Below are 115,343 nucleotides of genomic sequence, written 5' to 3'. Positions count from 1 at the left end.
GAGCCCAAGAAGGCAACGCGCAAGCGTACGTCCTCGGTGAAGCCCAAGGCCGCGGTTGCTAAGAAGGCTCCGGCCAAGACGAAGGCGACCAAGCCCGCCGCCAAGGCTTCGGCCAAGTCCGCCACGGCCAAAAAGGCAGCCACTAAAAAGGCTGCTCCCAAGGCCAAGGCAGCCGCTGTTAAGGCTTCTGCCAAGAAAGCGTAACAAAGGCGTTACCACTGTAATTACCCGCCCCGCGGGGGCGTAGGATACAAGTCATAACCGTTCCGGGAGAAACATCCCCGGGGGAAAGGAACGTATGAATAAGATCTTCGACAACAAGCAGGAGTTTACCGAGCTCTATCGCGATGCCGTCATGAGCATCAGTGGCAAGAGCGTCGAGACCGCGAGCGACCTCGATCGCTTTAACGCCCTGGCCAAGCTCGTGGCCGAGAAGGCGCGCACCGTTGCCACCAAGAGTGACGCCCGCGTCACCGCCGAGGGCAAGAAGCGCGTGTACTACTTCTCGATCGAGTTTTTGATCGGCCGTCTGCTCGACAACTACCTGCTCAACTTTGGCGTGCGCGACATGGTCGCCGAGGCGCTCGACGACATGGGCTTCGACCTTTCCGTTATCGAGAACCAGGAGCCCGATCCGGCTCTGGGCAACGGTGGCCTGGGCCGTCTGGCCGCATGCTTCCTGGATTCCATGGCTGCCGAGGGCATTGCCGGCTACGGCAACGGCATGCGCTATCGCTACGGCCTGTTTAAGCAGGAGATCGTCAATGGCAGTCAGGTCGAGACCACCGACGAGTGGCTCACCCACGGCTATCCCTGGGAAGTCCGTCGTCAGGACAAGGCCGTGACCATCAAGTTTGGTGGCCATGTCGAGGGCTTTGAGGAGGACGGCCGCACGTACTACCGCACGGTGGATACGCAGGACATCCTGGCTGTCCCCTACGATATCCCCGTGGTGGGCTATGCCGGCGAGACCGTCAACAAGCTGCGCGTCTGGGCTGCCGAGCCGGTCGAGGAGCACTTTGACCTGGAGGCCTTCAACCGCGGCGACTACGCCCTGGCCGACGCCGAGCGCGCCGAGGCCGAGGCCATCAGCGCCATCCTCTACCCCAACGACGCCGGCGAGCACGGCCGTCTGCTGCGCCTGAAGCAGGAGTACCTGTTTGTGTCGGCCGGCATCTACAGCCTGCTCGACACCTTTGAGAAGGAGCACGGCGAGAACTGGGAGCTGCTGCCGCAGTTTGTGGCCATCCACACCAACGATACGCACCCCGCCATGTGCGGCCCCGAGCTCATGCGCATCCTCATTGACGAGAAGAAGCTCGAGTGGGACGACGCCTGGAACATCGTGACGCAGGTCGTGAGCTACACCAACCACACCATCCTGCCCGAGGCTCTGGAGAAGTGGCCCATCGGCACGTTCTCCAAGCTCCTCCCCCGCGTGTACCAGATCATCGACGAGATCAGCCGTCGTTGGCACGAGTCGTTCGACACCACGCAGGAGGGCTGGCAGGAGCGTCTGCGCCAGACCGCCATTCTGTGGGACGGCGAGATTCGCATGGCCAACCTGTCTGTGATCTGCAGCCACAGCGTCAACGGCGTGGCAAAGATCCACTCCGACATCATCAAGAACATCGTGCTCAAGGACTTCTATGCCCTGACGCCCGAGAAGTTCAACAACAAGACCAACGGCATCTCGCACCGTCGCTTCTTTGCCGAGGCCAACCCCACCTACGCCAAGCTCGTGACCGAGGCCATTGGCGACGGCTGGCTCAAGGACGCCTTTGAGCTGGAGAAGCTCAAAGAGTTCCAGAACGACACCGAGTTCCTGAAGGCCGTGGGTGCCTCCAAGCGCGCTAACAAGGAGCGCCTGGCCGCCTACGTTAAGGCCGAGACCGGTCTGGTCATTGACCCCAACACCGTCTTCGATGTTCAGGTTAAGCGCTTCCATGCCTACAAGCGCCAGCTCATGAATATCATGAAGGTGATGGACATCTACAACCGTCGCATCGCCGATCCCAACTTCCACGTGACGCCGACGACCTTCATCTTTAGCGGCAAGGCCGCCTCGAGCTACACCTTTGCCAAGGAGACCATCCGCCTCATTAACTCCGTGGCCGACGTCATCAACAACGATGCCCGCGTCAATGAGGTCATGAAGGTCTGCTTTATCCCCAACTTCCGCGTGAGCAACGCCCAGCTCATCTACCCCGCCGCCGAGATCTCGGAGCAGATCTCCACGGCCGGCAAGGAGGCCTCGGGCACGTCCAACATGAAGCTCATGATGAACGGCGCCATTACGCTGGGTACCCTTGACGGCGCCAACATCGAGATCGCCGATCTGGCCGGCCGCGAGAACGAGGCCATCTTTGGCCTGACCGCCCCCGAGGTCGAGCAGCTTTGGGCATCCAACAGCTACTTTGCGTGGGATACCCTCAACGGCGACCGCGAGCGTCTGGGCCGCGTGATGAACGAGCTCAAGGACAACACGTTTGCGGGTCTTTCGGGCAACTTCGAGAGCATCTACAACGAGCTCATGAACAACAACGACCCCGACCTAGTCATGGCTGACTTCCGTAGCTACGTGGATGCATGGGAGAACCTCACGGGCAGCTACGGCGACCAGGAGACCTGGAACCGCAAGGCCCTGCTCAACACCGCCTCGAGTGGCTGGTTCTCGTCCGACCGCACCATTCGCGAGTATCGCGACGAGATCTGGCACGCATAAAGCGCGCGAGCTCCCTTTGCCGCACGGCATTACTCGACGGGCGTGACAGTGTGCCGCGCCCGTCGCTAATGGGTTAGGAACATGGATGACAGAAGGAGAAATCGATGAGTAAGAAAGAATGCATCGCGATGCTCCTCGCAGGAGGACAGGGCAGCCGATTGGGGGCACTCACCCAAAAGATCGCCAAGCCGGCGGTTAGCTTTGGTGGCAAGTTCCGCATTATCGACTTTTCGCTGTCCAACTGCTCCAACTCGGGCATCGACACGGTGGGCGTTCTGACGCAGTACCGTCCCTACCTGCTGCATGCCTACGTGGGCTCCGGCGAGGCGTGGGATCTGGACAGCCGCGACGGCGGCGTGTCGATCCTGCCGCCGTACGAGACGCAGACCGGCGGCGCCTGGTATGCGGGCACGGCCGACGCCATTACGCAGAACCTCGACTACATCAAGGCGAACGACCCCAAGTACGTTCTGATTCTTTCGGGCGATCACCTGTATCGCATGGACTACCGCAAGATGCTCAAGACGCACATTGAGAACAACGCCGACCTCACGGTGAGCGTTATGCCCGTGCCGTGGGAGGAGGCCAGCCGCTTTGGCATCCTGACCACCGACCCCGAGGACGGCCGCATCACCAAGTTCACCGAGAAGCCCGAGAAACCCGATTCGAACCTTGCGTCCATGGGCATCTACATCTTCTCGGCCGACGTGCTGATCGAGGCGCTCGAGGAGGACGCTCAGGACCAGCGCTCGAGCCACGACTTTGGCAAGGACATCATCCCCAAGCTGCTCGGCGAGAACAAGCGCCTGTACAGCTACGAGTTCCACGGCTTTTGGAAGGACGTCGGCACTATCGCCAGCTTCCACGAGACCTCGATGGACCTGCTGGGCAACAACCCCGAGTTCGATCTGTTTGACAAGAACTTCCCCATTATGTCCAACATCACCACGCGTCCGCCGCACTACATTGGCCCGGACGGCCGTCTGGACGACTGCCTAGTCTCCAACGGCTGCAAGATCTACGGCACCGCTCGCCACTCGATCCTTTCGACCGATGTCATCATCGAGGAGCGCGCCGTGGTCGAGGACTCCGTGCTGCTGCCGGGTGCGCACGTTAAGAGCGGCGCGCACATCTGCCGCGCTATTTTGGGCGAGAACTCCACGGTCGAAGAGGGCGTGAAGCTCGGCTCTGTCGATACCACCAAGGATACGGCCGTCGTTGGAAATGACGTCGTTATCGGGAAGGGGGAATGATCCGATGATCAATCGCAAGGCCATCGGTTATATCACCGCTAACTACTCTTCGACCTACGGCAGCGTCCTGCTCAAGGACCGCCCCATCGCGTCCGTTCCGTTTTTGGGCCGCTACCGCCTGATCGACTTCCCGCTGTCCAACATGATGAATGCCGGCATTAAGACCGTCGGCGTCGTCATGCCGGGTAACTACCGCTCGCTGATCGACCATGTGGGCTCGGGTAAGGACTGGGGCCTGGACCGCAAGAAGGGCGGCCTGTTCATGGTGCCCGGCAACGCGTATGGCACCACCAAGGGCGGCATGCGCTTCCTGCTGCGCGACATCATCTCCAACAAGACGCTGTTCCAGCGCTCGGAGAATCCCTATGTCGTGATGATGGGCACCAACATCATCTTTAACATGGACCTCAACACCATCATCGAAGCGCACGAGAACTCCGGTGCCCAGATGACCGTGGTGTACTGCAAGGCCACGCGCAATGTCGAGGACGAGACCAAACTCGAGATTAACGAGAACGGCCGCCTGACGGGCGTGAGCGCCGGCGTCGCGTACGGCGACAACGCCTCCATGGACTGCTGCATCGTCAACCGCGAGACGCTCCTCGAGATCATCGACCACTACCAGGCCGCCGACTATCTGGACCTGCTCGAGGCACTCCAGGGCGACTTTGGCAACATCGACGTGTGCAGCTACGAGTACAAGGGCGAGGTCGTGGGCGTGTTTAGCGAGAAGTCGCTGTATCGCCGTAGCATGGACCTGCTCGACCAGACCGTGGCCGACCAGCTCTTTGACCCCGAGCGCCCGATCCTGACCAAGGCTCACGACGTGCCGCCTTCGCGCTATGCGACCGGCAGCCACGCGTGCAACTCGATCATCTCGGCCGGCTGCATCATCAAGGGCACCGTGCGCAACTCGATCCTGTCGCGCGGCGTTGTGGTCGAGGAAGGCGCTTCGGTCACCAATTCGATCATCAACCAGAGCTGCATCATCAAGAGCGGCGCCCGCGTTGAGAACGCCATTCTGGACAAAAACAACGTGGTTCCCACCAACACCGAGCTTCGCGGCACGCCCGAGAACATCCTGGTGCTGGGCAAGGCTCCGTTAACTTGCGACACCACCATCGTACGTTAACGTTGGCACCGCAACATCGCTCGTAACATGTAGAATAGCCGCCCGGTTTGTGCCAGGCGGCTATTCTCGAATTGCAACATGGGAGACAATATGGCAGATTCCAGCAAAAAGATGCAGATCGTGTTTGCCTCGGCCGAGTGCGCACCGTTTGTGAAGACCGGTGGCCTGGGCGACGTGGCGGGCTCGCTGCCTGCGGCGCTTGTGCGCGCCGGCGCCGAGGTCATCGTCATGGTGCCCAAGTACGCCACCATCAAGGACGAGTACAAGGCGCAGATGGAGCACTTCTCCGACTTTTACGTGAGCTTGGGCTGGCGCAACGAGTACTGCGGGCTCGAGAAGCTCGAGCACGACGGCGTCACCTATATGTTCATCGACAACGAGCGCTACTTTGCGCGCGACTATCCGTACGGCTTCTTTGACGACGGCGAGCGCTTTGCGTTCTTCTCCAAGGCCATCACCGAGAGCCTGCAGCACTTGCCCGCCGGCTTTGAGTGCGACATCCTGCACTGCAACGACTGGCAGACGGCACTGGCGCCCGTGTTTTTGCGCGAGTTCTACCAGGGCCTGCCGCTGTACGACCGCGTAAAGACCGTGTTCTCGATCCACAACGTGGCGTTCCAGGGCCAGTTTAGCGACACCGTGATGGAGGACATCCTGGGCGTGGCGCATATTCCGGCGGCCGCCTCGCAGCTGCGTTGCGACGCCTGCAGCATCAACTACATGCTGGGCGCGCTGCGCTATGCCGATGCCATCACCACGGTGAGCCCCACCTATGCCAACGAGATCCAGACGCCCGAATTTGGCGAGGGCCTGGACGGTGTGCTGCGCGAGCGCTCCTATGCGCTACAGGGCATTTTGAACGGCATTGACGTGGCAGGCTTTGACCCGGCGACCGACAAGCGCATTGCCGCCAACTACACCGTCGAGGACCGTTCCGGCAAGGCCGTGTGCAAGGCCAAGCTGCAGGAAGAGCTGGGGCTCGAGGTTCGCGACGACCGTCCGCTCATGGTGATGGTCACGCGCCTGACGCGCCAAAAGGGCATGGACCTGGTCATGTACGCACTCGACCGCATCCTGGCCGGCGGCGTGCAGGTGGCCGTGCTGGGTACCGGCGACCGCGACTACGAGGACGGTCTGCGCTACTTCCAGGACAAGTACCCCGGCACCATGGCCGCGCGCATCGAGTTCGATCCGGCGCTGTCGCAGCGCATGTATGCCGCCGCCGACATGTTCCTGATGCCTTCGAAGTTTGAGCCCTGTGGCCTGTCGCAGATCATCGCCATGCGCTACGGTACGCTGCCCATCGTGCGCGAGACCGGTGGCCTGAAGGACACCGTGATCCCGTATAACGAGTTTACCGGCGAGGGCACGGGCTTCTCGTTTAGCAACTTTAACGGCGACGAGATGGGCGACGCCGTGTTCCGCGCGGCACGCCTGTTCTGGGACAACCGTGACGCCTGGAACCAACTGGTCACGCAGGCCATGAGCCAGGACTTTAGCTGGACGCGCTCGGCCGACAAGTATCTGGATCTGTACTTCTTTATGCACCCGGAGATCAAGAGGCCGGCGGCGGTTGTCGACGAGCCTGTGGTTGTGGCTGAGAAGGCTGAGGCCGAGCCCGAGCCCCAGGCCGAGGTTGTGGCCAAGCCCGAGCCTAAGGCTGAGGAGAAGCCGGTTGAGGCTAAATCTGAGGTGAAGGTTGAGACAGCTCCCGAGGCTGCTCCCGAGGCTGAGGCTAAGCCGGCTGCGAAGCCTGCTGCCAAGAAGACCACGACGCGCAAGACGACGGCCAAGAAGGCTACGACAACCAAGGCCGCTGCCACCAAGACCACCGCTGCCAAGGCAACTACCGCCAAGGCAACGACTACGCGCAAGCGCACGACCGCCGCTGCCAAGAAGGCCGCCGAGGCCGAGGCTGCTCCCGAGGTAAAGGCCGAGACCGCCGAGACCAAGCCGGCCAAGAAGACTCCGGCCAAGACTGCAGCCAAGAAGACGACCGCGACCAAGACCACGACCGCCAAGAAGGCCACGGTCACAAAGTCGACCAAAACCAAGGCTGCCGCAAAGCCGGCCGCCAAGGTCGAGGAGACGCCTGCCGAGTCCAAGGCCGAGGCAGCTGTCGAGGCCAAGCCGGCCGCCAAAACCACAACGCGCAAGCGCGCTACGACGACGGTCAAAAAGGCCACGGCCAAGACCGCTGCTCCCAAGGCAGAGGCTAAGGCCGAGGAAAAGCCCGCAGTAAAGGCCGAGCCGACTCCGAAGGCCGCTGAGGTCAAGACCGCTCCGAAGGCTACGGCAAAGACCGAGCCCGCCAAGGAGGTCTCGGTCTCCCCCGCCGCTCCCACTGAGGAAAAGGCTCCTACCAAGAAGACCTCCGTCCGCAAGGCAACGGCCGCCCGCAAGCGCCGCTAATCCGGACGATTAAAACTTAATCCTCAACGCAAAAGAGGGCGCTCAACCAGGCGTCCTCTTTTGCGTTGAACTTCTCTATTAAAAAGAGGGCTGGTTTACTACGACAAAATGGCTCCGGCCGACCACGGCTGGTAATCTACGAAATTGGCAACGCCTCTACCTGCGGTTTTAATATCACCAAAATGACCGTAGTTGAGATCATTCAATTTATCGTAGTAAACCGGGGTACTTTTGTTTGGCTACAAATAGTATCGGTATAGGCATTTTTGAATATCGCGATAATTTGAATGGTAAAACGATTTTCTAGGACAACCGTTCGCCGATGGTAAACGGATGTTGTTTATACAGCCTGTGTACAACAGATATACTTACATCCTGTGCGTAAAGCCCATGGCCCGCAGGCCGTGATTCTATTGAACTGGACCGTATTATGAGATTGATTCACAACAGCCGTCTGTCGCAGTTTCGTACTCCGTTTGGCGCTGTGACCACAGGAACTTCCGTTTCGCTCTCGGTGATTTTGGAGGATGCCGACCCCAACCAGGCAACGCTCACCCTGCGCACCTGGGTCGATGAAATCGGTGAGTCCCTGTATCCCATGACGCACGAGGGCGACGGCATATTTACCGTAGAGCTTGAGTGCACTGAGCCCTGTCTTATCTGGTACAGCTTTATCTGCAACATCGAGGGCCAGCCTGTGGTACGCCTGGGTGCACCGCAGGGTCGCACCGGTGGCGAGGGTGTGACCTACAACTACGCCGAGGTTCCGTCCTTCCAGATTACCGTCTACAAGCACCGAGAGAACCGTCCCACTTGGTACGAGCGCGGTATGGTCTACCAGATCTTCCCCGACCGCTATGCACGCGACGAAAACTGGCGCGAACGCACGCTTGCCGAAGTTGAAAAACCGCGCAACGGAATCCAGCGCCGCATGGTCGAGGACTGGAACGAACCGCCCGAGTACGAGCGTGCCGAAGACGGCTCCATCAAGACCTGGGATTTTTACGGCGGCTCGCTCAAGGGTATCCAAAATGACCTGCCCCGCATTGCCGAGCTAGGCTTTACGGCCATCTACCTCAACCCCATCTTTGAGGCCGCGAGTAACCACCGCTACGACACGGCCGACTACACCAAGATCGACCCGATCCTGGGCACCGAGCAGGACTTTACCGAGCTGTGCAAGGCAGCCGAGAAGCTGGGCATCTCCATCATCCTGGACGGCGTCTTCAACCACACGGGCGACGATTCGATCTACTTTAACCGCTACGGCAATTATCCCGGCGTCGGTGCTTGGCAAAGCGAGGACTCGCCGTGGCGCGATGCGTTTTACTTCCATGAAGACGGTTCGTATGACTGCTGGTGGGGCGTGGGCAACATGCCCGCCATCAACGAGAGCTCCGAACTGGTGCGCGAGCGGCTCCTGGGCAAGGACGGCGTGATCCGCAAATGGCTGCGCGCCGGTGCCCATGGTTGGCGCCTGGACGTGGCCGACGAGCTTTCGGACGACTTCCTGGCCCAGATCAAGAAGGCGGTACTTGCCGAAAAGCCCGACGCACTGTTGCTCGGCGAAGTCTGGGAAGACGCCTCCAACAAGATTAGCTACGGCCATCTGCGCCGCTACCTGCAGGGCTCCGAGCTGGACTCTGCCATGGATTACCCCTTCCGCGACATGGTCATCGGCTTTTTGATGGGCTACAAGAACGCCTACGAGGCCGCCGAGGATATCGAGACCCTGCGCGAGAACTACCCGAGCGAGGCATTGTCCTGCGCGCTCAATCTGCTTTCGAGCCACGACCGCCCGCGTATCATCTCGGTGCTCGGCGGTGGCCCCGACGAGTCGCAGCTGCCCGAGAGCGAGCGCAGCAAGTGGCGCCTGGACGAGAACGCGATGGGACTGGCCAAGAGCCGCTTTTGGCTCGCCACGCTTATGCAGATGACGTTCCCCGGCGTGCCTTCGATCTACTACGGCGACGAGTACGGCCTTGAGGGTCTGACCGATCCGGGCAATCGCCGCACGCTGCCGACCAAGGACCAACTGCACGACTTCGACACGCTGGCTATTGTCAAGAACGCCTCCGCCATGCGCCGCGCCCTGCCGTTTATGATCGATGGCGAGATCAAGGCCTTTGCGCTCAATGATGAGGTGCTTGCTTACAACCGTACGGACAAGGACGGCGAGTCTGCGACGGTTATCATCAACCGCAGCCTGCGCAACTCGCACCGCGTAACGATTCCGGCGCTCGGCGAATGTGCGAGTGACGTGATTAGTGGCCACGAATGCGAAATCCACAACGGTACCGTCACACTCGATCTGTATCCGCTGGGTTCGTCGATCATCTATCACCATGCCGAGCAGCGTCTGCAAGAGCCGCTCGATCACGGCGCGGGTGTCGTTTGTCATATCACCTCGGTACCGACTGACGATGGCAAGCCGGGTACGATCGGCGTGCCCACGCGTCGCTTTATCGACCATCTGGCCGCCATGGGCATGCGCTACTGGCAGGTTCTTCCCGTCAACCCGACGGACTTCTTCCGCTCCCCTTACGCTGGGCCTTCGGCCTTTGCAGGCAATATTGACCTGCTGCCCGAAAGCCAAGAGGAGCTGGCGGCCGACTTTGAGACTTGGAAGGCCCGTGGCGGCGAGGATGCAGACCCGCTCTACACGGCATTTAAGCATCGCAACGCCGATTGGCTCGAGAAGTACTGCGTCTACATGGCCGTCAAGAAGTACTTTGAAGGCGAATCGCGTCATGATTGGCCGGCAGATGTCGCACGCTACAACGAGCATCTAATCGACGACAAGCGCTTCCACGACGAGGCCGAGCATCAGGCGTACATGCAGTACCGCTTTGACCTGGCTTGGTGCGAGCTCATGAACTATGCGCACAAGAAGGGCATCGAGGTCATCGGCGATATCCCGATGTATGTCTCGGACGATTCGGCCGACGCGTGGAGCGAGCCCGAAAACTTCTGGCTGTCCGATACCGGCAAGGCAATCGAGATCTCCGGTGCGCCGCCCGACAATTTTGCGCCCGAGGGCCAGGTGTGGGGCAACCCCACCTTCCGTTGGGATCACATGAAGGAGAACGGCTACCGCTGGTGGATGGACCGTCTGCGTCGCGCGTTCTCGCTCTACGACCGTGTGCGCCTGGATCACTTCCTGGGCTTCCACAGCTACTTTAGCATTCCCGCGGGTAAGGCCTGCGCCGACGGGCGTTGGCTGGCAGGCCCGGGCAAGGACCTGTTCCAGACCGCCTATGACGAGCTGGGGCCGCTCAACTTTATCGCCGAGGACCTGGGCTACCTGACGCCCGGCGTTCGCGCCATGGCTTCGACTTGCGGCTTCCCCGGTATGGACGTACTGGAGTTTAGCGATTACGACGTTCGTTGCGGCGTGCACCCTACGCCCGGCAAGATCCTGTACACATCGACGCATGACACGTCGACGCTCGCGGGTTGGTGCACGCGCTCCTTTGCGGGCGGCGACGAGCCGAGCGGTGTTGAGGTGGCAGCCAAGCTGATGAGCGACGCGCTGACAAGCGACGCTCCACTGGTGATGATGCCGCTGCAGGATGTCCTGGGGCTGGGCGACGACGCGCGCATGAACGTACCGGGCGTGGCCACGGGCAACTGGACCTGGCAGGCTGACGAGGCCGACGTTGCGGCCGCCGAGAGCAAAACCGCACAGCTCCTGCGCAACACGCATAGATTCTGGGGCGAAGCGTGATAAAACGCCCGATATAGGGTACAGTTACAGACGTTTGAATTTTTGCGGGCAGAGTAATCTGCCCGCTTTGTGCTGAAAAGGAAGTATTATGGCGCGCTACGATTACAAGTGCTCGAGCTGCGGCAACGTGTTTGAGGTTGAGCATCCCATGTCCGAGACCCCCGAGGTCGTGTGCCCCAACTGCGGCGCTCCGGCCGCCAAGACGTTCTCGGCCAGCGGCATCAAGTTTGAGGGCAGCGGCTTCTACAACACCGACCAGCGAAGCGGCGGCTCCAGCACCAGCGCCACGAGTGGCTGCTGCGCCAACTGCCCGCACAGCCACTAGAAACCAATCAGCCCCGCGATCAACACCGATCGCGGGGCTATTTCTTTGCGCAATGGGTAGCTAATTATCAGGCCAGGTTTCCTTATGAATTGCGGTGAAATAAGGACAGTTTGGCAGGTAGAAGCCGCTATTCAATCCCTATTTCACCGCAAATTAGTAGTTAGTTGTGGATCAGGCGAGCGCAGAAGTGGCCGTCGTAGGAGTCGGCGTTTACGGGGACGCTTTGGAAGAGGCCACGGTCGTTTTGACGGACGGCTACCAGTTTCTTGGCCTGCTCGAAATCGGGGAGTTGCAGAATCTGCGCCTCGGAGAGCGGCTCCAGGCTAAAGTCCGCACCCTCGGGCGACGCCAAGAACGCATCCACAACCTGCGTGTTCTCCTCATCAAAGACCGAGCACGTCGCATAGATGAGCTCGCCGCCGGCAGCCACACGCGCAGCGGCTTCCTTGAGCATCGTCAGCTGCAGCTTGGGTAGCTCAACCGTCACATCCTTTTCGGTCAGGCGCCACGGGATCTCGGGATGACGGCGCATGGTGCCGGTGCCAGAGCACGGCGCATCGATAAAGACCGTGTCGAACTTAACCGGCTCGCCAAGCATGGCATCAAACGATGTGAGCACCTCATCAAGCTCGCAAGCATCACCCGAAACCGTGCGAACGCCCTGAATACCAGCCTTATGCAGGCGAGCGAGATTCAAATCGCACTTGCGATCATGCAGATCGAGCGCCGTATGCTGACGCTCATAGCCCGTACGCTTGGCCTGGCACATCATCACATAGGTCTTGGTGCCACGACCGGCACCAATCTCAAGGCAGCTACCAGGGCGCGTGGCAGCTGTGGCGATAAGTTGCGCGTTGAGATCAGATGCCACCGCGGCAGCACGTTCAAACGCACCCGAAGCAACGGTAACCTGGGCATCAACCGGGGCATGGCAACCCGGGAACACGGGTGCCACAAGCTGCGAGATATACGGATCGGGATTAGTCGCAAAGGCGTTCTCATGCAGGGCCAGCGGCGCGGGGGCCAGATTGCCGGCAAAGTTAAGCGCACCCTCTGGCGTGTCAAACGACGCCATAATGCGAGCGCACAGCCAGCGAGGAAGACCCATCAGACGCGACAGACGAACCAAGCGTCGCTCAGACTCATCCACATCGGACGCAGTAGCAAAGTCCTCAACATTGTCTGAAACCTTATGGAGTACAGCATTGGCCAAGCCAGCGGCGGACTTAGCACCGCAGCGAACCAGCTCAACTCCCTGACTTACGGCAACGCGGCCAGGCGTATGCAGGTAGAGCATCTCGAAGGCCGAGATACGAAGCGCCATGCGCACACGCGGAGCGACCTTTTTGGGCTTATCGAGAAACTGGTCGAGCAGCTCGTCCAAAATACCCTGCGTGGCGGCAACACCCAGCGCCAAGCGGGCGGCAAAAGCGGAATCGCGCTGGTCAATGGCCCTGGCGGAAGCACGGGACAAGAGCACGTCGCGCGCGTACATGCCGCGGCGATCGGCCTCCATCAGCACATCGAGCGCAAGCTTGCGCGCGGGAGACAGCTTGCTCATGACAAAACACCCCACGAAAGATCGGCACCCTGCAGGCCAGCAGCCCAAGCAGAAGCGGCCATAGCACGCTTGCCATCAGGCTTAACCTCGAGCAACTCAACCGAGCCATCGGAAAGGCCAAGGTAAACACGCTTAGCCTGAATGGCGACGAGCCCCTCACCAAGCGACACATCAGCCGGCGCAGCGTCGAGCACGCGCACGGTCTTGCCGGCAATCACGCAACGAGCAGGCGCGGTATCGGACGAGGCCAGCACATGACGCACGCAATCAAGCGCCGCCATGTGCGGATCCAGACGCATCTCTTGCTTGGAGATCTTGGCAGCATGGGTAACGAGCGCCTCATCCTGTTCAGTCCACACGGCGGTGCCATCGGCAAGAGAAGGAAACGTATCGGCAAGCAGTTTGCCGCCCAGCTCGCCAAGCTCCGTAGTCAGTGCCTCGGCATGCTTGCCTGCAACCGACGTAGACGCCTGGGCGCAATAAGCGCCGGTATCCACGCCATGCCCAATGCGCATAATGGAAACGCCAACAACCTCATCACCAGCAAGAATGGCACGCTGAATAGGAGCAGCCCCACGCCAACGAGGCAGCAAGGACGCATGAACATTCACAATGCCGAGCGGTGCCATATGCAGCACCTCATCGGGCAAAATGCAGCCATAGGCAGCCACACAGAAAATATCAGCCTGGGCAGCCTGGAGCACCTCAACAACCTCAGGCGTCATACGATTCGCCTCAATGACCGGCAACCCCAGCTCCAGCGCCTTAGCCTTAACAGGAGACGGCTCCAGCTTCTTACCACGCCCACGAACAGCATCAGGACGAGTAACAACAAGCGCAATCTCATTCCCAGCCTCAACAAGCGAAGTCAAAGAAGGCACAGCAAAATCAGGCGTACCCATAAACACAATACGCATAAAAGTTAGTCTCCTCTCAATAACGAGCCGAGACGGCTACAAAAAAGCGTTCCTGGTCGCAAGCGCGCCCAGCCGCAAGAATAGTTCAACAGAAACAAATATACCCAAAAACAAAGAAAGAGCCGCATAAAAGCAGCCCTCCCAAGAAAGCACCTATCAGCGAAGACGCCCCTCCCTGGCCCGACGGCACCCGGGCGAAACGAAGAGCGACAACGTAGTCCCTGGGATGGGGCCCACACATATCGTCCCGCGCGCAGTTTCGCAGCAAAGCGAGAATGTTTGAGCACGGGATGATATGTGTGGGCCCCATCCCAGGGACGGACAATTAACCTACTCCGTCTCGCCCGGTCGAGCGCCGCGGGCCAGGGCGTCCTGGTACTCCTTGACGGCCTTGAGCCTCTGCATGGGCTTCAGTCGCTCGAACATAGTGTTGCCATGCAGGTGATCGATCTCGTGCTGCAGGCACACGCAGAACAGATCGCCCGTAGCCTCGTAGCGAATCAGGTTTGCGTCCAAGTCGTACGCCTCTACGACGACATGGTCGGGACGCTCGATCTCGCAGCTAATGCCAGGGATGGACAGGCAGCCCTCGCTAAACGGCACCAGATGGTCACTCTGCTCAACAATGACAGGGTTGATGAGCACGTACGGGTCGTAGTCGTTCTTGTCGCTGTAGTCGCAGTCAATGGTGACGAGCTGAATAAGCTCGCCGATCTGCGGAGCAGCCAGGCCGCAACCGCCGTTGTCGAACATCATCTTCTTCATCTTCTCGGCAAGCGCCTCGATCGCTGGGGTGATCTCCTCGATCACGGCGCACTCCTGACGCAGGCGAGGGTCGGGCGACAGTACGATTCCGTTGGCTTCCATGGCCATCCTTTCGGGTTGTTACATCAAATCATAGGCATCGACGTCAACGCTCACGCTCACGCCGCGCACAGAGCCCACCTCTTTGAGGCAGGCGTCGATATCATCAGAGACATGGTACCCCACAGGCGACTTCACAAGCAGATGGAAGCGGTAACGGTCCTTGGCTCTCTCGATTACACACGAAGCCGGGCCCAGCACCTGGGGCACGGCGCTCCCCGCCCGCAAAAAGTCGGGCGCGGCGGCATGCCAGCGGCGCTTAAGAAGCTTTGCAATGCGCCCGATATAATCCTGCGCATCGTCGCGGCTTGCCGACCACACCAAAATGTTAACCAGGCGCACGAACGGCGGATACAGTGCGTCGCGGCGCTGGTCCAGGTCGTAGTCGGTAAAGATCGAGCGATCGTGCTCGGCGACGGCGCGAATGACCGGATCCTCGGGCAGATACGTCTGGATGATGACCTCGCCAGGGCGGTCGCCGCGACCGGCGCGACCGGCGACCTGCTCAAGCAAATCGTAGGCGCGCTCCCCTGCGCGGAAATCCGGCAGCTTGAGGGCGAAGTCAGCATTGACCACACCCACGAGCGTGACCTCGGGAAAGTCGAGGCCTTTGGCGATCATCTGGGTGCCCAGCAACACGGCGCAATCGGCAGCATCGAACTGCTCGAGCAGCTTTTTGTGCGCATCCTTGCCGCGCGTGGAATCGGCATCCATGCGGATGATGGCGACGTCCTCGGGCAGCATCTGGTGCAGTGCGTCCTCGATCTGCTGCGTGCCCAGCCCCATTTTTGCCAGGTAGCGACTGCCACATTTGGGGCAACGACTCGTGGGCGCGGGATACGGCTGCACGCGCCAGGAGGATCCGCATGTGTGACATTGCAGCGTGTGCGTGCGCTCGTGATACGTAAGCGCGGTGGAGCAGTGGTTGCAGGTGGGAACGCAGCCGCACTCGCGACACATCAGGAACGGCGCAAAGCCACGGCGGTTATGCAGCAGCACGGCCTTCTCGCGGTGCTCTACAACGCGCTCCAAACCTTCCATCAGCGGTTTAGAGAACATTGAACGGCTACCGTGCGAAAACTCGCGGCGCAGGTCGGCAATGCGGACCTCGGGCAGCACGGCGTGTCCCGGGCGCTCGGGCATCTCGACGCGCGTCCAAGTGGTGCCGTTATACGTTCCACGGCGGCAGTGGTCGAGGGCCTCGGCCGAGGGCGTGGCGGAGCCCAACACGAGCGGGCAGCGGTAGCGCCGCGCCATCTCGGCCGCCACCTCGCGCGCGTGGTAGCGCGGACTGGACCCTTGCTTGTAGCTGGTCTCGTGCTCCTCGTCAATGATGATGAGGCCCAGGTCGCCAAGCGGGCAAAAGAGCGCCGAACGTGCGCCGACGACCACGCGGGCCGCACCGCTGGCAACCATATCCCACTGGTCCAGGCGCTCGCCGGCCGAAAGCCGCGAATGGAACACGGCGACCGTCTCGCCAAAGCGCGAACGGAAGCGGCCGACGGTCTGGGCCGTCAGCGAAATCTCGGGCACCAGCACGCAGGCCGAGCGACCGGCTGCGAGCACGCGCTCGATGGCGGAGAGGTAAACCTCGGTTTTGCCGGAGCCGGTGACGCCGTCGACCAGCACCACGTCGCCATGAGCGTCCAGACGGGCGCGCTCAATCTGCGCGAGTGCCTGTTGCTGGCCACTGGTAAGGGAGACCGGCGCTTTGCCGCTTGCCGAGGACAGCGTGGTCTGCTCGCCGCAGCCACGCCAGGCGCGGCGCTCTTCCACCACCACAACGCCGCGTTTTTCGAGCGCCTTGATGGTCGCCGACATGCTGTTATAGAGAAGGTTGAGGTCGCGCGTCGTGACCGGTCCGCACTGGAGCGCCTCGATGAGTTGGCGCTGGCGGACCGCGGTCTTGGGTGGCGTGTAGTCAAAGCCTTCGGGCGTAAGCATCACCCAGCGGTTTTGGATGGGTTTGACGGCTGGACGTTCAACCGTCCACACGCCGTCGTCGCCCTTGACCACACGCGGGCTGCCGCCCGGTGGCAAAAACAGGCGCAGGCACTCGGAAAGCGTCGCGACATACTCGCGGCTCATCCAGCGCGCAATGCGTGCAGCCTCGGCGGTAAAGAGCGGTTTGCTGAGGATGGCTTCGACAGGCTTGATGCGCGAAAGGTCAAGGGCGTTGTTGCCCGGCAGATCGCCCAGATCAGGCGCAATGTCGACGACATAGCCCGCGGCGGCACGGTTACCAAAGTGGACCAGGACCGTGGATCCGATCTGGACCTCGTTGGCAAGGGACTCGGGGATGCCGTAAGCAAACGGTTCCGACAGCGCACGGGTGGGGATGTCGAGGACCACGCTCGCGTAGGCGGCAGGGGGCTCGGACGAAGGCTTAGACTGAGCCGAGGCAGCGGCAGGCTTGGGCTTCACCGGAGCTTCCTCCGGTTCCGGCAAACCAAACAGCGACAGTTGTTGAGCCATACACCACCTCTAACGAACGGACCTGAAAGGGGTGGGACAAAATAATCAGTAGAGTTTGTCCCATGGCCGATACGAGTGTCGAGCTCGTTGCGTCACTCGAACATGGGACAAACACTACTGATTATTTTGTCCCAGCAACCCACTCATCGGTACAGAAACAAGAGCCCCGCTCGGGTGAACGGGGCTCGGATACATGCATTTGCGCGTCTACTACAGCGCCATCGTGCGAGCGCGGTCGATACGCGCCAGGCAGTCGTCGCGGCCGACGAGCGCCATGGTCTCGCCCAGCGGAGGGCTAACCATGTTGCCGCAGACGGCGACGCGCACGGCCTGGAACACCACGCGCTTCTTGAGGTCCATCTGCTCGGGCAGCGGCTCAAGCGCGGCGTCGATGGCCCCGGCAGTCCACTTGTCCACGCCCTCGAGCGCAGCCTTGGCGACATCCAGAATGGCGCCCATGCCTTCCTTAGCCAGGCCCTTGTTAACGGATTTCTCGTCATACTCGAGCGTCTCGGCCGTAGCAAAGATGGGAGCGGCGACGGTCACGGCGTCGGTCGGCATCTTGGTGCGCGGCTTGACGATGGCGGCAAGCGCATCAATCCAGTCCTCGCCGTACTCGACGTTGCCCTCGATGAGACCCGCCTCGTGCAGCTTGGGGACCATGATCTCATCGGCAAACTGCGCGTCGGACATGCCGTTGATGTACTCGGCATTGACCCAATCGAGCTTCTTGGGATCGAAGGTCGCCGGGTTCTTGGAGATGCGGTCGAGCGAGAACTTGCTGGCTAGGACATCGCGCGGGATGATCGTGGTCTCGCCGTCGAGCGACCAGCCGAGCAGCGCCAGGTAGTTGACGAAGGCGTCGGAAAGGTAACCGGCGTCGCGGTACTCCTCCACCGAAGTTGCGCCGTGGCGCTTGGAGAGCTTCTTACCGTCGGCGCCCAGGATCATGGAGATGTGGGCGAACGTGGGCACGGGCGCGCCGAGGGCCTCGTAGACCATGACCTGGCGCGGGGTGTTGGACAGGTGGTCGTCGCCGCGGATGACATGGGTGATCTTCATCATGGCGTCGTCGACGACGGTCGCGAAGTTGTACGTGGGCGTGCCATCGGAGCGGAAGATGACAAAGTCGTCGAGCTCCTTGGCGTCGAAGGTCACCTCGCCGTGGACGGCATCGTGGATGACGACGTCGCCGCGGTCCACGGGCACCTTGATGCGCAGGACGTAGGACTCGCCGGCCTCGATGCGGCGGCGGGCCTCCTCGGGATCAAGATCGCGGCAACGACGCTGATAGCCCTGGAAGGGGTCCTTGCGCTCCTGCGCGGCCTTGCGGTCGGCGTCGAGCTGCTCCTTGGTGCAGAAGCAGGGATAGGCCTTGCCCTCGTCCCAAAGTTTCTGGGCGGCCTGCTTGTACAGGTCCAGGCGCTCGGTCTGGGCATAGGGGCCAAAGTCTCCGCCCACCTCGGGACCCTCGTCCCAGTCCAGGCCCAGCCAACGCATGGCGCGCAGGATGATCTGCGTGTTCTCGTCGGTAGAGCGGGTGGGATCGGTGTCGTCAATGCGCAGGATGAACGTGCCGCCGTTAGCACGGGCGAAAGCCCAGTTATAGATAGCGGTGCGGGCGCCGCCGATGTGCAGCTTGCCCGTCGGTGAGGGTGCAAAGCGGACGCGAACGTCTGATGCCATGGAAATCTCCTCGATTGCAGGATGGATGTCTAACCGCACCAGTATAAAGCAACAAAGCAACCTCCGCACAAAGGGCACCGACCCACTCATTGGGGACAGACTTAAATGAGTAGGTGCGGAAAGGGTGTGAATGTTTGATTTACGCGCTATGATGTGCCCTTGCATAGAGAGCCCGGCGGAATGGTAACGGTCGCCGGAACACGTTTTTGAAAGGACAATCATGTCAGAAGAACTTCGTTCCATTCCACCCCAACACGGGTCCTTTGTTTTTACGTCGGAGTCGGTGACCGAAGGTCATCCCGATAAGATCGCTGACCAGATCAGTGACGCCGTCCTCGACGCAATCCTCGCCAAAGAAATAGAGCTCCAGGAGCAGGGCTACATCGCCCCCAACGGCGTGCCTGCCAACGTGGAGAACGTCCGCTGCGCCTGCGAGACCCTCGTGACCACCGGCACCATCATCGTTGCCGGCGAAATTCGCACCCAGGCCTACGTCGACGTACAGGAAATCGCCCGCGGCGTTATCCGCCGCATTGGCTACAACCGTGCCAAGTTCGGTTTTGACTGCGACACCTGCGGCGTTATGAGCCTCATCCACGAGCAGTCGCCCGATATCGCCCAGGGCGTTGACGAGTCCTTCGAGACCCAGACCGGCGCTACCACCGACCCGATCGACCTGATCGGCGCCGGCGACCAGGGCATGATGTTCGGTTATGCCTCCAACGAGACCAAGACCCTCATGCCCATGCCGCACTACCTGGCAAGCCGCCTGGCCGAGCGCCTGGCTGCCGTGCGCCATGACGGAACCCTGCCCTACCTGCGCCCCGACGGCAAGACCCAGGTCACGGTGCGCTACGAGGAAGGCAAGCCCGTGGAGGTCACGACCATCGTCATCTCCACGCAGCACGCCGCCGAGATTGAGGACATGGGCAAGATCAAGGCCGACCTCATCGAACACGTCATCACCCCGGTCATGGCCGCCGAGAACATGCCGTGGGACAACGCGGAGATCTACGTGAACCCCACCGGTCGCTTTGTCGTGGGCGGCCCCATGGGCGACACGGGCCTCACCGGCCGCAAGATCATCGTCGACACCTACGGCGGCTACGGCCGTCACGGCGGTGGCGCCTTTAGCGGCAAGGACTGCACCAAGGTCGACCGTTCCGCCGCGTATGCCGCGCGCTGGGTCGCCAAGAACGTGGTCGCCGCCGGTCTGGCCGACCGCTGTGAAGTCGAGCTCGCCTACGCCATCGGCGTTTCCAAGCCCCTCTCAATCATGGTCGACACCTTCGGTACCGCGCATGTTGCCGAGGACAAGATCGTCGAGGCCGTCGAGAAGACCTTCGACCTGCGCCCGGGCGCAATCATCCGCGACCTGGACCTGCGTCGACCGATCTACGAGAAGACGGCAGCCTACGGCCACTTCGGCCGCGAAGACGCCGACTTCACCTGGGAGAATACCGACCGAGTCGAAGAACTCAAAGCAGCCTGCGGACTTTAAGCTAACGGCAAAAGCTACAGCCAAGAAACAACGCACCAAAAGAAGTACCGGCTCCAACCGGTACTTCTTTTTTATTTAAAGGTGGTGAAGATGAGCCGACCTGGGACATGGAATAGGTCATAGGCCTATAAATTTCGCAGCAGAGCGACTCCAACCATGTATCCTAAGTTCCGAGGGCTTTAGTATTTGGTCGATCGCGAGTTCCGCACGAGCCGGAGGCCACTTAATGTGGCCTCCGTGCGAGCAGGACTGTCCGAGCAGGCGACCAAATACTAAAGCCCTCGGAACGGCGGGACAGAGTATGCCCCGTCCCTCGGAACGACGGGATAGAACAGGAGCGCATATGGCAGGCAAGCCGCAAACACTAGCTACGACCTCGGCATTCGAGATCTTGGGGCCCGTCATGGTCGGCCCCAGCTCATCGCACACCGCCGGCGCCCTGCGCTGCGCACAAGTTGCCGCCAGCCTGCTGGAAGGCCGCATCACCAAAGTCACCTTTGGCCTGTGGAACTCCTTCGCCCACACCTACCGCGGCCACGGCACCGACCGCGCTCTCGTCGCGGGCATTCTGGGCCTCGACACCGATGACGAGAACATCAAGCAGGCCTTCGACCTCGCACGCGAGCAGGGCCTCGACTACCACTTTGAAATTAAGGGCGACGACGCCTCCATCCATCCCAACACCGTCGACATCGACATGGCCGACGATACGGGCGCCACGGCGCAGGTCCGCGGCGAGAGCCTCGGCGGCGGCAAGATGCGCATCAGCCGCATCAACGGCGTCGGCGTCGATATCTCGGGCATGTATTCCACGCTCTTCGTGGCCCACCAGGACGTCCCCGGTGTGCTCGCCGCGCTCACGAACCTGCTCGCCTACGCACATGTAAACATCGCTTTCTGCCGCACCTACCGCACCGAGGTGGGCGGCCAGGCATACTCCGTCTTTGAAACCGATGGCGCCCCCGACGACACCGTCATCCCCATGCTGCGCAAGCTCGACAATGTAAACTACGCCACCTTTATCGAGCTCCCGGGCTCGGCCTCGTCGCTCTCCCCCGGCGTTTCGGCCAAGGAAATCTTTGACGATGGTGCGCAGTTGCTCGACGCCTGCGCCGAACTCGGCCTCAACATCGGCGCCGTCATGGCCGTTCGCGAGGCGCGCCTGACCGGCGAGGCCCACGCCGTCGCCGCCATGCGCCGCGTGCTCGACGTCATGCGCGAGGAGACCACGGCCCCCATCGCCAATCCTCAGCGCTCGCTCGGCGGGCTTATCGGCGGCGAGGCCAAGCTCGTTGATGCCACCGGCCGCAACGACTTGAGCGTAAGCCTGATGGGCGCCGTCCAGACCGATGCCGTGGCCCGCGCCATGGCCGTCCTTGAGCGCTCCGCCACAATGGGAGTGATCGTCGCCGCCCCCACGGCCGGCTCCGCAGGCGTCGTGCCCGGCTGCGTGCTGGCGCTCGCCGACCATCTGCAACTGGACGATGAGCAAGTCATGGACGCCCTCTACTGCGCCGCCGCCATCGGCCTCAACCTCACCACGAGCGCCTGCGTCGCCGGCGCCGAGGGCGGATGCCAAGCCGAGGTGGGAAGCGCGGCCGCCATGGCCGCCGCCGCGCTGGTGCAGATGCTCGGAGGCACGCCTGAGCAGGCACTCGACGCCAGCTCCATCGCCCTGAGCAACCTGCTGGGCCTGGTCTGCGACCCGGTGGGCGGCCTCGTGGAGGTGCCGTGCCAAAACCGCAATGCCATCGGCGTGGCCGCGGCATTTAGCTCGGCGCAGCTTGCACTTGCCGGTATCAAGAGCCTGGTGCCGTTTGACCAGATGGCGCACGTCATGCTCTCCGTGGGCCACGCGTTGCCGGCCACGCTGCGCGAGACGGCAAAGGGTGGCATCGCGCAGGCTCCGGCCGCACTTTCGGCCTGTGCAAAATGCGGTGAGTGCGGATAGCGACAAAGAAAGACTCGAAGGTGGGACAAATGTCCCACCTCTTTTGAATGCCACCGTTTCCATACCACAAACAACTGGGTAATCGCTATAATGCAAGCCCAGTAAAAACACGATGAGCCGCAAGGCGAAATCCGAAGGATATGCATACGATGTCGCAAAACGATCGAACTCAACTGATTCCCGATCCGCAGCAGCCGAGCAGGCACACCGGCGGCGTTCAGTCGCCGCGTCCTATCGCGCCGAGCCGCGGTCAGCAGCGAGGTGCGGCAAACGTTTCCCAACGTCCGAACAAGCAGCATCAGCAGCGCCAGGCAAATGGCAATGCGCCCAAGCAGCCCCCCACGCACGCTCGAGGCGATCGCGGCCCCGCACGCAAACCCGCCGAGAACAATAAGTCGGGCAAAAAGACGACGCTCTTTGTCGTTCTGGGTCTTATCGTCATTGTCTATATCGTAGGCGTTGTAGCGTTTTCGCAGGTAGCCTACCCCAACACCACTATCGCCGGCGTCGATGTCTCGTTCTCCAACGCTTCGTCTGCCGCCACCAAGGTCAACTCGGCTTGGAAGCACTATAAGCTCACCGTGACAGGCGATGATTTTAGCTGGACCTATCAGCCCGAGTCCGAGGAGCCCATTGTCGACGGCGAAGCTGCCGCAAAAGAGATTATCAGCCGCAACGAAGCCATTGTATGGCCGGTTCGCCTTGTAGAATCCTTAAGCGGCAAGACCAAAACAACCGCTAGCTCCAACGAAGTCGATCTTGATCAAGACGTCGACCTGTCCATGCTCTCCGACACCTTTGACCAAAAGCAGTTTGAGAAGGATCTGGGCGCCGCCATCGACGAGTTTAACGAGGGGCGTTCGGGCGCGTTCGAGGCCAATAGCTCCTATGACGAGCAGGCCGGCAAGTTTACCGTCGAGAAGGCGCGCTCCAACGAAAAACTCAACCGCGAGCATGTCATTAAGTATGCCGAGCTCGAGCTTGCCTCGCTGGCCGAGACCGTAGATCTTTCCAAGCTCGGCAACGATGCCTATGAGCCGCTCAATGGAACGCTGACCGATGATCAGATTCAGGCCGCATGCGATGCCGCCAACAACTTCTTGGGCGTCAACGTGACCCTCAAGCTCAACGGCGAGGATGCCGGCAAGGTTGATGGCAGCTCCGTATTGCAGTGGATCAGCTTTGCCGATCCGGCCAACCCCACGCTCGATACGTCGCAGATCAGCAGTTGGGCAGCCGAGCTCGCCAACGGCTTTAATACCGTGGGCTCCACTCGCTGGTGGACGCGCGCCGATGGCAAGCAGTGTGCCGTCGAAGGCGGTGACTTTGGTTGGTCCATCGACAGCAGCTCGCTCGCCAAGCAGGTCGAGGACGCCATTAACAACAAGCAGACCGGCGAAATCGAGATCAAGTACTCCCAGAAGGCCGACACCTTTACCGCAAAGGGAGAGCCCGACTGGAAGGCGTATATCGACGTCGATCTGTCCGAGCAGCACGCGCGCTACTATGACGAGAACGGTAATATCGTTTGGGAGGCCAACTTTATTTCTGGCAAGCCGGGAGAGGACGCCACCCCCGAGGGCGTATGGCAGATCAACAGCAACAATGGCGCCAGCAAGCTTATCGGTGCCAAGGACCCCGAGACCGGCAAGCCCAAATACGAGAGCCCGGTAAGCTACTGGATGCCGTTCGAGGGCAATATGGTCGGATTCCACGACGCCACCTGGCAAAACGATTCGAGTTTCGATAACGCCGAATCGTACAAGTGGTGCGGTAGCCACGGTTGTATCAACCTGCGTCTGGCCGATGCCAAGTCGCTCCACGAGCGCATCAAAGTCGGCCTCTGCGTGGTCGTGCACTCGTAACGCAGCTAACGTCTACAACAAGTAAACAGCACGGCGACAAAACTTACAGTACCGTCATCCGCAACTTCTATACGCCCGCCCATCGCGACGGGCGTATATACTTATCGGAGCCATATCGATAAAGGAGACGCTATGTCCAAGGTCCCCACGATCAATCCGGGTCCTGACGATTCCGATCGCATGCCCCAAGATGCCACCGAGACCCTGCCGATTATCAGCGCTGCAGACACCAAGCAGCCCCAAACGAGTCTCGACGATTCGACCGATATCTCCGATGAAGAAGCCTATGCAAAGCTCAAGGCAAAGCGTGCTGAGCGTCGGCGCAAAAAGCTCATCCGACGCGGTATCGCCGTCGGTGTCGTTGTTGCCATCGCACTCATTGCCATCATCGCAACGCTGGTCATCAACGCGCAACCCGCAGGCACCAACGGACCGGTGACCGACATGGTCACCGAAGGCACGTTTACCACCACAGTCGAAGCCAAGGGGCAGCTTAAGCCCATCTCGGCATCGGTCGTCTCCCCTTCTGTCGACGGTACGGTTGAAAAGATCAACATGCAGGCCGGACAGAGCGTCAACGAGGGCGACGTACTCATGACCATTAAGAACGACGCGCTCGATAGCGCTGTTTCCGAGGCGCAGCGCGCGGTCGCGGCCGCCCAGGAAGACCTGAACAATGCAAAGGTGGCACTCGCGGCCGCACAGGCCGCACCGACAACGGACAGTGACGGATCGACCGGTCCATCGGACGCAAACGCCAACGCAAATGCCGTCTCGACCGCCCAGCGCAACCTCGCCTCGGCCCAGGCAGCGCTGGAACAGGCAACTGCAAAGGCGGCCGAGCGCACCGTAAAGGCCCCCAGCTCGGGCAGCATCGTGGAGCTCAACGCCAAGGTGGGCGCCACGGTAACAGGCGGCATGATCATGGGCGAAAGCGATACAAGCGGCGGCAAGCAGTGCATGCAGATTGCCGACCTGTCCAAGATGAAGGTGACCGTGCAGGTGGGCGAAAAGGATATCGCCAAGATCGCCGTGGGCCAGAGCGCCAACGTGACCTATCCAGCGTTTCCCGATATCGTGAGCCAGGGAACGGTCACGGCCATCGCCTCGGTGGCAAACTCCGACTCCAACTCCGGCGGCGGCAGCGTAACCTTTAACGTCGACATCCTCATCGAAGCACCCGACAGTCGCCTTAAGCCGGGTATGACTGCTGAGGTCTCGGTAGTGACCGAGAAGCTCGACGACGTGGTTATGGTGCCGACCATGGCGCTGATGACCGAAGATGGCGAGCACTATTACGTCAATCTGGCCACCGATTCGGAAGGCAAGAAGACGCGCCGCGTGAAGGTGACCGTCGTGACGCAAAACGACAACGAGGCTGTAGTCGGTAAGACGCAGGTCAAGCGCGACGACCAGGGCAACGAGATCAACCCAGACGTCCCGGTTACCAAGTTACGCGACGGCGACACCATTGTGACGGATACCGGCACAGGCATGACGGCAGACGGCGGCGACAATATGTCTGCCGACGAGGGCAAGTAATGCGTCCCGTCATCGACATCCGCAACGTGCACCGCATCTTTGAGAGCGAGGCCGGTTGCGCCCACATCCTGCACAACGTGAGCCTGGCGGTGAACCCCGGTGAGTTCGTCGCCATCACCGGCCCCTCGGGCTCGGGCAAGTCGACGCTCATGAACATCCTGGGCTGCCTGGACAAGCCGACGGCGGGTGATTATTTCCTGCAAGGGCTCAACGTCGCCGAGCTCGACGATGATGAGCTCACCGAGGTGCGCGCGCTGAGCATCGGCTTTGTCTTTCAGAGTTTTAACTTGCTGCCGCGTCTGACGGTGATCGAAAACGTCATGCTGCCGCTGTCCTACACCAATGTGCCGCGTAGCCAGCGCGAGATGCGCGCCGTGCACGCGCTGCAAGCCGTCACATTGCCGGTCGACCATTGGGACCACCGCATATCGGAACTCTCGGGCGGACAGATGCAGCGCGTCGCCATCGCGCGCGCCCTCGTCAACGACCCGCCCATCATTTTGGCCGACGAGCCAACGGGAAATCTAGACTCGACAACCGGGGCGCTCGTCATGGAAACCTTCCACAAGCTCCAGAAACGCGGCAAGACCATCGTACTCATCACGCATGACCCCGGCATCGCCGCCGAGGCCGATCGAGCCGTAACCATCCGTGACGGGCGAATCCATGACGGCGCATATGTCGCGCATACACCGAATACGTTACGCGGGGCCGTCAAAAACCTGCCCGCGATTTCTGCAACCACCAATCAGCCGAAAGGAGCGAAGGCATGAGCACCCGCGATCTTGTCCAAGAAGCCCTTCACTCGCTCGAGGCCAACAAGGGGCGCAGCCTGCTCACCATCCTGGGTATTGTCATCGGCATCGCCTCAGTTATCGCCATGACTTCGCTCATCGGCGGAATCCAAAACAGCCTGGTCAACAGTCTGGGCCTCAATGCGGCGCGCATGGTGCAAATCTATTCGTCGCAAGAACTCACCGAGTCGGACATCGAAAAGCTTCAAAAACTGGTGCCGCAGATAGAGCAGATCGGCATTGTCGACAGCGGGTATACCGAATACAAGACCGGCGATAAAAGCTATACCGTCATGGCACAGGGTGTCGATAGCGACATGCTCGACGCCGTGGGAGCCAGCAAGCTCGTTGCGGGGCGCACCTATTCCCAGGCCGAGTCCCAATCAGGCTCGCGCGTGGCGCTCATCAGCCGTGGCGGCGCCGATCAGCTTTACGGCAACGAACAGGACGCGGTGGGCAAGACTATTAAGGTCTCCAACGGCGAGGTGCAGATTGTAGGCGTGATTGATGGCGGCAGCGACTCCATGGGCTCGCTCACGCTGTATATGCCACGCGAAACCATCGCCGGGCTGTTTGGCGACGAGAATCCTTCATTCCCCAGCGTGACGGCACTTGCCGCCGAGGGCACAGACATGGACGAGCTCTGCAAGACCATCGAGTCTAAGGTGCGCGCGATGAAGGGCATCTCGGAGGATGATGAGTACGACAGCGTATCGGCGACCTCCATGAAAAGCGCCATCGATGCACTCAACTCGTTTATGGGCGCCTTCTCGCTCATCATGGGCGCTGTCGCCAGTATCTCACTGCTTGTCGGCGGAATCGGCATTATGAATATGATGCTTACCAACGTGACTGAGCGCATCCGCGAGATCGGTATTCGCCGTGCCTTGGGCGCCAGTCGCCGCGATATCACCGCGCAGTTTTTGGCCGAGTCCTCGGCGCTGTGCGTCACCGGTGGCCTGCTGGGTGTCCTGATTGGCTATCTGCTGGCCTGGAGCCTCGCGATGTTTGCCGCAGGATCAGGGGTTCTCAACGAGCTCGGTGCCAGTGGGGAGATCACACCGAGCTTTTCAATCGCCACGGTGCTGCTGGCCTTCGGCGTCTCCGTCGGCATCGGCGTAATCTTTGGCTTCTACCCCGCTCGCCGCGCGGCAAAGCTCAACCCGGTGGAGTGCCTACGCTACCAGTAAGCCACCACCAGCTACCAGTAAGCCACCACCAACAAGTTGCGGTGAATTAGGAACCGAATATGCTATCTAGCAGCAAAAACAGACACTATTTCACCGCAACTTATTGAAGGACTGTTTGCGCCAGTTCTGGGCGTCGTCCTCGAGCTATTGATGGATGACGGGCTTGTACGGGTCGAGCTTGCACGGGGCGCTCCTCCTCGCGGGCGGGAGGGCGCGCAGGCGCGGCAAGCGCCTAGCGCGCGAACTCCCGTAAGAGCGCGTCTTCCACTTCCCGAAGCGAAAGGGCCCCGCCTCCCTCGGCGGGACGGGTGACCACGATGCAGCGCGCTCCCACGTCGCGCGCGGAGGCGAGCTTCTCGGCCGTGCCGCCTACGGTTCCCGAGTCCTTGGTCACAAGCCACTGGGCGCCCACCTGCCGAAGCATCGCCTCGTTGAGCTCGCGGGTGAAGGGCCCCTGCATGCCGATGACGTGCGACGGCGAAAACCCCGCGTCGATGCACTTCGTTATAGCACCGGGCAGCGGGAGCACGCGCACGAAGAAGCGCTCCGCGAAATCGGCGACGCGCGTGTAGGGAGCAAGCTCCTTGCTCCCCGTCGTGAGAAGAGCGCGACCCGGGTTCTCGGAGAGAAAGCGCGCCGCGCAGGCGATCGACGCGACCGACACGACGCCTTTGGGCAGCGCCTCGACCGGGCGCGCAAGGCGCAGGCATCGTGCACCCACGGCGAGCGAAGCGGCCCGGATGTTGCCGCTTGCGAGCGTAGCGAAGGGGTGCGTGGCGTCGACGACGATGCGCGCGCCGGAAAGCTCGCGCTCCATGTCGGCCTCGTCGAGCCTGCCCGCATGCACCTCGATGCCCGGAAGCTCGCCCAAAAGTTCGCCTCCGTACTCTGTTGCCGCGTAGGCACGGGCGGGGATGCCCGCCCCGCTCGCCCATTCGCACAGAAGGCGGCCCTCGGTGGTGCCGGCGAAGATGCGCAGCGCCGGCGCGGATGCGGGAGCCGTCACTTCGGGCCGCCTGTGCGCGTGATCTGGTAGAGCAGCGCGTTCATAATGGCAGCCGCCACGGTCGAGCCGCCCTTGCGACCCCTCGCGACGATGGCCGGCACGCGTCGTGCGAGTAGCTCCTCTTTCGCCTCGACCACGTTCACAAACCCGACCGGCACCCCAACGACGAGCGCGGGCGCGATCTTCCCCGCGTCCATGAGCTCGGCGAGGCGCAGAAGTGCTGTGGGAGCGTTGCCGACGGCCACGATGAGCGGACCCTCGATGCCGCAAGCTTTGTCCATGCTCGCAACGGCGCGAGTCGTGCCCGCGGCGCGCGCAGCCGCGGCGACATCAGGGTCGGCCATGTAGCACACGGCCTTGCAGCCGAGCTTCGCGAGCGCGGGCTTGCTTATGCCTGCGAGCGCCATGTTCGTGTCGGTGAGCACCGTGGCCCCTGCACGCAGAGCGTCGAGCGCACAGTGCGCAGCGTCATGGGTGAACACGAGGGAATCGGCGTACGAGAAGTCGGCAGTGGTGTGGATGACGCGTTTAACGACGGGCCCTTCGAGCGGCGGGAACGTGCGGCTGCCGAGCTCTTCGGTGATGATCTCGAAGCTGCGCCGCTCGATGTCGCCGGGCGCCATCTCCTTGGAATCCATCTAGTACTCCACTCCTTCCCTTGCACATATCCCCTGAGAGTAGGGGTGTTTCTCGCACCGCATCTCGGTTATGTAGTCGGCCTTCTCCACGATTTTGCGGGAAGGCGCGCGCCCGGTGAGCGCTACTTCGACGCCACGCGCGGACATATCGAGCGCGCGGTCCACGAGCGCCTCGTCGACAAGCCCCTTCGAAAGCGCGTCGAGCGCCTCGTCGAGCACGAGCAGCCCCTCCTGAGCGCCCTCGAGCTCGGCGAGCGCGGAAGCGAGGTTCCCATCGTGCAGCTCGCACGTCGCGGCAAGTTCTTCCGACGTCATCGACCAGGTAAACTTGTCCGACACCTTCCCCGCGAACACGGGCACGCCGAAATGCTCGGCGAGCAGGCGCACCTCCCCGCTTTCGCCGTCTTTCAGGAACTGCACGACGACGACGCGGCGGCCTGCAGCGAGCATGCGAAGGGCGAGGCCCATCGCCGCCGTGGTCTTGCCTTTGCCGTCGCCATGATACACGTGGATCATACGCCCTCCTCGATAATGCGGTAGACATACTCCATGTCGAGCGCCCCGCGCACGACGTCGGCCAGGCGGTCGAACTCGCGCGCACGGTGATCGGCCGCGGACGCCGCGCCCGCAGCACCCACGACGTTCTCGGGCAGGCCGCGCATGCGCGCGAGCGAGCGCGCGAGGGCGAGCGCCACCCCCGGTTCGTCGAACAGGCCGTGGAGATAGGTTCCGAACACGTTTCCACAGGCCGCGCCTTCTGGTTTGCCGCCAATCGTGCCCGCAGGAGCGCAGGAGACGGTCGTTTCGCCGTCGTGAATCTCGTACCCGCGCGCCGTCATGCCGTTCCACGCCGAGAACGCGCCTTGGGCGCCCGTGATGCGCAGCTCCGACTGGGCGAGGCGCTTTTCCTCCTTGAACACCGTACTTGCAGGGATGAGCCCGAGCCCGCGCGCGGTGCCAGCGCCTTCCCTGCCGTGCGGGTCGGAAAGCTCGTCTCCCAAAAGCTGGTAGCCTCCGCATATGCCGAGCACCGGCGTGCCCGTGCCCGAAAGCGCGCGTACACAGGCCCCGATGCCGCTAGCCGCAAGCCAGCGCGCGTCGTCGAGCGTAGTCTTCGAGCCGGGAAGCACCACCAGGTCGGGTCGGCCCAGATCGGTCGTCGAAGAAACGTAGCGCACGCCCACGCCGGGCACGCGCGAAAGCGGGTCGAAGTCGGTGAAGTTCGACAGATGCGGAAGACGCACGACGGCGACGTCGATGACGCCGCGCGCCTCGCGGGCAGATAGGCGCGGCGCGAGCGAGTCCTCGTCGTCCAGGTCGAGCGTAAGATACGGCACGACCCCCACGACGGGAACCCCGCACATCTTCTCGAGCGGGGCCAAACCCGGGCGCAGGATTTCCACATCGCCGCGGAACTTGTTCACCACAAGCCCCCGCAAAAGCGCGCGGTCCTCGGGCGCAAGGAGCGCGACCGTGCCGTAGAGCTGGGCAAACACCCCGCCCGGGTCGATGTCGCCCGCGAGCAGCACGGGGGAGGACACGGCGCGCGCGAGCCCCATGTTGACGATGTCGTTTTCGGCAAGGTTGATTTCGGCGGGGCTGCCGGCGCCCTCGATGACGATGACGTCGTTTTCCTCCGCGAGCGAATCGAACGCCTCCAAAATCTGCGGCATGAGCGCCTTCTTTCGCGCGAAGTAGTCCCTCGCAGCGAAGGCTCCCTGCGCCTTGCCGGCCACGATGAGCTGGCTTCGGTGGCCGCTTTCAGGCTTGAGCAGGATGGGGTTCATGCGCACGTCAGGCGCGATGCCGCACGCCTCGGCCTGCATGATCTGGGCGCGCCCCATCTCGAGCCCGTCGGCCGTGACACCGCTGTTGAGTGCCATGTTCTGGCTCTTGAAGGGAGCCACGCGCAGGCCGTCCTGCGAAAGTACGCGGCACAGCCCAGCCGCAAGCAGGCTCTTCCCCGCGTTCGACATGGTGCCCTGGATCATGATGGGCTTCGCCCTACCCACGGGTATCGACCTCCTTCGCCGAGCCTCGGCCATCCGCGCCCGCCATAGCGCCGCTGCAAGAAGCGCCGCCCCGTTCGTCGGGTTCGCCTTCACCCGATGCGCCTTCCGCCCGAAGCGCACGGCTGAACGCCATCGCAAGCCGGGCATTCTCCTTGCGCGTGCGCACCGCGACGCGGCACCAGAAACGGGACAGTACCGAAAACGAGTCGCACGTGCGGACCAAAACCCCCTGTTTATACAGGCGCTCGGGGATGTCTTTCGCCGGCGTGCGGACTAAAAGGAAGTTCGCATCCGACGGCACGACGGAAAGCCCGAGCGAGGAGAGCTCGTGGGAAAGCCACGCTCGCTCGCCCGCCAATACATCGCGCGTGCGCGAGACGTATTCAACGTCCTCCAGGGCGGCGATGCCCGCGGCCTCGGCGACCGAGGAGACGGGCCACGCCTGCCCCGCCCGGCGAATCCCCTCGATGAGTTGGGCGTTTCCGCTGATCAGATATCCCAACCGCAACCCCGCCATTCCGTAGAGCTTGGTGAACGCGGAGAGCACGACCACATGGCGCGAACACGCGGCGCGTGCGGCCACGCTCCTTTCGCGGGCGTCGGGCGCAAATCCGAGAAAGCACTCGTCCACGACGAGCATCGCGCCCACCTGCTCGCAGCGGCAGGCCGCAGCATCGATCACACGGGGGTCGACGAGGCGCCCCGTCGGGTTGTTCGGATTGCAGAGGTACGCCACGTCTCTCGGCCCCTCGATCGCGCGGGCGAAGGAGGCGGGCACGTCGAAGTTGTCCGCTTCGGAGAGCGGGAACTCCTGCACGCATGCGCCGTAGTACGATGCCGCCTCCGCATATTCAGAGAACGTCGGCGCGCACACGACGATGCGTTTCGGGCGCACCGCCGCGGCGAGCCGCCAGATGATGTCGGACGCGCCCGCGCCGCAGACGATAGTATCTTCGGGAATGCCCTGGGCGCGCGCTAGGGCGCGAACGAGGGCGAGGCTTTCCCTATCGGGGTAGGCGTCGATTCGAGAAAGCGCCTTGCAAGCTGCGGCGACGGCGCGCGGCGAGGGGCCTGCCGGATTCACGTTCACCGAGAAGTCAATGAGGTCGGAGGCGCCCCCTTCGCAAGCGATGCCGAGCGATTGCGTGCTGCCCCCATGCGCACGGGCACGCAGGATTCCCCCGGCAGCCCGGGGCGCGACGTGGTCTTCCCTCATGCCATCGCCCCCACGGCGAGCACGACCGCCGCGCGCGCAGCACCGAAGACGACAAGCGCGCATACGGACGCGGCGAGCATGAGCCTTGTCGCCCGGGCGATGTCGCCCCACTCGATTTCGCGGGACGCGTCGCCTATCGTCGGTTTCTCAACGAGCTTGCCGAAATACACCGCGGGTCCTGCCAGGCGCAGCCCGAGCGCGCCCGCGCACGCTGACTCGGTCTGCGCCGCGTTCGGGCTCGCATGGCGACGCCTGTCGCGGCGCCAGATGCGCGCCGCCCCGCGCGCGTCGAGCCCAACGATCGGGCACACGGCGATCATGAGCAGAGCCGATAAGCGCGAGGGAATCCAGTTCAGCGCATCGTCGAGGCGCGCCGAAGCGCAGCCGAAGTCGATGTAGCGCTCGTTTTTGTAGCCCACCATGCTGTCGAGCGTGTTCACCGCCTTGTACGCCATGCCCAAGGGCGCACCCCCGATCATAAGGTAGAAAAGCGGCGCGATGACGCCGTCGCTCGCGTTCTCCGCCACCGTTTCCACGGCGGCACGCGCGACGCCGTGCTCGTCGAGAACAGACGTGTCGCGTCCCACGATGAGCCCGACGGCTTCGCGCGCCGCGACAAGGCCGCCCTTCGAGAACGCGCGGGCCACGGCCAGGCTCTGGCGGCGCAGCTCGCATGCCGCGAGAATCTGATAGCTCGCCCATGCCTCGGCAACGAAGCGCAAGCCGGAGTGAACCATGCCGCAAAGATGCAGGATGCCCCAGGTCAAAAGCCCACACGCAAGCGGAAGCGCCACGGCGAGCACAAGACCTGCGGCGCGCGTGCCCGCGGACGTTTGCGGGAATGCGCCCCGCAGGCGGCCTTCGGCCCACGTGATCGCACGCCCCATGGCAACGACGGGATGGGGAAGCCAGCGCGGGTCGCCGAAGGCAAGGTCGGCCGCGAACCCGGCGGCGACGGCAAGAATCGTCATCACCGGGCATCGCCCCCCGAAGCGGAGCGAACGTCGCGAAGGCAGCGCCCATCCCAGGTGGCGGCCCATGCGCCGCCCGGCTCGGTATGCACGTCAAAGTATCCCATTTTCGGGACAGCTAGCTCGGAGAGCAGCGCTTTCACGGTACCCGCGTGAACGACGAAGACGGCGCGCCCGCTCCCCTGGGCGCGCTCCGATTTGCACGCCTCCCGAAACGCCGCGACGACGCGGCGGGTGAAATCGCTCTTGTCCTCGCCATGCGGGCAGCGCGTCTCGCACCAGGAGTCTACCCAGGCGCGATAGCGCGCATCCTCTTTAAGCTCGGCGGCGCTTCGCCCCTCGAAGTCGCCGAAATCCATCTCGCGCAGACCGGGGCACGCCATAAGCTCCGCGTTCGGGAAGAGGATGCGCGCCGTCTGGTCGGTGCGGGCCATGCCGCTCGTGATAACACGGAACACGTCACGATCGCACGCGAGGTCGCGCAAAGCGCGCTCGCCCGCACTCGACAGGGGCTCGTCGGTGCCCGCCCCGCTGTAGCGATGGTCTTCCGTGCCCGCCGTGGCACCATGGCGCACGAAGACGACTTCCAAAGGCGCACCCGCGCCCTGCGTCCCTCGAGGTGCATCGGCAAGGTTTCCTTTGATGACCTGGGGAATCCCGCACGTCATGCGCACGACGACGTCGGCGCGCGCAGCGAGCGCGCATCCCAGGCGCCCCGCGCGCTCGCGCCATTGGGCGTCTTCCGCACTCATGGGGACGACCCCCGAGCCGACCAAGGGCAGAATCACTGCGTCGAAGCCGATCAGCCGCTCGAGCGCCCGGTCAGCGTCGAGCGCGCGTACGAGTTCCTCAGCACGGTATGCGACGCGGCCGGCAAAAGCCGCGGGCACGCCGCCCTCCGCAAGCTGCGCCGCATCGACGAAATCGTCCGCCGCGAACCCGAGTTTTTCGCGCACGAAGGTCCTCTTCCCCGAATGCGCGCCACCTACCACGAGCATCATAGGAGCATGCCCCCCACCACCAGCATGGCAAGCATCGCGAGCTCGGCCCATTGCAGAAACCATCCGGCCAAATCCCCCGTCACCCCGCCGAAGCGGGACAGGGCAACATGGCGGTACCACGCGAGCACCAAAAGCCCCGCCACCGCCATAAAGGCGCCGACGGCCTGAGCGCACGCGACCATCCCTGCAGCCGAAGCCGCAGCGAAAGCGCAAAGCGGCACGACGATCGCCGCGCGCTTCTTCGCAGGCGAGAGCCCCGCGGCCATGCCGTCCGCCCGCGCGGCAGGCCAGCATTCAACGGCGAGTCCCGAAAGCGCGCGGGAGAACACGAGCGAGCACAGAAGCGCGAGGAACGCCCCCGCCGTAAGCGGCAGCGCGGTGAACAGGGAAAACTGCAGAATAAGGTACACAACAACACCGATGACCCCGAAGGCGCCCGCCCGCGGATCGTGCATGATCTCGAGCTTTCGCTCGCGCGGGGCCCAACTTGCAAGCGCATCGGAGGTGTCGCAGAGCCCGTCTAGGTGGATGCCTCCCGTCACCGCCACAGGCAGCGCCACGAGCACGGCCGCGACGATGGTCGCGGGCACGCCGAGCAGGTTCGCCACGTGCCCCCACGCCGTCATGAGGAAGCCTTCCGCAAGGCCCACCAGGGGAAACGCGGCAAGTGCATGGGTTGACCCGAAATCGGTCCAGGCCGATTTCGGGACGGGGATGCGCGAGAACGTTCCGAACGCCGCGCCGATTGCCTCTGCTATCTTCACCTTGTAGGTCCTTCGCCTTTCATCCACACGGGAATCCCGCATACCACTTCGACTGCATGGTCGGCCAGCGCCGCCACGCCCGCGTTCACGCGCGCGAGCGCGCGCCTCCATGCCTCGGTCCCTTCATCGTAGCGCATCCCATCGGCGAACACGTCGACGGTGACCACCACCGTATACGCAGCGGCCTGAGCGAGCCGTTCGATGCCTCCGAGCACCTCGCGCGCCGCAGCGTCGGGGTCACGTGGGGACAAGCCGCCTTCCGCGAAAAGCTCATTCGCAACCAGGTTGCCCACGTCCTCCAAAAGAAGTGTGCAGCCGCGCGGAAGCCCGGGCGCTGCGGCGCCCACGTCACGCGAGCACTCGAGGGTGGAAAACCCTTTGCCTTCGCGCAGCGCCCGATGGCGCGCGATGCGGCGGGCGCCATCTTCCCCGAAGGGCTCCATCGTTGCCAGGTACACGCGAGGGCCGTCGTGCCCGAGGCACAGGGACTCGGCGTAGGCGCTCTTGCCGCTCGCGGCGGCGCCGATGACGAGCGTCACCGTCATTTCCCGGCCTCGAAATGCTCGTAAGCAGCCATGCCAGTCGCCGTGAACGTCTTCCCATCCCGGTACACGCGCAGCGCCGAATCCAGAAGGGGGAGATACGCCATGGCGCCCGCGCCCTCGCCCAAGTGCATGCCTGCGTCGAGGGGCGCCTTTATGCCGAGCTCGCGAAGGAGCTCCCGGCTTGCGGGTTCGCTTGATGCGTGGGTGCCCACGAGGTAGCCCAAGGCGTTGGGGCACAGGCGCGCCGCGCACAGGGCCGCCGTGCAGGATATGACCCCGTCGAGGAGCGCCGGCGCCTTCGAGACCGCGGTCCCCAGGTAGAAGCCGCACATCGCAGCGATGTCGAAGCCGCCCACCTTCGAGAGCACGTCGATCGGGTCGGCGGGATCGGGCGAGTTCGCGTCGATAGCGCGCTCGACCACGTCGCGCTTGCGCGCGAGCGAGGCGTCCGAGAGCCCCGCGCCGCGCCCGACAAGGCTCCGCGCGTCCGCCCGGATGAGCACTGCGGCCACCGCCGCCGAGGTGGTCGTGTTGCCGATGCCCATCTCGCCCGCGGCGAGAAGGCGCACGCCGGCGCGGGCAAGCCCGCACGCGACGGCGATTCCGACCTCAATCGCGCGCACGGCCCCATCGCGAGACATAGCGGAGCCGTGAGCGATGTTGCCGCTCCCCCGCCGCACGTTCGCGCGCACCATGCGCGCGTCTTCTATGCCCCGGGCCATACCCACGTCGACGGGCACGACCTCGGCACCCGCGAACGCCGCCATGCGGCAGGCGCTCGCGGCCCCCTCGCACATGTTGCGCGCGACGGCTCGCGTCACATCTTGCCCGCTTTGCGACACGCCTTCGGCAACGACCCCGTTGTCGGAGAAGAATACCGCGAGCGCACGGGGAAACTCGGCCACCTCGGCGTTCCCCTGAGCTGCGGCGATACACGCGACGGCGTCTTCAAAGTCGCCCAATCCCCCCAAGGGGTGCGCGATGGAGTCCCACGCGGCGTACGCGGCGGCACGGGCGCACTCGTCTGCGGGCGCGATCCGGGAAAGCGCGGCTTCGAGCACGGCGCCCGGCGCCGACGAGAACGCGCGCTCGACTTCCTCGCGGATGCAGGCAAGCGCGGTTTCGGTTGCTTCAGCCATGCCGTCTCCTCTCTGCGAACGACGCTGCGGCAGACGCGAACGCGCGCGCAACGTCGGGGTTCGCAGGATAGTACACATGCGGGAAGCCCGCCACCAGGGACGGGGTGGTCGTCATGCACGGCCAGCCCTTGTCGCGCCGGGGCTTCTGCGCCCAGAAGTCGCCGCCCGGGCAGGTGGACTGCCAGTAGTGGAACTCGTGCGCGCGGATGCGTGTGCCGCGTGGCCCGTAGAGCCCGTCGCGTTGGGAAGTGAGCTCCACGTACCCGAAATGGGACAGCCTTCCCCCGTTCTCGCTTGCGCCCTCAAGGGCGCCCGCAACAGGCCAGCGCCGCCCCTCGCTATCGGCGATTTCGCGCTGCAGGTACAGAAACCCACCGCATTCGGCGACCGTCGGCATGCCGGATTCCACCGCGCGCCGCACCGCCTCGCGCATCGACACGTTCTCGGAGAGCTGCCGCGCATGGAGCTCCGGGTAGCCGCCCCCCAGATAGAGGGCGCTTGTCCCCCGGGGCAACTCGCTATCACACAGGGGGCTGAAAAAGGCCAGCTCGCAACCCAGGTCCTCGAGCGCGCGCAGATTCTCCTCGTAATAGAACGAGAACGCCTCGTCACGCGCGACGGCGACGATGGGCCGCGCTCCCGCGATCGGCTCCAACCGGTAAGGTTCCTCGCGGATATCGGGTGCCGTCGCCGCTATTTCGAGCAAGCGGTCGACGTCGATGCTCTTTTCCACCAGCTCGGCCATCTTGCCGATGCGCGCGGAGAGCTGCTCGACCTCGTCGGCGGTCACAAGCCCCAGATGCCGGCTTTCGAGCGAGAACGCCTCGTCGGCGGGGATATTCCCCAAAACCGCGACGCCCGTGTTCTTCTCGATCGCAGGCGCCGCGTAGGCGCAGGCAGCGGCGCTCGTCTTGTTCAGCACGACGCCGCGCACGTTCGCACAAGGCAGGAACTCGGCGATGCCGCGGATTACGGCGGCGAGCGATAAAGACGCCCCGCGCCCGTTCACCACTAAAACGACCGGCGTTTCCGTGTCGCGCGCAACCTGATAGCTGCTCGCGTCGGCCACGCCGGGCGCCATGCCGTCGTAGAAGCCCATGACCCCCTCGAGCACCGCGACATCCGCGCCCGCGGCGCCGCGTGCGAGCAGGGCGCGCAGCGTCGGGGCGTCAGTGAAGAAGCCGTCTAAGTTGCCCGAGCACGCACCCACGACGCGGCGATGAAAGAGCGGGTCAATGTAGTCGGGGCCGCATTTGAAGGCTGCGCATGCAAGGCCGCGGCGCGCGAGCGCGCGCAGGAGCGCGCACGTGACGACCGTCTTGCCGCTCCCGCTCGAGGGCGCAGCGACCATGAAGCGCGGGATGGACGTGCTCACCGGGCACCGCCTTCCCCACCTGCGGCGTTGCAGTTAGCAAGCGAGACCACCTCAACGGATGGGTTCCCCTCGACAGAGGGGTCCTCCCCGAAAGGCGACTCAGCAAGCGCGCCGACTTCGGCAAGCTCCTCGGCATCCGCGCCCGCACCGCGCGCACTGACGAGGAACACGGGGTTTTGCGCCTTCATAAGATGGTGCGAGCCTACAGCCTCAGCGCGGGCGGCCGACACCTGGCACGCCTCGAACCCCTTAAAGCGCGAACCCGAGAGGAGCGCGCACGCCTCGGTGAGCGTCTCAACGGTGACGCATGGCACGCACAGGCGAACCTGCGAGTTCTTCTCGAGCGCCGCCTCCACGATGGAGGGAAGCTCGCCCGCGCTCCCGCCGACGAACACGGCGTCGGGGACAGGCAGTTTCGCGAGCGCTTCGGGGGCGACACCGGGGACCGCATGCACGTTGCCGCACCCGAATGCATCCGCGTTCTCTCGGATGAGCCGCACGCCGGCCGCGTTGCGCTCGACCGCCCATACCGACCCCGCTCGCGCGACGAGCGCCGCCTCGATCGACACGCTCCCAGTGCCGGCGCCGACATCCCACACGGTGTCGGTCGCGGTAAGGCGCAGCTTCGCGAGCGCGACGGCGCGCACCTCCTGCTTGGTCATGGGAACGTCGCCGCGGATGAAGAGCTCGTCGGGAATGCCCGAGGAAGCGTACGGCCAGCGGGAGCTCGCGGCGCGGGATGCGCCCGCAGAGTCCGCCGCGAAAGAAGCAGCCGCGGGCGCAGACGCGCCGGCCGGCGCCTCGGAGGCTGCGCTAGAGCCCGCAGGCGACCCGGCGCAGCCTGCGAACTCGATAAGCATCACGTTCAAGTCGTCGAACGTCTGACCTGCGATTTCACTTGCGGTCGCGCAGGTGATGCGCTCGTCGGGGTACGACAGGCGCTCGGCCACCGTCACGCGCGCGTCCCCGAAGCCCGCCTGCACAAGCTCGCCCGAAAGCCGCGAGGGGTCTTCCCCGCCCGACGTGGCGAGGAAGAGCTCACCTGCGCGCTCGGCCTCGGCCACGATGTCGCACGCCACGCCGTGAGCGCTCGCGAAGCGCCAATCCTGCCATGGACGCGCGAGGCGCGCGGCGAGATACGACGCTGAGCTTATGCCGGGAATGACGAGCACGTCCACCCGCGCGTCGCCGGAGAGCGCCTCCACCAGGCGGCGCGCGCCGCTGAACAGCCCCACATCGCCCGTCATCACGACCACGGCGCGCTGCCACGACGCCGCATCGGTGAGAGCGGCGACGATGTCCGCCGTCTTCACGAGCTCGCATCTCACCACGTCGGGCGGCACGTCGATGCTGACAAGCGCGCGATGAGCGCCGATGACCACGTCGGCGATGTCGATCGCGTCGAGCGCCGCGCGCGAGAGCAAGTCGGGGTTTCCGGGCCCCGCCCCGATGATCGTTACCTTTCGCATGGAATCTCCCGATACCCGCGCGGCGTGACCATACGGCCGCCTACGCGCTTCGTGTCCGCGTTGCCGACGAACACGGTGGTGAACATGTCGGCGTCGAACTCCCCCAGCTCGGAGAGCTTGCACATGCCCGACTGCTGCCCCTCGCGCCCGATGTTGCGTACCCAGCCGCAGAGCGTGTTGGGGGCCTTCCATTCGAGCATAATCTTCGCCGCGCGCGAGAGCCTGTCGGCGCGCTTTCTGCTGCGCGGGTTGTACAAACAGATGCAGAAGTCGGCGCTCGCCACGGCGGCGAGCCTGCGCTCGATGACCTCCCACGGCGTAAGCAGGTCGGAGAGCGACACGACCGCGAAGTCGTGGGCAAGCGGGGCGCCGAGCACCGCCGACCCGCTCTGAGCCGCGGTGGCCCCGGCGATAACTTCCACGTCTACATCGGGGTAGTCCTCCGCAAGCTCCAGCACGGGGCTCGCCATGCCGTACACGCCCGCGTCACCGCTGCACACGAGCGCCACGGCTTCTCCGCTCTGCGCGCGCGAAAGCGCCAGGCGGCACCGTTCGACCTCGTGCATCATCGGCGTCGCGAGATGCGCCGCGTCGGGCACGGCGGCGAGCGCGAGCTCCACGTATTTCGTGTACCCCACAACGATGTCGGCCGCCTCGAGCGCGCGCCGAGCCGCAATCGTCATGCCGTCGAGGCCGCCCGGACCGATCCCCACCACGAAGAGCTTTCCCATCACCGCTCCTTAAACGAAAGTTCGATAGTTACCTTGGAAAACGCGACGGTCACGCCGCCGTGAGCGAGCTTCGGGAAGATAAGTTTGCCCCCGTCCGCGAGCGCCGCGCGCTCGCACACGTTGTCGACCCCCACCGTCGCGCGCACGAAATCAGATGGCGAAACGCTGCCTTCGACCTGCGACAACTCCTCTGCGGAATACGTCACAAGCGGGATATTGCGCGCGCGACAGAAGGCGAGCAGACCCTCCTCGTGCGCCTTCACGTCGATCGTCGCCGCTTCGCGCACGGCCGAAGGCGAGATACCCGCCTGCCCGCACGCGAGAAGAAACGTCTCCCCGATCGCTTCGGCGCACGCACCGCGACGGCACCCTATGCCCGCAACGATGCAGGGCACGACAAGGCGAAGCGGCTCGGGCGCAGACGTCTGCGCCCGCACGCCCGCCGGCTTCCCCGTCTCACCGGCGGGCACGACCTCGCCCGTTGTCTCCGCCGCGCGAACGGACGCACCTGCATTCGCGCCAGCGAACGGCGACACGACAATATCGGCCCGAGCGCGGTCGGACGCAATGTCAACCCCCTCAGGCAGCTGTCCCGAAATCGGCATGTCGGAATAGAGCGCCACGCGCCCGCCCGAAAGCAGCCGCGCCGACACTCGCTTGATGGCCTCGGGATTCGAAACGGCGAGCCCCGCACAGCGAGCCCACGTATCCACCGCCCACACGCCGCGGACGTCGGTCGCCGTGGTGATGACGGGGATGGCCCCTGCCGCGCGTGCCACAGTTTGCGCAAGCTCGTTCGCACCGCCCAAATGCCCCGACAAAAGCGGGACGGCAAAGCGCCCCGCCTCGTCGATCGCCACAACCGCGGAATCGCTTGCCTTCGAGGCGACATGCGGCGCGATCGCCCGCACGGCGATGCCCGCCGCGCCCACGAACAGGAGCGCGTCCGACGCTTCCCACGCGAGCGCCGTCCATGCGCGCAGGTCGGCCTTCCACTCGCCGAACCCGCGCGAAACGGAAACGTCCCAGCCAGGGTCATCTTCACCTGTCTGCGCGCAATCGGAAAGCGCGTGTGCGATGCGCTCCGCCAACGCATACCCCCTCTCGGTGAACGCTATGCAGGAAACCCTCATCTAGCGCACCACCATCGTCGAGAAGTAGCTGCCCCGATCGGGCACATCGTCGAGCGAGCGGTACACGCGCTCGCCCGGAAGCCCACAGTCCTCTACGAGCTCGGCACCGTCGAAGGCGCCCTCCTCGCGAAGGATGCGCTTCGTGTCCGCAAGCGAGCGGCGCGCCTTCATGACCACCTTCGTCCCCGGCCAGCCGATTGCGCGGCGCACGTCGTCGTAGCCGCCGGGCACGATGTGCAGAGGCGACGACATCTCGGGCGTGAGGTCGCGCTCGAGCGCTGCGGCGACCGCGCAGAAGCTCGGCACGCCGGGAATGGCGCGCGCCTCGAACCCGCAGGCGCGCACGTCGGGCGCTATGCGCTGGAAGGTGGCGTAGATGCTCGGGTCCCCCAGGTTCAGCAGCGCGACGTCGCGGACCGCATCCAGGTGCGCGACAAGCTCGCGAACAAGCGAGGCATGCTCGGCCGTGCGGCGCTCGGCGTCGCGCGTCATCGAGAATCGCACGGGGATCACCGTCTTGCCTGTAAGGTCGACGGCGCCGCGCACGATGTCGAGCGCGACCATGGCCCCGTCCGCCGTCTGCGGTGCGGCGATGACCGGACACGATTCGATTGTGCGGACGGCCTTGATCGTGAGCAGCTCGGGGTCGCCAGGCCCCGTGCCCACCCCGTACAGCACGCCTTTACTCATACGTAGCCCCCAATTCCCCGATAACTGCATCGGCGCCCGACGTGCGGAAAAGCTCTCGGCGCTCGGCGTCGAACACGACCGCGGCGATGTCGCATGCGCCCGCCGCGCGGCGGCGCAACCTGTCATCGATTGCCGCAGCGAGCGAGGCGCGCGCAGCGTCCCCCACGCCGGCGGCCTCGATCACCTCGAGCGCCGCCGTGGTCGTGACCGACGACATGATCTCGCGCACGGTCTTCGTGCCCGCGCCGGCCAAGGCCGCGTGGGCGGCCAGAATCTCCGCGCGGCAGTCGGCGGTACGCGAATGGGTGTCCATGATGCCGCCCGCGACCTTCACCAGCTTGCCGATGTGTCCCACAAGAAGGACATTGGTAAATCCCTCGCGAACGCAGCAATCAATCGCATCGCCCACGAAGTTGGAGATGAAGACCACCGGCGCACCGTTTAGGTGGAAATGCCCCGAGATGAACTGTGCGCCGTAGTTGCCGGGCGTGAGCACGACTCCGCGCCGCCCCATAGCCGCATGCTGCCGGATCTCGAGCTCGATGCTGTCGCGCAAGGCAGCGAGGCTGCGCGGCTCGACGATGCCCGTCGTGCCCAGGATGGAGATGCCGTCCTCTATCCCCAGGTGCGGGTTGAAGGTCTTTTCGGCAAGGGCAACACCCTCGGGTACCGAAATCGTCACAGCGATATTTCCAGAAAAGCCGTGCGCGGCGCACACCTCGCGCACCGCCGAAGTGATCATCGCGCGCGGCGTCGCGTTGATGGCGGCCGCCCCCACCGGCTGCTCGAGCCCGGGCAACGTCACGCGCCCCACGCCCACGCCGCCATCGACGGAAACTTCCGATTCGCGCGCGGGCACGCCCTTGCTGCCCGCAGCACCCGTGCCCGACCCCGCATGTTCCACGCGCGCGTACACGAGCACGCCGTCGGTCACATCGGCATCGTCGCCTGCGTCCTTTCGCACGGCGCACTGGGCGCACCCCTCGCCGATACATGCGTCGACCACGTTCGCCTCGACGGGCAGCCCGCCGGGGGTGACGATCGACACGCGGCCGACGGGCTTTCGTGACAAGAGCATCTCGCAGGCCGCCTTCGCCGCGAGCGCGGCGCAGCTCCCCGTGGTGTAGCCGCAGCGCAGGCGGGTCGTCCCGGTATATATGTAGTGCTCGAAGGCCACGCTAGCTGCTCGCCTTCCGATACCCTGTGGCAAACGAAGGGTCGTAAAGCTTGCTGCGCTCGTACGACTCCGCTTGCGCGCCGTTGTGCGCAAGCCCGCCGCGAGCTCCGAGCACGCGGCCCACCACCACGAGCGCCGTGCGGTCGATGCCCTCTCGCGTGCCCGCATCGGCGAGCGTGCCCACTGTGCATCGCACCACGCGCTCCTCAGGCCAGGTCGCCTTGTACACGAGCGCCGCCGGCTCGTCGGAGCTGCGGCCCGCGGCCAAAAGCTCGGCGGAAAGCTCGGCGAGCATACCCGAGCTCAGGAAGATGACCATAGTCGAGCCGCTTTCCGCCATGGTGCGCATGCCCTCGCCCGCGGGCATGGGGGTGCGCCCGGAAAGCCGCGTGATCACGACCGACTGGCTGATTCCCGGCAGCGTGTATTCCTGGCGAAGCGCCGCCGCGGCACCGCAAAAGCTCGACACGCCGGGCACCACCTCGTAGTCCACGCCGCGCGCGTCGAGCGCGTCCATCTGCTCCTGGATGGCGCCGTACAGGCACGGGTCGCCCGTGTGCAGGCGCACCACTTCCTCGCCCCGCGCATCCGCCGCGCACATCACGTCGAGCACTTCCTCCAAGGTCATGTGCGCGCTGTCGTAGACGACGCAGGATTCCTTGCACTCGGCGAGCAGCTCGGGGTTCACAAGGCTCCCCGCCCAAACGACCACGTCGGCCGCGCGCAGAAGACGCGCCCCGCGCAGCGTGATAAGGTCGGCGGCGCCCGAACCTGCGCCAACGATATGAATCATCCGAGCCTTCCCTTCCCGTTTCTCATCGCAACCGTTTACGCCGCCCTTCGCGCAGCAGGCAAGACACGGCGCCCGCAGCGGCAATCGGCGCAAATACGTAGGCAGGAGGCGCAATGCCGCCCGCCCTGGCTTTGACACGCCCACAAACGCCCACTATCATAGTGGTAGTTTCGGCAACGAGCATATGACAATCGAATAAAAGGAAATGACCGGCGCGGCGCCCACACAGCCCGCGCTGGCTTGCGGAGGGAACCAGGTGGGAATCCTGGGCAAGGGACATTACTGTGTAGGACGCGCGGGCGAACCGCCTCGCGCCCCAAGCCAGACTGCTTCGCCTTTTCCTCACGGCATCGCCGTGGCGTTATCTCCTTGTGAACCCCGAGGAGTGCGCTTCCCTTTCGAATGCAAGAAACAGGCGCGCTATCCCTTTGCGGACGAGCGCGCTTTTCTTTCGCTTGTGCCGATAAGCAACTGTCGCCGGGGGACCGGCAAACCGAGGAAAGGGAAAACCATGTCCGACCAGATGTCACGCCGCGGCTTCATGGGCGCCGCAGCAACCGGAGCCGTCGCGCTCGCCGGATTCGCGCTCGCGGGCTGCTCCAGCACCTCCGCGAGTCCCGAGAAATCGAGTGAAAAGCAGAAGGCCGTGAAGCCGGTCATTCTCGTCACGAGCTTCGGCACGAGCTACAACGACTCGCGCCACATCACCATCGGCGCCATCGAAGACGCTATCCGCGAGAAGTACTGGCAGGACTACGACATCCGCCGCGCCTTCACCGCGCAGATCATCATCGACAAACTGAAGAAGCGCGACGGCATCACGATCGACAACATGACCGAGGCGCTCGACCGCTGCGTGGAAGACGGCGTGAAGGAAATCGTCGTGCAGCCGACGCATCTCATGGCTGGCCTGGAATACGCCGACGTGAAAGACGAGCTCGACAAGTACGCCGACAAGTTCGACAAGATCTCGCTCGGCGACCCGCTGCTCACCTCCGACGACGACTACAAGAAGGTGGCCGCAGCCATTAAGGAGAACATGGCGTCCTTCGACGACGGCAAGACGGCGCTGTGCCTCATGGGCCACGGCACCGAAGCCGATTCCAACGCCGACTATGCCAAGATGCAGGAAGTGTTCAAGAACGAGGGCTTGACGCAGTTCTTCGTCGGCACCGTCGAGGCTGAACCGACCTGCGAGGATGTTATCGCCGCCGCGAGCGCCGCAGGGTACAAGAAGGCCGTGCTCGCGCCGTTCATGGTGGTCGCGGGCGACCACGCGAACAACGACATGGCAGACGAGACCGACCCCGACAGCTGGGCTGCGAAGTTCGTGGCCGCCGGCTTCGAAGTGACGTGCCTGCTCCAGGGCCTGGGACAGAACGCCGCGGTTGACGACATCTACGTCTCGCACGTGGACGACGCCATCGCCAAGCTGTAAACTCGCCGCGCACGGGGGCGCCGGTTGCGTCCCCGTGAAACGGGCATGCGCCTTCCCGGACCGACGGCGCATGCCCGTTTCATTCGCATCCCGCCCGCCCACCGCACGGCGCGGGAGGTCAAACCGATTGAAAGGAACCCCTCCCCTTGTTGAAGAAAACCCTCGTCTTCGCCCTGTCGGCGGTACTTTGCGCGTTCTCGCTCGCCGGCTGCGCCGGAAATTCGAGCGACAGCGCAAAGGCAAGCGATGCCGATTCCCAGGAAAAGACCGAACAGGCGGCCGATGCGCCCGAGGGCGCAAGCGCTGCCCCCATTACCGCCGACAAGGTGGCCGACGGCACCTATCCGATCACCGTAGATTCCAGCTCGAACATGTTCAGGATTGTGGACGCCCAGCTCATCGTGGAAAACGGCTCCATGCACTGCGTGATGACGCTTTCCGGCACGGGCTACGGCAAGCTCTTCATGGGCACGGGCGACGAGGCTGCCGCCGCGAGCGAGGCCGACTTCATCCCCTATGTGGAAAACGCGGAAGGCAAGTACACCTACGACGTGCCCGTTGATGCGCTCGACGAGGACACCGCCTGCGCCGCGTGGAGCATTAAAAGGGAGCGGTGGTACGACCGCACGCTCGTATTCGAATCCGCCGGCGTCGATCTGCGCGCCGACGCGCTGAAGTAACGCCATGCGGTCGATTCTTCCCAAGGAGGAAAGCAGGAAGCGCCGCAGCATCGCAGCGCGCGCGATCGCCTGCGTTCTCGTCGGCCTGCTCGCGCTTCCCTTCGCGGGGTGCAGTGCGAGCCCGAACGCGACCGGTAGCACGGCTGGCTCTCAGGAATACACTGTGAGCGTCTCGCTTTCCGGCGGGTCAGGGCGCGCAAGCATCGCCTCACCCACCACAATTGTGAAGGATGGCGACACCTACACCGCGACCATCACCTGGTCGAGTTCGAACTACGACAAGATGACCGTCGACGGCGTGGACTACGCGCCCGAAAACGACGGCGGCAACTCCACGTTCGAGATACCCGTCACGCTCGACGAGGACATCGCCGTGTCGGCAGAGACCGTCGCCATGTCGACGCCGCACACCATCGACTACACACTCCACTTCGACTCATCCACCATGAAGGAGAAATCGGGCGACGATGCAAGCGGCGGCTCCCCTGCGGGAACGGCTTCAAGCGCCGCGGCCGACTTCCACAACGCCGATTTGGGCTGCGGCTGGGAACCGACGGGGACGCTTCAGCTTGAATACGCCGAGCACTTCACTGTCGACGAGTTCGAAGGCGGCCTGCGGCTTATCTGCGTTTCGAACGGGGAGCGCTTCCTCGTGGTGCCGCAAGATGCGAAGGTACCTGATGGGTTGAGCTCCGACATCGCGGTCATAAGGCGCCCCGCCGACAAGGTGTACCTCGTGTCGTCGGCGACGATGTGCCTGGTCGACGCGCTCGATGCGAACGACAATATCTTCATGTCGGGCACGAAGGCCGAAGATTGCTCGGTCGCGGGCTTCAAAAGCGCGCTCGAAAGTGGGGCGATCGCCTACGGCGGCAAGTACAGCGCGCCCGACTACGAGCGAATATCGGCCTCGGGCTGCACGCTCGCCATCGAGAACACCATGATCAACCACACGCCCGATGTGAAGGAAAAGCTGCAGAAGCTCGGGCTCGTCGTGCTCACCGAACAGTCGTCGAGCGAGCCCGAAGCACTCGGGCGCGTCGAGTGGATTAAGCTTTTCGGCGTCCTGTTCGACAAGGAAGACGAGGCCGCGCACCTGTTCAACGAGCAGAAGGCCCGCGTCGAGCAAACGTCGGGGCTCGCGTCGTCAGGTAAAACCGTGGCGTATTTCTACATTAACTCGAACGGGGCCGCCGTCACGCGGCGGGCGGGCGACTACGTGGCGCAGATGATCGAGCTTGCAGGCGGCAGCTACGTGCTCGATGACGCGCAGACGGCGTCGACGTCAGGTTCGTCAGTAACGCTCGAAATGGAGCGCTTCTACGCGACGGCGAAGGATGCCGACATCATCGTCTACAACGGCACCATCGACGAATCGGTTGCCACCTTGAACGACTTCGTAGGCAAAAACGCGCTATTGTCGCAGTTCAAAGCTGTGAAGAACGGCAACGTCTGGGTCACAAGCGCCGACATGTACCAGCAGATGACTTCCACCGCCGACATTATCGACGAGCTGCACGGGGCGTTCACCAGCGATGACGTGAGCGACTTCCATTATCTGAGGAAGCTCGGCTAGCACCATGAGAAGCCGACTTTCCACGGCATACGACGAATCGGGGCGCGCCGCACGGTGTCGCGTCGTGACGGCGCTGCTCGCTGTTGCCCTCATCGTGCTCGTCGGGGCCAACCTGTGCATCGGGAGCGTGCTCGTGCCCGCAGACCACATCCCCGGCATCCTTTCGGGCGGCGCGGCCAATTGCATGGAAAGCCAGGTCATCTGGGAGATTCGCCTGCCGCGCGTGCTTTCAGCCGTGCTTCTCGGCGGGGCACTTTCGCTTTCCGGGTTCCTGCTGCAGACGTTTTTCAACAACCCCATCGCCGACCCGTTCATCTTGGGCGTCTCCTCGGGCGCAAAGTTCGTCGTCGCGCTTACGATGATCGTACTTCTGGGCGCGAACCAGGCCATGTCCTCGCCGGCCATGGTGGCCGCAGCGTTTCTGGGCTCGCTTATCACCATCGGCTTCGTGCTCCTCATCGCACGGCGCATAAGTTCCATGGCCATGCTCATCGTGGCGGGCGTCATGGTGGGATACATCTGCTCGGCGGCGACGAACTTCCTCATCGCCTTCGCCGACGACCAGTCCATCGTGAACCTGCACAACTGGTCTTTGGGTAGCTTCTCGGGTTCGAGCTGGGACGACATCGCGGTCATCGCGGTCGTGGTGATTACCGTGAGCGCATGCGTATTCGCGATATCGAAGCCCCTTTCCGCCTTCCAACTGGGAGAAGCCTACGCGAAAAGCGTCGGCGTGAACGTCGAACGCTTCCGCGTGGTGCTCGTCCTTCTAGCGAGCATGCTCTCCGCCTGCGTGACCGCGTTCGCTGGTCCGATGTCGTTCGTAGGCATCGCGGTTCCGCATCTCGTAAAGTCGGCGCTAAAGTCGTCGAAGCCCATCCGCGTGATTCCTGCGTGCTTCTTGGGAGGCGCCATCTTCTGCGCGGGCTGCGATTTGATCGCGCGCACGCTGTTCTCTCCCGTCGAGCTTTCCATCAGCGCCGTCACCGCCATCTTCGGCGCTCCGGTGGTTATCGCGCTCATGTTGAAGAAGCGGGTGAGGTAGATGGGGGAATTCGTGCCGCGGCCCAAAACGCTCGGAGGGGACATTCCGTGCTTAGACAGTCCTGAGCTCGCACGAAAGCGCCAGAAGGCACTTTCGGCTCGTGCGGAACTCCGCGCGGAACGCCTCCTCCGAGCGGAGCCGAACCTCGAAACTCCGGTCGAAACGCAGGCTGACGGAGCGCCGCTTTTCCGCATAAGCGACCTGTCGGCGGGCTATGACAAGAAGGTCGTAGTCGAAGGCGTCGATCTGGAGGTTCGCGCGGGCGACGCCGTGGCGCTCATCGGGCCGAACGGCTCGGGCAAGTCGACCATCTTGAAAACCATCACACGCCATCTGGCACCGCTTGCCGGCGCGGTCGAGCTCGACGGGCGGGAGATTTCCCGATGGAAGACGGCGGAGTTCGCAAGGAACCTTGCCGTTATGCTGACAGATCGCCCCCGGACCGAGCTCCTCACCTGCCGCGATATCGTAGAGGCGGGAAGGCATCCCTACACCGGACGAATGGGCACACTCTCGCCCAACGACCATAGTCGGGTCGACGAGGCCATGAAAACCGCACATGTGGAAGAGCTCGCCGAGCGCGACTTCATGCAGATAAGCGACGGGCAACGCCAGCGCGTCATACTCGCACGCGCCATCGCGCAGGATCCGCGTGTGCTCGTGCTCGACGAGCCCACGTCGTATCTCGATATCCGCTACCAGATCGACCTGCTGCGAATACTTCGCCACCTTGCGAAATCGCGGAATGTGGCTGTCATCATGTCCATCCACGAACTCGAGCTCGCGCAGAAAAGCGCCGACAAGGTGATTTGCGTGAAGGACGGCCGGGTCTTCCGCGCCGGCGTACCCGAGGACATATTCACGCGCGAGACGATTGGCGAGCTCTACGGCCTTCAACATGGCACCTTCAACGAGCGCTTCGGCAGCGTGGAAATTGGACGCCCGCACGGCGATGCGCACACGTTCGTCATCGCCGGCGCAGGTACGGGGTCGGCTGTGTTTCGCCAGCTCATCCGGCAGGGCAAGGCGTTCTACACGGGCGTTCTGCACGAAGGGGACATCGACTGCGAGCTAGCGCGCGACCTGGCGGCGGAATGCGTGGCCGAGCGCGCCTTCGAGCCGATCGGGGATAAAACCATAGCCCGCGCCAAAGAGCTCCTCGTCCACTGCGCGCGCCTTATCGTGTGCCCCGCCGCCTTCGGCACCATTAACGCCCGCAACGCAGAGCTCGTCGAGTTCGCACGCTCGCACGGTATCGAGGTCATGCGAGCGTGCGAAGGCGCATCGGAGGATTCCCAATTGGGGTGGAAAGGATAAACTGGACTTTCTTTTAAGGATCCTCAGGCTACAGCTCCTACGCCGGCGAGGTCTACAAGGCGCCGGAGAACCTCGTAAACAGGAATTTCCACGCCGACGAGCCCAACCTGCTGTGGCTCACCGACATCACCGAGTTCAGGCTCCCGGGCGGCGAGAAGGTCTACCTGAGCCCGGTCATCGACTGCTTCGGCGGGATGCTCGTCGCCTGGTCGATCGGGCTGCACCCCGACAAGCGCCTCGCGAACTCGAGCCTGCGCCTAATCCAAGCGAGATTCCAGACTCGACAGGCCATTGAGAGTCAGGTCGTTGGCGACCTCCGAGACGCGCTCGATAGGAACCGAGCCGTCAGACAGCGCCCATGTGCGATAGATTCCGATAATACCCGACAGCAAAAACGCCAGATAGTAGTCGAACATCTCGTCCTTGAGACCGTGGGGCAGCAGATCGCGCTCGGCAATCTCGTGCTCGAGCGGCGCACGAAGACGGGCCATAAAATCATCGAGCGGAATGTTCTCGATCAGCTGACGATTGAGCACCAGGTTGTTGCACAGCGCCTCGTTAACGGTTTTAAAAAAGGTCGCCGCCGCGCCCAGGGCGCGCTCGTTGGTGTCACCGTCCATGGAAGCAAGCGTTTTCTCGACCGAGTCGACAATCATCTCCACCACATCGACGGCAATAGCATCGAGCAAGCCATCAACCGTACCAAAGTGCACGTAGAAGGTTTTACGGTCGACATTGGCCTCGCGCGCGATGGCACTCACCGTAATGTCTGCCAGCGGCTTTTCCATGAGCAAGCGCTCAAAAGCGGAAAGGATGGCATTGCGGCTGCGAACGATACGGCGATCAATACGCGGTTTACTGGTGGCCATGGGTGTGTCCCTTCGATATGCGAGCATTCATCAACAGATGAGAGATAATCTACGTAAGAGGATTATCCCCCATACAGCTCAAATATGCCCCGCATCATGAAGAACGCACGACTGCCCTACCGCGACTTAGGGTGCTTCTTCTTATTGAGCGCCGACGGAGATACGCGGATACCGTCGCCCGTCTGGCGCACATAGGCTTTATGAGCCGGCTTAGCGGTCCCAGAAGCCTTCTGAGCGTGCTTCCTGGGATCAACGGTAACAGCATTCGTGGGGTGCGGCTTAGTGGGCGCAGAGGGCGTCTGAGGCTCGCGGCCGAGCTTGCGCATCACGCGATCCCAGCGCGCATGGATACTCTCGTTGTGGGCGCTCTTAAGGCCCAGCAGGGGCGCAGCCAAAATGGTCGGCGCGATAAACGTAATGAGACGCCACAGCAGATAGCCGGCGGTCGAAGCCGACCCAAAGAAATGACCCAAGAACAAAGCAAAGCCGCCCTCAGCGCCACCAGTTCCACCGGGCAAGGGAACCGCAGAGCTCAGCAGCTGGACAAAGGCACTCGCGGCCATGACCGAGAAAAAGTCGACCTCGTGGTGGCCAAAGGCGAGCATCAGAAAATACGGCACCAGATAGAAAAACGCGAGCTGCAGCATGGTGATAAACACGGTGAGCAGCATGGAAGAAAAATGTCCGGCCGAAAGCTTGAACTTCTCGGAGAAGGAGTAGATCTCGCCATCGACAAACGAGCGCCATCCATCGATCTTAGTGGCCGAGACACCTATGCGCTCGAGCCAATTGATGATGCAATGGGCGACGCGCGTGACGGTCTTAGGCATGAGCGCGACGGCGAAGATGCCGAGCAGGATGCAGCAGTGACCGCCAAAACTAAAGACGCACAGCAGCGTCATGTCGCCATAGCGCTCGGCAAAAAACGGCATGCGAGCAAGCAATAGGATAGCGCCCCAGGCAACGAGGCCAAACTGATACACAATAAATCGGGTGAACTGCGTGGCACCCGCTTCGCCCACGTTTTGGCCCGCTTTGGTCAGGCGGTAGATCTGGGCAGGCGTAGAGCCCATCATCATGGGCGTCAGGTTGCCAAAGAAGATGCCACTCGCCTCGACCGAGATCAGGTCGCGAATGCCGACGGGTGAATTGGGGTCGAGCCAGACGGCGATCGCATAGGCCACAATGCCAAAGAACAGATACATAAACATGCAAAGACACGCGACAACGAGCCAGGGCGCCTGGACGCTCGACATAGCAGCCCAGAACTGCCCCATCTGCCCGGTTACCACCAGATAGACGATATAACCCACCAGCACAACGCCGATAAAAATGGCGCCGCGGCGTGCGCTCTTATTGTCATCGCCGCCCGAGGCCTCAACCTCGACCTGGGGCTTGGACGTATGCTGAGAGGACTCCGTCATGAGACTCCTTCTAACAGTCAAAATATCTTGGTTATTGTACCCGTAAGGGTCATAAGCAGAACGCAAAGCTCTTGTTCAAACGGGAATGACAGACAGTTGTTTGATAATAAAAAACCCGGCCTTCCGTGGAAAGACCGGGTATCAGATGCGTGGTAGCCCGTACCAGATTCGAACTGGTGATCTCCGCCTTGAGAGGGCGGCGTCCTAAACCGCTAGACGAACGGGCCATAGGCCTCGGCAGAAAAGAAGTGGTAGCCCGTACCAGATTCGAACTGGTGATCTCCGCCTTGAGAGGGCGGCGTCCTAAACCGCTAGACGAACGGGCCACATGACATCTGCACTGCCGTGCTGCGAGGACATATATTACGGGACAAAAAACATCAGCGCAAGAAGAAATTCCAAATTGCCGAAAAAATTGTCGGCAGGTTATGGAACGCGCAGGTAAACTGGGTAGCTAATTCAAGTTGAGATGGACCAAAAGAGCTTCGCGCTCGTTGGAAATGTTGTCTTCGATCACGGCGTCGAGGGCGGAGTTGAGTAGCTGGCCTAGCTCGGGCCCCGGCTTCACACCGGCGCGGATCAGGTCGCCGCCGTTAATGGCGAGCATCTTGAGCGTATAGGGCTCCCCCGCCTTCAGCAGCTCGTGCGCCATCGCGCGCATCTCCTCAATCGTCTCGACGTAATAGAAGCACGACGGGGCCTTACCAAGTGTGTCAGCACGCTTAAGATCCATGAGCTCGTCCATCAGACGCGGCGTGTCGACGCCCTCGCCCGAAAGCGCGCGCATCATATTGAGCAGGCAGGAGCGCTCGGGGCGCAGCGGCTTGTCATGGTATTTGATGAGCAGGCACACGTCGCGGACCAAGTCGTGCGAAAGCGCCAAGCGATCCATGATGGTGCGCGCCTTCTTGGCCCCGAGCTCGGGGTGACCGTAAAAGTGGCCGCTGCCCGCATGGTCGACCGTAAAGCAATCGGGCTTGGAAACGTCGTGCAAAAACGCCGCCCACATTAGGCTCATTGAGGGTGTAAAGCCGTCGCACAGCGCCAACTCCCCCGCCACCGTCAGCACACGGGCGATATGCTCGTAAACGTTAAACGCATGATAGACGCTGCGCTGATCAAACCCGCGACCCGCTGCCAACTCGGGCACGGCGGCGCAGATGAGCTCGGGGTAGCGCAGCATGGCGTCTCCCCCGTGGCCGGTCGAAAGGATACCCTCGAGCTCAATGCCCACGCGCTCGCGCGCCACAGCATCGAGCAGCGGCGCGCACTCGGCAAGCGCCTGTTTAGTCTTAGGCTCGATCATAAAATCCAGACGGCAGGCAAAACGCACCGCGCGCAGCATGCGAAGCGCGTCCTCGTTAAAACGACGCTTGGGATCTCCAACGGCGCGGATGAGCTTGCGGTCTAGGTCGCCCTGACCATCGTAGCGGTCGACAAGACCACGCTCGGGATGCCAGGCCATAGCGTTAACGGTAAAGTCACGACGCGCCAGATCGTCCTCAAGCGACGCCGCACGCTCCACACTCTGGGGATGGCGGCCGTCGGTGTAAAAGCCGTCTAGGCGGTAGGTGGTGACCTCAATGCGCTCATCATCGCAAATAGCCGTGATGCCGCCAAATTTTATGCCCGACTCAACCACGGCAATATCAGCCGCTTCGAGCGCCTCTTTGGACTCCTGCCACAGGCCGCTGCAGCACATGTCAACATCGTGGCTGGGGCGTCCCATCAGGGCATCACGTACCCAACCGCCCACGTACCAAGCCTCAAGACCTGCTGCCTCAAGCGCACGCAGGACACGGATAGAGGCATCGGTCGGCTGCGTACCGTTGAGCGAAACATTGCACATGCCTATGGCCTCCTGCGACTATCAAATTGGCTATCGATTGCGTCTGCAAGAAGTCTAGCAAGAAACAGCCTCCACTGCACACGCAAGTCCGATAAACAAAAACGCATCCGTCCTGGTCTAAGACGGATGCGAAATAATTGAACTATTCAGGCAAGGTGCCGGAACTAGCAAACCTGACGGATTGCAATACCCTTCTGATACTCATCGACCTTGGCAAAATCGCCCAGACCCGGGCACTCGACCACGTTGGCGCCGGTGGCCATCGAGAGGCGCAGGGCATCCTCGACGCGCTCGGGGGCGTCGTGCCACACGGACAGGAAGGCGGCCAGCGAGGAGTCGCCCGCGCAGACGGTCGACAGCAGCTTGACGTCGAAAGTGCGGTTGGCAAACCAGATGTGCTCGCCGTTGGAGAAGTACGCGCCGTCGCCGCCGAGCGTCAGCAGTACATTCTTAGCGCCCTTGGCGTGCAGCTCGGCCATGGCGCCCTTGACGGACTCGTCGTCGCCACCGCTCACCTTAATGCCAAAGATGTCGAGCAGCTCGTCGTCGTTAGGCTTAATGAGCAACGGCTCCATAGCAATGAGGTCGGCCAGCTGATGGCTCGAGATATCGAGCACGAACTCGGCGCCCTTCGCCTTCACGCGACGCAGGACCTCTGCCAGGAAGCTCTCGGAGGTGTTGGGGGGCAGCGAGCCGCTGATAACCAGGCAGGTCATGTCATCGAGCGAATCGATAAGCTCAAACATCTCCTGCTCGTTGGCTTCGTTGATGGCGGCACCGGCGTTGACCATGTTGTACTCGGTGTCGGGACCGGCGTTGAGGAACACGTTAACACGCGTGATGCCGTCAGTCCACACGGGCTTGACGGGCACGCCCAGGGCCTCGGCGCCCTTAACGATATACTCACCCGAGAAGCCGGCGAAGAAGCCCAGGATCGTGGTGTCGACGCCGTAGTGGTCGAGCGTAAACGAAACGTTGAGACCCTTGCCGTTGGGGGTGTAGACAGCGTTACGGGTGCGGGTAACGGTGTTGGCGGACAAGCCATCGCAGGAGATGTTGTAGTCAATAGCGGGATTTGCAGTAAGCGTGTAAATCATGAATGTTCCTTTCACGAAGCAACGTGTTAATGAAAGTATATTCCACGCTTCGGCAAAAGGCTACAACAACTCGGTGAACGGTGTGGAACGCGTGAAGCGCGGCTCCGAGGTTCGAGTGGGACAAAAAACGGCGCCCCGGTCGAAACCGGGACGCCGTATGCGCACGAGTTTGTCGTGTTTCGCTTACTTGCGATCGAGCTTGCGAACGGCAACGCGCTTGCTGTACTCGTCGACGTGACCAAAGTCGCCGATGCCGACGGACTCAGCAACGTTGGCGCCGGTGGCCATAGCGAGCTTCATGGCCTCCTCGACGTTGTCGCGATCCCTGTACCACTTGTGCAGGAACGCAGCGAGGGTGCAGTCGCCGGCGCAGACGGAAGAGACAAGCTTGATGTTGAACTCACGCTTGGCATACCAGATGTCCTCGCCGTTGGAGAAGTAAGCGTCACCGCGGCTACCACGGGTGAGCAGCACGTTCTGGACGCCGGCCTCGTGAGCCAGCTTCATGGCAACGCGGACCTCGTCGTCGGTGTCGACCGGCACGCCGAAGATAGCCTTCATCTCGTGATGGTTCGGCTTAATGAGCAGCGGCTTCTTGTGAGCGAGCTCCTTGAGCTTGTCGGAGGACAGGTCCAGGACGACGTCGGCGCCACGGGCCTGAGCGTGCTCCATGACCTGAGCCAGGAAGTCGGGCGTAGCTTTGGGAGGCACGGAGCCGGAGACGATCAGGCACTCAAGGTCGCCCGCGGTGTCCAGGATGTTGTAGAGCTCCTCCTGATGCTGCGGCGTGATCGGAGCACCGGGGTTCAGGATGCCGTACTCGTGCTGGCCATCGTTGACGTAGGTGTTGATGCGCGTGATACCGTCGGTCCAGACCGGGCGGCAGAGGCAACCCAGGTTCATGACCTCCTCGACGATGAACTTGCCCGTGAAGCCGGCGAAGAAACCGAGCGCGACGGTGTCGACGCCCATCTTCTTAAAGGCGAAGGACACGTCGAGGCCCTTGCCGTTAGCCGTGTAGCTGGCCGAGCCGGTGCGGACGTTCTCGTCGGGCTCGAGCGGAGAGCTCGAAACCGTCATGTCGACAGCCGGGTTAGCGGTTAGCGTGTAGAACATTTACAGTACCCCCTGTATATGTGAGGGCCGCGTGGCCGGCCCATTCCAACCACGCGGTTACCTCTGATACCAAATTAGCGAGCTGCGGACTCGAGCAGTGCCTTGACCTCGGCAGCGGTGTTGCAGGCGAACGCCTTCTCGGCGAGCTCGTCGCACTCGGCCTTGGTCCACTGGCTGATGGTCTTGCGGGCGCGCAGGATGGACGGAGCGCTCATCGAGAACTCCTCCAGGCCCCAGCTGATCAGCAGCGGCTCGAGCAACGGATCGGCAGCGGCCTCGCCGCACATACCGACCATGATGCCGGCCTTCACGCCGCTCTCGATGATGTTCTTGAGCGAGCGGAGCACGGCGGGATAGTAAACCTGGTACAGGTTGGAGATGGTGTCGTTGCCACGGTCGGCGCACATGGTGTAGCCGATCAGGTCGTTGGTGCCGATGGAGAAGAAGTCGGCGACCTCGGCCAGGCGGTCAGCGAGCAGCGAGGCGGCAGGCGTCTCGACCATGATGCCAACCTCGATGTTCTCGTTGAACTTGCGACCCTCTTCGGTCAGCTCGGCCTTGCACTGCTCGACGAGCTCCTTGACAGCCAAGACTTCCTCGACGCAGGTGACGAGCGGGATCATAATCTTGACGTCACCGAAGGCGCTGGCGCGCAGCAGGGCGCGGAGCTGGACCTTGTACTGGTCGGGGTTGGCCAGGCAGTAACGCACGGCGCGGAAGCCCATGAAGGGGTTCTCTTCCTTGACCATGTGCAGGTACGGAATCTCCTTGTCGCCACCCACATCGAGCGTGCGGATGATGACCGGAGCGCCCTTGAGCGCGCTGGCGACCTTACGGTAGGCGTTGAACTGCTCCTCCTCGGAAGGAAGCTCAGCAGAGTCCATGAACAGGAACTCGGAACGGAACAGGCCGATAGCCTCGGCATCGTGATCGAGCGCGTTGGGCACGTCATCGGGGTTGCCGATGTTGCAGGCAATGATCTTCTTGATGCCGTCGGCAGTCACGGACGGCTTGCCGCGGAAGGCCTCGAGAGCCGCCTTCTCGGCAGCGAAAGCCTCGGCCTTGGCAGTGTAAGCGGCAAGCGTCTCCTCATCGGGATCGGCCTCGACGATACCCTTGCCACCGTCGACGACAACGGTCATGCCGTTGCGCAGTGCGGTGCAGCTGTTGGAAACCGAAAGGACAGCCGGGATCTCGAGGGCGCGCGCAATGATTGCGGAGTGCGACGTGCGGCCACCAGTCTCGGTGACGATACCGGCAACGTGGGCCTTATCGATCGTGGCAGTCATGGACGGCGTGAGGTCGTGCACGACAACGACGGTGTTCTCGGGCAGGACGGAGAGGTCGACGACCTCCTTGCCCAGCAGCTCGGCCAGAATACCGGTGCGGATGTCGGCGATGTCGGCCGCGCGCAGACGGAACATCTCGTCGTCCATGGACAGGAACATGTTCTCGAACATGGTCGAGGTGTCCATGAGCGCCTGCTCGGCGCAGGTGCCGCCGTCAATGGCGGCGTTGATGGCGTCGGTCATGCCCGGATCCTGAGCCAGGACAATGTGTCCGCTCATGATCTCGGCCTCGGCCTCGCCCACCGTCTCCTTCATGTGGTCGGCCTGAGCCTGGGTCTTCTCGCAGAAGACCGAAAGAGCGGTCTGATAGCGCTCCTTCTCTGCTGCCGAATCAGCAACCTCGTGCGGCTCAAACGTCAAGTCGGGATCGACGGCGACCATGACGGTGCCGATACCGATGCCCTCGGAAGCGTTGACTCCCTGATACATTCCCATTCCTCTCTCCGTGTCATGTGATAAAGCGTTTTGCCATATCCATGACAAAAGAGCGCAGCTACCTTAAGACAGGTCACTGCGCCCCCAAATATGAACTTAGTTGTTCAACATGCGACCCGTTTGAGTTCTACTCGCCAAGACCGCTCTTGATGAGCTCGATGGCAGCAGCCAGAGCCTCGGCCTCGTCGGCGCCGTCGCACTTGACCTCGACCTCGGTGCCGCAGGGGATACCAGCAGCCATGAGGGCCATCGGGGACTTGCCGTTGACCTCCTTCTCGGGGGTGACGACCGTCACGTCACAGGCGTACTTGCCCATGGTGGAGGCGAACAGACCAGCCGGACGCATGTGCAGACCCTGAGGATTAACGAGGGTAGCCTTCTCAGAAACCATAGTTGACTCCTTTTTTTGTGTTTAACCCCTGTCATGCATGTGGCAGGAGTCAGATTCACGACGTTGTTTATATTAACTCACATCAAACGGTTTTTCATTGTGTTTCGCACGAATTGTTGGACAGATGTCGTTCGCTGTCCGCTCGCCTGCCGGGCGGGGCGGTTAAGTTTGCTGCTCTACAGTCCTGCGCAAGACGGAAAGCACATTAAGTGCTTTCCTTTGCGTGCGGAACTCGCGACAAACTTAACCGCCCCGCCCGGCAGGCGAGCTGCGGGAACATGCTTCCGTCCAAGAAATATCGTGCAAAAGGAATTCTGGCTGAATTATTGTTCGCGTGGGTGATTCAGTCGATGAGGGCTATTTATGCCCTGTTGGGGACTAAGGAGTGTCCCGGGGTGCCGGCAGGAAAGGAACGTCCCTGAGTGCCGGGTGGTATGAAAAAAGGCGAGGACCCGTAGGGAGTCCTCACCTTTGTTACAGGGGGCGATGTTATTCGCGTACTGTGGGATTAGACCAGGCGGGCGTTGATCGTCTTGGCGATCTCGGCGGCGTCGGTGGAACCCTTGACGGTGCCACGGAAGTCCTCGTCCATGAGCGCCTCGGCAACCTTGGACAGGATCTTGAGGTGCGTGGTGCCAGCCTGTGCACCAGGGATGAGCAGAGCGATGGCCACGTTGACAGGAGCGCCGTCCATGGTATCCCAACCGGTCACGCCGGACTCGTCCTTAACGACGATGACGGCAGCCTCGGTAATGGCGTCGGACTTGGCATGCGGGATGGCGAAGCCCTCCATCATGCCCGTGGTGCCCTCGGCCTCGCGGGCCAAGAAGGCGTTCATCACGGCGTCGGCGTCGCTGGCGATACCGGCCTTGACAGCCTGGTTGGAAACGAAGCTCAGAGCCTCGTCACGAGAAGCGAAGTCCTCGGCGACAAAGACATTCTCAACCTTCACGAAGTCGGCAGCCTCGGCCTTAGGGGCCTCAACGGCAGCGGCCTTGGAAGCCTCAACCGGCTTGGCTACAGGAGCGGCCTTCTGATTCTTCTCGAAGTCGTGCTTCTTGAAGGCCACGAACAGGATGCCACCGACAACAGCACCGATGAGGATCGCGAGGACCCAAAGCGGACCGTTCTCGACAACGGGCAGGACCAGGAAGCCACCGTGAGGCGCCGGATCGTGAACGTTGAACATAATGGTCAGGATCGAAGCGATAGAGGAACCGAGCATCATGATGGGCATGACCGGCCAGATGTTCTTGGTCATGAACGGAATGGCGCCCTCGGTGATGTGGGTGCAACCAAGAATGAGGTTGACGATACCGGCGTCGTGATCCTCCTGGCTAAAGTACTTCTTGCCGACAACGACGGCAAAGGTGGTGATCAGCGGCGGAACGATGCAGGCGGCGGAGACGGCAGCCATGAAGTTGGTGCCGAAGTTGTAGGTATCGGTGCCAACGCCAGCAGCCAGTGCCTCGGTGAGCATAGCGGTACCGGTGACGTAAGCAGCCTTGTTGACCGGGCCACCCATGTCAAAGGCACACATGCAGCCGATGGCAAGACCCAGGACAACGGCGCCAGAGGCGGACAGGCCCTTGAGGAAGTCCATCATGGCAGTGTTGATGGCAGCCATGGGGCCGGAGATGCCGAGCATGACCAGACCGACGATAGCCGTCGAGAACAGCGGGTAAAGGAAGATAGCCTTGAGGCCATCCAGGTTCTTGGGCAGACCGGCAAAGACCTTCTCGAGCAGCAGGATGACATAACCGGCGAGGAAGCCGCCGACGATGCCGCCCAGGAAGCCGAAGCCCACGCCGGCGCCACCGGCGTCGATCATGCCGGTCTCGGCGTTAACAGGCAGGCCCTGGATGGCGATCATACCGGCAACAAAGCCGGGAACGAGCGCCGGGCGCTTGCCGATGGATTCGGCGATGTAGGCGGAAAGCACCGGAACCATGAGGTTCATAGCGATACCGCCGATGATCTTAAGCATAGCGGCAAAGCTGTTGTAGTCAGACGCCGTCGAATCGAAGGACGTGATGCCCCACAGGAACGAAACGGCGGTCAGGACACCACCGGCGACGACGAAGACCAGCATGTGGCTGACGCCGTTCATGAGGTGCTTGTAGATGATGTGGCCGATAGATTCCTTCTCCTCGACCTCATCCTCGACATCGGCAGCAGCCGCAACCGAGTCGTCACCCTTGGCGGCGAGCGCGCGGTCGATCAGCTTACCGGCTGCCTCGACGGACAGGGCCTTGGAAACACCAACGGAAACCATGCGCTTGCCGGCGAAACGCTCCGCCTGGACATCCTTATCGGCTGCGACGACGACGGCCTTGGCACCGGCGATCTCACTCTTGGTGAGCTCGTTCTCGACACCGACCTGGCCATGGGTCTCGACCTTAATGGTCAGACCGCGCTCGGCAGCTGCCTTCTCCAGCGCTTCCTTCGCCATGAAGGTGTGCGCGATACCGGTCGGGCAACCGGTGGCGGCGATGATGTCAAACTTAGCCATGTGTCCCTCCTTTTTAAGTTTTGCGCCCGCAGGCGCTCCCCTACACGCGCGTCCTTGCGCGCTTTTCCACAACTGAAAGATACCAACCTACCGTCCGCGTGAGAAGAGACAAGGAGCAATTCTCCGGTGAAAGGTTCTTTCATAACCGTAAACGGTAGGTGAAAGTTTACCATCAACACTTGAAACGGCAAGGTGTATCTTGTAATTGAAAATCCCCCTATACTATGACAGTACAAAACGAGTCCGATTATCATGCCAACCAGGAGCCATCCATGACCGATAGTAGCAAGAGCGCACTTTCCCTCATTAGTACCCATCAGGGATACAGCGAATCCGAGCAGCGCATTGTCGACTATATATTGGAGCACCAGTCCGAGGCGCCACGCCTCACGGCGGCTCAGCTCTCGCGCGCCGCCGCCACGTCCGAGGCGACCGTTTCGCGCTTCTGCCGCAAGCTTGGCTTTGGCAGCTTCCGCAGCTTTCAGTTTTCGTTGGCGAGGGATTTGGAAAGCCAGCGCAACGAGGGCCTGACTGACGAAGTCTCGCTCGACAATATGGAGCAGAGCCTTAAGAACATCCTGGCTGCCAAGGTGAGCGAGCTTAATGCGACCATCGACGGGATCGACCACGATACGTTGGCGGCTGTTGTGCATGCCCTTAAGCATGCAGGGGTTATTGAGTTTGCGGCTGTGGGAAATACGAACGCGGTCGCGCTCGATGCGACGTTTAAGTTTTCGCAGCTGGGCCTGCGCTGCATGGCGAGCACCATTAGCGAGACATCAATCGGCTTTGCGCTCACGTTGCGCCCGGGTGACGTCATCGTGCTCATCTCAAACTCCGGCAAGTCGCGCCGACTGAATCGCATGGCAAAAGCGGCTCGCGACTGCGGTGCCACCGTAGTCGTCATCAGCAGCGACAGCAAGTCTCCACTCGCGCGCCTGGCAGACTACACTTTTAATACCGTCAACCACGAGGCGCTGCTGACGACGGGTGACTTTGCGTTCTCCAAGATCAGTGCCACGATGATCATCGAAGTTATCTACAACTTCCTGCTGCCCGAGATTGAAGACGCTCGCGAACATATCAGCTACTACGAGGAGCTCATCCAGCCGGACAAGGTCGTTGAGTAAAACGCGTAGTGGGACAAAAATTTCAGTCTATTTTGTCCCACCAACACCGCTGATACAACTTAGCCTCGAGCTTCTTCGAGCATCTGCTTTGCGTGGGCCAAGCTTGCCTCGGACTGATCGCCGCTCAGCATTCGGGCGATCTCTGCGGTACGGGCGTCTCCCGTCACCTCGTCCAGATGCGTCTGGGGAACATCGCCGGGTTCCTTGCTCACCACGTAGTGCTTATCGGCCATGACGGCGACTTGCGCCAAGTGGGTTACGACAATCACTTGATGCGTAGCGGCAAGATCGACCAGCACACCAGCAAGAGCACGAGCCGTGGAGCCGCCGACACCGGCATCGACCTCGTCAAATACCAGTGTATCGACGCCGTCAGCATTACCCAAGACCACCTTGCTCGCGAGCATAACGCGGCTGAGCTCGCCGCCCGACGCAATGCGGCGCAGGGGTCGCGGCGTCAAGCAGGCACCGCTGCGATACAAAAGCTCGTAGCTCGAAGGACCCGCCGGCGTCCACTCGGCGCGCGGAAGATCACGCGACTCCCAAACGAGCTCGGCGCCGCCCATCTCCAAGCGTGCCATCTGACGACCAACCTCGTGGCAGAAGCGCGGGGCCGCCGTATTGCGAGCGCGCTTAAGCGCCTTGGCGGCAGCGAACAGCTCGCGCTCGGCGCTCCCGAGTGCCTCACGCGCCTTTTTGATCTGCTCATCGCCATCATCGACCAGGGACAGCAGCTCTTGCGAGCGATCGCGCATGGCAAAAACATCGTCCATGGTGGGACCCCACTGACGCAACAGGCCCTTGAGGTCGGAATACCGCTCACGCATGCGAGCGAACTCGCGCGGGTCGAAGGCGACGCCATCGCGATAGGCACGAAGCTCGTTCGCGCTATCCTCAAGGGAGATGCAGGCATCCGAAAGCGCATCGGCAATGTCGCCCAGTTTGCGATCGACGGTAGCCATACGGGAAAGCTCGGCCACGGCGCTGTTCACGGCATCGAGCGCTCCACCTTCGGCGGCAAGCGATGCATGGGCATCGTTAGCTGTGGCAACCAGTACCTCGGCATGTTCGGAGCGCGGCAGCAGTTCCTCGAGTTCCTCATACTCGCCCGGCTTGGGGTCGACCGCGCCGATGCGCTCGAGGGCAAAGCGAGCCTCCTCGACACGGCTCCCCTGCGCACGCGAGGCTTCCTCCACACGGCGAAGCTCCTTGGCGGCGTCACGCGAAGCCTTAAAACAGGCGCGATACTTCTCGAGCGCCTCATGCGCTGCGCGTCCAGCCCAGGCATCGACCATGGCAACATGATGCGCCGGATCGAGCAAGCGCTGGTGCTCGTGCTGACCGCAAAGATCCATCATGACGCCGACGCGCTCCGAAAGCTCACGCACGCTGGCGATGCGGCCGTCAATTTTTACGCGACTGCGGCCTTCGGCAGAAAGGCTGCGCTGCACGGTGAAACCCTCCGAGTCGTGCGGGCCATCGAACAAGCGCGCCTCGACGCTGGCAAGCTCCTCTCCCTCGCGCACCGTCGACGAATCTGCACGCTCGCCCAATATGAGCTTGAGCGCCGAAAGCAGCGCGGTCTTACCGGCACCGGTCTCGCCGGTCAGGACAGTCAGGCCAGCACTCGGAACCAGCGTCGCCTCACGAATGAGTGCAATGTTAGAAACCTGCAGCTCATCGATCATGACGCACTCCGTAGAACACGCGGCTCACCGAGTTATAGAAGCTCTCGGGGCCGTAATCCAGCAGCAACACATCGCCGGGACCGCGACGCACCGCCACGCTCTCGACCGTGCCATCGCAGGTAATAAACTGTCCGTCGATGGCAATCGCCGGCACGCTCGGACGATCATCGGACATAAAGATCTCGACGACATCACTCGGCGAGGTCAAAAAAGCGCGAGCCTGAATGGTATGCGGAGCGATGGGCACACAGACCATACCCGTGTAATCGGGGCTGACGATGGGGCCGCCGGCGGAAAGCGCATAGCCGGTAGAGCCAGTCGCCGTCGACACGACGACACCGTCACCGCGCAGGCGATCGATATGATGGCCGGAAACCGTGATGTCAAATTCGACCATATCGGAAAGAGGTCCGCGCGTAAGTGCCATATCGTTGAGGGCAAACGTGCGCACGACATCCTTCGTGCCATCTTCGCGCACCGAAACGATATCGGCGGCGATGGTGGCGCGGCGGCTCACGTGGAGCTCGCCGGACAGGGCATCGCTCACAACCTGCAAAATGTCGCGCTCCTCGGGGCTCGCGGCCGTTAAAAAGCCCAGGTGACCATAGGAAAGACCAAGGATAGGAATCTCGCGATGGTTGAGGATGCGGGCAGCGCGCAGCAACGTACCGTCGCCGCCGAGCGTAATGACCAGATCTGAGCCATCAATATCAGGCGCGCTTTGAATCTTCGATCGCTGGTCGGCAGCCCATGCGACCTCGTAGCCCTGGCGCGAAAGCCAAAGCTCGAGCATCAGGCCGCTCTCGACCGCCTCTTGCTTGTAGTAATTGGGAACCAGAAAGACCTTCATAGCGTTGCAGCTTTCTCGCTCAAAGCCGATACCTGGGATTGCAGCTCATCGTCGGTGCGTTCACCAGGGGCAAACCTTGTGCCGTACAGGAAAAACTCAACGTTGCCCTTAGCGCCATGGATGGGCGACACGCACACGTCAAGCGGGAACAGGCCCTTGGCGGCAAAAAGCTCAATCGCCGCCACGAGCGTATCGCGGCGGACGGCGGGGTCGGTCACGATACCGCGCTCGCCCACCAGCGCAGCCGGCGCCTCAAACTGGGGCTTTACGAGCGTGCAGAACGAACCCGAAGGCTTCAGGCACGCCAGCACGGCGTCGATGATATTCGCGATGCCGGTAAACGAGACATCACATACAGCCAGGTCGATGGCACCGGCATAGCCAAGCTCAGGCAGCTGCGTCACGTTTGTGCGCTCATGCAGCGTCACGCGATCATCCTGACGCAACGACCAATCGAACTGGGCGCGACCCACGTCCACCGAGACAACGGTCGCAGCTCCGCGCTTGAGCAGGCAATCGGTAAAGCCGCCGGTAGAGCAGCCCACATCCAGACAGCTAAGGCCCGTCGGATTGATGCCAAACGCATCAAGCGCGCCTTCGAGCTTAAGACCGCCGCGGCCAACATAGGGAATGCGCCCCTTCACGTGCAGTGGCAGACCCGGAATCACCTTAAGGCCCGGCGAAGTCAAGCGCTCGCCGCCACTCGAGACCAATCCGGCCATAAGAGTGCGAAGGGCATCCGCGCGATCGGCGCAGATGCCCTGTGAAATCAGTTCGTCATCAAGACGCACGCGTTTCATGAATGCCATCAACCATTCGTATCCGGAGATGCGGCCTAGCTATCCTGGGATTCGTTTGCCGCATCCTCATCGTATTCCTGCTCGAGCTTATCGGCCTCACGCGGCGTCAGCTCAAACTTGTTGACCATATCGACCGCGCGGGAGCCCAGCTCAATCGCTTCGTCAAACAGATCGAGTGAACGCTCCAAGGACGTATCCTTGGAGCGAACGGTAGCGATGATCTGGTCCAGACGGTCCGAAATCTCGTCAAAGTTGCGGACAGAACCCTCTGGCATGGCTACTCCTCGACGGAGTCGGCCTCGACGGCCTCAGCAGCGTCCACATCCTCGGCAAGTACACCGGCGGTAGCCTGAGCGGCAGCGACCTTGGCGGCAGCCTCAGCAGCCTGGACCTCCTCGCGAGCGCGATCCTCGGCCAGCAGTTCCTGGTACAGGTCCTCGCCCGGCAACTCCTCGCTGCGCGCGATCTTGCCCAGCACGCCGTTGACGAACGACGCGGACTGGTCGGTGCCATAGGCCTTGGCAAGTTCGACGGCCTCGTTGATCACGATGGCGTCCGAGACCTCCTCGTCGGTGAGGAAACGCATCTCATAGACGGCGATACGCAGCAGATTGCGGTCGGCGCCGGGCATGCGCATAAGATCCCAGTTCTTGGCGACGGCGCGCAGAGCGCAGTCGATGCGATCGATATGCTCGTAGGCACCGCGGCACAGCTCCAGCGCATAGGGGTCGAGGGGGCCCTTCGAGATCAGGAAATCGCCCTCGAGGACGCGCTCGAGCGGGCTGTCCGTGGCCTCGGCCTGGAACAGCAGCTGCAGCGCCTGACTGCGGGCAAGCGTGCGCCCGCGATAAACCTTAAGGCTCAAAGGTTACTCCTTGGGGAAAACGAGGCCGTCAATGCAAACGTCAACGCGCTCGACCTCGACGCCCACCTGAGCATCGATGGCAGCGACCACGGCAGCGCGAACGGCCTCGGCGAGTTTCTTGAACGGATAGCCAAAGAACACCACAACGCGCACGGTGAGTGCGAGCTTGTCGCCGACGACCTCGGTCTCGACCGCCGGCTCGGAAGCCGGGGCCTTGGACGAGAGCATCATGGAGACAAGGTTGGTGGCAAGGTCCTTGACGCCAACGGAGGCGATGCCCTCGACATCGGACACGGCGCGCGAGACGATGGCGGTCAGAACATCGGGCGAAATGCCGATGCCGTCAATCTTGATTTCCTGGGGCATGAGTCCTCCTAGAAGAGTTGGTTGCTAGACGCGGGAGACGAACTTGCCGTCGCGGGTGTCAACCTTGATGACCTCGCCCTCGTTGAGGTACATGGGGACCTGGATGACAGCGCCGGTGTCGATCGTGGCCGGCTTGGTGGAACCCTGGACGGTGTCGCCCTTAAAGCCCGGGTCGGTCTGGACGATGGTGGTCTCGATGAACATCGGCGGAGTCACGCCCATGAGCTCATCGTCGGCGAAGAGCAGCTGGCAGATGTCGTTCTCGCGCAGCCACTTGGAGTTCTCGCCCACCATGTCCTCGGGAACGGGAACCTGCTCATAGGATTCGTTGTCCATGAAGATGTAGTCGGTGCCATCGTTGTAGAGGTACTGGAACTCACGGGTGGTGAGCATGACGCTCTCGAACTTGGTGCCGGCGTTGCAGGTGTTCTCGACGACGCGGCCGCTCTTGATGTCGCGGGTCTTGTAGCGCACAAACGCGCCGCCCTTGCCCGGCTTGACATGCTGGAACTCGACGATGGTGTAGACCTTGTCCTTAATGCGGAGACCGAGGCCGTTCTTGAAGTCGGCGGTAGAAATGGTAGGCATAGCGACCTTTCTTGTTATGGGCAGAACGCACAAGCGTCCAAATTACATACGAGCGAAATTATACACTTGCAGACGGCGCCTGCAGCGAGCGCATAAAAAGAGAACGCGGGGCGTCCGAATTGCTCCGGAGGCCCCGCCCCAAAAATCTATCGAAATGGGCTAGCAATCGATGACGTGAAGGTCATGCGGCGTCTTGGTGAAGGGCTCGTAGCCGTTCTCGGTGACCACGCCGTAGTCCTCCAGGCGCACGCCGCCCACGCCGGGCAGGTAGACGCCGGGCTCCATGGTGATAACCGAGCCGACCTCGATGATATTCTTGCTGCGGTTGAAGTTGGGCAGCTCGTGGATGTCAATGCCCACGCCGTGGCCCAGACCATGGTTGTAGTAATCGCCATAGCCGGCATCGCCAATGATCTTCTTGGAAAGCTTGAAAATGTCGTTGCCCTCGACGCCCGGATGGATGGCGGCGACGCACTCCTCGTGCGCACGGCGCACGAGCGCGTACAAGTCGAGCTGCTCCTGCGTGGGCTCGCCCATCACGACGGTACGAGTCATGTCGGAGCGGTAGTCGCAATAGCCCGCGCCATAATCCATGAGAACGAAGTCGCCCTTCTCGATCACGCGGTCGCTCGGGACGGCATGCGGGTTGGCGGTGTTGGGGCCGCTCGCCACGATGGAGCCGAAGGCCAGGCTGTCGGCGCCGTTGGCGAACATAAAGTTCTCGAGCTCGTTGCGAACCTGCTTCTCGGTCATACCGGGCTTAATATAGCCGAGCATGTGCTGGAAGGCGGCGTCGGTAATCGACTGCGCATGGCGCATGAGCTCGATCTCCTCGGCGTCCTTGATGGCGCGCATCTTGCGAATGTCGTCATGCATCAGCGGCAGCATGCAGGCGACGGAACGATCCTCAAGGCCACGCTGGATACCCTGGTAGAAGTTGATCTGCATGTCGTCCTCGATAGCGCAGACACGGCACTTGTTAGCCGCGATCTTGCCGGCGACCCAACCGGGGATGGTGCCCTCGTCCATGTCGTAGACCCAGGGGCTGCCGGCGGACGTGTTCTCCTCAAAGCTGTTGAGATAGCGTGAGTCGGTATGGAACAGGCACTGGTCGGCCGTAATAAATGCAGCGTGCGGGAACTCGAAGGTGTAGTCGAAGACGCCCTTCACGCCCGTGAGCCAACGAAGGTTGGCCTCGTCGCGCACGACGATAGCGTCGTAGCCGCGCTCAGCCATCAGGGCACGGACACGCTCGATACGACCGGCAGGACCGGCAGCAAACTCAGACATGCAGATTCCTTTCTTATTGTCCTCATAAAAGCGGGACGGGCCTCGATCGAAAGATGGAATCGCGCGCGATTCGCAACCGATTGGAAACCCGCCCCTCAACATGATACGAAAGACGATGTATGTCAATAAATCCTAGAGAAGTTCTTTACGAGAAGCCAAGTATGCGTGAGCATGGCGGTCGAGAACCTCGTCCTCAACGCTCGTTAGACGAATGGCGCCGAGCGCCGCGGGCAGCGGCAACATGCTGCGGTTCGAGCGAACAAACTGCTGCCTGCGGAACTCCTCGATATATGCGGCAGGCTCCAGATCGAAGGCAAGCTCCTCGATACCAAAGTCCTCCAGGCAGTCATCGACCTCAAAGACGTAATCGATATCAAAGTCGCAGGCATCATGTGCTAGGCGCGCCTCAAAGCGCATGCCCTCGGACAGCAGCTGGTAGGCAGGAACCTGCGCCGCGGCTTTGCCCAGGCAGACGCGCAGAGTACGCTCCCCTGTCTTGCCAAAATCGAGCGCATGGCGGGCGCTCGGGTTCGTGGCCATCAGTACGTCCTTACGGGCAGTCTGAGACCACTGAACGGCATTGACGAGCGCGACCTCCTCGCCCGCGAGAATCTCGGGGACGGTCTCAGCAAACTGATTCCAGCGGGACTTGCTGCTCGAAAGCATGGTGCCAACAAGTACCGCATAGCCGAGCTTGAGGTCCTCGGGGTCCGCCTCGCGAACAAGGTCGAGGTCGCACACGACCAAGCCCGGCTCGGGACGGAACGCGATAGCGGGAAGCGCATTCGTAGACGAGGCGACAAGCGGCTTCATGGTCGTCGCAACCGTGAGCATGGCGTCGAACGTCGTCGGCAGCAAGGCGCACTCGGTGCGACCGCACCACTGATTGGCACACCAACAAACGACCGAGCAGGTCGCCGTGTCACCGACAGCGACAACGAGATCGTCGCAGGTAATGCCGTTAGCCGACAGGGCGCCAAAGACGGTATCGGCATCGGCCAGCGTAGCACCGGCAGGAGAAACCTCGAGGACGAGCAGCGACACGGCAAAACCGGCGTCGACCAGCGCATGCTCGACGACCTCGCCAAAACGCTCGGATGTAGCGTCGTTCCAAACCACCATCGCGCGCTTAGGCTTGCCCACGGCCGAGGCAAACATGCGCGACAGCTCCTCGAACGCGCCCAATCCAACGCGGACATCGATACTGCGGTTTTGGAAATTGATAAGTTGACGGCGAATCATAGCAGTCCACGCTCCAAAAGCATCTCGGCACAAAGGTAGGAAACGTCCTCGAAGGACTTGTTGCGAATATCAAGGGTAATATCGGCGGCCTGGCGATACAGCGGACGGCGATGCTCAAACAGGCGCGCAGCGTGCTCGGGCGAGCGGAAATCGGGCCGGGTATCGGAGCGGCGAATCTGGCGCAACGAGTCCTCAAAGTCGCCTTCGAGGTACACGCATATACCCATCTCATGCATCAGCTCAATGTTCACCGGCGTCTCGACGATGCCACCCCCGCACGACACCAGCAGGCTGCGCTCGCTTTGAAGCGAACGGAGTGCCGAGGTCTCAAGCTCGCGAAAACGATCCTCGCCCTCGGTCTCAAATATCTCGGTCACCGACTTGCCACATCGACGCACAACCAAACGATCGGTATCGATAAAACGCCGCTTGAACATAGTGCCCACATTGCGCGCAAGCGTCGATTTGCCCACGCCCAAAAAGCCGATAAAGAAGATATGGTCGCAGCCGTGTTTGATGTGCTGAGACATGGCGAAACCTATTCCTCGCAGGGAAGGTCGCGCAGGGCCCGGCGCTCAAAGATACGGAAGATCTGCGTGTACCACAGGTCCTGGGTTGCCTGCGGCTTGACCAGAATAGTGTCAACGCCGGCAAAGTTACCGCTCCACACGTCCGTGTACAGCTGATCGCCGATCAGCACCGCCTCGTCTGCCGTGGCGCCAAGGCGCTTAAGACCCGCCTTCAAGGCAAACGGGGCGGGCTTCATGGCGTGGCTGATGGCCTCGAGTCCCAGCTCGCGTGCAGAGCTCATGACCTGATCGCGATGCCAGTTGTTGGACACCATGCACAGCTTAAAGCCTTTGGCGCGGGCGGTATCGAGCCAAGCGGAAACCGCGGCGGGAACCTGCTCGGTGTCGCGCGGAACCAGAGTGTTATCGCGATCGAGCAGAATGGCGCGTTTGCCGTCGGCCCACAGGGTATCAAGGTCGATGCGATCGACCGAGGCAACGTATCGTTTGGGGCTAAAAATCCTCATGCTAATTCCAAGACTGTTGATGCTCTTCGTAGGTTTGCGAGAAGTACTCCTCGTCCTGCGTAATGTAGAAATACAGGTCATCGGAGTCGGTCGGCTCAAGCGTGGCCTTGAGTGCCTCGAGCGACGGAGAGCAGATGGGCGTGGGTGGCAGGCCCTCGTGCTTATAGGTGTTATACGGGCTATCGCTCTGCAGGTCATCGGCGGTAACCTCGCCACCGGTGACATACATCATGGTCGCATCGCTGTTGAGATAGCGCAGACCGTCGAGCTTGCCGGCAAGGCGGTTGTAGAAGACCGAGGCCACGTGCGCACGTTGATCGGCGTTGAGGCCCTCGCGCTCAACGATAGAGGCCAAGTTGACGATGTCGTAGTCGGACATCTCCACACCGTAGCGTTCCTTGATCTTGGCTTCGCAGCTCGCAAAGTCAAGCGACTTGTACTCGGTCTTAAACTGATCGAGCATGGCGCGAATCACGTCATCAGCCGTCGGCGAATCGCCTAACGAATAGGTCTTGGGGAATAAGAAACCCTCGAGCGAATCGTTGGCGGCGCCCTTAAGGAAGCTATAGTCGTCCACGTAGTTAGAGGCCTTGGCCTGATTGAGGAAGTCTTCCTTAGAGATGCTGTCGTAGGCCTGGGCCACACGGTCCGCGACTTGATCGACTGTCAGGCCCTCAGGGATAGTCAGCGCATTGGAGCCCGCGTTGGGGCCTTCCATGAGCTGCTGGACGACCTTGGTCGCATCCATGAGCGTGGAGAACGAGTAGGTGCCAGGCTTAAGCGACATATCGGCGTTGAGCTTTTTCACCGCCGCGTAGTAATCCTTAGGATTTTCGACGATATGGTTCTCGGAGAGAATCGAGGCGATCGTATCGCCCGAAGCACCGTCGGGAATGGTCACCGTAACCTGCTGACCAGCCGCGACCTTCGTATCCTCACCGGTAAAGAAGCCCTTGACGGCAGGCACGACAAAGAAAGCGATAGTAGCAAGCGCGATTACGGCCACCACGACGCCGACAATCATGGGCACCGGGGAGCTTTTCTTTTGGGCACCGCGACGAGCATGCGTGTTGTAGCTCGAGCGGGCCGCCGGAGCAACGCCATGCGAACCGCGAGCGTGATGCGAATGCGATTGGGGGGCCTGCGTTCGCTGAGTAGGTGCCTGATGCTTAAAGCGAGCACCGCCTGCAGGCTGAGCCGAACGAGCAGCGGGCTGCTGAGCCGCGTGAGAAGCCTGATACTGAACCGAACGAGCAGAAGGCTGCTGACCCGTCCGTTGAACAGGTTGGGCCGAACGAGAGGAGGACTGCACCGGGCGCGCGGCAGATTGAGCTGCGCGCTGGGTCGGCTGTGCCGGACGCTGGCCAGGCTGGGCAGGGCGCGACGACGGCTGACGTGTACGATTCGGCTGGCGCGGATCGGGAGCGCTAGGCATGCGAAACCTCCTCGTTTTTACGATCAAGCCACGTCTGCAAAAACAGGCTGGCGGCAATCATGTCAATCTTGCCCCTCATCTGTTTTTCGTTGAGGCCCTGCTCGCGCAGGATACGCTTGGCCTCTTGCGAGGACAGGCGCTCGTCCTCAAACTCCAACGGAAGATCGAGCTCGTCGGCAATCTTTTGCGCAACAGCGGCAACACGCTCGGCCTGGGGACCGGGCTCACCGGCCATGGTCAGGGGACGCCCACTTACCAGGATATCGGGCTCATAGTCCTCGAGCAGGTAGCGGAACGTCTTGGCCATACCGGTGACCTCTGCAGCCGGGAGCACCTTGACAGGCATCGCCATCTTGCCATCACGGCTCGAGACGGCGATGCCGATCCTGGTCTCCCCTATGTCCAGCGCAAGCGCGACCACAGCGACTACCTAGATTCTTAGGCGCCGAGCGCGGTCTTAGCGGCCGCGAGGGCATCGGCGATGCCGGCGGCGTTCTTGCCACCGGCCTGGGCCATGTTGGGACGGCCGCCACCGCGACCGTCGACCAGGCCCGCGATCTGCTTGATCACGTTACCGGCGTGGAAACCGGCCTTGACGGCGTCATCGGAGCCGGCGGCGAGCAGGGCTGGGGTGCCCTTCTCGGTCACGCTGGCGACGACGCAGGCGACAGGACCGGCGACCTTCTGGTGCACGGTATCCCAGACGTTGCGCAGGTCGACAGCCTCAAGGCCCTGGAGCTCAGCGACGACGAGCTTGTAGCCGTCGAGCTCGACGGCGCCCTCGATGGCGCTGGAGATAGCGTCGGAGGAGCCACCGGTCAGCGCCTTCTTGAGCTTGTTGGAAGTCTCGCGCAGCTCGGCCTGCAGGTTCTCCACGCGGGCGGGAACCTCATCCACGCGGCACTTGAGCGCAGCAGCGGCGGCGTCGACGAGCGCCAGACGGTCGGCCATGTAGTCGAGAGCACCCTTAGAGGTCACGGCCTCAATACGGCGGACGTTGGAGCCCGTAGAGGACTCGGAAATGATCTTGAACAGGCCGATCTCGGCGGTGTTGGCGGCATGGGTGCCACCGCAGAGCTCACGGGAGAACGGCTGGTCCTCGGCGCCCACGGAGACAACGCGGACGACGTCGCCATACTTCTCGCCAAACAGGGCGACAGCACCGGCGGCCTTGGCCTCGTCGATGCCCATGACGCGGGTCACGACCGGCTTGGAGGCGAAGATCTGCTGGTTGACCAGGTCCTCGACAGCCTTGAGCTGCTCGGAGGACAGGGCCTCGAAGTGCGTGAAGTCAAAGCGCAGGTGCTCGGGCGTCACCAGCGAGCCAGCCTGGGAGACATGCTCGCCCAGGACCTGCTTAAGCGCAGCGTCGAGCAGGTGGGTGGCGGTGTGGTTGCGGCGCAGGAAACCACGGCGCTCGGCGTCGAGCGCGGCGGTCACGGTAGTACCGACGGTCAGCGTACCCTCGGCAACGTGGGCGACGTGAGCATACAGGCCATTGTGGTTCTTGGTATCGGAAACGGTCAGCGCAACGCCCTCGGCGAAAAGCTCGCCGGCATCGCCCTGCTGGCCACCCATCTCGGCGTAGAACGGGGTGCGGTCGAGCACGACCTCGACGTCCTCGCCCGCAGCGGCGGACTCGACGGACTCACCGTTGCGAACGATAGCGACAACTTTGGCATCCTCGATCACATCGTTGTCATAGCCGTCGAACTCGGTCGCGGCAACCTTGTCGGAAAGCTCGACCCACACGTCGTTGAAGCTGCCCCAAGCATCGCCCTTGGCGTTGGCGCGAGCGCGGGCCTTCTGGTCCTCCATGCAAGCGGTGAAGCCGTCCATATCGACGTTGTGACCGGCGGTGCCGGCGATCTCGACGGTCAGGTCGATGGGGAAACCAAAGGTGTCGTGCAGCTTAAAGGCAACATCGCCCGGAAGCACAGCGCCCTCGGCAAGCGCTGCCAGGGCCTCATCCAGGTAGACGCGACCGTTGTCGAGCGTCGTGGAGAAGCGCTCCTCCTCGGAAGCGACGATACCCTTAACGAGCGCGACGTTCTTGAGCAGCTCGGGATAGGCCTCGCCCATCTGGGCGTTGACCTCGTCAATGAACTTGGTCAGGAAGGCGCCCTCGATGCCCAGCAGGCGACCGTGGAACACGGCGCGGCGGAGCAGGCGGCGAAGGACGTACTCGCGACCCTCGTTGCCGGGCAGGATGCCGTCGGAGATCATAAAGTCGACGGCACGGGAGTGGTCGGCGATGATGCGCAGGGAGCGGCTAGCACCGGAGTAATCGTCGGCGTCATAGGTCTTGCCGCTGATCTTCTCGCCCAGCTTGATGAGGTGCTGCATCAGATCGCCGTCGTAGTTAGCGGTCTTGTGCTGCATGATGGCGGCCATGCGCTCCAGACCCATGCCCGTATCGAGGTTGCGGTGCGGCAGCTCCGGCATGGAGCCATCCTCCTGGCGGTCGTACTGGGTAAAGACGAGATTCCAGAACTCCAGGAAGCGGTCGCAGTCGCAGCCGGGCTTGCAGTCGGGGCTGCCGCAGCCGACCTCCTCGCCCATGTCAAAGTAGATCTCGGAGCACGGACCGCAGGGGCCGGTGGGGCCAGCGGCCCAGAAGTTGTCGTCCTCGCCCAGGCGGGAGATGTGATCCTCGGCAACGCCCAGGGAGCGCCACACGTCATGAGTCTCGTCGTCCTCGGTAAAGACGGTGAAGTACAGGCGATCGAGCGGCAGCTTGAACTCCTTGGTAATGAGCTCAAAGGCCCAAGCGCAGGCCTGCTGCTTGGAGACGCCGCCAAAGGAGAAGTCGCCGAGCATCTCGAAGAAGGACAGGTGACGGCCGTCTTCGCCGATGCAATCGATGTCGTTGGTGCGGACGCACTTCTGGCAGGAGATCGCGCCGATCTCCTTCATGGTCTTCTTGCCCTGGTAGTACTCCTTAAACTGGTTCATACCGGCGTTGGCAAGCAGCAGCGAAGGGTCGTCGGGGACGAGGGACGAAGAAGGATAGAGCTTAAGACCGCGCTCCTCAAAGAAGTTAAGGAACTTGGAGCGGATCTCGGCCGTAGTCATTGACGGGTAGTCAGCACTCATAGAGGGAATCTCCTCGATTTCACATCGAAACAGTTCAAACGTAACGATATTACCATCCCACCGCGCCTGTGCAAAAAAGAGGGCCGGCACAATGCCGGCCCTTCAGCGAAATTGCATGTTAGCGCGTATGAATGTTAGCCCGAATTACCCCGCTACTTGTCGTCATCGTCCATGGAGCCGTCGATGCCGGTTTTGGTATCGTCGTCAGTGTTGGAGTCATCGTCCTTGGCAAAGGGGTTCTTGAAGAAGCCCGTGGCATCGGGCTGCAGGCCAGAGAGCTTAATCCAGGGATTATCAAGCTCGGGCTTGGGCATGGCCTTGGCCTCGGGCGCAGTCTCGTTGCCGATGAGCTCGGACTCGTAAATGAAGGTGTCATCGCCGAGCGCATCGTAGGCGGCGACCGGGTTGCCATCGGCATCGCGGTACGGCGTGCCCTTAAACACGGCGCCGTCATAAGCCACAAGCTGGCGGCCGGTCTCATTCTCGAAGTAGTACACGAAGATACCCTTGAGGGCCGCACACAGCGGGATGGCAATAATCATGCCGATGGGGCCCATAAGTGCCGAGCCAATAACGAGCGCCGTGAGGCTCATGATGGGATGCACCTGAACCGAGCTCTGCATGACCTTGGGCGAAATCACGTTATCGGTAACGTTTTGCGCGACCATCGTCACGACGAGCGTCCACAACGCCAACATGGGGCTGAACATGAAACCGAGCACCGTGGCGATTGCTGCGCTCACCCAGGGACCGACGACCGGAACCAAATGCATGATGCCGGTAAAGATAGCCATGAGCGCCGCATACGGATGGCCGATGATAATAAAACCGATAAAAGCGAGGAAACCACCGCAGATGGACGTCACGACCATACCGCACATGTAGCCGCCGACAGAGCGAGAAAGGATGGCGACCATAAAGCGGTACGAGGTCTCCTTCTCCTGACCGATGATGGTGCAAATCTCGTGGTGCATGCGAGGGTAGTCGCAGGCCATCCAGTACGCAAGCACCAGACCAAGGAAGAGCACGAACAACTGCGAGGCCGTATTGGTGATGAGCGGGAACACACCGCGGCCAAGCTCGGCAGCGATCTGAGACACGTACTTCGATGCCACGGTAACAAGCGACGAAAGATTATCGTCCAGATACTCCTTGAGCGGCGTGTTGTTAAGCGTCTTGGCATGCGAGATCATCTCGTTGAGGTCGCCACCCGCAACACGAAGCTGCTCAGGCAGGCGGCTCAGGACTTCCATGATCTGACCAAAGAGAATCGGCGACAAGATACAAACGACACCGACGAGCACGGCAACAACAACAATTAGCGCGATAAGCGAACCGATGCCGCGATTCACGCCATGGTGCTCGAGCCAGTTGGTGATCGGGGACATCACAAAAGCAATGATGGAGCCGACGGCAAGAAACTCAATAACCGGTGCCAGGATGCCCATAAGGTTAAAGATGACAGCGGCGATGACAATGCAGCCGACAACAGCCCAAATGCGAAGCGTCAGAATGCGGGTGTCGCGCAGCACGCGATCGATTTGTTGGGGGTGCTCACTCATGAACGAATCATCACTCCGTCGGGGTCGATCTTATCTTGAATCTTCTTAAGGGTACGGCGCAGCAGGCGCGAGACCTGCACCTGCGAGATGCCAAGCTTCTTGGCAATCTCGATCTGGGTCATGCCCTTAACGAAGCGCAGCTCGATAACCTCGCGCTCGCGCGGCGAGAAATCGCGGATGGCTTCCTCGATTACCAGGCGGTCATCGGTAAAGTCGAGCTCGTTGTCGTCGTCGACATAGCGATCGAGAATCGAAGGCGCATCATCGGAATCGGACGCACCGGGGGCCTCGATGGGCACCGAGGTGTAGGCCGAGGACGACTCCATGGCTTCGAGCACCTCGTCGACGGTCACGTCCAGGTATTCGGCGATTTCCTCAACCTTGGGCGAACGCTGCAGCTCGTTGGTGAGCTTATCGGTAGCCTGGTTGACCTTGGCCGAGAGCTCCTGCAAACGACGGGGCACGCGCACGCTCCAGCCCTTGTCGCGGAAGTGGCGCTTAATCTCGCCCAAGATGGTGGGCGTGGCAAACGTCGTGAACTCGAGTCCGCGCTCAGGATCAAAGCGATCGATAGCCTTGAGCAAGCCCAAGTACCCGACCTGCAAAAGGTCATCGAGCGGCTCGCCGCGGTTCTTAAATTTGTTGGCAAGAAACCTTACCAGGTTCATATGGGACATGACGAGCTGCTCGCGAGCATCCGGATCGCCGGTCTCCTTATAACGACGAAACAGCTCGCGGGTTTTCTCCTTGTCCCAAGCGGTCTTGCCGCTCCGGGAACGTTCGGTCATATTAGATATCCGCCTTGAGGTCGAGGGAAAGCGTTAGGGGCGCCGCAGTCTTTTCGTAGGAATCGCACACGCTTGCAAGAATGAGCTCGGCATACACAGCAGCCTGGTCATCCTCGTCGACGGTGGCCTGTTCCCCAAAGGTAAAGGTCATGCCGACGTGAGATTCGTCCACATCGAAATTGATCGTGATGTCGTCGCAGTCGACCGCGGTGCACCCAAAGATGAAGGCTTCCTCGGCAGCCATGCGGATATCCTCGATGCGATCGACGGACATAGAGCACAGGGCGCCGACGTTGGCGGCCGTCATGCGCACCAAGCGCGCGAGACGAGGATCACCGGCAACGCTCAGCGTGATGGGGCAGGTTGCTTCACTACTCATCGCAGGACTCCTCGGAGGTCTCGGCAGGCGTATAGGTGTAATACTGAGCAGGCTTGGCTGCGGGCTTCTGAACATCATCGTCGTCAGCAGCGGCCTCGTCCCCGGTTTCGCCAATTAGGACGCGCTCAGTCGGCTGCTCGGCTTCGGCGGCAGCGGAAAGTTTGCGCTCGGCGTCGGCTGCGGGGGCTTTCACCTTATTAAAGAGCTTCTGAACGGCACCAGCCGCAGAATCAGTCACGCTCGATACGGCATTACTGGCCTCGGCCATGCTGCCCGTAACCTCGGAAATGTCGCGAACGACCGCCTCAACCTCAACGAGGTTAGACGTCAGGGCGTCAACGGCAGTCTTGCTCGACTTGAGGAGCGGCTCCATCTGGGCAAGTGCCGGCGTAAGCTCGTCAACGGCGCCATCGAGCTTTGCCACCACGGGCTGTGCCTCGGCGAGCGTATTATTGAGGTCGCTCACCGTCTTGTCGAGCGAGTCGACGACGGTGCGGGTCTTGCGCAGCGTGAGCGCGAGCTCGACAACAGCCCACACGCCGGCAACGGCGAGCACCAGCAGGGCGATTTGAATGGGACTCATACAAGCCTCCCGAAAGAATCGAAATACAGACGTTTTTCATGGTACCCCAAAGAAGGGCAAAGATACCCAAAGGGAATGTGCGAGGCGCCAATGGCCTACTTGGGAGCGTTGCCGCTACGGTCGCGCTCGCTTTGCTCCACACGCCACTCTTCCCAACCGCGGCCGGCAGGCTGCCAGAACGCGCCGCGCTCCAACCCCTCGGGCAAATAGCGCTGATCGACCCAGCCTTCGGGATAATCGTGCGGGTACTTGTATACACCATACTCGTCGCTGCCGGGACGGTGACGATCGCGCAGGTAACTCGGCACCTCGCGAAGACCACTGCTGTGGATATCGGCCAGCGCCGCATCGATCGAGGCCTCGCACGCGTTGGACTTAGGCGCCAGGCACACATAGAGCGCAGCCTGAGCCAGGTTGATGCGACACTCGGGATAGCCAATGACCTCGGCAGATTTAAATGCGGCATGTGCCACCAAAAGCGCCTGCGGGTCGGCGTTGCCAACATCCTCGGAAGCCTGAATAATAATGCGGCGAGCGATAAACTTGGGATCCTCCCCTGCATCGATCATGCGCGCGAGCCAATAGATCGTGGCATCGGGGTCGCTGCCGCGCATAGATTTAATAAACGCACTGATAATGTCGTAGTGCATGTCACCGTTTTTGTCATACGAAAAACCACGACGCGGATTGGCGATCTTCACGTCATCCACGGTAATGGGATAGCGTTCCCCCGCCGCCGGCGCTGGCGTTCCCTCGGTATCGGGACGCGTAACGGCAATCTCACTCGCAAGCTCGAGCGTCGTGAGCGCCGAGCGCGCATCACCCGCGGCCAGCGTGCAAATGGTCTTGACTGTATCCTCATCGGCCGAGAACTTACCGTTTAAACCCTGCGGCGCCTCGAGCGCACGCTCAATGAGCATGGCGATATCCTCGTCCTTCAGGTGCTCAAGCTCTACCACACGCCCACGCGAGAGCAATGCCGAGTTGACCTCAAAGTACGGGTTTTCCGTCGTGGCGCCAATCATAATGACGGTGCGGTTCTCGACCGCATGCAGCAGGGCATCTTGCTGCGACTTCGAAAAGCGATGGATCTCATCGATAAACAGAATGGTGCGGCGGTCGTAGGTGTTCAGACGGGTCTTAGCCTCATCGATTACGCGGCGCAGGTCCTTCACAGTGCCCGTCACGGCGCTGACCTCGACAAACTCGCTCTTGGTATGGTTGGCGATAATGTGGGCCAGCGTCGTCTTGCCCGTGCCAGCCGGGCCGTACAGAATCACGCTCGACAGCACGTCATGCTCAATCGCGGCGCGCAGCCACGAGCCCTTACCGACGGCCTTTTGCTGGCCCACATACTCGTCGAGCGAATTGGGGCGCATACGCACCGCAAGCGGCGCATTTTTAAAGGAGCGCTCGCGCGTCGAAGCAGAAAAAAGGTCGTCCATAGCCATCCCGTGCATTAATCAAAATCGTTGTTGACCAATAGTATACCGAAAGGATACGAACTACCGTTCGTTAATATAGGTGCGGTGCGGAAACTTTAGACCTGGGAACAATTTGCTCGTCAGCTCGCAGAAATAACCATCCGTCATGCTTGCGATGTAATCGACGACGGCCTGATCCTTGTCGTCCTGCCAGGCATAGGTGCGATCGTAGTAGGAAAGCTGCTGCTCAATGCGCGAAACATGATGCTTAAAGATGTAAGAGAACTCGTCGCCTTTATTTAGATCCTGCAGGCAACGGTCGTAGAGCTTTTCGAAAGCCTCACGCAACTCTGCCTCAGAATCGCCTTCGATACCGCCCTTGCTATAGATCTTCTCGTAGTTCTCGCGCTTCGCCCGGCGGATCTCCTCAAACAGGTCCTCGCTCATCTCGATACGCGGTTTGCCATAGCTATGCTCAACGATATCGATGGAAGCGTGCGTGAGAATCCAGCTGTTATAGGCGCCGCCCCGACCATCGTCAAAAGCGTCGGGCGACAGCAGGCCCGCCGCAATGGCGTCCTGACGATCACGACCGACGTAGGCGAGGATATCCGAGATACGCACCACACAGCCCTCGAGGGTCATGGGGCGCAGGTGCTCGATCGCGCCATAGCCCGTGGCGATGCAGTCCTCGACGGTACGGTCGAACTGGTCAAACGACGCCATGTCCGAGAGTTCAAAGACACGCTGCTCGTACTCGCCGTTATGGCACAGCACGCCGTCGAGCGTCTGGAGCGACACGTTGCGGCCGTACAGCGCGTCGAGCACGCGGACGGACTGCACGTTATGGAAAAAATAACGACCCGTACGCTCGTGATAGATTTCGCTGAGGAAACGCTCGCCGGCATGGCCAAAGGGCGTGTGGCCCAAATCGTGGCCCAGGCCAATCGCCTCGATCAAATCGCTGTTGAGGCCCAGGGCACGGCCGATATCGCGGGCAATGCGCGAGACGAGCTGCACATGAAGGCCGCGCCGCGACAGGTCGTCGTTGCTGCGAAAGCTAAAGACCTGCGTTTTGCCTGCATAACGCGTGTACGCAGGAAGATGAAGAATCTTTTCGGTATCGCGCATAAACGCCGGACGCATAAGCGTGCCTTTGTCGGCAGCGCGATCTATACGACGAATGACCTGGTCGTCGCAGCATCGATAAGGATTAACGACACCCGAGGCGCGGTCGGCGGCGATACGCTCGACCAGCTCGGGCGACAACGCCGCGGGAATGCGGTCCATGCGCGCCTTAATGACGGCCGTTTCTTGATTAGTTGCCATGGCATGCTCCTTAAAAAGGATGCGCAATCGGTTACAATGTCCAGCCCACGACCTCGATTATGGCAAATATCGGCACCAAAAACGGGAGCAATGGCAGGGAGCGCGATTTTGTAAAGAGGCAGGAGAGGGCCAGGACCAGGAGCGCGACGGCAAATGCCACGATGCCGCCCAGAGGGTCGAGCGTGCAAAGCGCGAAAAGCGCCTTGGCATCCCCCATGCCGATGCCGGGGGCCTGGCGGAAACGCCGCCAAAGCGACTCGGTCAGCACAAGGGAAAGGTACACGATAACGGCAGGACCGGCGTGGTCAAGCGCCGTGTTCAAGCCCCTGTCCAGCCAAACGCCTGCAAACGCCGCCACGGCGCATGCGGCGGCAAGCGCGTTGGGAAACCGCCGTTCACGGACATCAATCACCGCACCGGCAAAGGCGCAGATCCAAAAGGGAATATAGACCATTGAACACCTCCCGGGGCAGTCACTCAAAAGCAAAAACCACCACAGAGGTGCCTGTCCCCTTCGTGGTGGTTTTGGTGGTGGTTATTTAGCGCCCTGCATGACCTCGTCGAGGGTAACGCTGACGGCATGCTGCGTCGGGACCCAGTCGACCTTCAGGAACAACGCAGCCACCGTAATGGGGATATAGCTGAACATAAAGATCGGGAAGGTAAACAGGTTGGTCACCAGGCGCCACTTTTGCGCGCAATGGATGTGCTTGTACTCAAAGATAGTCGTGAGCAGCGCCAGGATAAAGAAGGTCTGATACATCATGACGAAGGTCATGATGAGCGAAGCGGCACACGCCTGCATCTCGACCTCGGTAGCTAAGAAGCCGTGGGAAAGACCGCCAACAATGAGGAACGTCGCATTGGCAAGCATCGAAATCAGCGATAGCAGCATACCCGGTGCGATTGTCATGAACATGTCGTAGGCAGCGAAGCGATGATAGCGGAAGGTTGACTTGACCAGATGCTTACCGTAGGTAAAGAAGACCTGGTAGAAGCCCTTGGTCCAACGCATACGCTGTTTCCAAGAAGCCTTAAACGTCACAGGCTGCTCGTCAAAGAACTCAGCCGGCGCATAGCCAATACGAATGCCGTGAATGGCACAGAACGTCGTGAACTGAATATCCTCGGTCAGCGTGTGGAACTGCCAGCCGTGCATGCCCTCGATAACACTGGCTGAGATGAGGTAGCCCGAACCCGAGACAGCACAGGACGTCTTGCAGATGTTGCGCGCGTTGTTGAGGAAACGCGCCTCGCGCAGATACCAAGTGGCATTCGCTGCCGAGATCCACGAGCTTCCGAAGTTCTTGGAGTTACGATAGCTCGTGACCACATGGAAGCCCTGGTCAAAGGCATCATTCATCTTGGACACATAATCGCGGGCGATAACATTATCGGCATCGAAGATAAAGTAACCTTCAAAGGTGTCGGGATACTCGTTAAGGATACGGTCGAAACCAAAGTCCATGACCCAACTCTTGCCTTTACGGGCCAGGTCATTGCGCTCGTACACAATGGCGCCCGCCTCGCGCGCGAGCTGCGCCGTGTTGTCGGTGCAAGCATCGGCGACGACAAAGACCTCGATAAGCTCTGAAGGATAATCCTGGTCCTTGATGGAGCGAACGAGGTTGGCAATCACGGCCTCCTCGTTATGCGCCGCGATAAAGAAGGCATAGCGGTGCAGCTTTTTGGCCTTGGGAGGCGCGACCTCGCCGCGGAGAGCACCGATGACAAAGAAGACCACCTGGTACAAGAAGCAGACCGTGAGCAGCGTGACGACAATCTGGTTGAAGATCACGATGGGTGTGTTGGTTTGTAAAAAGGCGAGCATGCAGGCTCCCAGGAACGTGTTACGTAAACAATCGTATATCTTACCGCAGGCTTACCGAGTTCAAGAAACCACCTAATACTGGCTAGGCTTCGAGCAGGCCGAGCTGCGGTACGATTTCGTCGCCGGCAGCAGTGCGACCAAGCGAACGCGGGGCTAAGTCGTCGAGGACGGCGGCGAGATCCCACGGCAGCTCGTCGCGGCACTCAATGCGCTCTCCCGTCACGGGATGATCGAACGCCACACGCCAGGAATGGAGGAACTGCCTGGTCAGGCCCTGATCGGCGCGCGCATCGCACTTGCCGTAAAGCGGATCGCCCACGCAAGCGTGGTTGATATGGCGCATGTGCACACGAATCTGATGCGTGCGGCCGGTAAAAAGGTGGCACTCGACGAGCGTGTAGCCGTCGTCGAAACGCGTGGAATCAAAGCGCTCGAGCACCTTGAAGGTCGTGATGGCCTGGCGCGCAAAGGGGTCATCAGAAACCGCCATCTTCACGCGGTCGCGCGTTGAGCGGGCAATACCGGTGTTGATAGTGCCCTCGTCCATGGCGATGTGTCCGTGAACGAGCGTAATGTAGCGGCGGTCGAGCGTACGCGTACGGATGAGATTTTGAAGCGCGCGCTGGGTGTCGTCGTCTTTTGCCGCGAGCATAAGGCCCGAGGTATCGCGATCCAGGCGATGCACGATGCCGGGGCGGTCCTCACCCTGCACGGTGCCCAGATGGTCGATACCGCAGTGATAGACCAGGGCATTCGCGAGCGTACCGCTCTCATGACCATGCGCAGGATGGCACACCAGGCCGCGCTGCTTGGAAAGCACGATGAGGTAATCGTCCTCGTAGCGGATATCGAGGGGAATGGCCTCGGGAATCACGTCAGTCGGATCGTGAGGCTCGGGCAGGTCAACCGAGATGCGGTCACCGGCGCGTACGGCATACTTTTTTGACAAACAGGTCTCGCCGTTCACGATTACGGCGCCGCCCTCGATCAGATGCGCGCAGGCAGAGCGCGTAGGGCAGCCGTCATTGGCGCCCAGATAGGCGTCAAGGCGCTGACCAGCGGCATCGTCGGCAACAAGGATATGGATGTCGGCCATTAGCGCTCATTCCTTTCGCGAATCTTGCGGGCACGCTCCCCACGCTGCTTGGCTTTGCGCTTGGCGCGGGCCTCGTCACGAGCGTTAAGCTCGGCGGTCGCATCGACCTCACGGGCCGCAGGACTCAAGAACATGTAGCCGATGAGGGCAAGCACCACACCGACCGTAATGCCGACATCGGCCACATTGAAGACGGGGAAGTCGATGAAGGTGGTGGCAATAAAATCGGTCACAAAGCCAAAAGCCAGACGGTCGATCGCATTGCCAATGGCGCCGCCCACGACCATAGCCATGCCCACAACCTCAAAGCGAGCAAGCTGGGGCGCGCGAAGCAAGTACACCGCGATCGCAACGATAACGACAAACGCCAGCACGGCAAACGCGAGGCCATGTCCCTCGCCCATGCTAAAGGCAGCACCGATGTTACGCACGAAAAGGAAGTCGATCACACCGGGGATAACAGTCACATGTAGAGCATCGCCGACGGCACGAACCGCAAGCTTGGTCAGCTGGTCAACAAGCAGCACGGCCAACGCCACGCTACCAGCAACACCCAACCGCCAACGCAAAGGCGGCGTCATATCCCCAGTACGACCCAAATCAATCCCCTACCCTCAAGAACATCGAATTACGTTTAACGCAGTAGATAATCATACATTGACGCAGGCAAGAAGCGACAAATCTCCCAAGAACGGAAACACCGCAGGTAGAGCATAAATGAGCGAGCGGGTCGCATTTGAGACAAGGTGACGTGAAACGAAAGGGCGCTGACCTTCTGGTCGCGCCCTTGAAGTTGAACGTCAGATTGTCCAAATGCGGCCCGCGCAGCGTCGGCAGGTCCGCCGTTCGGTAGAACGGCGGAACCTAAAGGGCATTCGCACACCTCTCGCAGATGTGAGCGTGACCGTTGTACTCGCCAACGGTGGTGCGGTAATTCCAGCAACGGTCGCAGCACTCGCCCTCGGCAGCCTCGATGGCAACGGAGAGGTCCTCGCCCTGGGTCAGTTCAACAGCGGAGACGATGTAGAACTCGGCCAGGTCGACGGCCTTGTCGCCGGTCAGCAGCGCATACATCTCGGCGGGAACGACTGCCTTGACGCGGACCTGCTGGCTCTTAGTGAAGGTGCCGGCGGAGCGGGCATCCTCAAGGGCCTTGGTCACGGCGCTACGGAGCTCGAGCGAAGCCTCAAGCACGCCCTCAAACTCATTGGCCTCGTCGACCGTAATGGGCGACTTATACCAATCGAGCAGCGCGGCGTACTTCTGGTGATCGACGCAGCCGGTGGGTGCATAGGCCATGGCCTCGTCGACCGTGTAGGACAGGATCGGCTGCAGGTCGCGCATGAGCATCGAGAAGAGCTCGGCAAGCACGGTCTGGGCGCTCCGGCGCTCGAGCGAGCCGGGCTTCTCGCAGTACAGACGGTCCTTCAGGGCGTCGAGATACACGTTGGACAGCTCGGTAACCACAAAGTCGTAAAGCGCACGGTAGGCGCGCGGGAACTCGTAGCTAGCGTAGGCGTCGTCGACCTCGGCCTGGACCTGGGTCAGGCGGGCAACCATGAGCTTGTCGAGCGGCAGCAGGTCGGCAAAGGCGACGCCGTCGGTCTCGGGCTCAAACTGACCCTCGAGCTCGGAGAGCAGGAAGCGCAGCGTGTTGCGGAAACGACGGTAGGCATCGGACGTACGAGCAAGAATCTCGTGGTCGATGGACACGTCGGAGCTGGTATCGACGGAAGCAACCCACAGGCGGATGATGTCGGCGCCCATCTCGTCACAGACCTTGTTGGGGTCGATAACGTTGCCGAGCGACTTGGACATCTTGCGGCCCTGGCCGTCGAGGGTAAAGCCCTGCGAGACGACCGCCTTGTACGGAGCGTGGCCGTTGGCGCCCACCGAGGTGAGCAGTGAGCTCTGGAACCAACCGCGGTGCTGGTCAGAGCCCTCGAGGTAGACGTCCGCCGGGTACTCCAGCTCGGGACGGTACTCGCAGACGGCCTTCCAAGACACGCCGGAGTCCCACCACACGTCAAGGATGTCCTTATCGGCCTTGAGGTGATGGCCACCGCACTTGGGGCAGACGCAGGCCTCGCCCAGGTAGCTCTCGGGAGCGTCGGTGAACCAGGCGTCGGAGCCCTTCTCGTGGAAGAGCTTGATGACGGCGTCGAGCGTGGCGTCGTTCATGACCTTCTCGCCGCAGTCGGCGCAGGTGTAGCTGGGGATAGGCACACCCCAGTTGCGCTGACGGCTGATGCACCAGTCGGGACGCTGCTCGACCATGGCGCCAATGCGGTTGGCGGCGTGGGCCGGATACCACTTGACGTTCTCGCGGACCTCTTTGCCAGCCTGCTCGCGCAAGCCGGTCTTGTCCATCGAGACGAACCACTGGTCGGTAGCACGGAAGAGCACCGGGTGCTTGCAGCGCCAGCAGTGCGGATAGCTGTGCGTGATCTTCTTCTCGAGGACCAGGGTGCCACGCTCGCGCAGGAACTCGATGATGTGCGGGTTGGCCTCATCGGTGTCCATACCGCTGAAGGGGCCGCCGGTGCCAAACTCCTCGCCGGTGTAGAACTTGCCGTCGTCATCGACCGGCATGCAGATGTCGGTGATGCCCTCCTTGAGGCAGGCAAAGTAGTCGTCGACGCCGTGGCCGGGCGAGTTGTGGACGATACCGGTACCGTCATCGACGCCGACGTAATCGGCCAGCAGCGCCACGCCCTCAACGCCGTCAAAGATCGGCTGCTTGTAGTGGATGTGGTGGAAGGTCTCGGCGGGAACCACATAGGGCTTGCCGTCGACCATAACCGGGGTGTACTCCCAGCCAAACTCCTCGCAGCACTTGGGAGCCAGGTCCTCGAGCATGACCTCGGCACGGCCCTCGTGCTCAACGGCGACATAGGCGGCGCCGGGCTTAAGGGAAACGGCCTGGTCGGAGGGGATGGTCCACGGCGTGGTCGTCCAGATGATGAAGTCGACCGGGCCGTCGAAGTCCTCGAGGCCGGCGGGCTTGGAAGTCATCTCAAAGCGCACGAAGATGGACGGGCTCGTCTCGTCGGAGTACTCAATCTCGGCCTCGGCCAGCGCGGTGTGGCAGTGCTTGCACCAGTGAACCGGCTTGTGGCCGCGATAGATCATGCCCTTATCGAACATGGCCTTGAAGACCTCGATGTCGGCGGCGTCATGCTGGTGATAGAGCGTCAAATAGGGGTTGTCCCAGTCGCCGAGCACGCCCAGACGACGGAAGCCGGCCTTCTGCAGCTCGATGTTCTCGACAGCGAACTTGTTGCAGAGCTCACGGATCTTGGCCGTGGAGGTCTGGTTGAACTTCTCGGTGCCGAGCTTCTCCTCGACCTTGTGCTCAATCGGCTGACCGTGGCAGTCCCAACCGGGAACATAGGGAACCTCATAGCCCTGCATCATCCAGTAACGGTTGATCATGTCCTTGGAAATCTTGTTCATGGCATGGCCGATGTGGATCGGGCCGTTGGCGTACGGAGGACCGTCGTGCAGCACGAACTTCTTGTGACCCTCGTTCTTCTTCAGAACCTGCTCGTAGACCTTGTTGTCCTGCCAGTCCTTGAGTCGCTTGGGCTCGGACTTGGAAAGACCGGCACGCATGGGAAATCCGGTTTTAGGCAGATTCATCGTCTGCTTGTACTCGTTTGCCACGGTACCCCTTTCTTGTCATGGGCGCGCACGCCCTCTGGGCACCAAAAAAGCGCCCGTCCCTACAAGCTGGGACGAAGCGCCACAAACGGGCTGCACGCCCGCAAAAGCTCTTCGCTTAACCACCCAGCTTAGATGCCCTCGCCCGCGTATTCGCGCGCTCGCATCCGTTACTCGGCTGGTCTGTATCGACGACCATCTCGGCGATGTCTACTAAGACGAACCTGCGCGGCACGTCCGTTGGGACCGCAGCTCCGGGGTGATTTTCATCGGTCGCATGCACGGGTTCTCAGCGCTCCCCGCTCTCTGTGGCATGCGGACGGCCGACTACTCGTCCCCATCAACGCTTATGCGCTGTATGGTAACACGGTCAACGCCGGCGAAAAACCCTCAACATCGGTTTCATACTTTAGAAACTTCTCGCGATCGCAAGCACTCACTTGGAGCAAAATACCTGAAAGCACTTTATCTAACGAAAGAAGGCTGCTATGCGCACGATTGGAATGAGCGACTACACCGTCGGCGAGGACTGCTTTGACGAGCTGCCCGGCGCACTGGACGAGTACGGAGCGACCAAGGTCGCGATTATCGGTGGTAAACGAGCACTGGCAGCGGCGCTTCCCGGTATCGAAGCGGCGCTGGAGGGCACCGACGTCGAGATTCTGGAGACGCGCGTCTACGGCACCAACAGCACGCGTGCCAATATCGCCAAGGTTGTGAACTCCCCTGCCTGCCAAGAAGCCGACGTTCTTATCGCATGCGGCGGCGGCAAGGCGCTCGACACCGTCAAGACAGCGGCCATCGAGCTCAAGAAGATCGTCTTTACGGTACCGACGATCTGCTCCAACTGCTCGGCCGCGACCGCCATTGCCGTTGTCTACAACGACGACGGCTCGCTCGAGGGCTATTCGTACCCAAACCGCCCCGCGCACATCTTCATCAACCCCAAGATCATCGCCGAGGCTCCGGCGGAGTACTTCTGGGCGGGCGTGGGCGATGCCCTGTCCAAGCAGCCCGAGGTCGAGTACGCCACGAGCGCCGGCAACCTGGAGCACACCGCCGGACTTGGCCTGGCACTCGCCCACACCTGCTCCGAGCCGCTGTTTACCTATGGCGTGCAGGGTCTAGAGGACGTGCGCCAGGACCTGTCGAGCGAGGCCGTCAAGCAGATCGCGCTCGACATCGTGGTCAACACGGGCTATGTCTCGAACCTGACCAACCAAAACGATTACTACTACAACTCGAGCGTGGCGCATGCGTTCTACAACGCCACGTGCAGCATCCCGCGCGAGGGCTCCTACCTGCACGGCGAGGTCGTGAGCCTGGGCGTGCTCGTGCTGTTTGCCTATACGGGCGATACCGAGAACCTTGAGCGCTACGCCGCCTTTAACAAGCAGATGGGGCTGCCCGTGACGCTTGAGCAGGTCGGCCTTTCCGAGGCCGATATCCCTGCCCTGTGCGAGTTCGCACACGCCACCAACGAGTGGAAGCAAGGCAATCCCGAGCCTTTCACCGACGAAAAGTTCGCCGCCGCCATCAAGGCCGCCAACGCCTACGGCCACACGCTCTAGCTCTAGGCCAAAACCGCCACAAAGGGGACAGGCACCTTTGTGGTGGTTTTATATTGCTCCAGTATTCAGTTCGTACTCGAACCCGATTCTTTACGAGAAAGGGTTCGGGTACGTTTTTTGTTTATCGGAAATTCTGCGGAAGGACTACTCGGAACGGTAAACAGGAACGAACAAAAGGCAGGATATCATCGTGGTGATGGTATCCTACCTTTTGTTTTTCGGGATCAAGGTCGGTTTGTGCGAACTTGATCGCCACCCATATGACGCATTGATGGCAATTGCTGCGTACGTGCGTACCGGGAGCCAGTACACCTCTGGCAAGGCGTAGCACACTAGACTTTGTTCCAAAGTCCGCGTGCTAAGGGGGCAGGCCCCTTAGAATTCCTGTGGAGTGCGTACGCACGTATGCAGGAAAACGGCAATATTTCGCTATATCAGGGCGTTCTTTCATTGGAGAGTATGGTATACACGGCTTAGTTCAACAAATTAGATTTTATATATAAAGGAGAATATTGATGAAACTGTTTTTATGTTCGCACTTTTCAAGTGTAGGAAGTCTGATAAAGGAAGAAATTGAAAATAAAAAAGTCGCATTTATTCCAACAGCTTCGCTGCGTGAAGGCTACACCGGTTATGTCGGCTCGGCTCGAAAATTATTCAAAAAGTTGGGAGCAATCGTAACTGAAATTGATATTTCAACGGAGGCTTATTCAACGATACAGTCTCTTTTTGAAGATGCGGATGTGATCTATTTTACCGGCGGAAATTCTTTTTTCCTTATAGACCAGCTCCGTAAAACGGGAACGGATGAGCTGTTGAAGAAAGAATTGGCAAAGGGAAAACTGATGATTGGTGAATCGGCAGGTGCGATTGTATGCGCTCAAAGCATCCAATATATCGAGCAAATGGATGAAAAGCCGGAGGACTACTCACAAGAAGATGATGCAGGGCTTGATTTAATTGATTTCTATGTTCTTCCGCATTATCTCACAGCACCATTTAAGAAAGTTACCGAGAAAATAATGACTGAGTTTTCGGATTTGAATCTATGCCCAATTAACAATCGTCAGGGAATTGTAATTGATGGTGAAGGTTCAAAGGTTATTTGCAAAGACTAATTTAAAATTCCAGTTTGCTGCACTCGTTCCTAGCAGGGTTTGGGGCAGGCACGCCCCAACAAGAAGCCGTCCCAAAGGGGCAAGAATGGGGACTGCGGACGATTTCTTGGACCGTTACGCGGCCCTTCCCAGCGCGGAGCGGAACTCGGCCGGGGTGCGGCCACCGAGCGCATCGCTGCGCCTCTCCGTATTGTATCGGCCGATCCAGCCCCCGAGTTCCTCGATGAAGCGGGCGGGGGTCCAGTCCGACCAGTCCCTGCCGTGCCAGAACTCCTTCTTGAGCAGGCCGAAGAAGCCCTCCATCGCCGCGTTGTCCGGGCTGCAGCCCTTGGCGGACTGGATTGGCTACGCTGATGTGGACAGTTCCGGGAGAGGCGCAAGAGACGGGAAGGCCGTGTGCGCGTTCCTGCGCGAGGGCCGTGGGGAGGGGCTGCATGGGTACGGCGCCTGTCAACTCGGTCTACGTCTTTGATGACCGGGTCGTACTCAATATCAACTTCACGGATGATGCCAAAACGGTCACCCGTGAGGAAGTGTTGGGTTCGAGTGCTGTGGACAATGTTCCAGTATGCTGGGATCGAACTCGCTAGCCGGAATCACACGGTACCCGTGACGCAGCAGCAGATCGACAAAAACACCATTGCCCACAGTGAGCGTGCCGCTAAAGGTACCATCGTAGACGCGACCCGCACCGCACGAGGGGCTACGGTCCTGTAAGACGCACGCAGCGATCTCGGACGGGCCGCCCGCCTGCTCGCACATATCGAGCGCGCGCTCTGCACCCAGGCGAAACTCGCGATCGACCGAGATGCCCTCGCAGGTACAAACCTCGCCATTCACAATCTCGGACGGCTTGCGCGGTGTGGGCAAGCCGCCAAAAACCTCGGGGCACACCAACAGGACCTCGGTCCCTGTGCGTTCGCAGGCCTCGACCAACGCGCGATGGTAATTGTCGAGCCCGTTATATTTGCAGCTCTCTCCCATCAAGCAGGCACTCACCACGATCTTCATACATATCCCTCCCAAACAAAACGCCCCATTTGAGATAGAAACTCAAATGGGGCGTTCGACGTTGTGCAACCAGCCTTACTGCTGCTTTGGCATCAGCGGATTCTCGCGCGTGAGGAGATTCATGAACTCCTCGCCCGTGATCGTCTCCTTCTTGTACAGATAACGAGCCAGCTCATGGAGCTTAAACTTGTTCTCCTTGAGGATCTGCAGGGCGCGGTCATGTGCGTCCTCGATCAGCTTGGCGACGATCGCGTCGACGCGCTCGGCCGTACCGGGGGCACAGGTGAGCGACGTGTCCTGGTTGAGGTAGGCATTCTGAACGGTACCGAGCGCCATCATGCCAAACTCTTCCGACATACCAAAGCGCGTCACCATGTTGCGGGCGAGCTTGGTGGCCTGCTCGATATCATTGGCCGCGCCAGTCGTCATCTCACCAAAGATGAGCTCCTCGGCAGCACGTCCGCCGCAGTAGACAGCGAGCTTGTCGAGCACCTCCTGGCGCGTGGTCAAGAAGCGCTCGTCCTCCTCGACCTGCATGGTGTAGCCCAGAGCACCGCTCGTACGCGGCACGATGGTGATCTTCGTAACCGGCGCAGAACCCTTCTGGCGGGCGGCAACGATGGCATGGCCGATCTCGTGATAGGACACGACCTGTTTCTCGTGATCGGACAGCACCGTGGACTTACGCTGCTGGCCGGCGATGACGACCTCCACCGACTCCTCGAAGTCGTCCTGGGTTGCACGCTTGCGACCCTCGCGAACGGCGCGCAGGGCGCCCTCGTTGATGATATTGGCCAGGTCGGCGCCCGAGGCTCCGGGCGTGGCGCGGGCAATCGCGGTCAGATCGATCGGCGGCTCGGTCTTCACACTCTTGGCGTGAAGCTCGAGGATGTTCTTGCGGCCGGTCAGGTCGGGCAGCTCAACGGGGATGCGGCGGTCAAAACGACCGGGGCGCAGCAGAGCGGGATCGAGGCTGTCAGGACGGTTGGTGGCAGCGAGGACGACGATACCCTTGTGGTTGTCGAAGCCATCCATCTCGGTCAGCAGCTGGTTGAGCGTTTGCTCACGCTCGTCGTTGCCGCTAAAGCCGCCACCGTCACGCTTTTTGCCGATGGTATCAATCTCATCGATAAATACGATACAGGGGGCCTTTTCCTTGGCCTGCTTAAACAGGTCACGAACCTTAGCAGCGCCGCGACCAACAAACATCTCAACGAACTCAGAGCCTGAAATGCTAAAGAACGGAACACCGGCCTCGCCGGCAACAGCCTTGGCAAGCAGGGTCTTACCGGTACCCGGAGGGCCAACAAGAAGAGCGCCGCGCGGCAGTTTGGCGCCGATTTCCTCGTAGCGCTGCGGTTTCTCCAAAAAGTCGACGACCTCCTTGAGAGACTCCTTGGCCTCTTCCTGACCGGCGACATCCTTAAAGGTCACGCCCACGTCCTTGGAAGCAATCACGCGCGCGCCGGACTTACCCAGTCCACCGCCGCCAAAACCGCCGCCGCCAAAGTTCATCGACGGACCGTCATCGCCCATGGCCTTCTTCATACGGCGGTTGAGCCACCAACCGATGAGGAAGAAAATCGCCATGGGAAGAACGAGCGTGAGCAAGTAGTAGGTCATCAAACCCGAGTTTTTATCGGGAACGACCGACTCCAGCGAAGCGCCAGACTCAAGCACGCGATCGGTAAAGCCCGCATCGTTCGGCACACCGGTCGTCTTATAGGCGATGTTCTCGTCCTCGCCCTTCTTGGTGTAATAAATCGAGTAATCGTCCGTGTTGTACTCGACCTTGTCGACACTCTTCTTATCGAGCGCTTTGACAAACGTCGAGTAATCGGTCTTCGTAATCTGCTGCGTGTGACCGATGTTAGGGAACAGAACGGTCGAGAGCACGAGGTAGACGACGAAGGCGATGAGCACGTAGAGGATCATATTCCGTCTACGTTTATTGTCATCCATCTCCATCTGCTTGAACTCCATCTACTGGGGTTGATAATGCTAACTAGAATACCCAACCCGGCCGGCGATAAACCGACGCCGGGCACGAAAGGATAGAGATGGCATCACTCGAAGTCGGCAAGGTTCAGATCTATACGGGCGACGGCAAGGGTAAAACCACGGCCGCGCTGGGACTGGCGATGCGCGCCACGGGATATGGGCTCGACGTACTCATGCTGCAGTTTGCCAAGAAGCTGCACTGCGCCGAACATGACGCAGCACCTCGATTGGAGCTACGCATCGTACAGGCCGACCGCGACACGCCCGAAGCCTGTGCCACACAGATCATGGAGCTGGCGCGGGAGCAGATTGGCCAGGTCGACGTGCTGATCTTGGATGAGCTGGGAGAAGCCATGCGACGGGGCTTTGTGACGCGTGAAGATGCCGAAGCGTTGATCGCGATGAAACCGACCACCACGGAGCTCGTGCTCACCGGCCGCGGATTGCTGCCCCTCGCCGACCTTGCCGACCTAGTAACCGAAATGCGCCCCGTCAAACACTACTTCGACGAAGGCCTCCTAGCCCGCCAAGGCATCGAATACTAAATGATCCGAAGGGGACGGAGGAAAACGGATCATTAGGCGGTGGCGCGGCCGAGCCAGTTGCCGCTGTGGTGGTAGATGGTAAACATCGTGGCCGTGATGAGCCAGGTTACGGGGTAAACCAGCAGCAGGTGCTCAAGCGACGGATCGAACGGCATAATCGCAAACACCCAGATCACCCTGAGCACGACGGTGCCAAAAATCGTGAGCAGCATGGGCTGCAAGCTCACGCCGGCGCCGCGAATGGAGCCCGACGCATTTTCGATAATCGAGAAGATCGCGTAGAACGGCGCGATGAAATGAAGAATCGTCGTGGTGTACGCCGAAATCGAAGCATCGTCGACAAACAGACGCGACAACGGGCCCGAGAACACCATCAGCACGGCAGAGAGGCCACCGATCAGCGCAAACGAAAGCACGAGCGACGTGTGGTAGCCCTTGCGCATGCGCTCGTAATTACGCGCGCCAAAGTTCTGCGCCGAGAACGTAGTGATCGATACGCCGAGCGCCTCGGTCACCATCCAGATAATGCCATCCAGGCGCCCAGATAGACCCCATGCCGTGGTGACATCGGCACCAAACGAGTTGACCGACATCTGGATCAGCACGTTCGAGATCGAATAGGCAGCCGATTGAAAACCGAGTGGCAGACCGCACGAGATCATACTCTTACAAATACCGCGATCGATGCCGAGCTTAGACAGCGAAAGACGCCATGCACCCGGAGCGCGCATCATGCGCAACACGATCATCGTTGCATTGGAGCAAATGGTCAGCGCTACCGCGATGCCGCAGCCCAGCGCCTCCATATGCAACACAGCAACAAAGATGATATCCAGCACCACGTTAACAAGGCAGCCAGAGGCAATGATCACAGCGGGACCGCGCGTATCCCCCACGGCACGCAGCAGTGCGGTTCCCATATTAAGCAGCAGTGCCGCAACCATCGCGGCAAAATAACAGCGAGCATAGGCAACGCCCTCGGCAAGTAGCTCGTGCGGCGTATTCATCAACACCAGCATGGGCTCGACAAAAACCATGCCAAGAATGGAAACGACGATGCCGCCCACCAAAGCAAGCGTCATGGCTGTATGGACCGAACGGCTCAGACGCTCGCTATCGTGCTGGCCAAAAAACTGACCCGTGATAACGGCACAACCGGCGCCAACGCCAACGCAAAAACCAATGCAGAGCTCGGTGAGCACCATCGTGGCTTGAATGCCGCCAAGCGCAAGCTTGCCGCCAAACTGACCGACGATATAGGTGCCGATAAGCGTGTAAGCCTGCTGAAAAAACGAACTAAAAAAGATGGGAACGCACAGCGACAGCAATTGCTGCCAAATGACACCTTGCGTTACATCGATAGACGTAGATTTCTTAGCCACACGCCCTCCCCAAAAGCGCACGTCAACCGACAAAACAGCAATTTAAAACCAAAGCCAAAACTAGCTTAGCACCGACTGGCGGCGACCGAAACACCCCGAATCAGAGCGCGGTGCGGAATATCTGCCTAGTGATACAAACCCGGCTGGTAGTGGTACTCGTTGCTCACGTGCGGGCACAGCTGCCAAAAGGCGACGGCGCTCGCCGCGGCCACGTTGAGCGAATCGACCCCGTGCGCCATCGGAATGCGCACGGCTCGGTCGCAGCCGGCAATGGTCTTGGCGCCCAAGCCGGCACCCTCGGTACCCATAAAAATCGCCAAGCGATCAATCTTCTGCAGCACAGGATCGTCCAGCGAAACGGAATCATCCGTCAACGCCATAGCGGCACACGAAAAACCGGCATCATGAAGCGCGGCCAGGCCATCATGTGGCCACACGCGAGCCTCACTGCCAATACGCGTCCACGGCACTTGAAACACGGTGCCCATGCTCACGCGGGCCGAGCGACGATACAGCGGGTCGCAGCACGTAGGGCTCACCAGAATGCCGTCGACATTGAGCGCGGCAGCCGAGCGGAAAATCGCGCCCACGTTCGTGTGGTCGACAATGCCCTCGAGCACGCACACGCGCACAGGGCGCTCCCCCGCCGCCTCGACAACGCCACCCAAGAACTCATCGACCGGAATCTGACGCGGGCGACGAAACGCCGCGAGCGCACCGCGCGTCACGTTAAAGCCCGTCAACTGCTCCATGAGCTCCATCGAGGCCACGAACACCGGGACCGGACCCGCTCCCTCGCGCACAACCAAGCGCTCAAACAGCGGCATCATCTGGTCGAGCCAGCGTTCACCCAAAAGAAAGCTCACCGGCTCGTATCCGGCACGCACCGCACGCTCGATGACCTTGGCGCTCTCGGCGATAAAGATGCCCTTCTGCGGCTCCAGTACGCAGCGCAGCTCACGCTCGGTCAGTCGCACATAGGCATCGAGCCGCTCGTCCTCGAGCGAATCGATTCGCAGCACCTCAACGGCATCAGTCATAGTAGCCAGCCCGCACCCTTCTTACAGCAGCATCTATATCAAACGAGGCGACGCCAAGCGCCGCCCCTCAATCATTCCAACCCGATAATACCGTGGGCAAATAGGAGATTTACGCCTCAACGCGACGATACGTCACGAACTCATAATCGAGGCCTTCGTCACCCTCGCCCGCGGCAATCGTGGCAACCCCTTCGCGCCGCGCAACTTCCCACGCGGAATCGGCGTCCAAGTCGGGAAAGTACGTGTCCACGGGATGGACGCAGTGGTTATGCGTGACCTCGGCCTCCACGCAGTACGGCAAAAACTGCCGATAGACATCGCCGCCGCCGATCACCCAGGCAACGGGCTCATCGGCAACCGCGGCGAGCGCCTCGCCGATACTATGCACCGCGTCGACACCTTCGGGCGAAAAATCCTCGTCGCGCGTGAGCACGATATTGCGACGATTCTTGAGCGGCCGTGCGCCGGGAAAACTCAGCAGGGTCTTGCGCCCCATAATAACCGGGCAACCTTTGGTGCACGCCACAAAATGACGCATGTCGGCACGGTTGGACACCACCATGTCGCCCTCGCACCCAATACCCCAGTCATCGCACACGGCGACAATGGCAGAAAGCTTACACGTCATGCACGTCACCTACACCGCAATGGGGATGTTCTTGACCTGCGGGCCGTGCTCATAGCCCTCGACAATCAGGTCGTCGGTCGTAAACGCATAGAAGTCATGCACATCGGGGTTAAGCGTTACCTTAGGCGCGGCAAACTGCGGACGCTCGATAAGCTCGCGGACGATATCGACATGACGGTCGTAAATGTGGGCATCGGCAATCACATGCAGCAACTCGCCGGGAATCATATCGACCGACTGCGCGACCATCATCAGCAAGATGGCGTACTGGCACACATTCCAGTTGTTCGCAGCCAAAATGTCCTGGCTGCGCTGGTTGAGAATCATGTTGAGCGTCGGTTTATCATCCTGCGGGCGCTGCGTCACGTTATACGTCACGCTGTAGGCGCACGGATACAGGTGCATCTCGGACAGGTCGCTAAACACGTAGGTATTCGTCATAATGCGGCGGCTGTACGGCGTGTTCTTAAGGTCGTACAGCACGCGATCCATCTGATCGAAGTCACCCTCGGCATAATGGCTCTTCTGCCCAATCTGATACCCGTAGGCCTTGCCGATGGAGCCAGTCTCGTCGGCCCATTCATCCCAAATATGGCTGTTGAGGTCATGCACGTTATTGGACTTCTTTTGATAGATCCATAGGATCTCATCCATGGCAGATTTGAGGGCCGTACGACGCAGAGTAAGCGCCGGAAACTCCTCACGCAGGTCATAGCGTGCCGTGACACCAAAGTTTTTAATGGTATAGGCAGGGGTGCCATCCTCCCACACCGGGCGGACCTTTTGGCCCTCGGTCGTGGTGCCATGGTCCAAGATATCGCGGCACATGGTTACAAACTGTTGATCAGCTTTGCTCATTGACCCTCCTGTCAGTCGCCTACAAGCGAGATTCATTGTAGCCCAGGCGCACGCGGCCCCACAGCCCAAACATAAGCCCTCGTTTTCTGACATATGCCAGAAATCCCTTGCGTAAATCTGCACGTTCGTTATTCTATTGTTGACATATGTCAGATAAGGAGTGCGTATGGCCGGAAGACGCGAGAAACTGCGTCGCGTTGGGATCATCCCCGAATATCGCGGTTTTACCCCCGATGGCCTGGCGAGCGGAGACGCCATCGACATGACGATTGACGAACTCGAGGTACTGCGCCTGTGCGACCTGGAAGGCCTTAACCAAGAGGCAGTCGCACAGCAGATGGGCATTGCCCGCGCCACGGTGGCGGCAATCTGCAGCCGCGCGCATCGCAAGGTGGCAAACGCGCTGGTCAACGGACGGGCGATCGTCATCGAAGGCGGTAACATCGCATACTCCCCCATCACCACGACAACGGCCGCATGGCCAGCAAAGGAGGTCGGCACCATGAGGGTGGCAACCACGTATGACAACGGCAAGATCTTTATGCACTTTGGCCGCAGTGAGCAGTTCAAGATCTACGACATTCAGGATGGCAAGGTACTCAACGAGCAGGTCGTGGACACCGGCGGCACCGGCCACGGTGCCCTTGCGGGCCTGCTCGCCAACGGCGGCGTGGACACGCTCATCTGCGGCGGCATCGGCGGTGGCGCTATCAACGCGCTTGCCCAAGCCGGCATCACAGTATACGCAGGTGCCCAGGGCAGCTGCGACGCTTGCGTCGAGGCCCTCATTGCCGGCACGCTCGCGCAGACCGGCGAGGCCACCTGCGACTGCCATGGCCACGGCCACGACCACACTCACGAGCATGGCGATTCCTGCAGCTGCCACGGCCATCACGAGCACGAGGGCCACGAGGGCTGCGGCTGCCACTAACGGCACGGCACCGCGAGCTCGGGGCGCGATACTGAACGCAGCCCAACTATCAAAGCCAACAACAAAGGCCACCCGGTAGCTTCCGAGTGGCCTTTGCCATATCAAGCTGGAATTACAGCTCTATTTCTTATTACGCATCTGCGCTTCCATCTGGCGCAGCAGCTCCATATCGGACTTGGGACCGCCCGTACCCAGGCCGCCCATGCTGCCCAGACCCATAGCGTCCAGGCCAGGGATATTGGGCATGCGCATCTTCTTGCCCTTCTTGCCCTTTTTGCCCTTCTTGCCGCCGGCCTGCGCCTGATTGGCCATCGTGCGCATGCGTCCCATCATCTTGTTCATCTCGCCCCACTGCTTCATAAGGCTGTTGACCTCGGTGGGGGTCACGCCGGCGCCCTTGGCAATGCGGGCGCGACGCTGGCCGTTGATGATGGAGGGGCGCAGGCGTTCCTCCTTGGTCATCGACATAATGATGGCCTCGTTCTTGTCGAAGATGCCCTCGTCCAAGTTGCCGCCCATCTGGTTGAGCGCGCGCTGGCCACCGGGGAGCATGCCGAGAATGCCCTTCATGCCGCCCATCTTCTTAACGGCTTTCATCTGGTCGAGCATGTCGTTCATGGTAAAGCCCTCGCGCAGCATGCGCTCGGCGGCCTCGAGCTGCTCGGCATCGGCGGCCTCCTGGGCCTTCTCGATGATGCCGACGACGTCGCCCATGCCCAAGATTCGCTTGGCCATACGGTCGGGGTAGAACGGCTCCAGCGAATCGGGCTTCTCGCCCATGCTCACGAACTTGATGGGCTTGCCGGTCACCTGGCGCACGGAAAGCGCGCCGCCACCACGGGCATCGCCGTCGAGCTTGGAGATGATCACGCCGTCAAAGTCGGTGCGCTCGGCGAAGGTCGAGACGACGTTGACGATATCCTGGCCGGTCATGGCATCGACGACCATCAGCACCTGATCGGGCTTGACGGCCTTCTTGATGTCCACGGCTTCCTGCATCATCTGCTCGTCGATCTGCAAACGACCGGCGGTATCGACGATGACCACGTCACGCAGGTGGTCGACGGCCTCCTGAATAGCGCCCTTGGCGATGTCGACCGGGTGTGCACCGTCGCCGCGGAAGACCGGCACGCCGATCTCTCCGCCAAGCGTGGCTAGCTGGTCGGCTGCGGCGGGACGGTAGACGTCGCACGCGGCGAGCAGCGGCGAGCGGCCCTGCTTCTTGAGCAGGTAGGCCAGCTTTACGGCCGCCGTGGTCTTACCGGAGCCCTGCAGGCCCACGAGCATGATGACATTAGGAATGCGGTTACTAAAAACGAGCTTACTCTCGGTGGAGCCGAGCATCTCGGTAAGCTCGTCGAGCACGATCTTGACGACGTTTTGCGCCGGCGACAGCGACTCCATGACCTCGGCGGTCATGCAGCGCTCCTTGGTCTTGGCGACGAACTCCTTGACAACCTTAAAGTTGACGTCGGCCTCGAGCAACGCCATGCGAATGTCGCGCATGGCCGAGGTGATGTCGGCCTCGGTCAGCTTACCCTTGCCACGCAGGCGGTCAAATGTGTCATTGAGGCGATCGCTCAGAGAATCAAACACTAGTCACTCCTTAGTTGGACTCGCCCACCAGGGCGCGGCAGAAATCTTTGGCGTTAAACTCCTGCAGGTCATCGACCTGCTCGCCCACGCCGATGCGCAGGATCGGGAGCTTGAGCTTCTCGGCCACGGCCATGGCGATACCGCCCTTAGCCGTGCCGTCGAGCTTTGTCATGATAATACCGTCCAGACCCAGCGCCTCGTTAAACTCGAGCGCCTGGTTCAGACCGTTCTGGCCGGTGGCGGCATCGATCACAAGCACGACCGAGACCGGCATGGGACCGGCGGCCATATTGGCGGCGCGCTTACGCGTCACGTTGACCACCTTGGCGAGCTCGCGCATGAGCTCGGGGCTCGTATGCAGACGACCGGCGGTGTCGATAAGCACCAGGTCGCTGCCGCGCCTGTCGGCCTCGTCGAGCACGTCGTAACAAACGCTCGCCGGGTCAGAGCCGCGGTCGCGCTTGATGACGGGAACACCGGCGCGCTGGCCCCACACATCGAGCTGCTCGATGGCGGCGGCGCGGAAGGTATCGGCCGAACCGATCACGACATTCTTGCCGCGGGAAGCCATGGCGCTCGCAATCTTGCCGACCGTCGTGGTCTTGCCGGCACCGTTGATGCCCACAAACAGCACGCAGCTCGGCGTATCGGAGAACGGATCGCGCTCGATGGGCACAAAGTGCTGCTCAAGCTGCTCGGCCAGAGCGCGGCGAAGCTGCGGAGCGGTCTTGAGGTTCTTCTTGGCTGCGGCATCGCGCAGGTCATCGGAGACCTGAATGGCGACCTCGGCACCCATGTCACCCATAACGAGGGTGTCCTCAAGGTCCTCCCAAAAGTCCTCGTCGACCTCGCCGCCAAAGTAGAAGACCTCGTTGAGGGCCTCGCGGCTGCGCTCAAGTCCGCGCGAGAGAGCGTCAAAGAATCCCATTATGCATTCACGACCTTTCCGGTTTCGCGATCGAGTTTTTGCGAGACGACGCGACTGACGCCGTCGGCTTGCATCGAGACACCGTAGAGAACGTCAGCATCCTCCATAGTACGGCGCTGATGCGAGATTACCAAGAGCTGCGTATCGGAACGCAGCACATCGAGGGCGCCGATGAGCTTGGACAGGTTGGCGTCGTCGAGCGCGGCCTCGACCTCGTCCAGCACATAGAACGGCACCGTGCGCGTGCGATACACGGCAAAGAGCAGGGCGAGCGCCGTCAGGCTCTTCTCGCCACCCGACATGAGCATCATCTTGGTGATGCGCTTGCCGCGCGGCTGCGCCACGACCTCGATACCCGTCTCGGCCGGATGCTCGGGATCGGTCATCTCCAGATGAGCCTGGCCACCCGGGAACAGCATAGCGAAGATCTCGCGGAAGTTCGCGTCGACCTTCTCAAACGTCACCAGAAACGCCTTGCGCATCTTGCGATCAATGGCCACCGTGATCTTGGTGAGCGCCTTACGCGCGCTCTCCAGATCGGCCAGCTGCTCCTCGATGTAGTCAGCGCGGCGCTTGAGCTGCTCGTACTCCTCCATGGCAACTTGGTTCACGGGACCAAGGTTGTTGATCTGGCGCACAAGCTGGTTGAGCTCGCGCTCGGCGGCGTCGCGGTCCGTGGGCGCAGGAAGCATAAGCGCTTCCTCGAGTACCGTGTTGCCATCGGCGGTAATGGCCTTAATGGCGGCCTCTACCTGCACCTCGAGCTTGCCACGCGCGACCTTGAACTCATTTTGCGTCGTGGCGGCAACATCGACCCGCTCTTTGGCGCGGGCGACCTCGGTCTTGGCGTCCTCGATGGTCTTCTTGAGCGAGGCCGAGTCCGCCTCCTCGAGCGACGCCTGGTCGCGCAGGCGCGCAGCCCAATCCGACGCGCGCTCCAGCAGGGCCGAATAGCGCTCGTGCATGGGGTCGACACGCAGGCGCAGGAGCTCGAGCGAGCGCGAGGCCTGGCGCGTTCCGCGGATACGGCGGTCGATGCCCTCCAGGCGATGCTCCAGATCGGGCACGCGGCCCTTCAGCGAACGAAGGCGCTCGCTGGTCTGGGCCAGGCGAACCTTGGCGTCGGCGAGTTTGCCGGCTGCCTCGGAATCGTCGCGGCGCACGCGATCGAGCTCGTCGTTGGCCTCGGCAATCTGCAAGCCTAAGTCGCTCGCCTGCGCACGGGCCTCGTCACGCGAACGGGTAAGTTCGTCCACGCGCGGACGCGCGGCGCGAACGGCCTCAGCGGCCTGCTCGCGACGCTTGGAAATCCGCACCCGCTCGACCTCGGCATTGTTGGCGCTTTGCTCCAGGCGGCCGATCTCGGAGAGCAGCGAGCGGCGCTCGCCCTCAAGACGGGCGATCTCGCCAGCGGCATCGCCCTCGGCGGCACGGGCCTCCTCGACGGCGACGTTGGCCTCAACGACTTGGTCCGACACATGCTCAAACACGGCAGCCAGATCGGGCTCCAGGCCCTCCAGCTCGCGGATAAGACGTTTGCGCTCCAAAGCGCCCGAAGCCTCGCCGGCATCGAGCCCCACACGCACCAGGCCACCACAGCTCACGCGGGCGCCATCGGGCGTCACGTAGGTCACACCGTCAACGACGGGCGCGGCCAGTGCGGCAGCCAAATCATCGACCACGTAATAGCCGCCGAGCAGTGCCTCGACAACCGGGCCATAACCGGAGCGCACGGACAGACGATCGACCAGACGCGTACCGGCAGCGCCCTCGGCGGCAGCAGAGCCACTCACGCCGCGCGCCATCAGCAGCGCCTCGCCCGAAGCCTTCTTTTGGTCCAAAGCCGCACGACCGGCGCGCTCAAGCGTAGCGGCATCATCAAACAAAAGAGCATCGATATCGCCGGCAAGTAGTTGCTCAACCAGGCCCTCAAGCTCACGAGGGGCGTCGAGCACGTCGCCCAGACGGCCTGAGACATCGTCGCCCAGCGCGCCCACCAGACGGCTCACCAGCGGCGAGCTGTCTGCCATGCGGGCATCGAGCTTCTTTTGGCTGGCAAGCTCCGAGCGTACCTCGGACAGCTTGTTGCGCGCCTCGCCCTCGCGGGCACGCAGGTCCTTGAGGGCAGCGCGTGCCGTCTCGGTGGCCTCGCGCGCATCGCTCTGGGCCTGACGAGCCGCCTCAAGGGCGCTCTCAAGCTCCTCGGCACGGTCGCGGCGGCTCTCAAGCGATGCCGTGACCTCCTCGAGCTGTTCATCAATCTGCTCCAGGCGCGAGGCATACATGTTGTCCTCGACCTCGGCATTGGAAAGCGAATCCTTCACCTTGGCGAGCTCGAGCGCGGCGTTATCGGCCACACGCTGCACATCGCGCTGCTCGCGCATGAACTGCGAAATCTGCGCATCAAGCGCCACGCGGCGCTCGTGAAGCTCGGCGGCGGCAGGACCAGCGGCGTCGACGTCCTCCTGGGCCTGCATATGCGCGCCGGTCACTTCCTCAAGCTGGGCACGCGCATCCTCGAGCTCCTCGACTACGCGACGGCGCTGATGCTCGGAGCTCGAGATCTGGCCGCGCATGTCGGACAGGCGCGACACCATGTTGTGGCCCTTTTCCTCGAGCAGGCGCATGTCGGAATTAATGCGGCCGACCACATCTTGCATGTGCCGGCGCTGCTCGCCCAAGTCGCCCACAAACAGGCCCTTTTCTTCGAGCATGACCTGGAGCTTCTCGAGCTCGCGCTCTTTCTCACCCAGACGGTACTGCGCAAGCTCCAGCTCGGCGGCGCCCTCCTTAGAGCGGCTCTCCAGATCGTTCCACTGCGATTGCAGCGAACGCAGCTCGTCGACGGCCAGCATCTGCGTAAGCTCGTTCGCGCGCGAGGACAGCTCTTTGTACTTGCGCGCGCGATCGACCTGACGCTCCAGCGGCCGCAGCTGACGGGCGATCTCTTTATTGATGTCGCGGGCACGGGTTAGGTGCTCGTCCATCGACTTGATCTTTTTGAGCGCACGCTCCTTGCGGCGCTTGTGCTTGGAGATGCCGGCGGCCTCCTCAATGAGGGCGCGGCGCTCCTCGGGGCGGCTCTGCAAAATGGCATCGAGCTTGCCCTGGCTGATGATGGAATGCGTATCCTTGCCCAGGCCAGAATCGTGCAGGATGTCCTGGATGTCCATCAGGCGGCACGGGCTCGAGTTGATGAGGTACTCACTTTCGCCCGAGCGGTACATGCGGCGGGTGATAGCCACCTCGTCAAAGTCGACAGGCAGCATATGGTCCGAGTTATCGAGCACCAGCGTGACCTCGGCGACACCCACCGGCTTACGCGCCGACGAGCCCGAGAAGATGACGTCCTCCATGGCCTGGCCGCGCAGCTGCTTGGCGCTCTGCTCACCCAGAACCCACAGAATCGAGTCGGAGATGTTCGATTTTCCCGAGCCGTTGGGACCGACGATGACGGTTAGGCCCGGCTCAAACGTCATGTGGGCGCGGTCGGCAAACGACTTGAACCCTTTGAGCGTGAGGGACTTGAGATACACGGTTCCTCGCTTAAACAGGCTTCTTGTTGAGAATCACGCCGTTGGTGGTGTAACCCATGCGGTCGAGCGCCTCGAGCGCAGCGGCTCCCTCGGCCTCCTTCTTGGAGGAACCGGTGCCGCGGCCCTGGCGAATACCGTCGATGAGGACCACGGCGGTAAAGGTCGGTGCGTGCGCCGGGCCCTCAGAGCCAACGAGCTTGTACGCCGGAGGCTCGTGGCCGTCGGCCTGCACGCACTCCTGCAAGAACGACTTGGGGTTCGCGGGGTGCTCGGCACGCTCGGAGGCCAGGTGCGGCTTAAGCGTACGGTGAATGAACTCCGCCGCCGCATCCCAGCCAGCATCCAGATACAGCGCGCCCACGAGCGACTCGTAGACGTTCTCGAGCGCCGAGTGCAGGCCGCGCGCGCCGGTACCGGTCTCGGAGGCACCAAAGATGATGATGTCGTCGATACCCAGCTCGTGCGACACCTCGGACAGCGTAGCGCCCGAGACAAGCGACACCTTCAGGCGCGTGAGCTTGCCCTCGTCAAACTCCGGATAGGACTCAAACAGGGAGCGTGCGACCACAGCGCCCAAAATGGAATCGCCCAAGAATTCAAGGCGCTCATAGCTGGCAGAAACCGGCTGGCCCTCGACTGCCGAGGGATGCGTAAGCGCCGCGCGCAGCAGCACCTTATTATTGAACTCGTGGCCCAGGATTTCCTGGGCACGCGTAAGTCGTTCAGACAAAGCCAAGACCTAGGCCTCCCTGGCGTTTTCGATCGCGTCGACGGCGTCGGCGACAGAGTTGAGCGAGAGCAGAGTCTCGTCATCGATCTCGAGGTTGAACTCGTCCTCGACAGCCGTAACCAGCTGCAGGCGCTCGAGCGAGTTGGCATCGAGATCGTCAAAGGTGGTCTCATCGCTAATTTCGGCAACATCGACGCCCAGAACGTCAGCAGCGACCTCGGCGATCTTGTCGAAGATTTCGGAGCGGTCCATAGCGCTTCCTCTCATAGTGAATGAATACCAAAAGAATGGTACCGCCCGGGCGGTACCAAGACACGGTTCTGATTCTACCCCACGAAGCAGGCCGCGAGGCACATAACAGCGCTCTAACTCGCTCTTACAAAACGATGCCGTCCATGGAGTTGGCGACGTTCTCGACCAGCCCCGCGCGCACGGCTTCGGCCGCCGCGAGCGTACCGTTTTTAACAGCCTCGACCGAGGTGGCGCCATGGCCGATTAGGACCACGCCACGCAGGCCCAAAAGAATCGCACCGCCCTTGGCATCACCAGAGAGCTTGGCCTTAATCTCGCGCATCTGCTTTTTGATGAGCAGCGCGGCGATCTTGGTGCCGAGCGAGGCCATAAAGGCACCCTTGAGTTCCTGCAGCAAAAACTTGGCAGCGCCCTCGGTGGCCTTGAGCGCAATATTGCCCGACATGCCATCGGCAACGACGACATCGAAATTGCCCGAGGTGAGGTCGGTGCCTTCGCAGTTGCCCACAAAGCCGGGAACGGCGGCTTTCATGGCCGGGAAGCAGGCCTTGGTAAAGTTGGAACCCTTCTCGTCCTCGGTGCCATTGGCAAGCAGGCCCACGCGGGGATGCTCGATGCCCAGGACGACGCGGGCATAGGCGCTACCCATCTGGGCAAAACGCACCATGTCATCGACCTCGACATCGGGGTTGGCGCCCATATCGCACAGCACCGTCAGACCGCCGGCGCGATTGGGCAGCGCATTGGTCAGACAGGGACGCACCGGCTGCTTCTTGCCTTCGGCCATATATCTAAACGGCGTCACATAGGCGGTGGCGGCAGCGGTCATGGCACCGGTCGAGCCGGCGGAGAAGAACGCGTCCGCGTTGCCCTTTTTGATGGCGCGGCAGGCAAGCACGATCGACGATTTACGCTTGGTCATCACGGCGCGAATGGGATCGTCATCCATGGCGATAACGTCGGGTGCCTCAAGAGCCTCAACACGTGCATGGGAAGCAGCAAAGGGATTGACGATTTCAGCGGGGCCAGCTGCCAAGACCTCGATATCGGGATCGGCGGCAAGCGCAGCCTCGATACCATCGAGAACAACCTGAGGTTTCTCGTCTCCGCCCACAATGTCTACACAAACGCGAACGTTACTCATATACATGCTCCTTATACAAAAATGGCCGACTCATTGAGCCGGCCATTGTGGTTCCATTTGGAACGGCATCGCATCCAGAGTATACCGTTACTCGGTAACGATAACCTCGCGGTCCTTGTAGAAACCGCAGCTGGGGCACACGTGATGCGGAAGCTTGACAGCGCCGCAACGGGGGCACGTGGACTGAGCCGCAGCCGAGATCTTCATGTTGGCGGAACGACGGGTGTGAGTGCGGATACGACCCTGCTTTTGTTTAGGTACGGGCATAGTGACCTTCCTTATGAACTATCCAGTGTGGCGATTACGCGCAAGTAGCGATACTACCACAGTTTTACTCATCGAGCTTGAGATTCTTCAATGCTGCAAATGGATTTTCCGTGGCAGCGGCCCATTCTGCCTCTGCCTGGGTGGCGCAATCGCATTGCTCGACGTTGAGATTGCAACCGCAAGTGGGGCACAGGCCGCGGCAATCGGGCTTGCACAGAACGACAAACGGCGTGTCCATGACGACCGCGTCGTTGATGGGCTCACCCAGATCGACGATGCGGTCCTCACCCAGGAGCTCGTAGCCGTCCTCGTAGGCCTCGGGATCCTCGGGCTCCTCAAAGAGGTAGAACTCCTCGATCTCGCCGGCGATATCAAACGAGGCAGGCTCCAGGCAACGGTCGCACTCGCCGGTGGCGTGCGCGCGGACCATGCCCGTGAGCAAGACACCGGTACCGGCATTGGTAAAGACAACGTCGTAGTCGATGCCGTCCTGTAGCTGGTACTCCTTCTCGCCCACCGTGTAGGTGGCAACATCGACCTTGCCGGTCAGCGGATACGAATCACCAGGAAACTCGAGCTGTTCGGAAAGATCGACGGTAACGCTCGGGAACTCAGCCATTACCACTGACCATTCTGTTGGGCGGCACCCTCGTTGAGCTGCTGACGGCAACGGGTAACGGTGCCGGTCAGGCTCTTGAGGTTCTCCTCCAGGTGCGTAAAGACCTGCTCTGCGTAGTCCTCGGCAGCATAACGCGTCTCGCGCTCGTACTGCTGGGCACGATCGCGGATGTCGTCGGCCTGCTGCTGTGCCAAGCGGACGATCTCCTGCTCACCGGCAATGGTGAGGGCCTGCTGCTGAGCGTCGGCGATGATGGAATCGGCCTGGGCGGCGGCGGAAGCCATAAGCTCCTCGCGCTCCTTAAGGATACGGCGGGACTTCTGCCACTCCTCGGGATAGCTCATGCGGATCTCGTCGAGGATGTTGAAGAACACGTCGGCGTCGATGACCTTGAACTGAGCGTTCTTGCCGAAAGGCGGCTTGGCTTCCTCGATCAGCCCTTCGAGCTCATCGACCAAGCTGACGATCCTATCGCCAGGAAAATTCTCGCCCGGCATCCGGTCTCCTTTCATAGGTAACATATCATCGTGCTAGTTTACCACATGCCACCAGGCAATAAGAAACGTCACGAAAAGCGATGTTTGAGCGCTTTGACCACATTGGGCGGAACAAAATTGGAAACGTCGCTACCGAGCGAAGCAATCTGGCGCACCACCGAACTCGAGATGTAGCCGTACTGCGGAGCACTCATGACAAAGATGGACTCCAGCTCGTTATCCAAGCGATAGTTGAGGTCGGCCTGCTGCAGCTCATACTCAAAGTCGGTCATGGCGCGCAGGCCCTTGACCACGGCCCCCGCCCCCTGCTCACGAGCGAAGTCGACCAAGAGGCCGGTAAAGGGCAGGACCTCGACGCCGTCGATATCGCCGAGCGCCTCGCGGGCCAGCGCCACGCGCTCATCGAGCATAAACGTGGTGCCCACGCCGTTTTTGCCCTGCGACTCGGCAACAGCGACGATCACGCTGGGAAAGATGCGACGGGCGCGGCGGATCACATCGATATGGCCAAACGTGATGGGATCGAAGGTGCCCGGGACGATCACGCGGTTGATGGTGTCATTCATGAGCATCCTCCTGAAAAGTCGTGCCGTCGCTGCCATCGGCATCGGCGACGGTATCGTCATCCTCGCCCTCGCCGACCCAACGAAGCAGGTCGACCGAGGTAATGCCGTAGCGCTTCTCGCGCACGATCTCAAAGCCTGCCGGATGCGCGCCCGCATCGGCGGCGGCATGCTCAAACAGGGCATAAGCGCCAGGTGCAAGCAGACCCTGCTGAGCCAGGTTCTGCAGCAGTATCTCGACCGGCTCGGCACCAAAAGCATAGGGCGGGTCGAGCAGGACCAGATCAAAGGGGCCGCCCGGCACACGACCGCGCGAGGCGCTCGCCAGCATGTCGCCCGTTACCACGCGCCAACGCGCACGGTCATGGCAGAGCGACTCGATATTCTTGGTAATGAGCCGCGCGGCATTCCGATCGATCTCGAACGTCGTGAGTGAGCGGGCACCACGTGAGAGCATCTCTAACCCTAAGGCACCGGAGCCGCCAAAGGCGTCCAGCACGCGGACCTCGTCCAGATCGAAGTCGAATGCCGACATGACCATAGATGCGCATGCCTCGCGCACGCGATCGGTCGTGGGGCGGGTGACATCGCGACCACGGGGCTCCTCGATCTTACGACCGCGCCATTCGCCGCCGATGATTCTCATCCTCCGCTGACCTCCTTAAAAATGTGTCGATATCGCATGGCGACCGCATCGCGCAGGGGGCGCGTCGCCACGGAGTCAAGGTTGCAAGCATACCGCAAGAGCTCGACCGCGTCCAAATGGGCCCACTCGATCAGCTCCTCGTCGGCATCCAGGTCGACAAAGCGCAGAGTCACACCGCCATGCTGGCGGTACCCCAGGATTTCGCCCTCGTGGCGCAGACGAAGGTCCATCTGGGCGAGCGTAAAGCCGTCCGAGGTCTTTTCGAGCGACTGGAGACGCTCTTGCGCCGCCGAAGCGCCGCCGTTGCCCTTGGAGTGCGTCATGACCAGGCAGGTGCCCGACACGCTGCCGCGGCCCACGCGGCCGCGCAGCTGGTGCAGGGCCGCCAAGCCAAAGCGCTCACCGTTCTCGATGACCATGACGGTGGCGTTGGGCACGTCGACGCCCACCTCGACCACCGTAGTCGAGACGAGCACGTCGATCTCGCCGCGCTTGAAGGCATCGATAACCTGGTCCTTCTCCCCCGCTGGCATACGGCCGTGAAGGCGCTCGATGGCAAGACCCGGCAACGCCAGACGCAGGCGATCGAGCTCGGTCGCCGTATCGTGCAGCGGCACGGGGACCGTCACGCGGCCCTCGTCGTCGCGGGCGATACCGGGCACGTCCTCCAGATCATCGACCGAGTCACTCGGCTCCACGAGCGGGCAAATCACGTAGGCCTGCTGACCCTTTTCACGCGCCTCGCGGATGGCGCCATAGGCAAGGTCGCGGCTCGACTCGGTAAGCACGCGTGTCATCACGCCAGCGCCAGGGACGGGCCGATGGCGGATGATGCTCGTGTCCAGATCGCCGTAGACCGAAAGCGCCAGCGTACGCGGGATGGGCGTTGCCGTCATAACGAGCAGATCGGCACCGGGGCCCTTCGCGCGCAGGGCGTTGCGTTGGCCGACGCCAAACCGGTGCTGCTCATCGATGACCACGAGCGACAGGTGCTTGAACGCAACGTCATCCGAAAGCACCGCGTGGGTGCCAAAGAGCACGTCAAGCTCGCCCGATTCCAGCTGTGAATGGATGCGTTCGCGCTCTGCGGCCGGCGTGGCACCCGTCAGAAGCGCCCATGACATGCCGGTCTGCGAGAGCAGAGGGCCGGTCTTATCGGCATATTGGCGCGCCAGCACGCCCGTGGGCGCCATAACGCAGGCCTGCGTACCGCTATCGGCAGCCACAGCCAGCGCGCAGGCGGCAACGGCGGTCTTACCGGTACCGACATCGCCCAGCAGCAGGCGGTTCATCACGCGCCCGCCATCGCACATATCGCGCAGGATATCCTGGAACGCGGCCTGCTGCTCGTCGCTCAGCGAAAACGGCAGGGCCTGCTTGAGCGCGGCCAGGTGATCGCCCGCGGTGTGGGCATAGGGCACCACATCGACCAGGCCGCCGTCGTTGCGCAGGCGCAGCGCCAGCTGCAGGTAGAGGCACTCCTCGTAGGCAAGCCGTGCGCGCGCGATATCGCGCTCAGCCATGCTCGAGGGAAAGTGGATCGAGCGCAAAGCACGGGCATTGCTCATGAGCTTCCGCTTTGCGCGCAGCGGTGCCGGAATGGGATCAAAGGGATTGCCGACAACCTCGAGCGCGCCGCTTACAATGCGGCGCATCCACGCCTGGCTCACGCCATCGCTCACGTAATGGACCGGCAGGATCGTGCCCGCGGCACGCCCGTCCTCGAGCTTTTCAAAATGCGGCGAGGCCATCTGCTTAAAACCGTAGGCAAACTCGACCTTACCCATCACGGCCAGGCGGTCGCCCCGCTTAAGCTGCTGGGCAATCCAGGGCTGGCGGAAAAAGGCGACCTGCAGCACGCCCGTCTCGTCAACAAGCGAGACCTCGGTCACCTGCATGCGCGGGCGCGGCTGCTTTTGGACGATACGGTCAACCGTGGCGATGATGGTGCACACGGTACCGATGGCCGCCATCTCGATGGACCACGAGCGGGTAAAGTCGAGGTATCGATGGGGGATATGGAGAAGGAGGTCCCCCACCGTCCGAATTCCCAGACGGCGAAGGGCCTCCTCACGTTTACCCGAAACATATTTGAGTCGCGCGATATCCTCGTCGAGCGCATTGCTCTGGGCAAAGCGCTCCGAGACGCGCGGCACGGAGCACAGCTCGGACATGACCAGATGCCTACTCGATCGAGAAGATCACGGGGTAGAGCGGCTGCTCGCCACGATGAGCGTCGACCTCCAAATCGGGCTGAGCCTCCTCAATGGCGTCGACGATCTCCTGGAAGGCTTCATCAGACAGCTCCTCGCCGGCCAGAATCGTCAGCGCGTCACCCTCCTCTTCCTCCTGCATGCGGTTGATGCAATCGAGCGTGACCTGCTTCACATCGGAGCCGACCACGTCAATGGAACCGGCGATGATACCCATGACGTCACCGGAGTGAATCGGCGAGCCGTCGGAGGCGCTGGAATCGCGCACGGCACGGGTGACCTCGCCATCGCGGACCTCGCTGATGGCGTCGACCATGGCGGCAACGGCGTCCTCGAGCTCAGAATCGGGCAGGACCGCGAACAGCGCGGAGAAGGCCTGCGGGACGGTCTTAGTGGGAACGACGGCAACCTTCTTGTCGGTGCAGGCAGAAGCGGCAGCCTCGGCGGCCATGCGGATGTTACCGTTATTGGGCAGGATGATGACCGAGGTCGCGTTGACCTGGTCAACGGCGCCCAGCAGATCTGCAGTCGAGGGGTTCATGGTCTGACCACCCGACACGATCACGTCGACGCCGAGGGAATTGAGGATGTCGGCCTCGCCGGAACCGGCGGCAACGGCGACAAACCCCAGCGCCTTGGCGGGCTCGGCGGCCTTCTCCTGGTCCTCGTGGATCTTGGCGGTACGGTCGTGGGCCTCCATCTCCATGTTGTGGATAAAGACCTCGTAGATTTGGCCAAGCTGCAGCATGTGCTCGAGCACCAGGTTGGGGGTGTTGGAGTGCACGTGAATCTTGTAATCGGGGTAAGCACCCACGAGCAGCTCGCAGTCGCCCATGGAGCCCAGGAACTTAAGGCATTCGTCCTCATCAAACGGGGCATCGGCCTTAAAGAGGAACTCGTTGCAGTAACGGAACTCCGAGCCCTCCCAGTCGTCGTTGGCCTCAATCTCAACGCGGTCGAGGGCCGCGTCGCGGGCAGAGCCAGCGGAGTCAAACGTGGCGGAGAAATCCTCGACAACGGTGCTGCGACCAAGCGCGGCGGCAACAAAGTTCTCAAGGAAGATGGCAAATCCAAAGGCGCCGGAGTCGACCACGCCGTTCTCCTTCAGAACGGGCAGCAGGTCGGGCGTACGGGCGACGGACTGATAGGCCTCGACGACGATGGCGTCGAGCGCGTCCTCGGCCGAGAACTTCTTCTTTTCGCACTCGTCGGCCTTGGTCGAGACATCGCGCAGCACCGTGAGGATCGTACCCTCAATGGGCTTACGGACGGCCTGGAAGGCAACCTTGACGGCACGACGGAAGGCGAAGGCGATGTTGGCGGACGTAATGGGCTCGTCGGCGGAGACAAGGCCCTCGGCCACGCCGCGCAGGATCTGCGAGGTGATGACGCCGGAGTTGCCGCGGGCGCCCATCAGGGAGCCGTGGGTGATGGCGCCGGCGATGGCCTCCATGTCGGCGTCGGCAGGAAGGGCGGAGAGCTCCTTGGTCACCGAGGCGAGCGTGAGCGACATGTTAGTGCCGGTGTCACCGTCGGGCACGGGAAAGACGTTGAGCTTGTTGATCTCCTCGGCCTTGTCGGAAACGGCAGCCGCAGCGATCGGAAAACAGGTGCGAATGGTCTTTGCAATCATGGGTATTTGAATCTCCGTTTTCGGATGCTAGTTCAGACGGCTCTTGAGCGCGTCGATATGGATGCCGATCTTAAGGCTGGCGGGGTCGATCTGAGCGATCTCCTGCAGGGTGAAGGCAACGGAGCTCGAAAGATTGTGGCAGACGGACTTCATGTTGACGCCGTTCTCGAGCACGACGTGAAGATCGACCGTAAGGCCGTTCTCGTCGGCGGAGACAAGCACGCCCTTGCGGAGGCGCTGACCGGCAAGCAGGCGCACGCTCTCGGCGCCTTGGAGCTGCTCAGCCATACCGACGACGCCATAGCACGTCATCGCGGCATAACCGGCAATATCGGCAATAACGTCGTTCGAGACGCTCAGGCTGCCGTTAATGGTCTCAGACACAAGAATCTCCTTATCTGGTGCTCGCGGCACCATGTCGTGGGAGCAATCATTGCAATATTCTACAACGACCGCGCCATGTTGAGGTGGTGGGTCGCGGGATTACATCCTCGACACGAAATGTTGATATGGCAACGTTCGAGTCAAGTGGTCGCGGCATGAAAAAACCCGCCGCATAAGCGACGGGTTTTACAACCTGGCTCCCCGGGTAGGACTCGAACCTACAACAGCGCGGTTAACAGCCGCGTGCTCTACCATTGAGCTACCGAGGAATTAAAAAGCCCAGCGGAATGGGCTGAGAAATTCTGGCTCCCCGGGTAGGACTCGAACCTACAACAGCGCGGTTAACAGCCGCGTGCTCTACCATTGAGCTACCGAGGAATAGGTGCGTGCTCTCAAGCAACGAAGTTTATTATACGGACGAATCAGCTCAGGGCAAGAACTTTTTTAAGAATTTTTCTCCGCCTAGTCATTGGTGACGTTCTTAAACGACTAGTCATTCAAGAACGTCCATTACAGTCGAAATTGTCAGCC

General features: G+C 61.6%; 99 protein-coding genes, 4 tRNA genes and 1 pseudogene (1 of these 104 running past the window's edge). 24 read left to right on the top strand and 80 right to left on the bottom strand.

Going from position 1 to position 115,343, the window contains the following annotated elements; genetic code table 11:
* The 7 genes from glgB to DXC99_RS04230 form a co-directional block, all read left to right on the top strand.
* Nucleotides 1-204: the 3' end of a 1,4-alpha-glucan branching protein GlgB gene (glgB, locus tag DXC99_RS04260; RefSeq protein ID WP_233505671.1), read on the top strand. Its footprint begins 1,935 nt before the window's first position; only the last 204 of its 2,139 coding nucleotides appear in the window; the start codon falls outside the window, past its left edge; it ends in the stop codon at nt 202-204.
* A 94-nt stretch (nt 205-298) separates the two neighbouring features.
* Nucleotides 299-2,725, top strand: coding sequence for a glycogen/starch/alpha-glucan phosphorylase (locus DXC99_RS04255; RefSeq protein WP_117629355.1), 2,427 nt, complete (start codon nt 299-301; stop codon nt 2,723-2,725).
* Nucleotides 2,726-2,829: 104 nt separating this feature from the next.
* Nucleotides 2,830-3,978: a glucose-1-phosphate adenylyltransferase gene (locus tag DXC99_RS04250; protein ID WP_117629354.1), complete on the top strand. Its 1,149-nt coding sequence runs from the start codon at nt 2,830-2,832 to the stop codon at nt 3,976-3,978.
* Between the two features lie 4 nt (nt 3,979-3,982).
* The gene (glgD, locus tag DXC99_RS04245) at nt 3,983-5,110 is read left to right on the top strand and encodes a glucose-1-phosphate adenylyltransferase subunit GlgD (RefSeq protein ID WP_117629353.1); all 1,128 of its coding nucleotides are present in this window, start codon (nt 3,983-3,985) and stop codon (nt 5,108-5,110) included.
* Between the two features lie 90 nt (nt 5,111-5,200).
* Nucleotides 5,201-7,522 carry a glycogen synthase GlgA gene (glgA, locus tag DXC99_RS04240; RefSeq protein WP_199408866.1) on the top strand — a complete coding sequence of 774 codons (2,322 nt, stop codon included), beginning with the start codon at nt 5,201-5,203 and terminating at the stop codon, nt 7,520-7,522.
* Nucleotides 7,523-7,952: 430 nt separating this feature from the next.
* Entirely contained in the window at nt 7,953-11,249 is a 3,297-nt protein-coding gene (locus DXC99_RS04235) for a 4-alpha-glucanotransferase (RefSeq protein ID WP_117629352.1), read from the top strand.
* 88 nt (nt 11,250-11,337) lie between these two features.
* A complete protein-coding gene (locus tag DXC99_RS04230) occupies nt 11,338-11,574 on the top strand; it encodes an FmdB family zinc ribbon protein (protein WP_117583493.1) in 237 nt (78 codons plus the stop codon).
* Nucleotides 11,575-11,734: 160 nt separating this feature from the next.
* Here DXC99_RS04230 and DXC99_RS04225 read toward each other — a convergent pair whose 3' ends face one another.
* The 5 genes from DXC99_RS04225 to gltX form a co-directional block, all read right to left on the bottom strand.
* Complete coding sequence (locus DXC99_RS04225; RefSeq protein WP_117583492.1) at nt 11,735-13,135, bottom strand: RsmB/NOP family class I SAM-dependent RNA methyltransferase; 1,401 nt, start codon at nt 13,133-13,135, stop codon at nt 11,735-11,737.
* Nucleotides 13,132-14,052 carry a methionyl-tRNA formyltransferase gene (gene fmt / locus DXC99_RS04220; protein ID WP_117583491.1) on the bottom strand — a complete coding sequence of 307 codons (921 nt, stop codon included), beginning with the start codon at nt 14,050-14,052 and terminating at the stop codon, nt 13,132-13,134. Before fmt ends, DXC99_RS04225 begins: the two co-directional genes overlap by 4 nt.
* A 330-nt stretch (nt 14,053-14,382) precedes the next feature.
* The gene (gene def / locus DXC99_RS04215; RefSeq protein WP_117583490.1) at nt 14,383-14,919 is read right to left on the bottom strand and encodes a peptide deformylase; all 537 of its coding nucleotides are present in this window, start codon (nt 14,917-14,919) and stop codon (nt 14,383-14,385) included.
* A gap of 18 nt (nt 14,920-14,937) precedes the next feature.
* On the bottom strand, nt 14,938-17,391 hold the full coding sequence (priA, locus tag DXC99_RS04210) for a primosomal protein N' (protein ID WP_117629351.1): 2,454 nt from the start codon (nt 17,389-17,391) through the stop codon (nt 14,938-14,940).
* A gap of 210 nt (nt 17,392-17,601) precedes the next feature.
* Complete coding sequence (gene gltX / locus DXC99_RS04205; protein WP_117629350.1) at nt 17,602-19,077, bottom strand: glutamate--tRNA ligase; 1,476 nt, start codon at nt 19,075-19,077, stop codon at nt 17,602-17,604.
* Nucleotides 19,078-19,297: 220 nt separating this feature from the next.
* On the opposite strand from gltX, the gene metK reads away from it, so the two are divergent.
* The 6 genes from metK (at nt 19,298) to DXC99_RS04175 (ending at nt 27,920) form a co-directional block, all read left to right on the top strand.
* Nucleotides 19,298-20,578 carry a methionine adenosyltransferase gene (metK, locus tag DXC99_RS04200; RefSeq protein ID WP_117629349.1) on the top strand — a complete coding sequence of 427 codons (1,281 nt, stop codon included), beginning with the start codon at nt 19,298-19,300 and terminating at the stop codon, nt 20,576-20,578.
* A gap of 343 nt (nt 20,579-20,921) precedes the next feature.
* Nucleotides 20,922-22,529, top strand: a complete 1,608-nt coding sequence (gene sdaAA / locus DXC99_RS04195; RefSeq protein WP_117629348.1) for an L-serine ammonia-lyase, iron-sulfur-dependent, subunit alpha — start codon at nt 20,922-20,924, stop codon at nt 22,527-22,529.
* A gap of 149 nt (nt 22,530-22,678) precedes the next feature.
* Nucleotides 22,679-24,394: a L,D-transpeptidase gene (locus DXC99_RS04190; protein WP_158551639.1), complete on the top strand. Its 1,716-nt coding sequence runs from the start codon at nt 22,679-22,681 to the stop codon at nt 24,392-24,394.
* Nucleotides 24,395-24,526: 132 nt separating this feature from the next.
* On the top strand, nt 24,527-25,936 hold the full coding sequence (locus tag DXC99_RS04185) for an efflux RND transporter periplasmic adaptor subunit (RefSeq protein WP_117629346.1): 1,410 nt from the start codon (nt 24,527-24,529) through the stop codon (nt 25,934-25,936).
* Nucleotides 25,936-26,709 (top strand): ABC transporter ATP-binding protein, encoded by a 774-nt coding sequence (locus DXC99_RS04180; RefSeq protein WP_055250391.1) that lies wholly within the window; start codon nt 25,936-25,938, stop codon nt 26,707-26,709. The genes DXC99_RS04185 and DXC99_RS04180 overlap by 1 nt, the downstream gene beginning before the upstream one ends.
* Nucleotides 26,706-27,920, top strand: a complete 1,215-nt coding sequence (locus DXC99_RS04175; RefSeq protein ID WP_117629345.1) for an ABC transporter permease — start codon at nt 26,706-26,708, stop codon at nt 27,918-27,920. Before DXC99_RS04180 ends, DXC99_RS04175 begins: the two co-directional genes overlap by 4 nt.
* A gap of 232 nt (nt 27,921-28,152) precedes the next feature.
* Here the strand turns inward: DXC99_RS04175 and cobK are convergent, their stop codons facing one another.
* The 17 genes from cobK to cobM form a co-directional block, all read right to left on the bottom strand.
* The gene (gene cobK / locus DXC99_RS04170) at nt 28,153-28,926 is read right to left on the bottom strand and encodes a precorrin-6A reductase (protein ID WP_117629344.1); all 774 of its coding nucleotides are present in this window, start codon (nt 28,924-28,926) and stop codon (nt 28,153-28,155) included.
* Nucleotides 28,923-29,564 (bottom strand): precorrin-8X methylmutase, encoded by a 642-nt coding sequence (locus tag DXC99_RS04165; RefSeq protein ID WP_117629343.1) that lies wholly within the window; start codon nt 29,562-29,564, stop codon nt 28,923-28,925. Before DXC99_RS04165 ends, cobK begins: the two co-directional genes overlap by 4 nt.
* On the bottom strand, nt 29,565-30,080 hold the full coding sequence (locus tag DXC99_RS04160) for a cob(I)yrinic acid a,c-diamide adenosyltransferase (protein WP_117629342.1): 516 nt from the start codon (nt 30,078-30,080) through the stop codon (nt 29,565-29,567). It lies immediately after the preceding gene.
* On the bottom strand, nt 30,077-31,576 hold the full coding sequence (locus tag DXC99_RS04155) for a cobyric acid synthase (RefSeq protein WP_233505666.1): 1,500 nt from the start codon (nt 31,574-31,576) through the stop codon (nt 30,077-30,079). Before DXC99_RS04155 ends, DXC99_RS04160 begins: the two co-directional genes overlap by 4 nt.
* Nucleotides 31,569-32,792, bottom strand: coding sequence for a histidinol-phosphate transaminase (locus tag DXC99_RS04150; RefSeq protein ID WP_158551636.1), 1,224 nt, complete (start codon nt 32,790-32,792; stop codon nt 31,569-31,571). Before DXC99_RS04150 ends, DXC99_RS04155 begins: the two co-directional genes overlap by 8 nt.
* Nucleotides 32,789-33,763, bottom strand: coding sequence for an adenosylcobinamide-phosphate synthase CbiB (gene cbiB, locus DXC99_RS04145; protein ID WP_117629339.1), 975 nt, complete (start codon nt 33,761-33,763; stop codon nt 32,789-32,791). The genes DXC99_RS04150 and cbiB overlap by 4 nt, the downstream gene beginning before the upstream one ends.
* Entirely contained in the window at nt 33,763-34,515 is a 753-nt protein-coding gene (locus DXC99_RS04140) for a histidine phosphatase family protein (RefSeq protein ID WP_233505665.1), read from the bottom strand. The genes cbiB and DXC99_RS04140 overlap by 1 nt, the downstream gene beginning before the upstream one ends.
* Before the next feature lie 245 nt (nt 34,516-34,760).
* Entirely contained in the window at nt 34,761-35,528 is a 768-nt protein-coding gene (gene cobS / locus DXC99_RS04135; protein ID WP_117820233.1) for an adenosylcobinamide-GDP ribazoletransferase, read from the bottom strand.
* Nucleotides 35,525-36,073, bottom strand: coding sequence for a bifunctional adenosylcobinamide kinase/adenosylcobinamide-phosphate guanylyltransferase (locus DXC99_RS04130; protein ID WP_117564099.1), 549 nt, complete (start codon nt 36,071-36,073; stop codon nt 35,525-35,527). Before DXC99_RS04130 ends, cobS begins: the two co-directional genes overlap by 4 nt.
* A complete protein-coding gene (locus DXC99_RS04125) occupies nt 36,070-37,212 on the bottom strand; it encodes a nicotinate-nucleotide--dimethylbenzimidazole phosphoribosyltransferase (RefSeq protein ID WP_117629336.1) in 1,143 nt (380 codons plus the stop codon). The genes DXC99_RS04130 and DXC99_RS04125 overlap by 4 nt, the downstream gene beginning before the upstream one ends.
* Nucleotides 37,205-38,587 (bottom strand): cobyrinate a,c-diamide synthase, encoded by a 1,383-nt coding sequence (locus DXC99_RS04120; protein WP_233505664.1) that lies wholly within the window; start codon nt 38,585-38,587, stop codon nt 37,205-37,207. The genes DXC99_RS04125 and DXC99_RS04120 overlap by 8 nt, the downstream gene beginning before the upstream one ends.
* On the bottom strand, nt 38,584-40,056 hold the full coding sequence (gene cbiE, locus DXC99_RS04115; RefSeq protein WP_117629335.1) for a precorrin-6y C5,15-methyltransferase (decarboxylating) subunit CbiE: 1,473 nt from the start codon (nt 40,054-40,056) through the stop codon (nt 38,584-38,586). The genes DXC99_RS04120 and cbiE overlap by 4 nt, the downstream gene beginning before the upstream one ends.
* The gene (gene cobJ / locus DXC99_RS04110) at nt 40,044-40,787 is read right to left on the bottom strand and encodes a precorrin-3B C(17)-methyltransferase (RefSeq protein ID WP_117629334.1); all 744 of its coding nucleotides are present in this window, start codon (nt 40,785-40,787) and stop codon (nt 40,044-40,046) included. The genes cbiE and cobJ overlap by 13 nt, the downstream gene beginning before the upstream one ends.
* Nucleotides 40,787-41,920, bottom strand: coding sequence for a cobalt-precorrin 5A hydrolase (locus tag DXC99_RS04105; protein WP_117564103.1), 1,134 nt, complete (start codon nt 41,918-41,920; stop codon nt 40,787-40,789). The genes cobJ and DXC99_RS04105 overlap by 1 nt, the downstream gene beginning before the upstream one ends.
* Nucleotides 41,921-42,610 carry a precorrin-2 C(20)-methyltransferase gene (gene cobI / locus DXC99_RS04100; RefSeq protein WP_089571786.1) on the bottom strand — a complete coding sequence of 230 codons (690 nt, stop codon included), beginning with the start codon at nt 42,608-42,610 and terminating at the stop codon, nt 41,921-41,923. It abuts the gene before it with no gap.
* Nucleotides 42,603-43,820 (bottom strand): cobalt-precorrin-5B (C(1))-methyltransferase CbiD, encoded by a 1,218-nt coding sequence (gene cbiD, locus DXC99_RS04095; RefSeq protein ID WP_233505663.1) that lies wholly within the window; start codon nt 43,818-43,820, stop codon nt 42,603-42,605. The genes cobI and cbiD overlap by 8 nt, the downstream gene beginning before the upstream one ends.
* A complete protein-coding gene (gene cobM / locus DXC99_RS04090; protein ID WP_117629333.1) occupies nt 43,789-44,580 on the bottom strand; it encodes a precorrin-4 C(11)-methyltransferase in 792 nt (263 codons plus the stop codon). The genes cbiD and cobM overlap by 32 nt, the downstream gene beginning before the upstream one ends.
* A gap of 511 nt (nt 44,581-45,091) precedes the next feature.
* Here cobM and DXC99_RS04085 point away from each other — a divergent pair.
* The 6 genes and pseudogenes from DXC99_RS04085 to DXC99_RS04060 form a co-directional block, all read left to right on the top strand.
* Nucleotides 45,092-46,018, top strand: a complete 927-nt coding sequence (locus tag DXC99_RS04085) for a sirohydrochlorin cobaltochelatase (RefSeq protein ID WP_117629332.1) — start codon at nt 45,092-45,094, stop codon at nt 46,016-46,018.
* A 146-nt stretch (nt 46,019-46,164) separates the two neighbouring features.
* Nucleotides 46,165-46,698: a hypothetical protein gene (locus tag DXC99_RS04080; protein ID WP_117629331.1), complete on the top strand. Its 534-nt coding sequence runs from the start codon at nt 46,165-46,167 to the stop codon at nt 46,696-46,698.
* A gap of 4 nt (nt 46,699-46,702) precedes the next feature.
* Nucleotides 46,703-48,274, top strand: coding sequence for an ABC transporter substrate-binding protein (locus DXC99_RS04075; protein ID WP_147329329.1), 1,572 nt, complete (start codon nt 46,703-46,705; stop codon nt 48,272-48,274).
* 4 nt (nt 48,275-48,278) lie between these two features.
* Nucleotides 48,279-49,319 carry an iron ABC transporter permease gene (locus DXC99_RS04070; RefSeq protein WP_117629329.1) on the top strand — a complete coding sequence of 347 codons (1,041 nt, stop codon included), beginning with the start codon at nt 48,279-48,281 and terminating at the stop codon, nt 49,317-49,319.
* Nucleotides 49,320-50,636 (top strand): ABC transporter ATP-binding protein, encoded by a 1,317-nt coding sequence (locus DXC99_RS04065; protein ID WP_117629328.1) that lies wholly within the window; start codon nt 49,320-49,322, stop codon nt 50,634-50,636. It abuts the gene before it with no gap.
* 29 nt (nt 50,637-50,665) lie between these two features.
* Nucleotides 50,666-50,890 (top strand): annotated as a pseudogene (locus DXC99_RS04060) (DDE-type integrase/transposase/recombinase); the annotation flags it as partial.
* 3 nt (nt 50,891-50,893) lie between these two features.
* On the opposite strand, the gene DXC99_RS04055 reads toward DXC99_RS04060, so the two are convergent.
* From DXC99_RS04055 to DXC99_RS04010, 10 genes are all read right to left on the bottom strand, one after another.
* On the bottom strand, nt 50,894-51,505 hold the full coding sequence (locus tag DXC99_RS04055; protein WP_055250431.1) for a TetR/AcrR family transcriptional regulator: 612 nt from the start codon (nt 51,503-51,505) through the stop codon (nt 50,894-50,896).
* Between the two features lie 116 nt (nt 51,506-51,621).
* Entirely contained in the window at nt 51,622-52,929 is a 1,308-nt protein-coding gene (locus DXC99_RS04050) for a lysylphosphatidylglycerol synthase transmembrane domain-containing protein (protein WP_055250433.1), read from the bottom strand.
* 150 nt (nt 52,930-53,079) lie between these two features.
* A tRNA-Glu gene (locus tag DXC99_RS04045) sits at nt 53,080-53,156 on the bottom strand.
* 22 nt (nt 53,157-53,178) lie between these two features.
* Nucleotides 53,179-53,255 (bottom strand) — tRNA-Glu (locus DXC99_RS04040).
* 128 nt (nt 53,256-53,383) lie between these two features.
* Nucleotides 53,384-54,778, bottom strand: coding sequence for a CCA tRNA nucleotidyltransferase (locus DXC99_RS04035; protein ID WP_117629327.1), 1,395 nt, complete (start codon nt 54,776-54,778; stop codon nt 53,384-53,386).
* A gap of 164 nt (nt 54,779-54,942) precedes the next feature.
* On the bottom strand, nt 54,943-55,875 hold the full coding sequence (locus DXC99_RS04030) for a 1-phosphofructokinase family hexose kinase (RefSeq protein ID WP_117583462.1): 933 nt from the start codon (nt 55,873-55,875) through the stop codon (nt 54,943-54,945).
* A 183-nt stretch (nt 55,876-56,058) separates the two neighbouring features.
* On the bottom strand, nt 56,059-56,991 hold the full coding sequence (locus DXC99_RS04025) for a 1-phosphofructokinase family hexose kinase (RefSeq protein WP_055250439.1): 933 nt from the start codon (nt 56,989-56,991) through the stop codon (nt 56,059-56,061).
* A gap of 74 nt (nt 56,992-57,065) precedes the next feature.
* A complete protein-coding gene (gene ptsP / locus DXC99_RS04020; RefSeq protein ID WP_117629326.1) occupies nt 57,066-58,769 on the bottom strand; it encodes a phosphoenolpyruvate--protein phosphotransferase in 1,704 nt (567 codons plus the stop codon).
* Between the two features lie 133 nt (nt 58,770-58,902).
* Nucleotides 58,903-59,166, bottom strand: a complete 264-nt coding sequence (locus DXC99_RS04015; protein WP_022094575.1) for an HPr family phosphocarrier protein — start codon at nt 59,164-59,166, stop codon at nt 58,903-58,905.
* Between the two features lie 508 nt (nt 59,167-59,674).
* Nucleotides 59,675-61,678, bottom strand: coding sequence for a fructose-specific PTS transporter subunit EIIC (locus DXC99_RS04010; protein ID WP_117629325.1), 2,004 nt, complete (start codon nt 61,676-61,678; stop codon nt 59,675-59,677).
* 272 nt (nt 61,679-61,950) lie between these two features.
* Here DXC99_RS04010 and DXC99_RS04005 point away from each other — a divergent pair, with 272 nt between their 5' ends.
* Entirely contained in the window at nt 61,951-62,808 is an 858-nt protein-coding gene (locus DXC99_RS04005) for a MurR/RpiR family transcriptional regulator (protein WP_117806188.1), read from the top strand.
* 59 nt (nt 62,809-62,867) lie between these two features.
* Here DXC99_RS04005 and DXC99_RS04000 read toward each other — a convergent pair whose 3' ends face one another.
* The 25 genes from DXC99_RS04000 to ileS form a co-directional block, all read right to left on the bottom strand.
* Nucleotides 62,868-64,496 carry a DNA repair protein RecN gene (locus DXC99_RS04000; RefSeq protein ID WP_117629323.1) on the bottom strand — a complete coding sequence of 543 codons (1,629 nt, stop codon included), beginning with the start codon at nt 64,494-64,496 and terminating at the stop codon, nt 62,868-62,870.
* Nucleotides 64,486-65,346 carry an NAD(+)/NADH kinase gene (locus DXC99_RS03995; RefSeq protein ID WP_117629322.1) on the bottom strand — a complete coding sequence of 287 codons (861 nt, stop codon included), beginning with the start codon at nt 65,344-65,346 and terminating at the stop codon, nt 64,486-64,488. The genes DXC99_RS04000 and DXC99_RS03995 overlap by 11 nt, the downstream gene beginning before the upstream one ends.
* Nucleotides 65,343-66,146, bottom strand: coding sequence for a TlyA family RNA methyltransferase (locus DXC99_RS03990; protein ID WP_117629399.1), 804 nt, complete (start codon nt 66,144-66,146; stop codon nt 65,343-65,345). The genes DXC99_RS03995 and DXC99_RS03990 overlap by 4 nt, the downstream gene beginning before the upstream one ends.
* Before the next feature lie 35 nt (nt 66,147-66,181).
* A complete protein-coding gene (locus DXC99_RS03985; protein ID WP_117629321.1) occupies nt 66,182-66,421 on the bottom strand; it encodes an exodeoxyribonuclease VII small subunit in 240 nt (79 codons plus the stop codon).
* Between the two features lie 2 nt (nt 66,422-66,423).
* Nucleotides 66,424-67,011 carry a transcription antitermination factor NusB gene (gene nusB, locus DXC99_RS03980; protein ID WP_117629320.1) on the bottom strand — a complete coding sequence of 196 codons (588 nt, stop codon included), beginning with the start codon at nt 67,009-67,011 and terminating at the stop codon, nt 66,424-66,426.
* 3 nt (nt 67,012-67,014) lie between these two features.
* Nucleotides 67,015-67,377, bottom strand: a complete 363-nt coding sequence (locus DXC99_RS03975) for an Asp23/Gls24 family envelope stress response protein (RefSeq protein ID WP_117629319.1) — start codon at nt 67,375-67,377, stop codon at nt 67,015-67,017.
* Between the two features lie 24 nt (nt 67,378-67,401).
* Nucleotides 67,402-67,965, bottom strand: a complete 564-nt coding sequence (gene efp, locus DXC99_RS03970; protein ID WP_006233983.1) for an elongation factor P — start codon at nt 67,963-67,965, stop codon at nt 67,402-67,404.
* A 159-nt stretch (nt 67,966-68,124) separates the two neighbouring features.
* Nucleotides 68,125-69,255, bottom strand: coding sequence for a Xaa-Pro peptidase family protein (locus tag DXC99_RS03965; protein WP_117629318.1), 1,131 nt, complete (start codon nt 69,253-69,255; stop codon nt 68,125-68,127).
* Between the two features lie 132 nt (nt 69,256-69,387).
* The gene (locus DXC99_RS03960; RefSeq protein WP_117629317.1) at nt 69,388-70,497 is read right to left on the bottom strand and encodes a hypothetical protein; all 1,110 of its coding nucleotides are present in this window, start codon (nt 70,495-70,497) and stop codon (nt 69,388-69,390) included.
* On the bottom strand, nt 70,494-71,027 hold the full coding sequence (locus tag DXC99_RS03955) for a shikimate kinase (protein ID WP_117629316.1): 534 nt from the start codon (nt 71,025-71,027) through the stop codon (nt 70,494-70,496). The genes DXC99_RS03960 and DXC99_RS03955 overlap by 4 nt, the downstream gene beginning before the upstream one ends.
* Nucleotides 71,028-71,035: 8 nt before the next feature.
* Nucleotides 71,036-71,533 carry a YqeG family HAD IIIA-type phosphatase gene (locus DXC99_RS03950; protein WP_099431674.1) on the bottom strand — a complete coding sequence of 166 codons (498 nt, stop codon included), beginning with the start codon at nt 71,531-71,533 and terminating at the stop codon, nt 71,036-71,038.
* A gap of 1 nt (nt 71,534) precedes the next feature.
* Nucleotides 71,535-72,968 carry an endolytic transglycosylase MltG gene (gene mltG / locus DXC99_RS03945; protein WP_233505662.1) on the bottom strand — a complete coding sequence of 478 codons (1,434 nt, stop codon included), beginning with the start codon at nt 72,966-72,968 and terminating at the stop codon, nt 71,535-71,537.
* Nucleotides 72,961-73,389, bottom strand: a complete 429-nt coding sequence (ruvX, locus tag DXC99_RS03940) for a Holliday junction resolvase RuvX (RefSeq protein WP_117629314.1) — start codon at nt 73,387-73,389, stop codon at nt 72,961-72,963. The genes mltG and ruvX overlap by 8 nt, the downstream gene beginning before the upstream one ends.
* A gap of 17 nt (nt 73,390-73,406) precedes the next feature.
* Nucleotides 73,407-76,064, bottom strand: a complete 2,658-nt coding sequence (gene alaS, locus DXC99_RS03935; RefSeq protein WP_117629313.1) for an alanine--tRNA ligase — start codon at nt 76,062-76,064, stop codon at nt 73,407-73,409.
* Nucleotides 76,065-76,216: 152 nt separating this feature from the next.
* On the bottom strand, nt 76,217-77,626 hold the full coding sequence (locus tag DXC99_RS03930) for an AI-2E family transporter (protein ID WP_117629312.1): 1,410 nt from the start codon (nt 77,624-77,626) through the stop codon (nt 76,217-76,219).
* Nucleotides 77,623-78,414: a SigB/SigF/SigG family RNA polymerase sigma factor gene (locus DXC99_RS03925; protein ID WP_117629311.1), complete on the bottom strand. Its 792-nt coding sequence runs from the start codon at nt 78,412-78,414 to the stop codon at nt 77,623-77,625. Before DXC99_RS03925 ends, DXC99_RS03930 begins: the two co-directional genes overlap by 4 nt.
* A 1-nt stretch (nt 78,415) precedes the next feature.
* Entirely contained in the window at nt 78,416-78,793 is a 378-nt protein-coding gene (locus tag DXC99_RS03920; protein WP_117629310.1) for an ATP-binding protein, read from the bottom strand.
* Nucleotides 78,786-79,376, bottom strand: coding sequence for a hypothetical protein (locus DXC99_RS03915; protein ID WP_117629309.1), 591 nt, complete (start codon nt 79,374-79,376; stop codon nt 78,786-78,788). The genes DXC99_RS03920 and DXC99_RS03915 overlap by 8 nt, the downstream gene beginning before the upstream one ends.
* Before the next feature lie 95 nt (nt 79,377-79,471).
* The gene (locus DXC99_RS03910) at nt 79,472-80,821 is read right to left on the bottom strand and encodes a replication-associated recombination protein A (RefSeq protein ID WP_199408865.1); all 1,350 of its coding nucleotides are present in this window, start codon (nt 80,819-80,821) and stop codon (nt 79,472-79,474) included.
* A 60-nt stretch (nt 80,822-80,881) separates the two neighbouring features.
* The gene (locus DXC99_RS03905) at nt 80,882-82,129 is read right to left on the bottom strand and encodes a deoxyguanosinetriphosphate triphosphohydrolase family protein (protein ID WP_117629307.1); all 1,248 of its coding nucleotides are present in this window, start codon (nt 82,127-82,129) and stop codon (nt 80,882-80,884) included.
* Between the two features lie 31 nt (nt 82,130-82,160).
* A complete protein-coding gene (locus DXC99_RS03900) occupies nt 82,161-82,583 on the bottom strand; it encodes a prepilin peptidase (RefSeq protein ID WP_089571722.1) in 423 nt (140 codons plus the stop codon).
* A gap of 81 nt (nt 82,584-82,664) precedes the next feature.
* Nucleotides 82,665-83,960, bottom strand: coding sequence for a glycosyltransferase family 2 protein (locus DXC99_RS03895; protein ID WP_117629306.1), 1,296 nt, complete (start codon nt 83,958-83,960; stop codon nt 82,665-82,667).
* A gap of 82 nt (nt 83,961-84,042) precedes the next feature.
* On the bottom strand, nt 84,043-85,056 hold the full coding sequence (locus DXC99_RS03890) for an RluA family pseudouridine synthase (RefSeq protein WP_117629305.1): 1,014 nt from the start codon (nt 85,054-85,056) through the stop codon (nt 84,043-84,045).
* Nucleotides 85,056-85,655 (bottom strand): signal peptidase II, encoded by a 600-nt coding sequence (gene lspA, locus DXC99_RS03885; protein ID WP_233505661.1) that lies wholly within the window; start codon nt 85,653-85,655, stop codon nt 85,056-85,058. The genes DXC99_RS03890 and lspA overlap by 1 nt, the downstream gene beginning before the upstream one ends.
* A 265-nt stretch (nt 85,656-85,920) precedes the next feature.
* Nucleotides 85,921-88,698: an isoleucine--tRNA ligase gene (gene ileS / locus DXC99_RS03880; protein WP_369831450.1), complete on the bottom strand. Its 2,778-nt coding sequence runs from the start codon at nt 88,696-88,698 to the stop codon at nt 85,921-85,923.
* A gap of 509 nt (nt 88,699-89,207) precedes the next feature.
* On the opposite strand from ileS, the gene DXC99_RS03875 reads away from it, so the two are divergent.
* Together DXC99_RS03875 and DXC99_RS03870 are read left to right on the top strand one after the other, a co-directional pair.
* A complete protein-coding gene (locus DXC99_RS03875; protein WP_117629302.1) occupies nt 89,208-90,290 on the top strand; it encodes an iron-containing alcohol dehydrogenase family protein in 1,083 nt (360 codons plus the stop codon).
* A gap of 515 nt (nt 90,291-90,805) precedes the next feature.
* Complete coding sequence (locus tag DXC99_RS03870) at nt 90,806-91,408, top strand: Type 1 glutamine amidotransferase-like domain-containing protein (protein WP_117629301.1); 603 nt, start codon at nt 90,806-90,808, stop codon at nt 91,406-91,408.
* Between the two features lie 114 nt (nt 91,409-91,522).
* On the opposite strand, the gene DXC99_RS03865 is transcribed toward DXC99_RS03870, so the two are convergent.
* The 3 genes from DXC99_RS03865 to ftsH form a co-directional block, all read right to left on the bottom strand.
* A complete protein-coding gene (locus tag DXC99_RS03865; protein ID WP_369831449.1) occupies nt 91,523-91,750 on the bottom strand; it encodes an IS3 family transposase in 228 nt (75 codons plus the stop codon).
* A gap of 177 nt (nt 91,751-91,927) precedes the next feature.
* Entirely contained in the window at nt 91,928-92,419 is a 492-nt protein-coding gene (locus DXC99_RS03860) for a DUF523 domain-containing protein (RefSeq protein WP_117629300.1), read from the bottom strand.
* A gap of 75 nt (nt 92,420-92,494) precedes the next feature.
* Nucleotides 92,495-94,387 carry an ATP-dependent zinc metalloprotease FtsH gene (gene ftsH, locus DXC99_RS03855; RefSeq protein WP_199408864.1) on the bottom strand — a complete coding sequence of 631 codons (1,893 nt, stop codon included), beginning with the start codon at nt 94,385-94,387 and terminating at the stop codon, nt 92,495-92,497.
* Nucleotides 94,388-94,479: 92 nt separating this feature from the next.
* Between ftsH and DXC99_RS03850 the strand changes: the two genes are divergently transcribed.
* Nucleotides 94,480-94,965: a cob(I)yrinic acid a,c-diamide adenosyltransferase gene (locus DXC99_RS03850; protein WP_117629298.1), complete on the top strand. Its 486-nt coding sequence runs from the start codon at nt 94,480-94,482 to the stop codon at nt 94,963-94,965.
* A 32-nt stretch (nt 94,966-94,997) separates the two neighbouring features.
* Here the strand turns inward: DXC99_RS03850 and DXC99_RS03845 are convergent, their stop codons facing one another.
* From DXC99_RS03845 to thyA, 4 genes are all read right to left on the bottom strand, one after another.
* Nucleotides 94,998-96,347 (bottom strand): MATE family efflux transporter, encoded by a 1,350-nt coding sequence (locus DXC99_RS03845; protein ID WP_117629297.1) that lies wholly within the window; start codon nt 96,345-96,347, stop codon nt 94,998-95,000.
* A gap of 125 nt (nt 96,348-96,472) precedes the next feature.
* Entirely contained in the window at nt 96,473-97,387 is a 915-nt protein-coding gene (locus DXC99_RS03840) for an RNA methyltransferase (RefSeq protein WP_117629296.1), read from the bottom strand.
* A 109-nt stretch (nt 97,388-97,496) separates the two neighbouring features.
* Nucleotides 97,497-98,015, bottom strand: a complete 519-nt coding sequence (locus tag DXC99_RS03835) for a dihydrofolate reductase (RefSeq protein ID WP_117629295.1) — start codon at nt 98,013-98,015, stop codon at nt 97,497-97,499.
* Between the two features lie 9 nt (nt 98,016-98,024).
* Nucleotides 98,025-98,873 carry a thymidylate synthase gene (gene thyA, locus DXC99_RS03830; protein ID WP_117629294.1) on the bottom strand — a complete coding sequence of 283 codons (849 nt, stop codon included), beginning with the start codon at nt 98,871-98,873 and terminating at the stop codon, nt 98,025-98,027.
* A gap of 166 nt (nt 98,874-99,039) precedes the next feature.
* On the opposite strand from thyA, the gene DXC99_RS03825 reads away from it, so the two are divergent.
* On the top strand, nt 99,040-99,804 hold the full coding sequence (locus tag DXC99_RS03825) for a NifB/NifX family molybdenum-iron cluster-binding protein (protein WP_117629293.1): 765 nt from the start codon (nt 99,040-99,042) through the stop codon (nt 99,802-99,804).
* Nucleotides 99,805-99,924: 120 nt separating this feature from the next.
* Here the strand turns inward: DXC99_RS03825 and ffh are convergent, their stop codons facing one another.
* The 16 genes from ffh to DXC99_RS03745 form a co-directional block, all read right to left on the bottom strand.
* A complete protein-coding gene (gene ffh / locus DXC99_RS03820) occupies nt 99,925-101,400 on the bottom strand; it encodes a signal recognition particle protein (protein ID WP_117629292.1) in 1,476 nt (491 codons plus the stop codon).
* Nucleotides 101,401-101,410: 10 nt separating this feature from the next.
* Nucleotides 101,411-102,328 carry a signal recognition particle-docking protein FtsY gene (gene ftsY, locus DXC99_RS03815; protein WP_117629291.1) on the bottom strand — a complete coding sequence of 306 codons (918 nt, stop codon included), beginning with the start codon at nt 102,326-102,328 and terminating at the stop codon, nt 101,411-101,413.
* On the bottom strand, nt 102,328-105,864 hold the full coding sequence (smc, locus tag DXC99_RS03810; RefSeq protein WP_117629290.1) for a chromosome segregation protein SMC: 3,537 nt from the start codon (nt 105,862-105,864) through the stop codon (nt 102,328-102,330). Before smc ends, ftsY begins: the two co-directional genes overlap by 1 nt.
* A gap of 10 nt (nt 105,865-105,874) precedes the next feature.
* Nucleotides 105,875-106,600, bottom strand: a complete 726-nt coding sequence (rnc, locus tag DXC99_RS03805; protein WP_117629289.1) for a ribonuclease III — start codon at nt 106,598-106,600, stop codon at nt 105,875-105,877.
* A 3-nt stretch (nt 106,601-106,603) separates the two neighbouring features.
* Complete coding sequence (locus tag DXC99_RS03800; protein ID WP_117629288.1) at nt 106,604-106,846, bottom strand: acyl carrier protein; 243 nt, start codon at nt 106,844-106,846, stop codon at nt 106,604-106,606.
* 124 nt (nt 106,847-106,970) lie between these two features.
* The gene (plsX, locus tag DXC99_RS03795; protein ID WP_117629287.1) at nt 106,971-107,990 is read right to left on the bottom strand and encodes a phosphate acyltransferase PlsX; all 1,020 of its coding nucleotides are present in this window, start codon (nt 107,988-107,990) and stop codon (nt 106,971-106,973) included.
* An 87-nt stretch (nt 107,991-108,077) separates the two neighbouring features.
* Nucleotides 108,078-108,257, bottom strand: coding sequence for a 50S ribosomal protein L32 (gene rpmF / locus DXC99_RS03790; protein WP_022094017.1), 180 nt, complete (start codon nt 108,255-108,257; stop codon nt 108,078-108,080).
* Nucleotides 108,258-108,321: 64 nt separating this feature from the next.
* Nucleotides 108,322-108,876, bottom strand: a complete 555-nt coding sequence (locus DXC99_RS03785; RefSeq protein ID WP_117629286.1) for a DUF177 domain-containing protein — start codon at nt 108,874-108,876, stop codon at nt 108,322-108,324.
* Entirely contained in the window at nt 108,876-109,373 is a 498-nt protein-coding gene (locus DXC99_RS03780) for an ATPase (protein ID WP_040358176.1), read from the bottom strand. The genes DXC99_RS03785 and DXC99_RS03780 overlap by 1 nt, the downstream gene beginning before the upstream one ends.
* A 68-nt stretch (nt 109,374-109,441) precedes the next feature.
* Complete coding sequence (gene coaD, locus DXC99_RS03775; RefSeq protein WP_117629285.1) at nt 109,442-109,939, bottom strand: pantetheine-phosphate adenylyltransferase; 498 nt, start codon at nt 109,937-109,939, stop codon at nt 109,442-109,444.
* The gene (gene rsmD, locus DXC99_RS03770) at nt 109,932-110,582 is read right to left on the bottom strand and encodes a 16S rRNA (guanine(966)-N(2))-methyltransferase RsmD (RefSeq protein ID WP_117629284.1); all 651 of its coding nucleotides are present in this window, start codon (nt 110,580-110,582) and stop codon (nt 109,932-109,934) included. Before rsmD ends, coaD begins: the two co-directional genes overlap by 8 nt.
* Nucleotides 110,579-112,756, bottom strand: coding sequence for an ATP-dependent DNA helicase RecG (gene recG / locus DXC99_RS03765; RefSeq protein ID WP_117629283.1), 2,178 nt, complete (start codon nt 112,754-112,756; stop codon nt 110,579-110,581). Before recG ends, rsmD begins: the two co-directional genes overlap by 4 nt.
* A gap of 10 nt (nt 112,757-112,766) precedes the next feature.
* Nucleotides 112,767-114,428, bottom strand: a complete 1,662-nt coding sequence (locus tag DXC99_RS03760) for a DAK2 domain-containing protein (protein WP_117629282.1) — start codon at nt 114,426-114,428, stop codon at nt 112,767-112,769.
* A 27-nt stretch (nt 114,429-114,455) separates the two neighbouring features.
* Nucleotides 114,456-114,845 carry an Asp23/Gls24 family envelope stress response protein gene (locus DXC99_RS03755; RefSeq protein ID WP_187361832.1) on the bottom strand — a complete coding sequence of 130 codons (390 nt, stop codon included), beginning with the start codon at nt 114,843-114,845 and terminating at the stop codon, nt 114,456-114,458.
* A gap of 161 nt (nt 114,846-115,006) precedes the next feature.
* Nucleotides 115,007-115,081, bottom strand: a tRNA-Asn gene (locus DXC99_RS03750).
* A gap of 34 nt (nt 115,082-115,115) precedes the next feature.
* Nucleotides 115,116-115,190, bottom strand: a tRNA-Asn gene (locus DXC99_RS03745).
* Nucleotides 115,191-115,343 lie beyond the last annotated feature (153 nt).

This window comes from Collinsella sp. TF10-11AT (assembly GCF_003437565.1).
In the GTDB taxonomy this organism is placed as follows: Bacteria; Actinomycetota; Coriobacteriia; order Coriobacteriales; family Coriobacteriaceae; genus Collinsella.
Note: the sequence above shows the minus strand (reverse complement) of the source record. Positions and strands in the feature narration are given on the sequence as shown.

Coding starts and splice junctions, on each gene's coding strand:
- DXC99_RS04255 (WP_117629355.1), top strand. CDS start 299: ATGAATAAGATCTTCGACAACAAGCAGGAGTTTACCGAGCTCTATCGC.
- DXC99_RS04250 (WP_117629354.1), top strand. CDS start 2,830: ATGAGTAAGAAAGAATGCATCGCGATGCTCCTCGCAGGAGGACAGGGC.
- glgD (WP_117629353.1), top strand. CDS start 3,983: ATGATCAATCGCAAGGCCATCGGTTATATCACCGCTAACTACTCTTCG.
- glgA (WP_199408866.1), top strand. CDS start 5,201: ATGGCAGATTCCAGCAAAAAGATGCAGATCGTGTTTGCCTCGGCCGAG.
- DXC99_RS04235 (WP_117629352.1), top strand. CDS start 7,953: ATGAGATTGATTCACAACAGCCGTCTGTCGCAGTTTCGTACTCCGTTT.
- DXC99_RS04230 (WP_117583493.1), top strand. CDS start 11,338: ATGGCGCGCTACGATTACAAGTGCTCGAGCTGCGGCAACGTGTTTGAG.
- DXC99_RS04225 (WP_117583492.1), bottom strand. CDS start 13,135: ATGAGCAAGCTGTCTCCCGCGCGCAAGCTTGCGCTCGATGTGCTGATG.
- fmt (WP_117583491.1), bottom strand. CDS start 14,052: ATGCGTATTGTGTTTATGGGTACGCCTGATTTTGCTGTGCCTTCTTTG.
- def (WP_117583490.1), bottom strand. CDS start 14,919: ATGGAAGCCAACGGAATCGTACTGTCGCCCGACCCTCGCCTGCGTCAG.
- priA (WP_117629351.1), bottom strand. CDS start 17,391: ATGGCTCAACAACTGTCGCTGTTTGGTTTGCCGGAACCGGAGGAAGCT.
- gltX (WP_117629350.1), bottom strand. CDS start 19,077: ATGGCATCAGACGTTCGCGTCCGCTTTGCACCCTCACCGACGGGCAAG.
- metK (WP_117629349.1), top strand. CDS start 19,298: ATGTCAGAAGAACTTCGTTCCATTCCACCCCAACACGGGTCCTTTGTT.
- sdaAA (WP_117629348.1), top strand. CDS start 20,922: ATGGCAGGCAAGCCGCAAACACTAGCTACGACCTCGGCATTCGAGATC.
- DXC99_RS04190 (WP_158551639.1), top strand. CDS start 22,679: ATGTCGCAAAACGATCGAACTCAACTGATTCCCGATCCGCAGCAGCCG.
- DXC99_RS04185 (WP_117629346.1), top strand. CDS start 24,527: ATGTCCAAGGTCCCCACGATCAATCCGGGTCCTGACGATTCCGATCGC.
- DXC99_RS04180 (WP_055250391.1), top strand. CDS start 25,936: ATGCGTCCCGTCATCGACATCCGCAACGTGCACCGCATCTTTGAGAGC.
- DXC99_RS04175 (WP_117629345.1), top strand. CDS start 26,706: ATGAGCACCCGCGATCTTGTCCAAGAAGCCCTTCACTCGCTCGAGGCC.
- DXC99_RS04165 (WP_117629343.1), bottom strand. CDS start 29,564: ATGGATTCCAAGGAGATGGCGCCCGGCGACATCGAGCGGCGCAGCTTC.
- DXC99_RS04160 (WP_117629342.1), bottom strand. CDS start 30,080: ATGATCCACGTGTATCATGGCGACGGCAAAGGCAAGACCACGGCGGCG.
- DXC99_RS04150 (WP_158551636.1), bottom strand. CDS start 32,792: ATGAGGGAAGACCACGTCGCGCCCCGGGCTGCCGGGGGAATCCTGCGT.
- cbiB (WP_117629339.1), bottom strand. CDS start 33,763: ATGACGATTCTTGCCGTCGCCGCCGGGTTCGCGGCCGACCTTGCCTTC.
- DXC99_RS04140 (WP_233505665.1), bottom strand. CDS start 34,515: ATGAGTGCGGAAGACGCCCAATGGCGCGAGCGCGCGGGGCGCCTGGGA.
- DXC99_RS04130 (WP_117564099.1), bottom strand. CDS start 36,073: ATGACGGTGACGCTCGTCATCGGCGCCGCCGCGAGCGGCAAGAGCGCC.
- DXC99_RS04125 (WP_117629336.1), bottom strand. CDS start 37,212: ATGGCTGAAGCAACCGAAACCGCGCTTGCCTGCATCCGCGAGGAAGTC.
- cbiE (WP_117629335.1), bottom strand. CDS start 40,056: ATGCGAAAGGTAACGATCATCGGGGCGGGGCCCGGAAACCCCGACTTG.
- cobJ (WP_117629334.1), bottom strand. CDS start 40,787: ATGGGAAAGCTCTTCGTGGTGGGGATCGGTCCGGGCGGCCTCGACGGC.
- DXC99_RS04105 (WP_117564103.1), bottom strand. CDS start 41,920: ATGAGGGTTTCCTGCATAGCGTTCACCGAGAGGGGGTATGCGTTGGCG.
- cobI (WP_089571786.1), bottom strand. CDS start 42,610: ATGAGTAAAGGCGTGCTGTACGGGGTGGGCACGGGGCCTGGCGACCCC.
- cobM (WP_117629333.1), bottom strand. CDS start 44,580: ATGATTCATATCGTTGGCGCAGGTTCGGGCGCCGCCGACCTTATCACG.
- DXC99_RS04085 (WP_117629332.1), top strand. CDS start 45,092: ATGTCCGACCAGATGTCACGCCGCGGCTTCATGGGCGCCGCAGCAACC.
- DXC99_RS04075 (WP_147329329.1), top strand. CDS start 46,703: ATGCGGTCGATTCTTCCCAAGGAGGAAAGCAGGAAGCGCCGCAGCATC.
- DXC99_RS04070 (WP_117629329.1), top strand. CDS start 48,279: ATGAGAAGCCGACTTTCCACGGCATACGACGAATCGGGGCGCGCCGCA.
- DXC99_RS04065 (WP_117629328.1), top strand. CDS start 49,320: ATGGGGGAATTCGTGCCGCGGCCCAAAACGCTCGGAGGGGACATTCCG.
- DXC99_RS04055 (WP_055250431.1), bottom strand. CDS start 51,505: ATGGCCACCAGTAAACCGCGTATTGATCGCCGTATCGTTCGCAGCCGC.
- DXC99_RS04050 (WP_055250433.1), bottom strand. CDS start 52,929: ATGACGGAGTCCTCTCAGCATACGTCCAAGCCCCAGGTCGAGGTTGAG.
- DXC99_RS04035 (WP_117629327.1), bottom strand. CDS start 54,778: ATGTGCAATGTTTCGCTCAACGGTACGCAGCCGACCGATGCCTCTATC.
- DXC99_RS04030 (WP_117583462.1), bottom strand. CDS start 55,875: ATGATTTACACGCTTACTGCAAATCCCGCTATTGACTACAACATCTCC.
- DXC99_RS04025 (WP_055250439.1), bottom strand. CDS start 56,991: ATGTTCTACACGCTAACCGCTAACCCGGCTGTCGACATGACGGTTTCG.
- ptsP (WP_117629326.1), bottom strand. CDS start 58,769: ATGTATCAGGGAGTCAACGCTTCCGAGGGCATCGGTATCGGCACCGTC.
- DXC99_RS04015 (WP_022094575.1), bottom strand. CDS start 59,166: ATGGTTTCTGAGAAGGCTACCCTCGTTAATCCTCAGGGTCTGCACATG.
- DXC99_RS04010 (WP_117629325.1), bottom strand. CDS start 61,678: ATGGCTAAGTTTGACATCATCGCCGCCACCGGTTGCCCGACCGGTATC.
- DXC99_RS04005 (WP_117806188.1), top strand. CDS start 61,951: ATGACCGATAGTAGCAAGAGCGCACTTTCCCTCATTAGTACCCATCAG.
- DXC99_RS04000 (WP_117629323.1), bottom strand. CDS start 64,496: ATGATCGATGAGCTGCAGGTTTCTAACATTGCACTCATTCGTGAGGCG.
- DXC99_RS03995 (WP_117629322.1), bottom strand. CDS start 65,346: ATGAAGGTCTTTCTGGTTCCCAATTACTACAAGCAAGAGGCGGTCGAG.
- DXC99_RS03990 (WP_117629399.1), bottom strand. CDS start 66,146: ATGAAACGCGTGCGTCTTGATGACGAACTGATTTCACAGGGCATCTGC.
- DXC99_RS03985 (WP_117629321.1), bottom strand. CDS start 66,421: ATGCCAGAGGGTTCTGTCCGCAACTTTGACGAGATTTCGGACCGTCTG.
- DXC99_RS03975 (WP_117629319.1), bottom strand. CDS start 67,377: ATGCCCCAGGAAATCAAGATTGACGGCATCGGCATTTCGCCCGATGTT.
- efp (WP_006233983.1), bottom strand. CDS start 67,965: ATGCCTACCATTTCTACCGCCGACTTCAAGAACGGCCTCGGTCTCCGC.
- DXC99_RS03965 (WP_117629318.1), bottom strand. CDS start 69,255: ATGTCTGAGTTTGCTGCCGGTCCTGCCGGTCGTATCGAGCGTGTCCGT.
- DXC99_RS03960 (WP_117629317.1), bottom strand. CDS start 70,497: ATGATTCGCCGTCAACTTATCAATTTCCAAAACCGCAGTATCGATGTC.
- DXC99_RS03955 (WP_117629316.1), bottom strand. CDS start 71,027: ATGTCTCAGCACATCAAACACGGCTGCGACCATATCTTCTTTATCGGC.
- DXC99_RS03950 (WP_099431674.1), bottom strand. CDS start 71,533: ATGAGGATTTTTAGCCCCAAACGATACGTTGCCTCGGTCGATCGCATC.
- mltG (WP_233505662.1), bottom strand. CDS start 72,968: ATGCCTAGCGCTCCCGATCCGCGCCAGCCGAATCGTACACGTCAGCCG.
- alaS (WP_117629313.1), bottom strand. CDS start 76,064: ATGAGTGCTGACTACCCGTCAATGACTACGGCCGAGATCCGCTCCAAG.
- DXC99_RS03930 (WP_117629312.1), bottom strand. CDS start 77,626: ATGAGTGAGCACCCCCAACAAATCGATCGCGTGCTGCGCGACACCCGC.
- DXC99_RS03925 (WP_117629311.1), bottom strand. CDS start 78,414: ATGACCGAACGTTCCCGGAGCGGCAAGACCGCTTGGGACAAGGAGAAA.
- DXC99_RS03920 (WP_117629310.1), bottom strand. CDS start 78,793: ATGAGTAGTGAAGCAACCTGCCCCATCACGCTGAGCGTTGCCGGTGAT.
- DXC99_RS03915 (WP_117629309.1), bottom strand. CDS start 79,376: ATGAGTCCCATTCAAATCGCCCTGCTGGTGCTCGCCGTTGCCGGCGTG.
- DXC99_RS03910 (WP_199408865.1), bottom strand. CDS start 80,821: ATGGACGACCTTTTTTCTGCTTCGACGCGCGAGCGCTCCTTTAAAAAT.
- DXC99_RS03905 (WP_117629307.1), bottom strand. CDS start 82,129: ATGGCAACTAATCAAGAAACGGCCGTCATTAAGGCGCGCATGGACCGC.
- DXC99_RS03900 (WP_089571722.1), bottom strand. CDS start 82,583: ATGGTCTATATTCCCTTTTGGATCTGCGCCTTTGCCGGTGCGGTGATT.
- DXC99_RS03895 (WP_117629306.1), bottom strand. CDS start 83,960: ATGCTCGCCTTTTTACAAACCAACACACCCATCGTGATCTTCAACCAG.
- DXC99_RS03890 (WP_117629305.1), bottom strand. CDS start 85,056: ATGGCCGACATCCATATCCTTGTTGCCGACGATGCCGCTGGTCAGCGC.
- ileS (WP_369831450.1), bottom strand. CDS start 88,698: ATGAATCTGCCTAAAACCGGATTTCCCATGCGTGCCGGTCTTTCCAAG.
- DXC99_RS03875 (WP_117629302.1), top strand. CDS start 89,208: ATGCGCACGATTGGAATGAGCGACTACACCGTCGGCGAGGACTGCTTT.
- DXC99_RS03870 (WP_117629301.1), top strand. CDS start 90,806: ATGAAACTGTTTTTATGTTCGCACTTTTCAAGTGTAGGAAGTCTGATA.
- DXC99_RS03860 (WP_117629300.1), bottom strand. CDS start 92,419: ATGAAGATCGTGGTGAGTGCCTGCTTGATGGGAGAGAGCTGCAAATAT.
- ftsH (WP_199408864.1), bottom strand. CDS start 94,387: ATGGAGATGGATGACAATAAACGTAGACGGAATATGATCCTCTACGTG.
- DXC99_RS03850 (WP_117629298.1), top strand. CDS start 94,480: ATGGCATCACTCGAAGTCGGCAAGGTTCAGATCTATACGGGCGACGGC.
- DXC99_RS03840 (WP_117629296.1), bottom strand. CDS start 97,387: ATGACTGATGCCGTTGAGGTGCTGCGAATCGATTCGCTCGAGGACGAG.
- DXC99_RS03835 (WP_117629295.1), bottom strand. CDS start 98,015: ATGACGTGTAAGCTTTCTGCCATTGTCGCCGTGTGCGATGACTGGGGT.
- thyA (WP_117629294.1), bottom strand. CDS start 98,873: ATGAGCAAAGCTGATCAACAGTTTGTAACCATGTGCCGCGATATCTTG.
- DXC99_RS03825 (WP_117629293.1), top strand. CDS start 99,040: ATGGCCGGAAGACGCGAGAAACTGCGTCGCGTTGGGATCATCCCCGAA.
- ftsY (WP_117629291.1), bottom strand. CDS start 102,328: ATGGGATTCTTTGACGCTCTCTCGCGCGGACTTGAGCGCAGCCGCGAG.
- DXC99_RS03800 (WP_117629288.1), bottom strand. CDS start 106,846: ATGGACCGCTCCGAAATCTTCGACAAGATCGCCGAGGTCGCTGCTGAC.
- plsX (WP_117629287.1), bottom strand. CDS start 107,990: ATGAGTAACGTTCGCGTTTGTGTAGACATTGTGGGCGGAGACGAGAAA.
- rpmF (WP_022094017.1), bottom strand. CDS start 108,257: ATGCCCGTACCTAAACAAAAGCAGGGTCGTATCCGCACTCACACCCGT.
- DXC99_RS03785 (WP_117629286.1), bottom strand. CDS start 108,876: ATGGCTGAGTTCCCGAGCGTTACCGTCGATCTTTCCGAACAGCTCGAG.
- DXC99_RS03780 (WP_040358176.1), bottom strand. CDS start 109,373: ATGCCGGGCGAGAATTTTCCTGGCGATAGGATCGTCAGCTTGGTCGAT.
- coaD (WP_117629285.1), bottom strand. CDS start 109,939: ATGAATGACACCATCAACCGCGTGATCGTCCCGGGCACCTTCGATCCC.
- rsmD (WP_117629284.1), bottom strand. CDS start 110,582: ATGAGAATCATCGGCGGCGAATGGCGCGGTCGTAAGATCGAGGAGCCC.
- recG (WP_117629283.1), bottom strand. CDS start 112,756: ATGTCCGAGCTGTGCTCCGTGCCGCGCGTCTCGGAGCGCTTTGCCCAG.
- DXC99_RS03760 (WP_117629282.1), bottom strand. CDS start 114,428: ATGATTGCAAAGACCATTCGCACCTGTTTTCCGATCGCTGCGGCTGCC.
- DXC99_RS03755 (WP_187361832.1), bottom strand. CDS start 114,845: ATGGTGCCGCGAGCACCAGATAAGGAGATTCTTGTGTCTGAGACCATT.